Source organism: Sphingobacterium tenebrionis, assembly GCF_037126265.1.
GTDB lineage: Bacteria > Bacteroidota > Bacteroidia > Sphingobacteriales > Sphingobacteriaceae > Sphingobacterium > Sphingobacterium tenebrionis.
Window position 1 is genome coordinate 1 of sequence record NZ_JAYLLN010000005.1, and the last position, 115,343, is coordinate 115,343.

General features: G+C 41.4%; 93 protein-coding genes and 1 riboswitch (1 of these 94 running past the window's edge). Of the genes, 46 read left to right on the forward strand and 47 right to left on the reverse strand.

Features of this window, described 5'->3' with window-relative positions; translation table 11 throughout:
- Positions 1–384: 384 nt before the first annotated feature.
- A complete protein-coding gene (locus VJ786_RS03495; RefSeq protein WP_336557242.1) occupies positions 385–1,698 on the forward strand; it encodes a hypothetical protein in 1,314 nt (437 codons plus the stop codon).
- Positions 1,699–1,750: 52 nt separating this feature from the next.
- Here the strand turns inward: VJ786_RS03495 and VJ786_RS03500 are convergent, their stop codons facing one another.
- On the reverse strand, positions 1,751–2,902 hold the full coding sequence (locus VJ786_RS03500) for an acyl-CoA dehydrogenase family protein (RefSeq protein WP_336557243.1): 1,152 nt from the start codon (positions 2,900–2,902) through the stop codon (positions 1,751–1,753).
- A gap of 142 nt (positions 2,903–3,044) precedes the next feature.
- Between VJ786_RS03500 and amaB the strand changes: the two genes are divergently transcribed.
- The 6 genes from amaB to VJ786_RS03530 all read left to right on the forward strand — a co-directional run bounded on the left by amaB (position 3,045) and on the right by VJ786_RS03530 (position 10,722).
- Positions 3,045–4,574 (forward strand): L-piperidine-6-carboxylate dehydrogenase, encoded by a 1,530-nt coding sequence (gene amaB / locus VJ786_RS03505; RefSeq protein WP_336557244.1) that lies wholly within the window; start codon positions 3,045–3,047, stop codon positions 4,572–4,574.
- 8 nt (positions 4,575–4,582) lie between these two features.
- Positions 4,583–5,902 (forward strand): L-lysine 6-transaminase, encoded by a 1,320-nt coding sequence (gene lat / locus VJ786_RS03510; protein WP_336557245.1) that lies wholly within the window; start codon positions 4,583–4,585, stop codon positions 5,900–5,902.
- A gap of 269 nt (positions 5,903–6,171) precedes the next feature.
- On the forward strand, positions 6,172–8,031 hold the full coding sequence (mutL, locus tag VJ786_RS03515) for a DNA mismatch repair endonuclease MutL (protein ID WP_336557246.1): 1,860 nt from the start codon (positions 6,172–6,174) through the stop codon (positions 8,029–8,031).
- Positions 8,032–8,040: 9 nt separating this feature from the next.
- On the forward strand, positions 8,041–8,736 hold the full coding sequence (locus VJ786_RS03520) for a rhomboid family intramembrane serine protease (RefSeq protein ID WP_134777958.1): 696 nt from the start codon (positions 8,041–8,043) through the stop codon (positions 8,734–8,736).
- A gap of 7 nt (positions 8,737–8,743) precedes the next feature.
- Positions 8,744–9,619 (forward strand): rhomboid family intramembrane serine protease, encoded by an 876-nt coding sequence (locus tag VJ786_RS03525; protein ID WP_336557247.1) that lies wholly within the window; start codon positions 8,744–8,746, stop codon positions 9,617–9,619.
- Positions 9,619–10,722, forward strand: a complete 1,104-nt coding sequence (locus VJ786_RS03530) for an endonuclease/exonuclease/phosphatase family protein (RefSeq protein WP_336557248.1) — start codon at positions 9,619–9,621, stop codon at positions 10,720–10,722. Before VJ786_RS03525 ends, VJ786_RS03530 begins: the two co-directional genes overlap by 1 nt.
- A gap of 12 nt (positions 10,723–10,734) precedes the next feature.
- On the opposite strand, the gene VJ786_RS03535 is transcribed toward VJ786_RS03530, so the two are convergent.
- Positions 10,735–12,327, reverse strand: a complete 1,593-nt coding sequence (locus tag VJ786_RS03535; RefSeq protein ID WP_336557249.1) for a S41 family peptidase — start codon at positions 12,325–12,327, stop codon at positions 10,735–10,737.
- Between the two features lie 137 nt (positions 12,328–12,464).
- On the opposite strand from VJ786_RS03535, the gene VJ786_RS03540 reads away from it, so the two are divergent.
- The 3 genes from VJ786_RS03540 to VJ786_RS03550 are packed head-to-tail and all read left to right on the forward strand — an operon-like array spanning position 12,465 to position 15,002.
- Entirely contained in the window at positions 12,465–13,031 is a 567-nt protein-coding gene (locus VJ786_RS03540) for a hypothetical protein (protein WP_134777962.1), read from the forward strand.
- 38 nt (positions 13,032–13,069) lie between these two features.
- Entirely contained in the window at positions 13,070–14,467 is a 1,398-nt protein-coding gene (fumC, locus tag VJ786_RS03545; protein WP_099367126.1) for a class II fumarate hydratase, read from the forward strand.
- A 55-nt stretch (positions 14,468–14,522) separates the two neighbouring features.
- Positions 14,523–15,002: a fumarate hydratase gene (locus VJ786_RS03550; RefSeq protein WP_336557251.1), complete on the forward strand. Its 480-nt coding sequence runs from the start codon at positions 14,523–14,525 to the stop codon at positions 15,000–15,002.
- A gap of 368 nt (positions 15,003–15,370) precedes the next feature.
- Here the strand turns inward: VJ786_RS03550 and VJ786_RS03555 are convergent, their stop codons facing one another.
- The 3 genes from VJ786_RS03555 to VJ786_RS03565 all read right to left on the reverse strand — a co-directional run bounded on the left by VJ786_RS03555 (position 15,371) and on the right by VJ786_RS03565 (position 18,894).
- The gene (locus VJ786_RS03555) at positions 15,371–16,477 is read right to left on the reverse strand and encodes a toxic anion resistance protein (RefSeq protein WP_099367128.1); all 1,107 of its coding nucleotides are present in this window, start codon (positions 16,475–16,477) and stop codon (positions 15,371–15,373) included.
- A 6-nt stretch (positions 16,478–16,483) separates the two neighbouring features.
- Positions 16,484–17,158, reverse strand: coding sequence for a hypothetical protein (locus VJ786_RS03560; protein ID WP_144038150.1), 675 nt, complete (start codon positions 17,156–17,158; stop codon positions 16,484–16,486).
- Positions 17,159–17,367: 209 nt separating this feature from the next.
- Positions 17,368–18,894 (reverse strand): hypothetical protein, encoded by a 1,527-nt coding sequence (locus VJ786_RS03565; protein ID WP_336557252.1) that lies wholly within the window; start codon positions 18,892–18,894, stop codon positions 17,368–17,370.
- 130 nt (positions 18,895–19,024) lie between these two features.
- Here VJ786_RS03565 and yiaA point away from each other — a divergent pair, with 130 nt between their 5' ends.
- From yiaA to VJ786_RS03595, 6 genes are all read left to right on the forward strand, one after another.
- Positions 19,025–19,486, forward strand: coding sequence for an inner membrane protein YiaA (gene yiaA, locus VJ786_RS03570; RefSeq protein WP_336557253.1), 462 nt, complete (start codon positions 19,025–19,027; stop codon positions 19,484–19,486).
- 88 nt (positions 19,487–19,574) lie between these two features.
- A complete protein-coding gene (locus tag VJ786_RS03575; protein WP_336557254.1) occupies positions 19,575–20,522 on the forward strand; it encodes a DUF2157 domain-containing protein in 948 nt (315 codons plus the stop codon).
- Positions 20,512–21,585, forward strand: a complete 1,074-nt coding sequence (locus VJ786_RS03580) for a DUF4401 domain-containing protein (RefSeq protein WP_336557255.1) — start codon at positions 20,512–20,514, stop codon at positions 21,583–21,585. The genes VJ786_RS03575 and VJ786_RS03580 overlap by 11 nt, the downstream gene beginning before the upstream one ends.
- A complete protein-coding gene (locus VJ786_RS03585) occupies positions 21,572–22,057 on the forward strand; it encodes a GDYXXLXY domain-containing protein (RefSeq protein ID WP_336557256.1) in 486 nt (161 codons plus the stop codon). Before VJ786_RS03580 ends, VJ786_RS03585 begins: the two co-directional genes overlap by 14 nt.
- A 278-nt stretch (positions 22,058–22,335) precedes the next feature.
- Positions 22,336–23,415 carry a sensor histidine kinase gene (locus VJ786_RS03590; protein WP_336557257.1) on the forward strand — a complete coding sequence of 360 codons (1,080 nt, stop codon included), beginning with the start codon at positions 22,336–22,338 and terminating at the stop codon, positions 23,413–23,415.
- A complete protein-coding gene (locus tag VJ786_RS03595) occupies positions 23,402–24,094 on the forward strand; it encodes a LytR/AlgR family response regulator transcription factor (protein ID WP_336557258.1) in 693 nt (230 codons plus the stop codon). The genes VJ786_RS03590 and VJ786_RS03595 overlap by 14 nt, the downstream gene beginning before the upstream one ends.
- Here VJ786_RS03595 and VJ786_RS03600 read toward each other — a convergent pair.
- Entirely contained in the window at positions 24,091–24,459 is a 369-nt protein-coding gene (locus tag VJ786_RS03600) for an MmcQ/YjbR family DNA-binding protein (protein WP_099367137.1), read from the reverse strand. The two genes, VJ786_RS03595 and VJ786_RS03600, sit on opposite strands and share 4 nt — an antisense overlap.
- An 89-nt stretch (positions 24,460–24,548) precedes the next feature.
- Between VJ786_RS03600 and VJ786_RS03605 the strand changes: the two genes are divergently transcribed.
- A complete protein-coding gene (locus VJ786_RS03605; RefSeq protein ID WP_336557259.1) occupies positions 24,549–25,085 on the forward strand; it encodes an RNA polymerase sigma factor in 537 nt (178 codons plus the stop codon).
- A complete protein-coding gene (locus VJ786_RS03610) occupies positions 25,067–25,762 on the forward strand; it encodes a hypothetical protein (RefSeq protein WP_336557260.1) in 696 nt (231 codons plus the stop codon). The genes VJ786_RS03605 and VJ786_RS03610 overlap by 19 nt, the downstream gene beginning before the upstream one ends.
- Before the next feature lie 212 nt (positions 25,763–25,974).
- On the opposite strand, the gene VJ786_RS03615 is transcribed toward VJ786_RS03610, so the two are convergent.
- From VJ786_RS03615 to VJ786_RS03650, 8 genes are all read right to left on the reverse strand, one after another.
- The gene (locus VJ786_RS03615) at positions 25,975–26,544 is read right to left on the reverse strand and encodes a nitroreductase family protein (RefSeq protein WP_099366835.1); all 570 of its coding nucleotides are present in this window, start codon (positions 26,542–26,544) and stop codon (positions 25,975–25,977) included.
- A 71-nt stretch (positions 26,545–26,615) separates the two neighbouring features.
- A complete protein-coding gene (pepT, locus tag VJ786_RS03620) occupies positions 26,616–27,869 on the reverse strand; it encodes a peptidase T (RefSeq protein WP_336557261.1) in 1,254 nt (417 codons plus the stop codon).
- 31 nt (positions 27,870–27,900) lie between these two features.
- On the reverse strand, positions 27,901–28,701 hold the full coding sequence (locus VJ786_RS03625; RefSeq protein ID WP_336557262.1) for a DUF4197 domain-containing protein: 801 nt from the start codon (positions 28,699–28,701) through the stop codon (positions 27,901–27,903).
- A gap of 25 nt (positions 28,702–28,726) precedes the next feature.
- The gene (locus tag VJ786_RS03630) at positions 28,727–29,569 is read right to left on the reverse strand and encodes an endonuclease/exonuclease/phosphatase family protein (RefSeq protein ID WP_336557263.1); all 843 of its coding nucleotides are present in this window, start codon (positions 29,567–29,569) and stop codon (positions 28,727–28,729) included.
- 1 nt (position 29,570) lies between these two features.
- The gene (locus VJ786_RS03635) at positions 29,571–30,332 is read right to left on the reverse strand and encodes a glycerophosphodiester phosphodiesterase (RefSeq protein WP_336557264.1); all 762 of its coding nucleotides are present in this window, start codon (positions 30,330–30,332) and stop codon (positions 29,571–29,573) included.
- Between the two features lie 11 nt (positions 30,333–30,343).
- Positions 30,344–31,195 carry a phosphodiester glycosidase family protein gene (locus VJ786_RS03640; RefSeq protein ID WP_336557265.1) on the reverse strand — a complete coding sequence of 284 codons (852 nt, stop codon included), beginning with the start codon at positions 31,193–31,195 and terminating at the stop codon, positions 30,344–30,346.
- Positions 31,196–31,252: 57 nt separating this feature from the next.
- On the reverse strand, positions 31,253–31,924 hold the full coding sequence (locus tag VJ786_RS03645) for an HD domain-containing protein (protein ID WP_099366838.1): 672 nt from the start codon (positions 31,922–31,924) through the stop codon (positions 31,253–31,255).
- Positions 31,905–33,065: a THUMP domain-containing class I SAM-dependent RNA methyltransferase gene (locus VJ786_RS03650; protein ID WP_336557266.1), complete on the reverse strand. Its 1,161-nt coding sequence runs from the start codon at positions 33,063–33,065 to the stop codon at positions 31,905–31,907. Before VJ786_RS03650 ends, VJ786_RS03645 begins: the two co-directional genes overlap by 20 nt.
- 65 nt (positions 33,066–33,130) lie before the next feature.
- Here VJ786_RS03650 and VJ786_RS03655 point away from each other — a divergent pair, with 65 nt between their 5' ends.
- On the forward strand, positions 33,131–33,505 hold the full coding sequence (locus VJ786_RS03655) for a DUF3127 domain-containing protein (RefSeq protein ID WP_099366828.1): 375 nt from the start codon (positions 33,131–33,133) through the stop codon (positions 33,503–33,505).
- A 70-nt stretch (positions 33,506–33,575) separates the two neighbouring features.
- On the opposite strand, the gene VJ786_RS03660 is transcribed toward VJ786_RS03655, so the two are convergent.
- Entirely contained in the window at positions 33,576–34,538 is a 963-nt protein-coding gene (locus tag VJ786_RS03660; protein ID WP_336557267.1) for an isopenicillin N synthase family dioxygenase, read from the reverse strand.
- A gap of 288 nt (positions 34,539–34,826) precedes the next feature.
- Between VJ786_RS03660 and VJ786_RS03665 the strand changes: the two genes are divergently transcribed.
- The 5 genes from VJ786_RS03665 to VJ786_RS03685 all read left to right on the forward strand — a co-directional run bounded on the left by VJ786_RS03665 (position 34,827) and on the right by VJ786_RS03685 (position 41,424).
- On the forward strand, positions 34,827–35,273 hold the full coding sequence (locus tag VJ786_RS03665) for a MarR family winged helix-turn-helix transcriptional regulator (RefSeq protein ID WP_099366826.1): 447 nt from the start codon (positions 34,827–34,829) through the stop codon (positions 35,271–35,273).
- A 22-nt stretch (positions 35,274–35,295) separates the two neighbouring features.
- Positions 35,296–37,722, forward strand: coding sequence for a 3-hydroxyacyl-CoA dehydrogenase/enoyl-CoA hydratase family protein (locus VJ786_RS03670; protein ID WP_336557268.1), 2,427 nt, complete (start codon positions 35,296–35,298; stop codon positions 37,720–37,722).
- 224 nt (positions 37,723–37,946) lie between these two features.
- Positions 37,947–38,309 (forward strand): four helix bundle protein, encoded by a 363-nt coding sequence (locus VJ786_RS03675; protein ID WP_336557269.1) that lies wholly within the window; start codon positions 37,947–37,949, stop codon positions 38,307–38,309.
- 78 nt (positions 38,310–38,387) lie between these two features.
- Entirely contained in the window at positions 38,388–39,560 is a 1,173-nt protein-coding gene (locus tag VJ786_RS03680) for an acetyl-CoA C-acyltransferase (protein WP_336557270.1), read from the forward strand.
- 70 nt (positions 39,561–39,630) lie between these two features.
- The gene (locus VJ786_RS03685) at positions 39,631–41,424 is read left to right on the forward strand and encodes an acyl-CoA dehydrogenase FadE (protein WP_099366822.1); all 1,794 of its coding nucleotides are present in this window, start codon (positions 39,631–39,633) and stop codon (positions 41,422–41,424) included.
- Between the two features lie 354 nt (positions 41,425–41,778).
- Here VJ786_RS03685 and VJ786_RS03690 read toward each other — a convergent pair whose 3' ends face one another.
- Positions 41,779–42,588, reverse strand: a complete 810-nt coding sequence (locus VJ786_RS03690; RefSeq protein ID WP_336557271.1) for a LuxR C-terminal-related transcriptional regulator — start codon at positions 42,586–42,588, stop codon at positions 41,779–41,781.
- Positions 42,589–42,802: 214 nt separating this feature from the next.
- Between VJ786_RS03690 and VJ786_RS03695 the strand changes: the two genes are divergently transcribed.
- Positions 42,803–43,570 carry a LuxR C-terminal-related transcriptional regulator gene (locus tag VJ786_RS03695; protein WP_336557272.1) on the forward strand — a complete coding sequence of 256 codons (768 nt, stop codon included), beginning with the start codon at positions 42,803–42,805 and terminating at the stop codon, positions 43,568–43,570.
- Positions 43,571–43,688: 118 nt separating this feature from the next.
- Entirely contained in the window at positions 43,689–44,462 is a 774-nt protein-coding gene (locus VJ786_RS03700) for a LuxR C-terminal-related transcriptional regulator (protein WP_167554324.1), read from the forward strand.
- Here VJ786_RS03700 and VJ786_RS03705 read toward each other — a convergent pair.
- The 4 genes from VJ786_RS03705 to VJ786_RS03720 form a co-directional block, all read right to left on the reverse strand.
- Positions 44,459–45,712 carry a YeiH family protein gene (locus VJ786_RS03705; protein WP_336557273.1) on the reverse strand — a complete coding sequence of 418 codons (1,254 nt, stop codon included), beginning with the start codon at positions 45,710–45,712 and terminating at the stop codon, positions 44,459–44,461. The two genes, VJ786_RS03700 and VJ786_RS03705, sit on opposite strands and share 4 nt — an antisense overlap.
- An 8-nt stretch (positions 45,713–45,720) precedes the next feature.
- Positions 45,721–46,641 carry a TIGR01777 family oxidoreductase gene (locus VJ786_RS03710; protein WP_336557274.1) on the reverse strand — a complete coding sequence of 307 codons (921 nt, stop codon included), beginning with the start codon at positions 46,639–46,641 and terminating at the stop codon, positions 45,721–45,723.
- Positions 46,638–48,071, reverse strand: coding sequence for a phytoene desaturase family protein (locus tag VJ786_RS03715; RefSeq protein ID WP_336557275.1), 1,434 nt, complete (start codon positions 48,069–48,071; stop codon positions 46,638–46,640). The genes VJ786_RS03710 and VJ786_RS03715 overlap by 4 nt, the downstream gene beginning before the upstream one ends.
- A 272-nt stretch (positions 48,072–48,343) precedes the next feature.
- The gene (locus tag VJ786_RS03720) at positions 48,344–48,901 is read right to left on the reverse strand and encodes a thioredoxin family protein (RefSeq protein ID WP_336557276.1); all 558 of its coding nucleotides are present in this window, start codon (positions 48,899–48,901) and stop codon (positions 48,344–48,346) included.
- 201 nt (positions 48,902–49,102) lie between these two features.
- Here VJ786_RS03720 and dnaK point away from each other — a divergent pair, with 201 nt between their 5' ends.
- Positions 49,103–51,025, forward strand: coding sequence for a molecular chaperone DnaK (dnaK, locus tag VJ786_RS03725; RefSeq protein WP_336557277.1), 1,923 nt, complete (start codon positions 49,103–49,105; stop codon positions 51,023–51,025).
- Between the two features lie 168 nt (positions 51,026–51,193).
- On the opposite strand, the gene VJ786_RS03730 is transcribed toward dnaK, so the two are convergent.
- The 3 genes from VJ786_RS03730 to VJ786_RS03740 form a co-directional block, all read right to left on the reverse strand.
- Positions 51,194–51,874 (reverse strand): TIGR02117 family protein, encoded by a 681-nt coding sequence (locus VJ786_RS03730; protein ID WP_336557278.1) that lies wholly within the window; start codon positions 51,872–51,874, stop codon positions 51,194–51,196.
- Between the two features lie 98 nt (positions 51,875–51,972).
- Positions 51,973–52,887 carry a sugar phosphate nucleotidyltransferase gene (locus tag VJ786_RS03735; RefSeq protein WP_336557279.1) on the reverse strand — a complete coding sequence of 305 codons (915 nt, stop codon included), beginning with the start codon at positions 52,885–52,887 and terminating at the stop codon, positions 51,973–51,975.
- A 57-nt stretch (positions 52,888–52,944) separates the two neighbouring features.
- Positions 52,945–54,492, reverse strand: coding sequence for a helicase HerA-like domain-containing protein (locus tag VJ786_RS03740; protein WP_336557280.1), 1,548 nt, complete (start codon positions 54,490–54,492; stop codon positions 52,945–52,947).
- 198 nt (positions 54,493–54,690) lie between these two features.
- Between VJ786_RS03740 and VJ786_RS03745 the strand changes: the two genes are divergently transcribed.
- The 3 genes from VJ786_RS03745 (at position 54,691) to VJ786_RS03755 (ending at position 57,475) form a co-directional block, all read left to right on the forward strand.
- Positions 54,691–55,053: a hypothetical protein gene (locus VJ786_RS03745; RefSeq protein ID WP_245153231.1), complete on the forward strand. Its 363-nt coding sequence runs from the start codon at positions 54,691–54,693 to the stop codon at positions 55,051–55,053.
- 106 nt (positions 55,054–55,159) lie between these two features.
- Positions 55,160–56,761: a SulP family inorganic anion transporter gene (locus VJ786_RS03750; protein WP_336557281.1), complete on the forward strand. Its 1,602-nt coding sequence runs from the start codon at positions 55,160–55,162 to the stop codon at positions 56,759–56,761.
- Positions 56,762–56,827: 66 nt separating this feature from the next.
- Positions 56,828–57,475, forward strand: a complete 648-nt coding sequence (locus tag VJ786_RS03755) for a carbonic anhydrase (RefSeq protein WP_099366808.1) — start codon at positions 56,828–56,830, stop codon at positions 57,473–57,475.
- A 348-nt stretch (positions 57,476–57,823) separates the two neighbouring features.
- On the opposite strand, the gene VJ786_RS03760 is transcribed toward VJ786_RS03755, so the two are convergent.
- Entirely contained in the window at positions 57,824–59,098 is a 1,275-nt protein-coding gene (locus VJ786_RS03760) for an FAD-dependent oxidoreductase (RefSeq protein WP_336557282.1), read from the reverse strand.
- A gap of 94 nt (positions 59,099–59,192) precedes the next feature.
- On the opposite strand from VJ786_RS03760, the gene VJ786_RS03765 reads away from it, so the two are divergent.
- Positions 59,193–60,866: a glutamine--tRNA ligase/YqeY domain fusion protein gene (locus tag VJ786_RS03765; protein ID WP_336557283.1), complete on the forward strand. Its 1,674-nt coding sequence runs from the start codon at positions 59,193–59,195 to the stop codon at positions 60,864–60,866.
- Positions 60,867–60,972: 106 nt separating this feature from the next.
- Here the strand turns inward: VJ786_RS03765 and VJ786_RS03770 are convergent, their stop codons facing one another.
- The gene (locus VJ786_RS03770; protein WP_336557284.1) at positions 60,973–63,987 is read right to left on the reverse strand and encodes a glycosyltransferase family 117 protein; all 3,015 of its coding nucleotides are present in this window, start codon (positions 63,985–63,987) and stop codon (positions 60,973–60,975) included.
- Positions 63,988–64,458: 471 nt separating this feature from the next.
- On the opposite strand from VJ786_RS03770, the gene VJ786_RS03775 reads away from it, so the two are divergent.
- Positions 64,459–64,827 carry a hypothetical protein gene (locus VJ786_RS03775; protein WP_134777997.1) on the forward strand — a complete coding sequence of 123 codons (369 nt, stop codon included), beginning with the start codon at positions 64,459–64,461 and terminating at the stop codon, positions 64,825–64,827.
- 51 nt (positions 64,828–64,878) lie between these two features.
- Here VJ786_RS03775 and metF read toward each other — a convergent pair whose 3' ends face one another.
- The 3 genes from metF to VJ786_RS03790 form a co-directional block, all read right to left on the reverse strand.
- Positions 64,879–65,835, reverse strand: coding sequence for a methylenetetrahydrofolate reductase [NAD(P)H] (gene metF, locus VJ786_RS03780; RefSeq protein ID WP_099367258.1), 957 nt, complete (start codon positions 65,833–65,835; stop codon positions 64,879–64,881).
- A 47-nt stretch (positions 65,836–65,882) separates the two neighbouring features.
- Positions 65,883–65,982, reverse strand: a riboswitch (SAM riboswitch).
- A gap of 76 nt (positions 65,983–66,058) precedes the next feature.
- Positions 66,059–66,586 carry a ribosome maturation factor RimM gene (gene rimM / locus VJ786_RS03785; RefSeq protein WP_134777998.1) on the reverse strand — a complete coding sequence of 176 codons (528 nt, stop codon included), beginning with the start codon at positions 66,584–66,586 and terminating at the stop codon, positions 66,059–66,061.
- 82 nt (positions 66,587–66,668) lie between these two features.
- Positions 66,669–67,196, reverse strand: coding sequence for a 30S ribosomal protein S16 (locus VJ786_RS03790; protein ID WP_099367256.1), 528 nt, complete (start codon positions 67,194–67,196; stop codon positions 66,669–66,671).
- A gap of 126 nt (positions 67,197–67,322) precedes the next feature.
- Between VJ786_RS03790 and VJ786_RS03795 the strand changes: the two genes are divergently transcribed.
- From VJ786_RS03795 to VJ786_RS03805, 3 genes are read left to right on the forward strand one after another with little or no spacing between them, the layout of a single operon-like run.
- Complete coding sequence (locus VJ786_RS03795) at positions 67,323–70,685, forward strand: UvrD-helicase domain-containing protein (protein WP_336557285.1); 3,363 nt, start codon at positions 67,323–67,325, stop codon at positions 70,683–70,685.
- A 5-nt stretch (positions 70,686–70,690) separates the two neighbouring features.
- Positions 70,691–73,591 carry a PD-(D/E)XK nuclease family protein gene (locus VJ786_RS03800; protein ID WP_336557286.1) on the forward strand — a complete coding sequence of 967 codons (2,901 nt, stop codon included), beginning with the start codon at positions 70,691–70,693 and terminating at the stop codon, positions 73,589–73,591.
- A gap of 38 nt (positions 73,592–73,629) precedes the next feature.
- Positions 73,630–74,100, forward strand: coding sequence for a DsrE family protein (locus tag VJ786_RS03805; protein WP_336557287.1), 471 nt, complete (start codon positions 73,630–73,632; stop codon positions 74,098–74,100).
- Between the two features lie 110 nt (positions 74,101–74,210).
- Here VJ786_RS03805 and VJ786_RS03810 read toward each other — a convergent pair whose 3' ends face one another.
- The 3 genes from VJ786_RS03810 to VJ786_RS03820 all read right to left on the reverse strand — a co-directional run bounded on the left by VJ786_RS03810 (position 74,211) and on the right by VJ786_RS03820 (position 77,255).
- Complete coding sequence (locus VJ786_RS03810; protein WP_336557288.1) at positions 74,211–75,080, reverse strand: cupin-like domain-containing protein; 870 nt, start codon at positions 75,078–75,080, stop codon at positions 74,211–74,213.
- A gap of 422 nt (positions 75,081–75,502) precedes the next feature.
- Positions 75,503–76,270, reverse strand: a complete 768-nt coding sequence (locus VJ786_RS03815; RefSeq protein WP_099367252.1) for a uroporphyrinogen-III synthase — start codon at positions 76,268–76,270, stop codon at positions 75,503–75,505.
- A 10-nt stretch (positions 76,271–76,280) separates the two neighbouring features.
- A complete protein-coding gene (locus VJ786_RS03820) occupies positions 76,281–77,255 on the reverse strand; it encodes a DUF4271 domain-containing protein (protein ID WP_336557289.1) in 975 nt (324 codons plus the stop codon).
- Positions 77,256–77,280: 25 nt separating this feature from the next.
- Between VJ786_RS03820 and VJ786_RS03825 the strand changes: the two genes are divergently transcribed.
- Positions 77,281–77,871, forward strand: coding sequence for a DNA-3-methyladenine glycosylase I (locus VJ786_RS03825; RefSeq protein WP_336557290.1), 591 nt, complete (start codon positions 77,281–77,283; stop codon positions 77,869–77,871).
- Here the strand turns inward: VJ786_RS03825 and VJ786_RS03830 are convergent.
- Positions 77,849–78,412, reverse strand: a complete 564-nt coding sequence (locus tag VJ786_RS03830; protein ID WP_099367250.1) for a phosphoribosyltransferase — start codon at positions 78,410–78,412, stop codon at positions 77,849–77,851. The genes VJ786_RS03825 and VJ786_RS03830 overlap by 23 nt on opposite strands.
- Before the next feature lie 2 nt (positions 78,413–78,414).
- On the reverse strand, positions 78,415–80,493 hold the full coding sequence (locus VJ786_RS03835; RefSeq protein ID WP_336557291.1) for a transglycosylase domain-containing protein: 2,079 nt from the start codon (positions 80,491–80,493) through the stop codon (positions 78,415–78,417).
- Between the two features lie 114 nt (positions 80,494–80,607).
- Here VJ786_RS03835 and VJ786_RS03840 point away from each other — a divergent pair, with 114 nt between their 5' ends.
- Entirely contained in the window at positions 80,608–81,666 is a 1,059-nt protein-coding gene (locus VJ786_RS03840) for an Mrp/NBP35 family ATP-binding protein (RefSeq protein WP_099367248.1), read from the forward strand.
- A gap of 234 nt (positions 81,667–81,900) precedes the next feature.
- Here the strand turns inward: VJ786_RS03840 and VJ786_RS03845 are convergent, their stop codons facing one another.
- The 8 genes from VJ786_RS03845 to VJ786_RS03880 form a co-directional block, all read right to left on the reverse strand.
- Entirely contained in the window at positions 81,901–82,701 is an 801-nt protein-coding gene (locus VJ786_RS03845; RefSeq protein ID WP_336557292.1) for a hypothetical protein, read from the reverse strand.
- Between the two features lie 18 nt (positions 82,702–82,719).
- A complete protein-coding gene (locus tag VJ786_RS03850; protein WP_336557293.1) occupies positions 82,720–84,261 on the reverse strand; it encodes a RagB/SusD family nutrient uptake outer membrane protein in 1,542 nt (513 codons plus the stop codon).
- Positions 84,262–84,280: 19 nt separating this feature from the next.
- Entirely contained in the window at positions 84,281–87,451 is a 3,171-nt protein-coding gene (locus VJ786_RS03855; RefSeq protein ID WP_336557294.1) for a SusC/RagA family TonB-linked outer membrane protein, read from the reverse strand.
- Between the two features lie 647 nt (positions 87,452–88,098).
- On the reverse strand, positions 88,099–89,598 hold the full coding sequence (locus VJ786_RS03860; protein ID WP_336557295.1) for a SusD/RagB family nutrient-binding outer membrane lipoprotein: 1,500 nt from the start codon (positions 89,596–89,598) through the stop codon (positions 88,099–88,101).
- A 5-nt stretch (positions 89,599–89,603) separates the two neighbouring features.
- A complete protein-coding gene (locus tag VJ786_RS03865; protein WP_336557296.1) occupies positions 89,604–92,666 on the reverse strand; it encodes a SusC/RagA family TonB-linked outer membrane protein in 3,063 nt (1,020 codons plus the stop codon).
- Positions 92,667–93,274: 608 nt separating this feature from the next.
- Positions 93,275–94,153: a DUF7015 domain-containing protein gene (locus VJ786_RS03870; RefSeq protein ID WP_336557297.1), complete on the reverse strand. Its 879-nt coding sequence runs from the start codon at positions 94,151–94,153 to the stop codon at positions 93,275–93,277.
- An 11-nt stretch (positions 94,154–94,164) separates the two neighbouring features.
- On the reverse strand, positions 94,165–95,595 hold the full coding sequence (locus VJ786_RS03875; RefSeq protein ID WP_336557298.1) for a SusD/RagB family nutrient-binding outer membrane lipoprotein: 1,431 nt from the start codon (positions 95,593–95,595) through the stop codon (positions 94,165–94,167).
- 10 nt (positions 95,596–95,605) lie between these two features.
- Entirely contained in the window at positions 95,606–98,848 is a 3,243-nt protein-coding gene (locus VJ786_RS03880) for a SusC/RagA family TonB-linked outer membrane protein (RefSeq protein ID WP_336557299.1), read from the reverse strand.
- Between the two features lie 396 nt (positions 98,849–99,244).
- Between VJ786_RS03880 and trmD the strand changes: the two genes are divergently transcribed.
- The 5 genes from trmD to dusB all read left to right on the forward strand — a co-directional run bounded on the left by trmD (position 99,245) and on the right by dusB (position 103,990).
- Positions 99,245–99,925 (forward strand): tRNA (guanosine(37)-N1)-methyltransferase TrmD, encoded by a 681-nt coding sequence (gene trmD, locus VJ786_RS03885; RefSeq protein WP_336557300.1) that lies wholly within the window; start codon positions 99,245–99,247, stop codon positions 99,923–99,925.
- Between the two features lie 242 nt (positions 99,926–100,167).
- Positions 100,168–101,571 (forward strand): anthranilate synthase component I family protein, encoded by a 1,404-nt coding sequence (locus tag VJ786_RS03890; RefSeq protein ID WP_336557301.1) that lies wholly within the window; start codon positions 100,168–100,170, stop codon positions 101,569–101,571.
- Positions 101,571–102,140, forward strand: coding sequence for an anthranilate synthase component II (locus VJ786_RS03895; RefSeq protein ID WP_336557302.1), 570 nt, complete (start codon positions 101,571–101,573; stop codon positions 102,138–102,140). The genes VJ786_RS03890 and VJ786_RS03895 overlap by 1 nt, the downstream gene beginning before the upstream one ends.
- 31 nt (positions 102,141–102,171) lie before the next feature.
- Positions 102,172–102,954 (forward strand): indole-3-glycerol phosphate synthase TrpC, encoded by a 783-nt coding sequence (trpC, locus tag VJ786_RS03900; RefSeq protein ID WP_336557303.1) that lies wholly within the window; start codon positions 102,172–102,174, stop codon positions 102,952–102,954.
- 37 nt (positions 102,955–102,991) lie between these two features.
- Entirely contained in the window at positions 102,992–103,990 is a 999-nt protein-coding gene (dusB, locus tag VJ786_RS03905; RefSeq protein ID WP_336557304.1) for a tRNA dihydrouridine synthase DusB, read from the forward strand.
- 202 nt (positions 103,991–104,192) lie between these two features.
- On the opposite strand, the gene VJ786_RS03910 is transcribed toward dusB, so the two are convergent.
- The 3 genes from VJ786_RS03910 to VJ786_RS03920 are packed head-to-tail and all read right to left on the reverse strand — an operon-like array spanning position 104,193 to position 107,158.
- On the reverse strand, positions 104,193–105,677 hold the full coding sequence (locus VJ786_RS03910; protein ID WP_336557305.1) for a lipopolysaccharide biosynthesis protein: 1,485 nt from the start codon (positions 105,675–105,677) through the stop codon (positions 104,193–104,195).
- A 1-nt stretch (position 105,678) separates the two neighbouring features.
- Complete coding sequence (locus VJ786_RS03915; protein ID WP_336557306.1) at positions 105,679–105,960, reverse strand: acylphosphatase; 282 nt, start codon at positions 105,958–105,960, stop codon at positions 105,679–105,681.
- 34 nt (positions 105,961–105,994) lie between these two features.
- Entirely contained in the window at positions 105,995–107,158 is a 1,164-nt protein-coding gene (locus VJ786_RS03920; RefSeq protein ID WP_336557307.1) for an amidohydrolase family protein, read from the reverse strand.
- A 345-nt stretch (positions 107,159–107,503) separates the two neighbouring features.
- Between VJ786_RS03920 and VJ786_RS03925 the strand changes: the two genes are divergently transcribed.
- From VJ786_RS03925 to VJ786_RS03935, 3 genes are all read left to right on the forward strand, one after another.
- Positions 107,504–109,966 (forward strand): TonB-dependent receptor, encoded by a 2,463-nt coding sequence (locus VJ786_RS03925; protein WP_336557308.1) that lies wholly within the window; start codon positions 107,504–107,506, stop codon positions 109,964–109,966.
- Positions 109,967–110,076: 110 nt separating this feature from the next.
- Entirely contained in the window at positions 110,077–110,535 is a 459-nt protein-coding gene (gene dtd / locus VJ786_RS03930; RefSeq protein ID WP_336557309.1) for a D-aminoacyl-tRNA deacylase, read from the forward strand.
- 103 nt (positions 110,536–110,638) lie between these two features.
- The gene (locus tag VJ786_RS03935) at positions 110,639–110,971 is read left to right on the forward strand and encodes a nucleotide pyrophosphohydrolase (RefSeq protein WP_336557310.1); all 333 of its coding nucleotides are present in this window, start codon (positions 110,639–110,641) and stop codon (positions 110,969–110,971) included.
- A gap of 297 nt (positions 110,972–111,268) precedes the next feature.
- Here the strand turns inward: VJ786_RS03935 and VJ786_RS03940 are convergent, their stop codons facing one another.
- Positions 111,269–112,027, reverse strand: coding sequence for an endonuclease/exonuclease/phosphatase family protein (locus VJ786_RS03940; RefSeq protein WP_336557311.1), 759 nt, complete (start codon positions 112,025–112,027; stop codon positions 111,269–111,271).
- 66 nt (positions 112,028–112,093) lie between these two features.
- Between VJ786_RS03940 and ggt the strand changes: the two genes are divergently transcribed.
- The gene (ggt, locus tag VJ786_RS03945; protein WP_336557312.1) at positions 112,094–113,788 is read left to right on the forward strand and encodes a gamma-glutamyltransferase; all 1,695 of its coding nucleotides are present in this window, start codon (positions 112,094–112,096) and stop codon (positions 113,786–113,788) included.
- Between the two features lie 127 nt (positions 113,789–113,915).
- Here ggt and VJ786_RS03950 read toward each other — a convergent pair whose 3' ends face one another.
- Together VJ786_RS03950 and VJ786_RS03955 are read right to left on the reverse strand one after the other, a co-directional pair.
- Positions 113,916–115,235, reverse strand: coding sequence for a DNA recombination protein RmuC (locus VJ786_RS03950; RefSeq protein ID WP_336557313.1), 1,320 nt, complete (start codon positions 115,233–115,235; stop codon positions 113,916–113,918).
- Positions 115,236–115,262: 27 nt separating this feature from the next.
- On the reverse strand, positions 115,263–115,343 hold the end of the coding sequence (locus VJ786_RS03955; protein WP_099366528.1) for a formimidoylglutamase. 1,107 nt of this gene lie beyond the right edge of the window; the window shows 81 of its 1,188 coding nt (coding positions 1,108–1,188); the start codon falls outside the window, past its right edge — the gene reads right to left on this strand; the stop codon is at positions 115,263–115,265.

The window sequence follows — 115,343 nt, forward strand, 5'->3', positions numbered from 1 at the left end:
AGGCATTCGCCATCGCAAAATCTGGAAAGGGCTACATCGCAAAAGCGGCCTAATCAGAATATTATTTGGAGAAAATTTAATTTATTATTTGGATATATACACAGTTCATTGTGAGGAACGAAGCAATCTTTCCGCCATGTCCAAAGATTGCTTCGTCGTACCTCCTCGCAATGACGTAGGGAGTACCTCCTCGCAATGACGTGAATTTACCTACTTGCGATGACGGGGGGATCGGACCATAGCTGTTAAATAATCTTAAACCTTTCCACCACTCCTTCCATAAAGCGTTGGTTTTACTTAGTTTTATAATAACCGATCTTTATTAATTATAACTAGCCTTTATTATATAACACCATCCTTTATTATTTACACCCAACCAATATAATGAAACAGGAAAACAACAACCAACCACTTACGGAAGCCAAACATTCCCTGCGCATTCCAAATAATCCCATATTATTCTGGTTCCTATTCCTATTCATACTATCCTTTATCATCACTTACAACAATTCCACATTTCCATTCTTGCAATGGGTCAATAAAATATTCCTCCAACTATTTACCTGGTTGATGCGTTTTGACTGGATAAAATCCATATTCCATGATGCAGGAAATATAGAATTAATTGGGAGAGGATCGGGCGACCACCTCTATTTCTGGTTCATTATAGGATTCGTGTTTTTACTGAGTCTCCTAGGAGCGGTTATCTATTGGATAATCCCCAGAAAAAACAAATCAAACCAAGAGACAAGATTAGCCAAGGCAAATAGCCTATTACATACCATGATCCGATATTATGTGGGCCTTATGCTCATCAACTACGGACTGATCAAACTATTCAAAACCCAATTCCCCTTTCCAAATATCCTCACCCTGAACACAAAATTAGGTGACCTATCCCCTATGATACTTACCTGGGCATTCTTCGGATACTCCTACAGCTACAATATTTTTGTTGGGATCGTAGAGATCATGGCCATCCTCCTATTGTTCCGAAGAACGGCAACCTTAGGTGCATTGATCAGCTTTGCGGCTTCCGTAAATATCATGATGATCAACTACAGCTATGATGTCAGTGTGAAAATACTTTCCACGGCTTTGGTTCTACTCACCTTCTATCTCCTGCTGCCTCAATTGAAAAATTTCTACGAGTTTTTTGTTCTCCAAAAAAAATCGCAATTGAGCCCCAGTCCAAGCCTATTCACCTATATTAAAAGCAAAAAAATTAGAACAGCCTTACAAGTGTTCAAATACCTCCTTATTGTATGGACCATATCCATGAACATAAACACCATTATTAATACCAAAAAACATTACGGGAACATCTTTGATGAAAACAGCCCATTATATGGTTACTATCATATAAACAATGACCAAGCCGCCATACGGGAAAGCATGAACATGCCTAGCTATTGGGAAGCCTTCATCTTTATGAGCGATCAATATTTCATGATCAAATACGAGAATGGAAAATCAGAACAATATGAGAAAATACTGGACACCAAGGAACAGCTGCTCAAAATCATTTCTAAATCCGGTGAAAAGGGATTTGAATTCAAGTACAGCGTAGCACCCAATGGCGACCTCCTCCTATCTGAGCAATCAGGCAAATCCAAAGGAACGATTCGCCTGACCGTTATGCCTGCGGATAAAAGCACGCTGAAATCTCATCAGACCCAATGGATCAGAAAGCATTAATACTTGTGACCTCAATGGATCAGAAAGCATTAATACTTGTGACCTCAATGGATCAGAAAGCATTAATGCCGGTGATATCCTGACCGGTTATCAACAGGTGCACATCATGAGTCCCTTCATAGGTAATCACGGATTCCAGGTTCATCATATGCCGCATGATCGGGAAATCACCCACAATACCCATTGCGCCGAGGATCTGCCTGGCTTCGCGCGCCACCTGCAAGGCCATGTGTACATTGTTCCTTTTGGCCATGGAGATCTGCGCAGGCGTAGCCCGGTTTTCGGATTTCAACTGCCCCAATCGCCAGGATAGCAATTGCGCTTTGGTGATTTCTGTTGCCATTTCGGCCAGTTTCTTTTGTTGGAGTTGAAAAGAAGCAATGGGTTTTCCAAACTGCTCCCTTTCCTTTGCATAGCGAAGGGCCGTTTCATAACAGTCGACCGCAGCACCAATAGCGCCCCATGAAATACCATACCGAGCAGAATTCAGACAGGACAGCGGCCCCTTCATGCTGCTGACCTCCGGAAGGAGGTTCTCCTGTGGGATGAACACCTGATCAAAAACCAATTCTCCGGTCCGCGAAGCACGCAGAGACCATTTATGTAAAGTCTCCGGGGTACTGAATCCTTCCATTCCCCGCTCTACAATCACCCCGCGCACCTTCTGCTCCTCATCCCGAGCCCAGACAACCGCCAGATCGCAAACCGGCGAATTGGTGATCCACATCTTGGAACCCGAAAGTCTATAGCCATCGCCATCTTTTGTCAGTTTGGTTTCCATCCCCGCAGGATCGGAACCGTGGTTAGGTTCTGTCAGCCCAAAGGACCCGATCCATTCGCCTGTAGCCAATTTCGGCAGGTATTTCCTTTTCTGTTCTTCCGAACCGAAGGTATAGATGGGGAACATCACTAAAGAAGACTGTACGGAAGCAGCCGAACGGATGGCCGAATCGCCGAACTCCAATTCCTGCATGATCAGTCCATAGGAAATCTGATCAAGACCGGCACCGCCGTATTCTTCCGGGATAAAAGGCCCCAATGCTCCCAATGCACCTAACTTTTTCATTAAGTTAGGGACTTCTTGATGGTCTTGGGCGTATTGATCGATAACAGGTATGATTTCTGATTTCACAAATCCCCGTATACTATCGCGGATCAGCTGTTGCTCCGGACTGAGCAATTCGTGGAGAAGGTAGTAGTCCATATTGGTTTATATTTTAAGATCCTAAAGTAAGAAATATATTCCTTAGAAAATATGATGCAACAATAAATATTCAGATATGCCTATGAAATAACAAAATATATTCTTTATATTTATATAAATTTCGAATAATATAAACCATATTATGACATCAAAAGAATTAAAAGCGTTAGGCTTAGCCGATGAGAATTTAGGAACATCAACCGGAAGTAAGTGGTTTTCAAAGGGTGAAACCATTAGTTCCTACTCTCCTACCAACGGAAAATTGATTGGTAAAGTACAAAGCACAACAAAAAAAGAATACGATAAAGTAATACAGGAAGCGGAGAAAGCCAAACTGATCTGGCGTGATATCCCTGCGCCGAAGCGTGGGGAGATGGTTCGTCAATTGGGCGAAAAACTTCGCGAATTAAAACCGGTACTGGGCAAATTGGTATCCTACGAAATGGGAAAATCCTACCAGGAAGGTTTGGGTGAGGTTCAGGAGATGATCGACATCTGCGATTTTGCCGTTGGACTTTCCAGACAGCTTTATGGAAATACGATTCATTCTGAGCGACCAGGTCATCGGATGTACGACCAATACCATCCCTTGGGCATCGTAGGTATTATTTCTGCCTTCAACTTCCCGGTAGCGGTATGGTCTTGGAATGCGGCATTGGCCTTGGTCTGTGGCGATGTAATCGTATGGAAAGGAAGTGAAAAAACACCTTTATGCGCCTTGGCCTGCCAAAAGATCCTGGCAACTATCCTGAAGGAGAACAAAATGCCGGAAGGAATATCTTCCGTGATCACAGGAGGAGCTGAAGTAGGACAATGGCTTTCGGAAGACGAAAGAATCCCCTTGATTTCGGCTACAGGTTCCACCCGTATGGGTAAGATTGTTGCGACAACCGTAGCACAACGTCTGGGCAGATCGCTACTGGAATTGGGCGGGAACAATGCAATTATCGTTTCTCCGAGTGCCGATCTTAAAATGACCATCATTGGGGCGGTATTCGGTGCTGTTGGAACAGCGGGACAACGTTGTACGAGTACCCGCCGACTGATCATCCATGAAAGCATCTATGATAAGGTAAAGAAATCGCTGGTAGACGCCTACAAACAGATCAAGATCGGCGATCCATTGGATAGCAATAACCATATGGGGCCATTGATCGATACGGATGCCGTAGACATGTACCTATCTGCTGTGGAAAAAATCAAAGCGGAGGGCGGTAAATTGTTGACCAAGGCGGAGGTATTGAAAGGTAAGGGTTATGAAAGCGGCTGTTATGTGACGCCGGTGATTGCCGAGGTGGAGAACAATTATGAGATTGTGCAGCATGAGACCTTCGCTCCTATCCTATATCTGATTAAATATACCGGCGAAGTGGATCAGGCCATCGCCATCCAGAACGATGTAAAACAAGGTTTGTCTTCAGCCATCATGACCAATAGCCTTCGGGAAGCAGAAATGTTCCTGAGCCAGAACGGTTCTGACTGTGGGATAGCCAATGTGAATATTGGAACTTCCGGTGCGGAGATCGGCGGTGCCTTCGGTGGCGAGAAAGAAACAGGTGGTGGTCGCGAGTCCGGCTCCGATGCTTGGAAAGTTTACATGCGCAGACAAACCAACACCATTAATTATACAACCAATTTACCTTTAGCACAAGGTATCAAATTTGATTTATAAAATTGATTATGAGAGAAACACATCAACGATTAGCAAAGCATATTTTGGCCGATGGCCTACCAGTGGTCATCGATCTGGAAAAATCACACGGTTCCTATATTGTAGACGTGGATGGCAAAGAATACCTGGATATGTTCAGTATGTTTGCCTCATCGCCAGTGGGCTATAACCATCCCCATATTTTGGCGCATGCGGAACAATTAAAAGATGCATCCATCAATAAATTGGCCCTTTCGGATATCTACCCAAGGGAATATGCGGATTTTGTGGACACGTTCGAGCGCGTGGGGATCCCACAGGAATTGAGTTACTGTTTTTTTATTGACGGTGGCGGTTTGGCGGTGGAAAATGCCTTGAAGGCTGCATTCGACTGGAAGACGCGGTTGAATATGAGCAAGGGCATTGAAGTAGAAGCCAGTCAGGTTATCCATTTCAAACAGGCCTTCCATGGAAGAACGGGCTATACTCTTTCTCTGACGAATACAAAAGACCCTAGGAAATACATGTATTTCCCAAAATTTGATTGGCCAAGGATCAGTAATCCGAAGCTTTCTTTCCCATTGACGGAGGAATCAATCAATGAAACCATCGAATTGGAGAAAAAAGCCATCGAAGAAATTGAATCGGCGATCAAGAATAATCCGAATGATATAGCTTGTCTGATCTTGGAGCCAATCCAGGCGGAAGGTGGTGATAACCATTTCCGGAAAGAGTTCTTCCAGGAATTGCGCAGGATCTGTGATGAGCACGATATCATCCTGATTTTGGATGAGGTGCAGACAGGTATTGCGATGACCGGAAAGATGTGGTGTTACCAGCATTATGGGATTACGCCGGATGTGATCTCTTTTGGAAAGAAGACCCAGGTTTGTGGGATTTTAGCCAATCGGGAGAAATTTGATCGGGTTGAGCATCATGTATTTAAGGAGTCAAGCCGGATCAATTCTACCTTTGGCGGGAATTTAGTAGATATGGTGAGGTTTAGGTTGATCTTGGAGATTATTGAAAAAGAGAATCTGGTGGAGAAAGCGGCGACTTTAGGGGAGTATTTGCAGGGGAGGTTATCGGATTTGGCGGAGAAACATGAGGAGATCACGAATGTGAGGGGGAAAGGATTGTTATGTGCTTTTGACCTGCCATCGGTGGAGTTCCGGGATAAGTTTGTGGAAGAAGCGATGAAGGAGCAGATGTTGATTTTGGGTTGTGGGGAGGTGAGTATCCGTTTCAGACCGCATTTAACTGCTACGAAGGAGGATTTGGATAAGGCGTTGGAGATTGTGGATAGGATTGTGGCGAAGGTGGATATATCTTCTCAGGCATTGGTGTAGGAGCGTTTCAGAGGCCGACATTGCTGAGGCTTTCATTGCGCCTTACCGTCATTGCGAGGTACGAAGCAATCTTTAAGGTTGTCATCCTGAGCGTAGTCGAAGGATCTGTACGGTTGCATACGAACAGATGGTTCGACTACGCTCACCATGACATGGCGAAAGATTGCTTCGTCGTGCCTCCTCGCAATGACGGAAGACCTTTCCAATGACGTATTTTCCTGCCTCTTTTCATCCGTCCCTATAACCGTTTTTTTGTACCTTTGTAGATTATGTCGGATATTATTCAGTTGCTCCCCGATTCAGTGGCCAATCAGATTGCAGCAGGTGAGGTTGTACAACGTCCTGCCTCTGCAATTAAGGAATTGATGGAGAATGCGATAGATGCGGGAGCTGATCATATAAAACTTATTATTAAAGATGCCGGAAAGACCTTGATCCAAGTCATAGACAATGGCTGCGGAATGAGTGTTACGGATGCTCGATTATGTTTTGAAAGGCATGCCACTTCCAAGATCCGGAAAGCGGAGGATCTATTTGCGATCCGTACGATGGGTTTCCGTGGGGAAGCCATGGCCTCCATTGCCGCCATTGCCCACGTGGAACTTCGAACCAAACGTGTTGAGGATGAGTTGGGAACCGTCATTGAGATCGAAGGATCGGAAGTGATCCAACAATATCCCGACCAGGTCAGCAATGGTACCAGTATCCAGGTGAAAAACCTGTTCTACAATATTCCGGCTCGCCGGAATTTCCTCAAGAGCAATGCGGTGGAACTTCGGCACATCATTGATGAATTCCAACGAATTGCCTTAGCCCATCCCGGGATATTCTTTTCCTTCCACAACGAAGGAAACGAACTCTTCCATCTACCAAAAGAATCCTTAAAACAACGAATTGTACACCTCTTTGGAAACAATTATAACCAAAGACTTGTTCCTGTAGAAGAAACGACGAGCATCCTGAACATCAAGGGATTTATCGGGAAACCGGAGTTTGCGAAAAAGACCAGAGGAGAGCAATTTTTCTTTGTGAACAACCGTTTTATCAAAGATCCGTATTTGAACCATGCGGTGATGAATGCCTATGAAGAGATTCTTCCGGCAGACACCTACCCGCTGTATGTACTGTTCATTGACATCGACCCATCGAAGATCGATATCAACGTACATCCTACAAAAACAGAGATCAAATACGAGGATGACAAAGCGATCTATGCGATTTTACGTTCGGCCGTGAAACGGAGTTTGGGTAGGTTCAACATTGCACCATCGTTGGACTTTGAGCAGGAGACCGGATTTGACTCCCTGATCACGCCAAAGCCCTTGGAGGAAATCCAAGTGCCTACGATCAACTTCAATCCCAACTTCAATCCATTTGATGATGGGACGCCAAAGTCGAATCGTAGCTACAGTTATCCTGAACGATTGGAAAAAAAGAACAGTATTCCACAAAATTGGGATACTTTGTATCAGATTACAGAGACCGAGGAAGCAGAGCAATTGACCTTGCACCCTGCGGAGAGCAGTTCGGAGTCGGCGATCATACAACCATCCGACCAACCGAAGAAACAGTTCTTTCAAATACATAACCGATATATTGTATCGCAGATCCATTCGGGATTTATGCTGATCGACCAACAGGCTGCACATGAGCGAATCCTGTTTGAACAGTTCCAGCAACAATTGCAGCAGAACCAAGGGGTAAGTCAACAAAGCCTTTTTCCACAGACCATTGATCTGGCAGCAGCAGATTTCGCCTTGGTACAGGACATCCTACCGGAGATCACCGCTTTGGGATTCCAGTTAAGGCCATTTGGGAAGACAACCTATATCGTGGATGGCATCCCTGCAGATCTGGAAAAGATCAATGAGGGGCAGATCATCGAACGGCTGTTGGAGGATTTCAAAAACCAGAGCGACCTGAAATTGAGCAAAAGGGAAAAACTGGCCAAGAGTTTGGCCAAGAATGCCTCGATCAAGCAGGGCGCAAAATTGGACAATGAGGAAATGGCGGATCTGATCGACCGTTTATTTGCCTGCGAATCGCCGAACATATCCCTATCGGGGAAACCGGTTATTATTACGATCACATTACAAGAATTAGCCGAACGCTTTGGCAAAGGCCTATAATATAACTTTATGAATAATCTTTTTGGCAATCTACCCGTAGTAACAAAGAACCTACTGATCATCAATGTGCTGGTCTTCATAGCTTCGCAGCTGCTTCCATCCATGTATGGTCTGTTCGGAATCTTCTATCCCGATTCTCCAGCGTTTAAGGTATGGCAGATCATCACCTACATGTTTATGCACGGTGGCTTTGCGCATATATTCTTTAATATGTTCGCCTTGGTGATGTTCGGGGCCACTATCGAACGAGTTTTGGGTTCCAAAAGATTCCTGAACTTCTATTTAATCTGTGGATTGGGGGCATTGGTCCTACAATATGGGGTACAGGCCTATGAGGTATACCAGATAACGGGATCAATCCGGCCTTTGCATGAATTGAGTGAGGCTGCACTTTCCCAAGTTTCTGGCGAGAACCTCACTACGCTACAAAACATCTATTCTACTCCGATGGTAGGAGCATCCGGCGCAATTTACGGCTTGTTATTGGCTTTCGGATTCCTGTTCCCGAATGCTGAACTGATGTTGATATTTTTTCCAATCCCTGTGAAAGCGAAGTACTTCATTCCAGGATTGATTTTGATAGAAATATATTTAGGATTTTCACATGGAGGATCATCCATAGCGCATTTGGCCCATGTGGGTGGTGCTTTATTTGGATATATCCTTTTGAAAGCCTGGAACATCCGAAGACCGAATATGTATTAATATAACGATGAGAAAAGAGAATGGATTAAAGGAATTTTTTAGAACGACCTACAAGACGGGGTCGCCTATCCCCTATTTCATTTCCATTCAGGCGGCTATCTTTATCATTATCCACTTATGCGATCTTTTGGTAGAGATCAATGTGATCAATTATCCATTGTATGACAAGGCGGTCAGCAATTTGGGGCTTCCCATGGATTTCTCCCAATTTCTAAAACAACCCTGGTCATTAGTCACCTATCCATTCCTTTATACCGGATTATTCAATATTGTATTTGATTGTTTATGGCTCTATTGGATGGGTAATATCTTTATGAGCTTCTTGAACAAACGGCAGTTCTTGACCTTATACTTAAGTAGCTTCCTTGTAGGAGGATTATTACTCCTTGCGCTTGGACAGATCGACTTCTTAACCAAAGGCGCACAATCTTATCTATTTACCAGTTCTTTGGGTTTGGCCGCGCTGGTAGCGAGCTTAACGGTACTAGTCCCTAAAATGGAATTGAGGCTCTTTATCTTTGGTCGGGTCAAGTTCGTCACGCTGGCTGTTATCTTTCTGAGTTTAGAGTTCTTGTTCTACATTTTCGCGAATAGAGCTGGAGCGATCGTCTACCTGTTGAGCATTGCTTGGGGGGTATTGTTCATGAAGCAGCTGCAGGAAGGAAACGATTGGAGCAAGATCTTCAAACCTCGTCCAAAGAATAACCTACGCATCGTACATACCGAAACAAAAACGCTTACCTATAAAAGCTATAAGGCAGACCTTCCTAACCAGGATGTAATTGATGAAATTTTGGATAAAATTTCACAAAGTGGCTATGAAAGTCTATCTTCACGGGAAAAAGAAATCCTGTTTAAAGCAAGTAGAGAAGAGCAAGACTAATGTTGATCAATAAGAAGAATTTAGGTTTTTTCAGTAAAACCATTATGATTGCCAACCTGATCGCTATCGGGGCTCTCCTATTGTGTTATTCGGCATCCTTCATCAATCCGAAGTCTTTTTGGGCAATTGCCTTTCTCGGATTGGGTTATCTTCCTATCCTATTGATCAATATCGGCTTTGTAGGCTACTGGATCTTAAGAAAAGCCAAGTATTCCCTGTTTTCCTTGGTCGCCATTCTATTGGGCTGGAACCTGATGACCAAACATGTGGCCTTTAATTCCGTGGTTGAAAACAAACCAGATTCGGCCCTTCGGGTCATGACCTATAATGTACATATGCTTCAGCCTTTGGAGAAAACGGATGTTCCGGCCAAGGATCAATTCGTAGACATCATTCAGGAAGCCAATCCTGATGTGCTTTGTGTACAGGAATTCAGCAGTACCATCCGGGGGAAAAAGAAATTCACGGAAACCGTACAGAAAAAGAACAACTTTGAGAACTTCTATTTTGCGCCATCGGAACAAAATGATTACAGCGCCTATGGACAGGCAATTTTCTCCAAATATCCGATCATCAATTCCGGATTGATCAAGAAGAATGAATATGGCATTAACCGGGTGATCTATGTGGATATCGTGAAGAACCTGGATACCATCCGCGTCTATAACGTTCACTTGCGGTCTTTCGGGCTTCAGAGCGAGGATAAGGAATTTATTCAAAATCCGAGCAGCACTGGCAATGAGGAGCAGAAGACGAAACAGGTTGGACGGAAGTTGAAATGGGCTTTCGAACAGCGGAGCAATCAGGCGGAATCCTTAGCTGAACATATGCAGGAAACGCATTACCCTAAGATCGTGATGGGCGATTTCAATGATACCCCGATGTCCTACAGTGTGAATCTGATCGGCAAGAACATGAAGAATGCCTTTCAGGAAAAAGGGAATGGCTGGGGCGTGACCCATTTTGAAATGCTACCTATCTTACAGATCGATTATATTTTTGCGGATAAGCGCTTTTCGGTAAGCAATTACCAGGTCCTGAAAAAGAAATTATCGGACCATTATCCGGTATTTGCAGACCTCAGCCTACAACAGATCAATTAATAAATATTGTGATTAGTTAATTTGGTTGAGTGCCAACTCGATAAAGTTATCGTATCTATTCTTCACTTTAAAATACGCTTCCCGACCAAAATAATACCTTCCCAATAGGGCTTCGATATCACTTTGGATCAGATCGTGGAGATCGTTCTGTTTGGCCGTAGACAAACGCAGTCCTTTCTGTGCTAAGAAACGAATGAAACTATTATATTCCGTGGCAGGCAGGGTATATCCTTGTAGAAAATTTTCAATGGAATAGGCCGGCAGTTTTCTTGTGAAGCGGCTGTAAACAAACTGCTCAATCAGGGAGGATTTGACCAGCTCCTGGTACAATAAGCTTACTTCATTGGAATCGACAGGGACTTTGATATCCGGCATGATCCCACCGCCACTGTACAGTTTCTTACCCAAGCCCGTTTGATATGGCTTAGCATGGGCATAAGTGGTATCTAAGGACCATAGGCCATGGTACATGGACGGATAATCCTTCATGTTGGACCAGTTTGGGGAATACTTGCGTTGTATACTTCTTCCAAGAGGGGTATAATACCGGGCGATACTGAGATTAATGGTCGAACCATCGGAGAAATCAAAAAGTTCCTGAACGGTTGCTTTTCCGAAGGTCCTTCTACCGATCAGAATACCGCGATCCCAATCCTGTACAGCGCCAGCGACGACTTCTGAAGCAGAAGCGGTGCGCTCATTTACCAACACGACCAATTTACCCTGGGCGTAAGTTCCATTGGCTTCCGATAGAAAATCTCGCCTTGCTTCATGTGCACCTTCGGTAAAAACCACCAGACGTTGATCGGCAAAGAATTCACTGGCCAATTTGATGGCGATGTGAAAATAACCACCCCCATTGTCCCTTAGATCCAGGATCAGGTTCTTCGCTCCTTGTTTTTTAAGTTCTACAATCGCTTCCTTGAATTCATCAGCGGTTTTCAACCCGAACCTTCGAATGCGGATAAAACCAACCGTAGGTTGCAACATATAAGCCACATCCAGGGAACTCACATTGATCTGATCTCTTACGGCCTTTAATGGCAACGGTAATTGCACAGAATCCCGCTCTACATGCATCTCCACCACCGAGCCTCGCTTCCCGCGCATCAGTTTTTCAACCTCTTCCTTGGAAATGGTGTTTCCGGAGATCTTCCGTTCACCGATCTTGAGGATCTTATCCCCGATTTTAAAGCCACCTTTATCAGCAGGACCATTGGTGATCAATCCCACGACGATCAGGGTATCGTTGAGGTTGAAATATTCCATCCCAATCCCTTCAAAAGTACCCTCAAGTACTTCGGTCTGGGTCCTGGATTCCACAGGCAATAAAAAAGCAGAATAAGGATCTAAGTGGGAAATAATATGGTTAATGGCACCATTCTGGACGGAATCCATGTTGATGCTATCCACATAGCGGCTGGAAATTAGGTCGACAACTTGTTGGATTTTATAGGAATTATCAGACAGACCAATGGGCACCAAGGAACCTCCGGTATTGAATCCCTGTTGGTCAGAATAGTTCTGACCGAGGATTAATCCCAGCAAGAGGGTTGCCGCATAGGTTGCTGCTACGAAAATATTCCTTTTTCTTCCTTTATGCATTGTTGATTTGGTGGGCAAAAATACTGAATAACAAATTGTTTAAAAGAATTTTAAAACAAATATTTACTAACAATTCCCAGTCCAAAATAAGCTGTAACCAATTATAATTCCGCAATTTTCAATATTTTTACATTGATATGCATGAATTGGAACCGTATTACCACTGGCGCGACGATTATATAGCCTCAGAAGACGAAAGAAGCCCTTTTTTTGGCACGATTTACAATGAATTCGAATTTGATAAAAAAGTGTATAACTTTTTGCTTCATCCCCAATGGGATCATTTTGGATCATTGACGCTGTACCTGAAGGTGCTGTATGTTGACTATGATCGCGGGTATACCATCATCGAGTTTATCGGTGAGTGGAATGATGCCATCTATAACGACATCATGATCCTGAAAAGGGAGCTTATCGACCTGATGATCGATGAAGGGATCAATAAATTTATTTTGGTCGGGGAGAACGTACTGAACTTTCACGCTTCTGATGATTCCTATTATGAGGAGTGGTTTCAGGATGTGGAGGATGGATGGATCGTGGGTCTGAACTTCCGGGAGCATGTGATCAAGGAGTTTCAGGACAACCAGATCGATTATTACATCAACTTTGGCGAATACCTGAACAATTTTCCTTGGCGAACCCTCAAACCAAAACAATTGTTCCACCATATTGAGGAACATATTCAACGTCGGTTGAATTAATTTTGCTTAAATTTGCCTTTATAAAAACATTTGTAATTATGTCATTCAGAATAGAAAAAGACACCATGGGTGAGGTGCAAGTACCAGCAGATAAATACTGGGGAGCCCAAACCGAAAGATCTCGTAACAACTTCAAAATTGGACCGGCAGCATCTATGCCGAAAGAAATCGTGGATGGATTTGCTTATTTGAAAAAAGCAGCAGCATATGCCAACCATGAATTAGGTGTATTACCTGTTGAGAAGCGTGACGCTATCGCAGCCGTATGTGATGAAATCCTTGCCGGAAAATTGGACGATCAATTTCCGTTGGTGATTTGGCAGACAGGATCAGGCACGCAATCGAACATGAATGTGAATGAGGTTGTCGCTAACCGCGCCCAAGTATTGGCTGGTGGTAAGATTGGCGAAGGTGAGCCTGTTCTTAAAGCAAATGATGATGTAAATAAATCGCAATCTTCCAACGATACGTTCCCTACCGGGATGCATATTGCAGCTTACAAAGCCGTGGTTGATATTACCATCCCTGGTGTAGAAAAGCTACGCGATACCTTGAAAAGGAAATCTGAAGAGTTTATGAACGTGGTGAAGATCGGTCGTACGCACTTGATGGATGCCACTCCGTTAACCTTAGGACAGGAATTATCGGGTTATGTAGCGCAATTGAACTATGGTTTGAAAGCGTTGAAAAACACCCTAGCGCATTTAGGTGAGCTTGCTTTAGGTGGAACTGCCGTAGGTACTGGATTGAACACGCCTAAAGGATATGATGTGTTGGTAGCGAAATATATCGCCGAATTCACAGGTCTACCTTTTGTTACTGCAGAGAATAAATTTGAGGCTTTGGCAGCACACGATGCTATTGTGGAATCACATGGTGCTTTGAAGCAATTGGCGGTTGCCTTGAATAAAATTGCCAATGATATCCGTATGATGGCTTCTGGTCCTCGTTCAGGCATCGGAGAGATCTTGATTCCGGAAAATGAGCCAGGATCTTCGATCATGCCAGGAAAAGTAAACCCTACGCAATGTGAAGCATTGACGATGGTTGCCGCACAGGTTATGGGTAATGATGTAGCGATCACGATCGGTGGTACGCAGGGTCATTACGAACTGAACGTGTTCAAACCTGTCATGGCAGCGAATTTCCTACAATCTGCTCGTTTGATCGGTGATGCATGTGTATCTTTTGAGGAGCACTGTGCGATCGGTATTGAGCCGAATTATGCGCGTATCAAAGAGTTGGTTGATAATTCCTTGATGTTGGTGACTGCCTTGAATACGAAAATTGGCTATTACAAAGCGGCTGAGATTGCGCAGACAGCACATAAGAACAATTCTACCTTGAAAGAAACTGCTATTTCGCTAGGTTATGTGACTGCTGAGGAATTTGATGAATGGGTGAAACCAGAAGAAATGGTAGGAAGCTTAAAATAAGTTAGTGGTTAAAAATAAAAATACATATTCTTTAAGAAAAGTATACCTGTCCTTGATGGGTATACTTTTTCTATTGGGGAGCTGTACGCGACATTCTGATATGCAGGATGAGGGGGCAGAATTTTTCCAAGGGGTTTGGGTGCAGGATAGCGTCAGTAATTCCTCGGAAACCCTGAACTACAACCTGCATGAATTTAAGGTAACCTGTGATTCTATCTATGCGACCATTAAGGTGAATAATAAGATCAAAACGATCCCTGATAGTTGTTATGGGGATGGAAATTGGAAGGAATATGCCAAAGCGGTATATGTGGTGCGTGGGGATAGTATCATTGTGGAAGGGGTGTATACCAAGGAAAATGGCAAACAGAAGATTTCCGGATGTTATAAAAATGGGCCATATGTGCCTAGGTTCAAGATCGCTTATTCGAGTAAGGATAGTGTGGTGTTGGAGAATAGATTTGAAGCACGTGCTATCGTGCTGAAGAAGGTTGCAGATATTTCTTGTGTGCCGAAGAAGAGATGGGAGATGTAGGTTTTAGATGATAGATGATAGATGTTAGACGATAGACCTTTTTCCGTCATTGCAAGGAGGTACGACGAAGCAATCTTTCCGTCGCTGTCATGGTGAGCGTAGTCGAACCATCTGTTCGTATACAACCGTACAGATCCTTCGACTACGCTCAGGATGACAAAGACTAAACTCACCATGACAAAGACTACGCTCACCATGACAAAGACTATACTCAGGATGACAGACTAAAGATTGCTTCGTTCCTCGCAATGACGCGAAAAACCTTGCAATGACGCGAAAAACCTCGCAATGAAAAAAAGTTTCGACGACACGAAAGGTCTAACGTCTAATATCTATCATCTAATATCTATTATCTATCATCTACAATCTTAGTTTATCAACTTCGTTTCATCCGATGATTTCAATATATGGTTTTTGAGTTCTGTTTCGGCTTGTAATAGCTCTTGTTCAGCGACCTTACGTTTTTCACGGCCATCTTTTTGGATACGCAATACCTCTTCGATCGTCGTAATGATATCCGTATTGGCTTTTTTGATGGTATCCATATCAATAATACCCCTTTCGGTTTCCTTCGCTACATTGATGGTAGCTTCCTTCAGCATTTCCGAATTCCTCTTCAATAACTCATTGGTAGCATCTGTTACTGCTCGTTGAGCTTCCAAAGCGCTTTGCGCATGGGCAATCCCTAAGGTCAAGACCATCTGGTTTTTCCATAGCGGTAGGGTATTCACAATACTCGATTGGATCTTTTCCATCAAGGAACTGCTGTTGCTCTGGATCATACGGATCTGCGGAGCGGTTTGAAGAACAACCATTCTGGTCAGTTTCAGATCATGCACCTTACGCTCAAAACGCACAACATGTTGCTCCAGATCTTTGTATTCCTGGATCTTGTGCTGATCGCCTGTGGCTTCAGCTTCTGATTTCAATGCCGGTAAGGTATGGTTGATCACTTCATCCAACTTCTCCTCCCCTGCTTTGATATGCAAGGAAAGGTCCTTGAAATATTGTTGGTTCTGTACAAAAAGCTTGTCAAAGATGTTGACATCCTTCGCCAGGTTTTTATAATGCCCTTCCAATTTCAATTCAATATTGTGGATATTGGTCTCTACCGATGAATATTCCGTACGCATGCGGCCAATCTTTTTCTTGATGTTATCAAAGAAAGGCAACAAGGGTTTTTTATTCATTTTTTCGTCGAATCCTCTGATCTCCGAACGCAGATTGACTAGAATATCCTCTGCACCACCCAAGTCTTTTGTGCGCACCTGTTTCAGAATCTCATTCGAGAAATTGCTCACATTACTTTGGGTTCCCACGCCGAACTGAATAATATCCGTAGTCGATTTCAGGTTGATCTTATCTTTATATTGTTGGATCAGGGCCTTTTCTTCCTCCGTGAAGTTCACTTGGATTTCCGCAGGTTTATTCTTCTCCTGATCATCATTTAAATGTGTCAAATCTAGATTTGCCATAATTTCTTAATCTTTTAAAAGGTTTCTACTTTTTAATGTCTGTAAATACACGTCGCTCTCTGCGGAAACATCCAACAATCCCATCTTGAACTGATTGGTCACTTCCTGTTCGATGGCCACCGCAGCCTGACGTATCACCGCTTCCAACTTCTGCTTGGACTCGGATGTGATGGTATTATTCAAGCGTGCATTCTCCAACTCATCATACTGCATCAATACGTTCACCACCGTGGAGTGTCGCACCAAGAATTTCTCTGCCTCCCGTTTGTCTTTCTTTTCCAATAATTGGAACAGACGGAGGATATTGTCGATATCTTTTTGGATATTTCTATTTTCGATTTCCTTGCGCCAGTGAAGTAAGCGCTCCACAAATAACTGCGGGGTATCGATGCTAGGTGCCGCTATTTCCAATCGCTTTTGGGAATCTATGCTGGAGATCCAATACAGATCCCTTACTTCTCCCAATTCCAACCGTTGTAGGTAAGGTTTGGCCTGGTTCAATAACAGCCCATTACCTACCACATAGGTAAGTACCGATCCTCCCAATGTAAGGAACATCGCCTGACTCAACGCACCAAAGAAATAAAAAAAGGAAACCATGAGCGCCAGCTCCACAGCCAGAAGAACCCAGGAAGTGATGTACCAAGAACGTACCTTCGCACGTCTTGCCTGATTCATCATCACTAAAGGGGTAATGTGTATAGGAAAAGGAAGAAACATAACGACGGATAATACAGTCCATACCATTTGTCTAATCTCCCAAGTCCTACTTTTTTTCGTTGCCCAACCCATTCTCTAAATTTAATTATTTTTATAAAAATACACCAATTCTTATTCCATTCGTACATAAGAAAGTAAAAACTAGGTAATTGTACGCTTTTTGACTGCCATTACGTCATTTTTATCGGTGAAAACACCCCCTCTTCGTCTTGGATTTTCAAAATTTGTATGGTGACTTCGTAAGTTGTGGCCCTTTCCCATCGTGCAACCAACCAAGAAATGAAGCTGAGATTAAAAAGATCGCTGTTTTCTTCCAATGCTAATAAAGCGTAGACTTTATGTTGGAAAGATTCTTTATGGACAACACTTGGATGGGTAAAGAAGTTTTCCAAAAGGGAGACATAGTCTAGGACCTTTTCTTCTTTCGTTTGTAAAAGGTAATTGCGATAGCGTCTTCGGAAGCTTTTTATTCGCGCACTGGCCAAATCCGTCTCTTCAAATTCTCCATAAACCAGGATCTCCAACAGACTCTTTCGGATACTCCACAACATCCCCATTTTCTTTTCCAACCAGGCATCCGAATGATGGAAACGGAGGAGACCTGCCCGCGCTTGCCGATCGTGATGTTGGGTCTGGAACATGACCAAACAGATCTGCAGATCATAAGCATCTTCCATTTTTACGTTTTTACCAACTTTTTTCAGGGCATGGCCGAGTGTCTCTAAGGCTTGGGTTGGATGACCTGAAAAATGGAGGTTTAAAGCATATAACAATTGCTGCCGGTAATAGAACTGATTCCAATAATCGGGATGGTCGGATAGTATGCTGGAAATTTGGTCCAAAATTGCTGTGCTTTTTGCATAGTTTCGGTTCCTGAAGTTGAAATTGGCCAAGTAATACAGGATGTAGATTTTGTAATACATATGGATGGAGGATTCCTCCTTTTTGCGTTCTATGAATTGATAACTGCGGCTTACATATTTTTCCACCAATTTAAAGTTCTGATTGATGGCAGCATATTCATTGGCCAAGTACAGGACCTGGTAGAGCGATTTATAATTCATGAAATCCAGCATGGAAATCTTGTATTTCTGGATAGTTTCGGCAATAAACTGGGTCAGATCGATTACTTTTCCTTTGAGCTGTATGTCTATCAGTTCCTTTCGGAGTTGTGCATAGGCCAACTTCATCTTGGCTTCCCGTTGAATCTGGGTCTGGTTCCAAATAAATCCCTTGGATAATTCTTCGAGATCGATGGTTTCGTTCAGGTGTGCAAACTGCAGTTTCAGCAACAGGATTTCCTGTAGCAGGTTATACTCCTCATTTTCGGTGGCAATCCGTTCCGCTTTATCCAAGGAACGGAAACCTAACTTGGTTAAATTATTCTCCAGCAAATAGCGGCCAACCACCAAATAGCGCAATAACTCATATACAGCCTGATTACCTCTTTCGAATGTCTTTTGGGAAATAAATAAGAGCAGGCTATCATGTAATCTTTTCCGCAAAGCATGGTAAGAATCACGATTTTTCAGCTTTCCATACAATTTATTTATTGCATTTATATCATCAGTTTGTATCAACTCGAACAAGCGGATATTCTTCACATCTTGCCTCTTGTTTTTATGTTTTAAATAGGCTTTGAAATCAACTTTATCTTTGTCGTTCAAGAGGTTAATCAAATCCGATAATACATCCATAGTCCAACATTTTAAGCCTAAATATAGTTAAAATAACAATTTATATCGTCAGTATTTTACGAAATGTAGCTTTAAAATTTTGGATATAGACCCCAAATTTGTCTCAGTATTAATCAAAAAACTAAAAAAAATGGAACCGCTAAATCACAACACAGAAGAAAACAATCCCATCAAGAATGATGGAATAAGAAATCCATTCAAACCTACTGCCGCTTTTATAGGGGCCTCATGGATGGCTTTATTGGTCGGATCGATAAGTTATTGCATTGGATTATGGAATGCCGATATGGAGTTGAACGAAAAGGGATATTACTTTACGATCCTCCTGTTCGGATTATTTGCAGTAATCTCCGTGCAGAAATCGGTACGCGATAGGGCCGAAGGTTTGGAAGTAACCGAATTGTATTATGGCATCAGTTGGTTTGCAACGATTGCCGCCATCGTTCTCCTGATTGTAGGATTGTGGAACGCAGACCTTTTCCTGAGTGAAAAGGGTTTTTATGGCATGTCCTTTATGCTCAGCATATTTGCAGCCATAGCCGTTCAAAAAAACACCCGCGACGCGAAATTGTTTAAGGACAAAGATAATTAACTTAGCGGTTACCTTGGGGCATCTGCAGCGCAGGGCCCTGAGGTTTTTTGCTAATTTTCTATTCGCATAATCTTACAACAAAGATATAATGGAACGTAAGGATATACATATCATCGCCCGAAACAGCGATATCACGCAGGAGAGCATCCAAAAGGCATTACAAGAAAAGGTTTTTCAGCCCAAAAACCATTGGGATGATTTTTTCCGGATCTCGATGATGGTCCTTGGAATAGGCTTTTTCGTCATCGGGCTGATTTTCTTTTTCGCCTATAATTGGCAGGACCTGCACAAATTCGCAAAAATTGGAATCATTGAGGGTTTGATCATTTTGTTGATCATTGCCTACTTCAGGCTAAGGTTAGAACCACTTTTCAAGCAAATCATCTTATCGGGCAGTGCCTTATTGGTCGGGGCCCTGTTTGCTGTATTTGGGCAGGTCTATCAAACAGGCGCCAATGCCTATGATTTCTTTTTGGCATGGACCTTATTCATTGCCCTTTGGACTTTCGTTTCCAAATTTCCACCATTATGGATCATCTTCATCGCTTTGATCAACATCAGTTTTATCTTATATGTGGTACAGGTGGCCAACCATTGGTCCTGGCTTTACACCTATGGGGTATTAACCTTATTCAATGGCATGGTCTGTATGATCGCCATTCTCCTTAATTTGACCGGAAAATGGGAAAAGATTCCTGCTTATTTCATTCAACTCACTGGATTAGCGAGTATAGCGATGGCCACCATCGGTATCTGTTTGGGGATCTATAAATCGTATGATCCTAATTTCTATATACTATTGGGCTTAACCGCGTACTTGTATGGGTTTGGAATATATCATGGGGTCAAGCACTATAACCTCTTTTTTCTCACGACCATTCCTTTTAGTTTGATCATCATGATTTCTGCCAGCCTATTGAAGGCTTCGGAAACGGAAGAAATGGTCTTTGTGATCGGCCTATTCATTATTGTTTCCGTAACGTTATTGGTTAGGGCACTCCTATCCTTTCAAAGAAAACACCGCTATGCAAAATAAAGATCTCCTACAGGATAAATTGGATTATTTCCAATCCTTACAAGCTAAAGAAATAATTTTTAACAGCGAGCATTTGGCCCAAGCCTATGAAGATCAACGTCATGATCAATCCCTTGCGATCAAGATCTTCTCCGTATTGGGGGCGGTATTTGCCTGCGGCACATTTACAGCCTTTTTGTTCATGATCAATTTTTTCCAGACCGCGTTTGGATTTATTGGAACAGGCATCGTTTTTCTTATTTCCGCATTTGTCATTGACAAAGTTGGCAAGCGCATCTTCCTGGACAGCATCAGCTTATGTTTGTTTTTATTAGGGATTGGATTGATTGCTTTTGGATTTGACCGGTTGGATGTACATGCTACCCTCGCTGCATTTTATCTTTTTTTGATTTCCCTTGGTAGTATCGTCATTTCCCGTGGTTATATCATCAATTTTTCTGCAACCTTATTGGCGATCTGGTTTGGTTTTGCCCTATTTATGGATGCGGAAGATCAGGAATGGTTTTATGTACTGACTGGAATCTTGGGACTACTCGCCACTTATTTCTTATGGAATGAGTCGAAGCTGATTAGTTTTTCTAAAGGGATGGCACATCGCTATCTGCCTATTCGAACCGCAGTTACCCTTGCTTTTTTGGTCGCACTGTATCCCGTATCTAGATTTACTTCGTTAGATTATACAAGCGCATATCGAATTATCCTTTCCCTGGTCTTTATTGGGCTCATCCTCTATATCCTATCTGGAATTTTTCGTCGTATGGGTTATGGGTCCAAGAAACAGCGACTTGGCATCCTGTTGGTATTGTTGTTTTGTTTAGCAGGCACCGTAATCTTCCCCGGTATTTCAGGAGCGCTATTGATCAGTTTGATCTGTTTTCATATCCATTATAAAACTGGTTTTGTTGCTGGAATGATTGCTTTTCTTTATTACCTGGGACAATATTATTATGATCTGGAGTTTACTTTACTGTTTAAATCCTTACTCATGATGGGGTCTGGAATCCTGTTCCTTGCCCTATTTTTTATCACCCGTAAAAAATTGGAGAACCATGAAAAACTATAAATACATCCTCATCCTATTAAACTTGGCAGCATTGCTCATCTATTTTAATTTATCGGTCTTCAAGAAGGAAAAGATCTTGGAAGAAGGGCAATTGGTTCTTTTGAAATTGGCTCCTGTAGATCCTCGCTCGTTAATGCAAGGCGATTATATGCGTTTGAATTATGAGATCAGCAATAAGGGATGGAACATGAATATTCCTAAAAGGGGCTACTGTATTGTCAAGTTGGACAAGGATGGAATTGGCCATTGGGAAAGGTTTCAGCCGGAAGTTTTACCCTTGGAAAAAGGGGAATACGCTTTGAATTATACGATAGGTAATTTTTCCAATATCAATATCGGTGCAGAATCATTTTTCTTTGAGGAAGGCCAAGCAGAACGGTATGAAAAAGCAGCATATGGGGGATTGCGTATAGATGGAAAAGGGAACAGTTTATTGGTCGGGCTGTATGATACCGACAGAAAAGAGCTGTAAAAAAACCAATAAATTGGTATTTATCATTTCTTTATTGGCATTCGTCACAAAAATTTAGGGAAGCGTAAAGGGCATATTATACTTGCATAAGTAATTCAACGAATTTAAATCGAAGCTTATGTTATTTTACTTTTTAACCAATCTGCTTTTCTCGCAGCTACAGGAAACTCCACAGATTAGCCAATGGCTGGAAGTTATTTGGACTGGATACCTGAATGGTCCTTGGATCTTAAATGTACAAAACAAACATTTTTAGTATTTTTAAACGACAAATGACCATGGAATCAGCAACAACAATCAACCAGAAGCAGGCTTTCATCAGAAAACTAATCACCGAAATCTTTTTGGTGGTCGGGTTATCATTCCTGATATCCCTTTATATGTTTACCCAGAGCAGGGATTTCGGGGTTTTATCCATGTATATTCCCTATGCTTATTTTCTCTATGCGATAAACACCTACTACCTGTTAAAGATGTACCATCATGGGAAAATCAATAAAACGGAATATGGATTACTGGCTTTCTTTACCGCCATAGCTGGAATGGCACCGTTTATCCTGTTCATCATCCAAGTGAATGGTAGGTATTCGCAGCGGATGATCCCCGTTGGATTAGTGGTGGCCCTTATTGTTATCCCCCTAAGTATGTATGTTTATTTTAGGACCAAGGCCAATAAACAACAGATCGCTTCCCTACAGAAGGATCTAGGTAAAACAACCGCTGAGATGAAACTGATGCAATCGCAGATCAACCCGCATTTCCTGTTCAATGTCATGAATTCGATCTATGGAATAGCGATGCAGGAAAACGCCGATAAAACCGCCAATAGCATACAGCGATTGAGCCAGATGATGCGCTTTATGCTGTTTGAAAACCAACAGGATTACATTCTTTTATCCCGGGACCTTGACTACCTAAGGGAATATGTGGCCATACAGAGCCTACGCGTGGAGAATGTGCCGAACATCAAGATCGAATCGGAAATTGCAGATCCGGTAGAAAACTTCTACATCAATCCGATGCTGTTGATCCCTTTTGTAGAGAATGCTTTCAAACATGGCATCAGTATGGAAAAGGAATCCTGGATCAAGATCAATGCGGATATTGTTGATCGGCAGTTAAAGTTTTCGGTGTACAATAGTATCCATCAATTGGAGGGTACCGATCTGGAAAGATCGAAATCAGGCATAGGTCTGGACAATGTCCAAGCGCGCTTGCAGGTATTTTATCCGGGAAAACATTTATTGGTTATCGAACAGAATCAACAGGAATTCTTTGTATTCCTGACCGTGGATCTGTTGGAAGGACAACCCGATTCTGTAGTAGACATCAACAACGAATATCATGGAAGTAATTAAAGCTATTGCCCTGGATGATGAGCCTATTGCGCTGGATATTGTAAAGCGTTTTGCTGCAAAAGTTCCCTATTTGGCTTTACAACGAACTTTTCTGAATGCTAGGGATGCGGAAGCCTATCTACAGCAGCATGAGGATATCCATTTGTTGTTTCTTGATGTACATATGCCCGACATCAATGGCATTGACCTGTTCAAAAAGCTGGATCCAAAACCATTGGTTATTTTTTCCACAGCCTATCCGAATTATGCTTTGGCGGGCTTTGAGCTGGAGGCCTTGGATTACCTGTTGAAACCTTATTCGTTCGAACGTTTTGAAAAGGCTTGCCAGCGGGCGAAGGAGATGCTGGAGTTAAAAGGTGTTCTGGATACCGAACAGATTTTATATGTTAAAGATGGGTACCAACTGGTACGGGTGAACCTGGATGAAGTCGGCTATGTGGAAGCCGTTGGCAATTATATCCGGTTCCATTTAGCGGACCAAGAGGTATTAGCGAGAATGACCATTAAGGATTTTTTGATTGAAAAAGGCACGCATGACTTTATGCAGGTCCATCGTTCTTTTGTGGTCAATAAAAAACATCTGGATAAAATAGCCCGACAAAGTCTTTGGGTATTCGAAAATGAACTCCCTATTGGTGTAAGTTATGCGAAGTCCATCAAAGACGAATTTCAAGTCTAGATCTCCCCGTTCTTCAGCTTTTCTTTTTGGGATTTTGGGAGTGCGTTGAAGATCAGGTCATAGCTATGATCGATCATTTTATAGAGCTCCTCGTCGTTTAATTGCCTATTGGCATATACGGTATTCCAATGTTTCTTGTTCATGTGATATCCTGGAATCACACTGTGCTCATATTTCTCCCTTAATTCCACGGCATATTCCGGATCACATTTCACATTGAACCGCAGCTCATCGATCTGATCCAATCCAACCAATAAATAGACTTTCCCTGCCAATTTGAACAGCAGATGTTCGGGTCCGAAAGGGGTATCTTCTTGGGTATTTGGCTTTGCCAGACAATAATCCCGTAGTTCTTCGATGTTCATAGGTCTTCTTTCCCTTAAAAGTAGTAATATTTCATTTATTTTATGGAAATGCATATCTTAAAACATCATAATTATGAAACGTTTAACACATGGACGAGAAGGAATTATTACAGTATTATAAGCAGACAGGTAATTTAGATACCCTTGGTAAGCTTTATGCGCCTTACATGTCCTTGTTGTATGGTGTGTGCTATAAGTACCTGGAAGATGCGGATCAGAGCCAGGATGCGGTGATGCAGATTTTTGATGAGCTGATCGATAAGCTTCGGATCTATGAGGTGGACAATTTCAAGAGTTGGCTGTATGTATATGCGCGTAATTATTGTTTGATGCAATTGCGCAGGTCGAAACAGGTCACGAAACTGGATATTGAGGATAACCTGTATGAAGCCGAACTGAAGATGAGCCGTGCGGAGGAGAAGAAATGGGGCGAGCAGGATTTTGATAAATTGGAATCCTGTATGCGCACATTGAATCGGGAGCAGGAAGCTTGCATCAGGATGTTTTATTTGGAACAGAAGTGTTATAAGGATATCGCGGATGAAACGGGTTATGATATGGCTAAGGTGAAGAGCTATATACAGAACGGAAGGCGGAATCTTAAAATATGTATGGAGAAGAAGTAATGGAAAATAATTATCAATTATCGAGGATCCATAATTATGTGATGGGTCTGATGAGTAAGGAGGAGATGTATGAGATGGAGCGAGAAGCTTTGGAAGATCCCTTCTTACAGGACGCTATTGATGGGTATAGGAAGCAACAAGGGGTTGATGCGCAGCGTTTGAGTTTATTGCAGCAAAGGCTGGCGAAGAAACTGGAGGCAAAGGCTGCGGATAAGAAAAGACGTTTTTATAGTTGGCACCGATTGACGATTGGATTGGCTGCTGGGGTATTGTTCATGGCGGCTTGTTCGTTGGTGTTGTTTAGGTATTTGAACAGGGTTGGGAGTAATACGACGGAGACGGAAGTGATATTGATGGAAGAGGAATTGAGGGTGAGTACGAATGTTGGGGATGGTATTGGTGGGAAAGATGTTGATGGTAGGGCTGTTGATAGGAAGGGTGTTGATGCAGTTCCGGAGCAAGGCTGGGGGGAATTTAATGAGGAATTAAATTCGGAGTTGCGGGGTGTAGAGGAAAAAGGAAGTTTGAGATTGAGGTTTGAAGTGGAAGGTGGCAGAGCGGTGAAGGTGGAAGTTTTGAGTTCGGATAATAAGAGTTTGGATAAGGTGGTTATAGGTTTTTTGGATAAGGTGAGCTGGAAAGGAAAGAATGGGGAAGTAAGTATTGAGGTGAGGTAGGTAATGAGGTAGCCGCATCATTGCGAGGTGTACCGTCATTGCGAGGAACGAAGCAATCTTTATCCTGTCATCCTGAGGGTAGTCGAAGGATCTGTACGATAGTATACGAACAGATGGTTCGACTACGCTCACCATGACAAAGGCGAGAAGATTGCTTCGTCGTACCTCACCGCAATGACGAAGAGGGTCGCAATGACGAGACGTTAAACCCCTTACTCTTCCCAGCGGATTTTCTCTTCGATCGGTCCTCTTACCGGTTCTCTAGGCTCAGACTCGTGATGTCCAACATAGAAAAACCCGATACACCGTTGATTAGGCTCCAGATTCAAGAAAGGACCAATATGATTGATCAATCCTGGCGTCGCCCAATAACCACCCAATCCCAAAGATCCGGCAGCTAACCACATATTCTCCACTGCAGCGGCAGTAGCAGCAATTTCTTCCCATTCCGGAACATCTCCGGTAAAATTCACCACAATAGCAATCGCCACATTCGAATCTGTAGCTTTCTTAGCCATGTTCTGTTCCGTTTGTTCCGTATATTTCTCCGCAGGAGTTACCGACTTATAAATCCTCGCCAATTCACTTCCCAAACGGTTCAATCCTTCTCCACGAAAAACCACAAAGCGCCAAGGCTGCGTACGTTTATGGGTTGGAGCTGCATTGGCAGCCTCTAAAATGGTCAATATATCTTCACGGCTAACTTCCTCATTCGTAAAATTTGCCTGAAAAACAGATCTACGAAATTGAATCGCCTTTAAAATTTCATTTTGTTGCATCATATTAATTTTATTAATTAAGAAACTTACTCTTAATAGTATTTGATTAAGAAAATACTCTTAATAGTTATTGATTAAGAAACCTCTTCCCATAAAGCCACGATATGCAAAATGGTCAACACCGCTTTCTGCATATCCTGAACCGATACCCATTCTTGTTTACCATGAAATGCATGTCCACCAGCAAAGATATTAGGACATGGCAGCCCCATGAAAGATAACCTGGAACCATCCGTACCACCACGGATACTTCTTTTCTCCGCCTTCATGCCGGCGCGTTCGATACCCATTAAAGCAATATCAACCACACGAGGATGCTGATCCAATACTTCCTTCATATTGCGGTACTGTTCATTCACCTCAAAGGTAAATTTTGCCTGCGGATATTTAGCTAAAACCGTTTTTACGATTTCTTCCAACTCCGCTTCATGCTTCGCTAAATTTGCGGTATCATGATCACGGATAATAAATCCTAAGCTAGCTTCTTCCACCGTTCCGCTCAAATTGGTTGGATGAACAAATCCATCCTTCCCTGAAGTGGTCTCCGGAGACAAGCGATCCTTCGGTAAAGATTCCACGATCTCAGCAGCAATTTTTAGCGCAGAAACCATCTTATTCTCAGCATATCCCGGGTGGATCGAAACACCGTCGATTTTTATCTTTACCCCATCCGCAGAGAATGTCTCATCTTCTAAGGTTCCGGCACGCTCGCCATCCATCGTATAACCATAATCAGCACCAAGCTTCTTTAGATCTGCATGGTCTACTCCCCTTCCGATTTCCTCATCAGGTGTAAACAAGATCTTGATATCCCCGTGCTTGATCTCAGGGTTTGCCATCAGGATGCGAGCAGCATCCATGATCTCCGCCACACCGGCTTTATCATCAGCTCCCAATAAGGTTTTACCAGAAGCGGTAATGATATCATTACCGATCTGCTCCTTTAAATCCGGATGCTCCGAAAAACGGATCACTACATTTTCATCATCTGGCAATACCAGATCCTGACCTTGGTAATTCGCATGAACCAACGGCTTTACATCCGTACCGGATGAATCAGGCGAAGTATCCACATGCGAACAGAAACAGATCACTGGAACCTTTTTATCGGTATTGGAAGGAATAGTGGCATATACATAACCCAAATCGTCCAAGTGCGCATCGGTTATACCCAATTGCAGCAATTCTTCGACCAATAGCCTACTTAGATTTTTTTGCTTTTCTGTAGAAGGTACTGTAGTGGATTGTGCATCCGATTGGGTATCTATCTGCACATATCTTTTGAAATTTTCAGCTACCTGAAAATCATTAATATTATTAATTTCCATGAAACAAAGCTACGAAATAATACCTGAAAGCTTACTGTTTATCTGCCCAGCCAAATACACGTTGCAAAATATTGGAATCTCTTGCTCCGCCAATATTCTGTCTAATCTTCAATTCCTGATCCGCCACCTTCACAAATAGCCCATCAATGGCTTTTTGGGTTACATAAGCGGTCAGATTTGTTTCAATCTTTTTGCCCAAAGGCAATTGGTTATAAGCAGAAGTCAATTGCGTCCAATATTGGGTCACATTATTTTTGCCCATTGCTGATTCGATGATCGGACTGAACCGAGCTGTCAATTCTTGGGTGGTACTGTTCCGAAAGAACGTTGTCGCAGCATCCTGCTTTCCACTCAACAAAATATTGAAAGCATCGTTAATGGTCATTCTGGATAAGGAATTGATGAACACCGAAGAAGCCTCTTTCACGGCAGATTCTGCTGCACGGTTCATGCTGGTGATGAATTGGTCGCAAAGACTACCCATACCTACAGCGCGCAAAGCTGATTCCACCTTTTTAGCCTCATCCGGCATCAAGATCCTAACCACTTGATCACCTAAGAAACCATCTTTTTTAGAAAGGATGGAAATACTTTGTTGAAGGCCATTATTCAACGCCTGCTTCACTCCTGAGGTTGCTTCCGCCTGCGTGATGGTTCCGGTAGCCGTTGAACCTGTCGACGTAGAACCTGAAGTACCTTTGGTTCCGGTTCCTGTTGAGCCTGTTCCTTGAGGAGGCAATCCAAATCCACCTTGATTTAACGTATCACAACCGGAAAAAAACAGCGTTGTGCTGCATATCCCCAATATTCCTAATTTTTTCAATTGATTCATAAGATCAAAAGTAATAAAAAGCTTATTATTTTGACCAGATCAATTCTGCAAATACCGGAAAATGGTCTGATGGAAATTTATGCATATAGGTATCGGTTAAAATACCATATTTATGAACTTTGAATGGAGGGGTAATGAAAATATGATCTATCCTACCCTTAGGCTTCAACGATTTTGACCATCCATTGAAACTGGAATTTGGTTCATATTTGATCGCTGCCAGGTCGTAAACATCTTTCACCACCCCACTATTTGCCAAGGTAAAATAAGCTTCGTTCTTCTCGTCAATATTAAAATCGCCCGTAAGGATCAACGGAAGATCCTTTGCAAATTCCTTTGCTTTTGCCAAGATCAATTTCGCACTCTCTCTTCGTGCTTCCATGCCTACGTGATCAAAATGGGTATTCATGAAGATGAATTTCTTCTTGTTTTTCAGGTCTTGGAAGATCCCCCAGGTACAGATCCTTGGCAAAGCCGCGTCCCACCCCTTATTGGGTTTGCTGGTTTCTGTAGGCGAAAGCCAAAAGGTGCCACTATTGATCACCTTAAACCTCTTGCTGTTGTAGAAAATCGCCGAATACTCCCCTTTCTCTGCGCCATCATCACGTCCCACCCCAATGCTCTTAAAGCCGGGAAGAGCAGCCGACATATCGTCCATCTGCGCTTTGAAGGCCTCTTGGACCCCAAAGATGTCGAACTCATGGAATTTGATCAGATCGGTTACCGCATGCTTCCGGTCATCCCACATATTCCCTACATCCGAAGTGTTTTTCTGACGGATATTAAAACTGGCCACATTCATGCTTGTCTGGGCAAAACCAGACAAGCTAATAGCCAAAACCCCTAAAAGCAAGAGTAATTTTTTCATCTTATTTATTTAAAATGGATTTCAATAATTCCGGTTGATCCGTCGTGATATAATCAATCTTCTCCTTAATAAAAAGATTCATATCCTCTTCCGTATTCACCGTCCAAACGTTTGTTTTCAATTTTAAGGCTTTGAATTCCTTGATCCAGGTTGGGTTCTTTTTGAACACATTGAAATGATAATCCACGCCTGATAATTTTGCAGCTTTAACCTCTGCCGGAGTTTTATCCCCATTCAAGTAATGCACCAAGGCCTTTTTATTCAAGGATTTCAGTTTCAAACAAGCATCCCAATCAAAGGCGATGTATTCCACCATCTTCTCTGCTTTCATCTTTTTAACAGCTGCAATGGAAAGTTCAGCGGCTTTCAAGGTTCTTTCCTTGCTCACACGGCTTGTTTTCAATTCGTAGATCAATTTGGTCACTTTTTGATCCATTCCTGCTTTTAGGTATTCTTCCACAGTAGGGATTTTCTCGCCATTTGGATGTGCTTTAGCTAATAATTCTTGGTAAGTACTTTCCTCAATCTCAATTCCATAGAAATCGTGGTCATGGTTTACCACCAGTACATCATCTTTGGTAAGATGAACATCGAACTCCGATCCCCATACTTTCTGGTCAATGGCAGCTTTTAGGGAAGCCAAGGAATTCTGCGGGGCATTGGTGTTTTTCCAAGCTCCACGATGAGCGATGATAGCGGTCTGTGCCGATAATCCAGTGTGGATCAATAAGGTCATAAGGGTAATTAATACGGTGTTTTTCATTACTGTTATAATTATTTAATATAGATGATATTTGCTACAGAACGTTGACCTTCATGGTCAAACTTTTTATTATCCGAAGGGTAGTTTACAATATGGTTAGGGGTTGCTCCCTTTACATACATGGTTGTACTACCGCCTCCATCCAGGTTCATGGCATCTTTTGCACCCAACCAAGCCATAACGCTTGCCAATTCTGGAAGGGACATGCCGTAGGATTGATTGCTTCTGCCATCAACCACCAATAAAATTAATTTATTTTTCTGAGTAATCGCAACGGCAGTCCGTGGATGGCGATTGGTATTGAAGGGATTATTTCCGAGGGGGATGATCTGTTGATCCTGAATCAACAAAGGACCAGCCAGCATTACATTGGCGGCTTTGGAAGTAACGGGGTCAATATCCATAGCTGAGGCAATCTGAACCTTTTTTCCATCTAGCGTCAGGACGGCTGTTGCTCTACCGGCAATCTTGCCCCCTAGGTTTACCATCTGGTGATTCACGCGAATATAATCCACCGCACCACCATTCTTCATATCGAAAAATCCAGCATTGATGGCTGCCAAAGCACCATTCTCTTCGGCAAACACACTGGTTTTCTTTAAGATTTTGGGGTCTGCCGCAAAATGAACCTTCTTGGCATGTTTTTTTAAATCGATTTCTATCCAATTGATTTCCTGCTGGGCATTAAATAGATTGGAAAAATGGCCTTGGTGCCAAGTAATACCTTTTTTGATTTCCTTACTGTTCCATTTTGCTTGAACAATGGCTAAGGAGTCCGGGTTCTGCGCAGAAGCATTCAGATGCAAGAAGCAAGTGAATACTGCAACGAGGAGGCTTAGGTTTTGGAGATTTCGTTGAAGCATGTTTATTGTTAACAAGTTCCACGAATTTACCCATTTATTATTAACAAAACATTAAACTTAACGTTCTCCGTTCCATTCACCATAAAATTGTTGCAAAAACTCTTCCATGTGCTCATGTCGACCCTTTGCGATCAACTTGGCCGCATCCGTATTCATTTTATCCTTCAACAAAAGCAATTTCTCGTAAAAATGATTGATGGTTGGGGCAGTGGTATTTTTATAGGCTTCCTTGGATTGATTCTCCAGCGCTGGTATTTCGGGATTGTAGATCTCCCGATTCTTATATCCCCCATAATTGAATGCACGGGCAATTCCGATCGCACCGATTGCATCCAAACGGTCAGCATCCTGTACCACTTCCAATTCCTTGGAATGGAACTTGACCTCACCCAGCGATGCCTTAAAAGACATGTTCAAAATAATGTTTTGCACATGTTCAATGACTTCCTGTTCCGTTCCTACAGCTGCCAAAAATTCTCCAGCTATTCGAGGACCAACACTTTCATCACCGCCATGAAATTTACTATCCGCTATATCATGAAGCAAGGCCGTCAGTTCACACACGAAAGGATCAGCCTCTTCGGTTTGAAGGATCAGTTTGCAATTGTTCCAAACTCGTAGAATATGCCACCAATCATGTCCAGATTCTGCATCCTTTAAGCGATCTTGGACAAATGCTGCTGTCTTTTCAATAATCTCTTGCTGTTCCTTAGTCTTTACTGCCTTCATATAATTCATATTGCAATAAGCGACAGTCCAGTTTACCATTGAAGAATTCAAAACGACGGGAAGCACGCAATCCAATCTTTTTAGCAAGATCAGGGTTTCCAGTAAACACATAACCCCTATAGCCCTGGCATTCCTTTTTCAGGAAATCCCCGATACGGGCGTAGGTCATCTCCAGTTTACTATGCGTGCCTAAGCGCTCTCCATATTCCGGATTGAACATGATGACGCCCTGACCAACAGGAATAGTCGTCTCAGCAAAGTCGCAGACTTCAAATTTAATCAGATGTTCTACCCCAGCAGTCCTAGCATTCAATTTTGCAATTTCAATGGCTTCGGAAGAAATATCAGAAGCAATGATTTCTGGCAGGTTGGTTTTTTCGGTAATATCTTTTAGGATGCGGCGCTCGTTGAAGAACACTTCCTCATCATAACCTTTAAAATGCATGAAGGAATAATTCATGCGAAGAAGACCCGGTTTTCTGGTCTGTGCCATCAGGGCAGCCTCGATCGCTAATGTTCCAGAACCACACATCGGATTGACAAAAGGCGATCTCCGATTCCATTGGGTAGCCAGGATGGTCGCACTTGCCAAGGCTTCCAACATAGGCGCTTTTCCAGGATGTTTTCTATAGCTGTGTTTGGCCAAGGTTTCACCCGAAGTATCCAAAAATATCTCGGCGCGATCTTCCATCCAATGCAGGTGAATCACCGCACGATTTAGATCAGGACCTGAATTAGGGCGCATGCCTTTTTTATCCTTGATCCGATCGACAATAGCGTCCTTCACTTTCACATTAGCGAATAAAGGAGTGGTGATCGTTTCGTTGTGCACATTGGATGTTACGGAGAAGTAACCATCCAATGGAAGGTAATCCTCCCAAGGAATCTGCACCAGATTTCTATAAAGCTCATTCGCATCCTTCGCACGGAAAGCCTTCAATTCGTAATACACCTGGCTTGCAATATGCAAATTCAGATTCAGTTTTATACACTCATTTACAGAGGCATACAATTCTACCCCGGTATTAAAACTACGCTTTATATCAAATCCTAATTCGCGGACTTCCTGTTCTAAAAATGGAGATAAACGTCGGTTACATGTGACGATTACCTTACTTCTGCTGTTGAAAACTTCTGCCATATTTCTGCAAAGTTACTTATTCTGTAAGCAAAAAATGTTTAATTTTACGGTTTAATAAATTTGATATGGAAATAAGAGGAAAAGTACATGAAGTAGGTGCGATTCAACAAGTAACTGAATCCTTCAAAAAGAGAGATTTAATTGTTGCCTATGCAGAAAACCCACAATTCGTAGAATATATTCGTTTTGAAGCAACACAAGATCGTGTAAACATTTTTGACAACCTATCGGTAGGGGATGATATTGAAGTATCTTTTAACCTTCGTGGTCGTCCATGGACAAACAAAGAAGGAGTTACTACATATTTCAACTCTTTGGTTGCTTGGCGTGTCACCAAATTAGCAAATACGGCAGCAGCAGCTCCAGCACCTGGATATGCAGATATGCCGCCAGTAGATATCAGCTCAAGTGGTGCTGACGATGATGATTTGCCATTCTAAGCATATAAGCTGAAAAGCATAACAACATAAAAAAAGGGGATTTAAATCCCCTTTTTTTATGTTCAAATTTTTACATTTTCAAACCAATCTCCCTTAATCGTTCATCCAAATACTGCCCTGCTGTATAATCCTCGTATGCTTTCGGATGTTCCGCATCCACACAAGAATCCAAAGAAGCAAGACTCATACTCGATTTTGGATGTAAAAAGAAAGGCACCGAATACCTGGAAGTCTTCATTAACTCACGTGGAGGGTTTACCACCCGGTGCGTCGTTGATTTTAACTTATTGTTCGTCAAGCGCTGCAACATATCGCCCACGTTCACCACAATGTCCTCCCCTTTTGCTTTGATGGCAAACCACTCGTTATCTTTCGTCAATACCTCTAATCCATCGGCAGAAGCACCGATCAACAAGGTGATCAAATTGATATCTTCATGTGCACCAGCCCTAACCGCATCATCAGGAATAGTTTCCGGATTTTCGATCGGGAAATAATGTATCGCACGTAAAATAGAGTTTCCATTGTGAACAAATGGCTCGAAATAATCCTCTGGTAGTGATAAATAGGTCGCGATTGCCTTTAAGATGTTTCTTCCTGCATCTTCCAATTTTTGGTAGATCTCTCCCGTCACCTGATCGAAGGCCGGTAATTCCGCCACTTTCGGATTGTCTGGAAAATCGGTTTTCGAATATTCCTCATCCGTAATGGTCTGTCCTCGCTGCCAAAACTCTTTCAAATCAGGAGTCTTCGAATCCTTTGCCTTCTCACGTCCTTTGGCCGTATAACCGCGTTGGCCTGCCAACTCCGGAAATTCATAATTCCGCTTGGTATCCTCTGGAAGATCAAAAAATGCTTTAACGGTTTTATATAGCTCATCAATCAATTCTGTCGATAGACCATGATTCGCAATAGTCACGAATCCAGTCTCATTGAATGCTTTTCCAATATCTTGGACAAATTGATTTCTTTGGGCCTCATCTCCAGCTGTATAATGCTGTAGATCTAATCTAGGAATGTTTACTAATGCCATGTTTATTTTGTTTATACAAAGTTAACGGATAAATAACACAGAAGAGCCTGACCTGTTCAGAACCCTAACTACAATAACTATATTTCACTGAAAACCAACATTTAAAGTTATTAACAATTCAACTATTATCCATCTTGAACCTGCCTCAACCCATCTTTTAATTCATTTATGTCAAGGATTTATTAAAAATTCACAAAAAGTTTGAATTATCAATCCAATCTATTAAATTTGTTATGCATGCATAATAAATAAGCAGCATACATACTACAAGATAAGAATAACCGAAATATGAGCCAAGACAATACGATCGATTACTTTCTAAAGACGGCGTGGCAAACTGTAGCGAACAAATACAATGTTATTGCTTCACAACATGGGTTCACCCAAGCTGCTGGTTATATTTTGATCAATATCCACCGCGACGGTACGCCTGTTTCGCAGATCGCGAATTCTACTGGCGTTAAAACAACATCCCTTTCCCGCGTGCTGAACAACCTGGAAGGTTTAGGTTTCATTTACAGGGAAACCAGCGATACGGATAAGCGTTCGGTAAAAGTATACCTGACAGAGCTGGGCCGGGAGAAACGGAAGATCGCCAAGGATGTCGTTCGGGAATTCAACGATTTCCTGAACAATTCTTTCAGCGAGAAGGAACGCGCCTTGATGACCAAGATGTTGGTAAAGATCAGTGAATTGGCTACAAATTATTCACCAGTGGTTCAGATAGAACCCTAATAACATAGAAAAATCAGAAGATATGAATAGAAATATTAAAAAAGTTGCTGTATTGGGATCTGGAGTTATGGGATCCCGGATTGCTTGCCACTTTGCTAATATCGGTGTAGAGGTATTGTTGATGGACATTGTTCCGAAGGAATTGCTTCCTGCGGAACAGGCCAAGGGGTTGACCTTGGAAAGTCCAGCCGTCCGCAACAGGATTGTCAATCAATCCTTGGATACGGCGATCAAATCCAATCCGGCACCATTATTCAGCAAATCCTACGCAAAGCGCATCACAACTGGAAATTTTGATGACGATATGGCGAAGATTGCCCATGTAGATTGGGTGATCGAAGTCGTTGTAGAACGATTGGATATTAAGAAATCCGTTTTTGACCGTGTGGAGGAATTCCGTAAACCCGGAACATTAATTACCTCCAACACCTCAGGGATTCCTATCCATTTGATGAACGAAGGTCGGTCAGAGGATTTTAAAGCCCATTTCTGTGGCACCCACTTCTTCAACCCGCCACGATACCTGCAATTATTGGAAATCATCCCTACCCCAGACACGAAAAAAGAGGTGGTTGATTTCTTGATGCACTATGGTGATCATATGTTGGGTAAGACCGTCGTTCTTTGTAAGGATACACCGGCCTTCATCGGTAACCGCATCGGGGTTTATTCCATGTTGGCAGTTACCCATTTGGTGGATAAGTTGGACCTTACGGTAGAAGAGGTTGATAAATATACCGGTCCTGCAATGGGCCACCCAAAATCAGCGACCTTCCGTACGGCGGATGTGGTTGGTCTGGATACCTTGGTGAATGTAGCCAAAGGATTGGAGCAGAATGCGCCTCATGATGAGGCTAAAGGAGTTTTCCAATTGCCGGAGTTCATCAGCAAAATGGTGGAGAACAAATGGTTGGGCGAGAAAACCAAGAAAGGGTTCTATGAAAAGGTGAAAGATGCCAAAGGAGGTTCAGAAATCCTTTCCTTGAACCTGAAAACATTGGAATATGGTCCACAGGCGAAAGTTAAATCCAGCACACTGGAGGCGACAAAAGCAGTAGAAGATATCCGCAAGCGGATGAAGGTATATGAACAGGGAACCGATAAGGCGGCTACCCTATTCCGCGCCATGCATTATCCATTGTTCGAATATGTATCCAACAGGGTACCGGAAATTACGGATGACTTCTTCCGTATTGACGATGCGATGCGCGCCGGTTTCGGATGGGAAATTGGTCCATTCGAAGTGTGGGATGCACTTGGTGTTAAAGAGACGATCGAAAAGATCAAAACCGAAGAGAAAAGACTTCCTGGACAAACTGGAGAAGTGGCTTCTTGGGTACATGAGATGTTGGATGCAGGCCATGACAGCTTCTATAAAGTAGAAAATGGTGTTCGTCATTATTACGACATCGCATCCAAATCCTATAAACCGATTCCAGGTACGGAAGATATTATTGTTTTGGACCATATCCGGGAGTCGAAAACCATTTGGAAGAATTCCGGTGTTTCCATCATCGATTTAGGCGATGGCATCATCAACTGTGAATTTCACACCAAAATGAACACGATTGGTGGCGATGTAATCCAAGGCTTGAACAAAGCGATTGATCTTGCCGAGAAGGAATACCGTGGATTGGTTATTTCCAATGATGGTAAGAATTTCTCTGCCGGAGCAAACATCGGTATGATCTTTATGATGGCGGTAGAACAGGATTATGATGAATTGAATATGGCGGTTCGCATGTTCCAAAATACATCGATGCGGATTCGTTATTCTGCCATTCCAGTGGTTGCTGCACCATTCCAAATGGCCTTAGGTGGCGGTTGTGAATTCTCCATGCATGCCGACTTTGTACAGTGCCATGCCGAAACTTATATGGGATTGGTGGAGTTTGGTGTAGGTGTCATCCCAGGTGGTGGTGGATCAAAGGAATTTGCGCTTAGGGCATCCGATGATTACCGTCCAGATCAGATCGACCAAAACTATTTCCGCGAGCGTTTCTTAACAATCGGTCAGGCGAAAGTTTCCACCTCAGCGGTTGAAGCCTACGAATTAGGCTATCTGCAACAAGGAAAATACGCCATCACGATGAACCGCGCAAGGTTATTGGCCGATGCGAAAGCAAAAGCGATCGAACTGGCAGAAGCAGGTTATGTACAACCGATCCAACGTACCGACATCAAAGCCTTAGGCAATACTGCTTTAGGATTGGTCTACGTAGGTGCATCCTCCATGGAGGCGGGTCACTACATCTCCGAACACGACAAGAAGATTTCCGAAAAACTAGGTTATGTTATGGCTGGCGGAGACATCTCCCAACCAACCGAGGTATCCGAACAATACCTCCTAGACCTCGAACGCAAGGCTTTCATCGAGCTCTGCGCCGAACGGAAAACATTGGAAAGAATACAGCATATGTTGACGACGGGGAAACCGCTTCGAAATTAATTAAAGTATTTAGTAGTTAGTAGTTAGTATTTAGACCTGTGATGGCTAAATAGATTGGACTAGGATATTGGTAGCGAGTCGAGATTAAATTTAGGATAACGAAACGAGAGTAAATTTAATGGTTTGTTATTGATAGATGACATAAGGGTTAATTTTCATCCATTATATTATGTTCCGATGGTTCACAGGCTGACACGAAAACTAACACTAAATACTTTGGAAGAATGCATGATTATAAGAAATTATTGGTTTGGCAAAAAGCGATAACCTTTGTTTCGGAGGTCTATAAAATTACTGCTGGATACCCCAAGATTGAACAATTCAATTTGGTAAGTCAGATAAACAGAGCAGCAGTTTCCATTCCTTCAAATATTGCAGAAGGCGCTGGAAGGAATTCTGACAAAGAATTCATCAATTTTTTAGCTATATCCCATGCATCAGCATATGAAGTAGAAACACAATTAATTATATCAAGAAATTTAGGCTATTTAGCAGATTTAGACTTACAATATTTGCTTCACCAAGTAGAAGAAATCCAAAAAATGAATTTCTCCCTACAACAAAAATTACGGAACAACAAACGTTAAAAAGGAAAAAAGTTCCGAAACAAGAAAAGCAACTCTTAGGTCTAACTACTAAATACTCACTACTAAATACTTAACAAAATGGAAGCATACATCATAGCAGGTTATCGCACGGCGGTGGCGAAGGCACCAAGAGGGGGTTTTCGGTTTACGCGTGCGGATGATTTGGCATCAACGGTGATCAAGCATTTGGTTGCATCGGTGCCAAGCTTAAATAAAGAAGATATTGACGATGTGATCGTCGGGAATGCGATGCCAGAGGCGGAGCAGGGTTTGAATATGGGACGTTTCATTTCCTTGATGGGATTGGATACGGACAAGGTACCGGGGCTTACGGTAAATAGATACTGTGCGTCTGGGTTGGAGACCATTGCCACTGCAGTAGCAAAAATCAAATCTGGAATGGCAGATGTGATTATTGCTGGTGGTGTGGAAGTGATGTCGGGCATGCCGTTCGGAGGTTGGAAGATCGTTCCTAATCCTACGGTGGCTAAGGAGCATCCAGACTGGTATTGGGGTATGGGATTAACGGCAGAAGCGGTGGCTAAAGACTACCATGTTTCGCGAGAAGATCAGGATAAGTTTGCCTTGAAATCCAATCAAAAGGCGGTGGAGGCGATCAAGAATGGTCATTTAAAGGATGGTATTGTGCCGATCACGGTGAAGGAAAATTACATTAAGGATCGCAAGATCGCTACGCGTGAATATGTGGTGGATACGGATGAGGGACCTCGAGCAGATACTTCGTTAGAAGCCTTGGCGAATTTAAAACCGGTTTTTGATGCAAAAGGATCTGTAACAGCGGGTAACTCTTCCCAAACATCAGATGGTGCCGCTTTTGTTTTGGTGGTATCCGAAAAGAAAATGAAGGAACTCAACTTAACTCCTGTTGCCAAATTGCTGAGCTATGCTGTTGCTGGTGTACCTCCGAGAATTATGGGTATCGGCCCTATCTATGCGATTCCAAAAGCATTGGAAATGGCGGGATTGAAAAAAGAAGATATTGATTTGTTCGAACTGAACGAAGCCTTTGCCTCCCAGTCTTTGGCGGTGATCCGTGAATTGGGATTGGATGAAGAGAAGGTCAATGTCAATGGCGGTGCGATTGCATTGGGACACCCACTGGGTTGTACCGGTGCTAAATTAACCGTACAGGTTTTGAATGAACTTAAGCGTAGAAATAAAAAATACGGCATGGTAACCATGTGTGTGGGAACTGGCCAAGGTGCTGCAGGAATTTTTGAATTGCTATAGAGAATCAATTTAAAACAATAGAATTTTATACAACTAGATCAGCCATATTTTAAATAAAAAAAATATAATCATGAGCGAGGAAGTAAAAAACAAAGCAATAAAAGGTGGAGAATTCGTTATCAGGGAGACTTCTTACCAGGATATCTTTATCCCTGAGGAATTCGACGAGGAAGCAAGGATGATCCGTCAGACCTGTCTGGATTTTCTGGATACGGAAGTATTGAACAATTTGGAGCGTATTGATGCCCAAGAAGAAGGGCTGATGGAAAACCTAATGGATAAAGCGGGAGAGTTGGGTATGTTGGGTGTGTCCATTCCGGAGGAATATGGTGGTTTCGGAAAGAATTTCAATACATCTATGTTGGTGGCTGATGCCGTAGGTGGAGGTTTCTCCTTCGCGGTTGCCCTATCGGCACATACCGGAATCGGAACCCTGCCAATCCTATATTATGGAAATGCAGAACAGAAAGCCAAATACATACCTAAACTGGGATCTGGAGAGTGGAAAGCATCGTACTGTTTAACGGAGCCTAACGCGGGTTCAGATGCCAATTCCGGAAGAACCTCTGCCAAGCTAAATGCTGAAGGAACCCATTATCTGATCAATGGTCAGAAAATGTGGATCACCAATGGTGGCTTTGCGGATATCTTCATCGTATTTGCTAAAATTGATGACGATAAAAATCTGACCGCATTCATCGTGGAGAAAGATTTCGGTGGAATTACCATGAACCCTGAAGAACATAAATTAGGGATCAAGGGATCATCTACTCGTCAGATCTTCTTCAACGATTGTCCGGTTCCTGTTGAGAACATGTTATCTGAACGCGAGAATGGATTTAAGATCGCGGTAAACATCCTGAACATCGGCCGTATCAAATTAGGGGCGGCAACTATTGGTTCTTCACGTTCTGTGTTGGATACAGCGATCAATTATGCGAACGAGCGTGTACAGTTCAATTTGCCGATATCGAAGTTCGGAGCGATCCGTTATAAACTGGCAGAGATGGCTACCCGTTTATTTGCTACGGAATCCGCAGCATACCGTGCCGGTCAGAATATCGATGATGCTTACGATGCATTGATCGCGGGCGGAATGGATGAGGCTAAAGCCAAGCTGAAATCGGTGGAACAATTTGCCATCGAATGTGCCATCATCAAGGTATGGTGTTCAGAAATGTTGGATTATACGGTAGATGAGGGTGTTCAGATCTATGGTGGTATGGGTTATTCGGCCGATGCGCCAATGGAAAGAGCGTACAGGGATTCGCGTATCAATCGGATTTTTGAAGGTACGAATGAAGTAAACCGTCTTTTGGTGGTTGATATGTTATTGAAACGTGCGATGAAAGGGGAAATTGACTTGATGGGTCCTGCGCAGGCAGTAGCCAATGAGTTGATGTCTATTCCTGATTTTGGTGAGGAGGATGATGCGCCATTTGCAGCGGAGAAAAAAATCATTGCGAATCTTAAGAAGGCAGGATTGATGATTGCAGGTTCTGCTGTTCAGAAACTGATGATGTCTTTGGCAAAAGAACAGGAGATTTTGATGAATATTGCTGATATTATTGGTTATGTGTATGTAGCGGAATCGGTATTGTTACGTGCTGAAAAACTACAGCATACGGTAGGGGGCGAAAAAGCCGCATATGCAGCTGATATGGCAAAGATTTATTTGTATTCAGCGATCGATAAAGTGAATGTAGCGGGTAAAGAAGCGTTGTATTCCTTTGCTGAAGGCGATGAACTGAACATGATGTTGGTTGGCTTACGTAGATTTACAAAGGCTGCGCCTTTTAATGTGAAGGATGCAAGACAGCGAATTGCTAAGAAATTAATAGAAGAAAATAAATACTGTTTTTAGGTATTAGGTTATACGGTATTTAAGTTTTAGGTTGATTATGGAAATGGGTTATCTGAAAAGATAGCCCTTTTTTTCGCCGTCATTGCGAGGAACGAAGCAATCTTCGAACTTTGTCATCCTGAGCGGAGTCGAAGGATCTGTACGGTTGCATACGAGGAGATTCTTCGATTTCGCTCAGCATGACATGCGGGAAGATTGCTTCGGTCCGATGACGGGAAGATTGCTTTGTCGTGCCTCCTCGCAATGACGTATGGCTCATTATGACGGAAATATCTCGCGATGACAGGGAAAGTCTAACATCTATAATCTATTATCTAACATCTATCATCTATCATCTATCATCTAAAATCTACCCTAAAGCCACCCTTCCAGCAGCGCTTTTTTAACCACCTCCGTCATATTACTGCATTCCATTTTCCTTAATATATTCTTCCGATGCGTCCTCACAGTATGCTCACTAATAAAAAGTTGATCTGCGATCAATTTACTATCCATACCCTTTGCAATCAACTCCAACACCCGCATTTCACTTTTAGAAACAGCACTTTGAAAACAATCGCTATAATCGTTCTTATCGAAAAGGGAGATTTTCTTGGGGTGTTCCGGATCGGAACTATCAATAATATAATGGGAATACTGCCTACTCGGCTGAAGATCACTAATATCCGAATAGATATTAAGCATATATATCGGTTCCATATGTTCATTGAACAACACAGGAATACTTTGGGCCAAGACAAAAAGCTTCCGACCATCTTTGCAAATCAAATCCAAGGTACGATTAACCTTGATATAAGGTCTTTTCTCTGGCTCCTGTGCATACAAATATTTAAAATATTTGGTCCCTCCTCTTGTTGCCCTAATCGTATCCTTCAAATGATGAATACTCAACATCAAGGTATAGCCTCTTTTGATGACCTCCTCTTTGGTATAACCAGTAAACTGCTCGATAGGTCCACCAGCATCAATAACCGTTAGGGTACTGATATCAGCCAAGGAATAGAAATAGGTATCAAAAGCATGGAAAACCCTAAGGTAATTATTGAGATCGAATTCTTTCTTTCGCTGCAAAGCCTCCGCTTTTCCCAAGGATTTTTGCGAATACAGACTGAACTCCTGAAAGGATTGGGAAATTTTTCGGAACAGGAAATTATCGAGCTTCATGTCCTAAAATAAATTATTTTTATAAAAATTTCATATACCCAAATTGGGGTATTTTTCAAATTTTAATCCCCTATAAACAAGAATATTTAACAAATTTAGAATTATCCTAACTTATAAAACATGGATTTTGAGCAATGGTTAATTCATTGATATTTTTTATAATTTAGCTCTACCAAAGAATTAACTGACGTAGAATTTCTATTTATCCAATAACATGGAACGGAAAAAACATATACTTTCCGATGCTTGGGAAAATTTCGACCAGCATCTATCCGCCTCCAATGAAATCATGAATCACCCTGATCTGACCATGTTCCTGTCGGAAATTCTTTCTATTGGCCCTTACTATTATTATACATTTGATGTTCTTTCCGTCGAATTAAAACAGGTCCATCCCAATGTATTACGGATACATGGTTTTAAGGAAATTCCCACATCCTTAACCGAGATCATTGAGCTGATTCACCCGGATGATATCGAATTTGTGATCTTAGCAGAAAAACTGATCCTGAACAAATTATTGACCATCAACAATGGAGATTTCCTCCATAACAAAATGAGCTATTCCTTCCGGATGAGGGTGGCCGATGGCAGTTACCATCTTTTCCTACATCAAGCGGTCCATTTAGTGCTCGATGAGGAACAAAAAATCAAGATTGCCTTAAACATACACACCGATATTGAACACATCACCCAGCTCAATTCAGGATTAGTGCATATACAGAGCAACAATAAAATCAATAAGCACCTGCAGTTCGACCCTTACGAGGAAGAAGCACAGGTTCCAAAACCAAAACTCAGCCGACGGGAAATGCAGATTCTTCCGCTGATTGCCAAAGGCTCTTCCAGCAAACAGATTGCAGCGCAACTGTTTATTTCAGAAGATACCGTTCGGGTTCATCGTAAGAACATCCTCAAAAAAACAAATACCAACAGCAGCCATTTGCTCATTAAAAAATGCTTGGAATGGGGCATACTTTAATTTTTTAATGATCTATTTGCAAAATACCTCGATTGAGGTATTTTCTGGATATGCTTTTATTCCTAACATTGGATAAGCTACAGAAAGCAGCAAGAAAACCAACTAATTATTAATGATCATGGATGAAAATGAAAATAGATTGGCTTTAATTTGGGAGAAATTCCCGGAATTATTTGCTCATCGATCCAATGAAATTGATTCCGATACCATCATCAAGATGCTGTCGGAGATGTTGGTCATTGGCGATTACTATTATTATGTTCTTGAAATTGCCAATCAATCCCTTTCCCATGTCCATTCTAGCCTTTGCCAGTTGCATGGCTTAACAGAAAGCCCTACTCATATCCAAAATATCGTAGATATCATCCATCCCGATGATGTATCCTATGTGCTGAAAGCGGAGGAGGTCTGCAATCAAAAAATCACGAAACTGATCAGCAACAGCAACCAATACAAATCCTGTTATTGTTTTCGGATGAAAATGCAGGATGGGACCTACAAGCTATTCCATCATCAGGCCATTCCTGTGAGCATGGATGCAGATGGGAAGATCATTAGCGTGCTGAATATCCATACCAATATCGAACACATCAGTAAAAAGAACAGCTATGTGGCCCATGTGATCGGTCTGAATGGAATCGATGAATTTTACCAATTTGACCTGTCCAAGAAAATTGCACAGGAAAGAAAGCATAAAAACCCACTTACTATCCGCGAATTGGATATTTTAAATTACATTGCCAAAGGATATTCCAGTATTAAGATCGCCCAGCAATTGGGCATTTCTGATCAGACCGTCCGAGTACACCGTAAGAACATGCTCAAAAAGACCCAAACTTTCAACAGCAGTAGCTTAATCAAACATTGTGTCGAAATGGGTTGGCTGGTTTAATTGAACAAAGCCAATGCAATGATCAATGTGACCAAAATATTAAAAGTCTGTGCAATGATGAATGCATAAAAAGGCTTCTTGTTATCCTGTTTAAACAGATCCTTAAAATTGGTTTCCAAACCAATGGATGTAAAGGCTAGAGCAAACCATAATCCCTGTAAACTCTTCAAACTATCCTTGATCTGACTTGTCGTTTCTGCTGGAATCACAAAGGAAAACAAGAGCGAAACCGCAACAAATCCAACCACGAATTTTGGGAACCTATCCCAGATCAATCTTAACGTTGGCTTATCCTTCTTCGTTTCATCATCAACCGATTTGGAATAGGTCCAGTAAATACTGATGAAAAAAGCCGCGATACCCAATAATACGTTCTGGGAGAATTTTACGATCGTACTGATCTTTAAGGCTTCTTCGCCCACCAAAGATCCAGAGGCCACTACTGCCCCGGTCGTATCGATACTACCACCCAACCAGGCGCCTGTAACCTCTTGGGAGAGGTTCAGCCATTGCGCAATGTAAGGCATGAAGATCATCATCGGTATAGCCGTGATCAACACTAGGGAGATCACATAGGATAATTTCTTATTATCACCTTTGATGGCACCCGAAGTCGCAATAGCGGCCGATACCCCACAGATGGATACTGCACTGGACAGCATCAAGGACATTTCTTTATCAATTTTTAATTTGCGGCAAACCCAATAGGCAAAATACCATACGGAAACCACGACCAACAGGGCCTGAATCAGACCCAGCGATCCTGCCTTTAGGATATCGCCGAAAATCACGGTCGTACCAAGCAATACCAAACCGATCTTCACATATAGTTCCGTGCTCAAGGCATTTTTGAACCATTCCGGAAGCTTGAAGCAATTACTGATGATCAGACCGATGGCAAGACTGAAAATAACAGCCTCCAGGTTATATTCTTTGATGGTCGAATTACCTGCCAAAACCAAAGCCACAAGAGTGAGTACAAATACCGTTGGAAAGACGATCAATAAGGCCTTCAGGTTCTTCTTTAAGAGAATGGCTCCTAAAATGGCGACTGCATAGACCAACCCAAATTGGGAAGCCATGCTCAACAGGTTATTGCCGGAAAAAACCTTTTGGGTCAACTCCGAAGAATCCACCCAACTGAAACTTGGTTTTGGAACAACGATACCAAATAAGGCCAAGGCTATAATAGCAAAACCCAAGATAACAACTACCCAATCTTCCGAGAGTTCAAATGATTTTCTTTCCATGTATTCGTTTAAGTTGATTGATCAGCTAAATCGCTAATTGCGGGCTGAATATAGGGAAATTTAAATGTAAAGCCTCTTTGGCTGGTTAAAATTGTTGTTACAGGAACGGTCTCTAATAATAAACTCGCATCTACCCCTTTAAACCTCGCGCCAATCTTGGCCATGAAAACTGGCAAGGGCATACCGATTGGCATATGCGCGGCCTTTCTGATGGACTTCATAAATTCGGCATTGGAAACAGGATTTGGGCTACAGGCGTGGTAAACCTGATCTGCCTTTTCCAGATCGGCGACCCAAAGCAGCAATCGTTTAAAATCCTCATGATGTATCCAGGAAACCATTTGTTGTCCATCCCCTACCTTGCCGGCCAGACCGAATTTCGCTAATGGATACAACTCGGCAAACATGCCTGATCCCTGCATCAATACAGGACTTATCCGTAGGATCACCTTTTGGGTGTCTGGGGTCGATGTGTTTAAACATGCCGCTTCCCATTTCTTGGCCAATTCGGCCAGGAAATCATGACCAAAATCTGTACTGTTTTCATCTTGTAAGGTTTTTCTACCGTTGAAAATGGAAACACCGGAAGCATTGATCCATATTTTAGGGGGTTGCCACATGGTTCCGATCGCTTTTCCCAAAAGGGAGGTCGGAACTACTCGCGAGGAAAGCAACAAAGCTTTATTCTTTTCATTAAAAACCCTATTGATGGATAAGCCCGTGAGGTTAATAAGTACATCTGCTCCTTCTATCTTCTGTACCCAATCTGCAAGCTGCTCACCATCCCAGAGCACATAATGCAAGGCCGGATGGTCAGACTGATGCTCTTCTCGACTCAATAAGAATACCTCGTCGCCTCTTTCCAAAAATTCTTTTGTCAATATTTTTCCAAGGTTGCCGGTTCCACCAGCGATTACTATTTTCTTCATCGGGTTATTTTTATGTTAAAATGATCGGCCAAGGCAAATCTTGCGGCATGAAATCCGCACATACCATGTACTCCTCCTCCAGGTGGGGTGGATGCCGAGGCTATATACACTTTCGGATCCGAAGTTCGATAAGGCGTTAAGGATTTTGTCGGCCGGGTAAACAATTGTCGAAGGTCCATCACCCCACCGGAAATATCCCCACCAATATAATTGGGATTATAAGCTTCCATATCCGCCGTATTCATGACGGATCTCGCCATTATCGTATCCTTAAATCCTGGAGCAAAACGATCTACTTGATTTTCTATAGCAGAGGTCATATCCACTTCCGATCCAAGGGGAACATGGCAATATGCCCATCCTGTATGTTTTCCAACAGGCGCCCTGCCTGAATCGAACATGCTCTGTTGAGCGAACAAAACATAAGGCTTTTTGTTCAAGCGTCCATGCTGGGTGTCTGATTCCGACTGTGCAATCTCTTCAAAGCTATTTCCTAGGTGCACGGTTGCTGCCTGTTGACAGCGGGTATCCTGAAATGGCGTGGCTTCAGACAATGCCCAATCAATCTTAAATACCCCCATCCCATACCGAAAAGCTTCCAATTGTTTTTTATAATCGTTGGATAGTTTTAGGTTTTTCAACTTCAAGATCTGCTTAGGTGTCAGATCCAAAATACAGATCCGATGGGATGGCATGTCGGCCATATCCTTCACCCAAGTCTGCAGTTGGATCTCTCCTCCCAAGGCTTGGTAATAAGCAGCTAGGGCATCGGTAATGGCCTGAGAACCACCGATCGGAATTGGCCAGCCGAACCGATGTGCAACCGTCCCTAACATCATACCGATGGCTGCAGTTGCCGGTTGATCCAAAGGCTGCATGCCATGTGCAACGATTCCCGCCCAAAGAGATCGCGTCCTTTCGGATTGGAAACCATCAGCAATGAACTTTGCCGAACGTAATGCCTTCAATCCGAATCTACCCATCAAAAAAGGATGCTTGGGAAAGCGCAAAGGCCCCATGACATCTTCGGAAAGCTCCTCCCACCTGTCTATAAAGGGAGCATATAAACGTTTATATGGTTGGAAATCCGTTCCCAATTCCTTTTCCATAGCCTGCATATCCCTGTGCAATAGCACTGCTGGTTGGTTATCCAAAGGATGAGCAACCTCATATTCTGCATAGGTAAACCGCAGACCATAATCTGCCAAAGGAAGCTCCGAAAAAAAGGGCGAGGCCAGCGCCATGGGGTGGATGGCCGAGCAAACATCATGGTTAAAACCAGGTAAGGTCAATGCCTTGGTCCGCATACCACCCCCGTAGCTATCTGCACCTTCTATCAATAGCGTCTGCAGGCCAGCTTGTTGAAGTGTTATTGCTGCAGCAAAACCATTCGGTCCCGAACCTATAATTATCGCGTCGTATTTAGCCAAAATTTTCTCTTTCCTCTAATTTAACATATTAAAATTCGAATTGCCGTATTTTCAGAAAAACGGTCATAGTATTCATCTATTTATTTACTGGTCCCGCTCGTAATAAAAGAATAATGTAAGTGAGTTGTAAGTGACTTTTAGCACTTACAACTCACTTACAACTCACTTACACCCTACTTGCAGCACGAAGCTGCCAACATAAAAAAAGGCCAACCAATGGTTGACCTCAATTTTATATATCAGGATTTGAAATCCCTACGATTTACATTAATCTATTCACTTAATAATCCGATCAATTCTTTCTGGATTGCCTCGCCTTTATCCTCATTGTACCAACGTTGGATAAATTCCTTGATTTCTTCGAAAGGTTTTCCTTCGGCTTTCATCTGTTCAAAGATGCCTTGTAATACCGCAGGTCTTGGGCCCCAGATCACTTTATCATGCCCTACATCGTTACGGATAATCAATTTTGGGATGGATTTGCCGCCATTGGTCAGGTATTCATCGATCAGGTATGGTTCAGTATCTCTCAATTGGATATCCAAATCAATGAATTCATTGTCTTTCACAATCTGGTAGATCTGCGCTACGGAATGTGCCGCATCCCCACACCACGGTTCAGTGATAACGATCCAATGTTGTGGATCTTTAATTTGCTGAATACAGTTTTTCATTTCTTCAGAAGGTTCAAACTTTTTAAGCCATCTGGTCATCCTAGACCAGTTCAGCTTGGTGTAGTTCAGGTAATCTGCATCGTTGGAGTATGCTTCGTGATTTTCTGTGTTTGTTAAAATATCTTCGAAGTAACTCAGGTATTCGTCAAAATTCATGTTTGATTTCTATTTCCACAAAAGTAATCAATTAATGGATAATTCAGAAATGATGACAGAATGTCACATTCCAATGACAATAGCAGGAAATAATTACCGCGTTTCCGCTGACAAAACGAGAAAAAACCATTTGGCATAAGCGTTGTTGATAGAATATGAAATCGAAAAATTTAAAAAAGTAAATAGATAACAAAACAAGATATGTCAAAAATTATAGGAATCGACTTAGGAACTACCAACTCATGTGTAGCCGTAATGGAAGGTAATGAGCCGGTAGTAATTGCCAACAATGAAGGTAAACGCACTACGCCTTCAATCGTGGCATTCGTAGAAGGTGGTGAACGTAAGGTTGGGGATCCTGCAAAACGTCAAGCGATTACAAACCCGCACAAAACTGTTTATTCTATCAAACGTTTTATGGGTGTAACGTACGATGAGGCAAAAAACGAGATCGAACATGTTCCTTATAAGGTAGTAAAAGGCGACAACAATACTCCACGTGTGGAAATTGATGATCGTAAATATACACCACAAGAAATTTCAGCCATGATCCTTCAGAAAATGAAAAAAACGGCTGAGGATTATTTAGGTCAGGAAGTTTCTCGCGCGGTAATTACCGTTCCTGCATACTTTAACGATGCGCAACGTCAAGCAACGAAAGAAGCTGGTGAGATCGCAGGATTGAAAGTAGAGCGTATTATCAACGAGCCTACAGCTGCAGCATTGGCTTACGGTCTTGATAAAGCAGACAAAGACATGAAAATCGTGGTATTCGACTGTGGTGGTGGTACGCATGACGTTTCTGTTCTTGAATTAGGCGACGGCGTATTCGAAGTAAAATCTACCGATGGTGATACACACTTAGGTGGTGATGACTTTGACAACGCGATCATCAACTGGTTAGCCGCTGAATTTGCTGACGAGAACAATGGTTTCGACCTGAAAAAAGATGCAATGGCATTACAACGCTTGAAAGAAGCTGCTGAAAAAGCAAAAATCGAATTATCAAGCACTACTTCAACAGAGATTAATTTACCATATATCACTGCTGATGCAACAGGACCAAAACACTTAGTACGCAATTTATCACGTGCTAAATTTGAAAGCTTAGTAGGACCGCTTATCGAGCGTACTATCGAGCCTTGTCGTACAGCATTGAAAAACGCAGGTTATTCTACTTCAGATATCGATGAGGTAATCTTAGTAGGTGGATCGACCCGTATTCCAGCAATCGTAGAAGCTGTTAAAAAATTCTTCGGAAAAGATCCTTCAAAAGGTGTTAACCCAGATGAGGTAGTAGCTTTAGGTGCTGCAATCCAAGGTGGTGTATTAACCGGTGAAGTGAAAGATGTATTGCTATTGGATGTTACCCCACTTTCCTTAGGTATTGAAACCATGGGCGGTGTAATGACCAAATTGATCGAATCAAATACCACGATCCCTACTCGTAAATCGGAAGTATTCTCGACTGCATCTGACAACCAACCATCCGTAGAGATCCATGTATTGCAAGGTGAGCGACCAATGGCTGCACAGAACCGTACATTAGGACGTTTCCAATTGACAGACATCCCTCCTGCACCTCGTGGTATCCCGCAGATCGAAGTAGTATTCGACATCGATGCGAACGGTATCATCAAAGTATCGGCAATCGATAAAGCAACCGGTAAAGAGCAGAATATCCGTATCGAGGCATCTTCTGGTCTTTCGGATGAGGAAGTGAAGAAAATGAAGCAAGAAGCGGAAGCTAATGCGGAAGCAGATAAAAAAGTGAAAGAGGAAGTGGATAAGTTGAACTCTGCAGATGCATTGATCTTCTCAACCGAAAAACAATTGAAAGAGTATGGCGATAAAATCTCGGCAGATAAGAAAGCTCCAATTGAAGCAGGTTTAGAGAAATTGAAAACTGCTCATGCAGCGAAAAACTTCGCAGATATCGATTCAGCATCTGCTGAATTACAGGCCGCTTGGAATGCAGCATCTGAAGAGATGTACGCTGCTTCTAACCAAGGCGCTGGAGATCAACAAGCACAAGGCGATGCTGGTCAAGGTCAAGCTAATACTGGCGGAAACCAAGGCGGAGCGGATGATGTGCAGGATGTTGATTTTGAGGAAGTGAAATAATTTAAGCGATTTATTGATCCTTCGGGGTTTCATTAAATTATCCTTATCATATGAAAGGGAGTTTCCAAATGGAAACTCCCTTTTTTTTGTCTTTCTGAGCAGGGCTATGTCATCTTGAGCAGCACCATGTCATCCTGAGCAGCGTCGAAGGATGACATAGCCACATGATCACCGATAATGCCTCAAAATACCTTTATCAAATACTGTCCACACACCAGCAGGAAGTTTGGCTCTTTTGAGCGCATGATTAGACCAAGTATTGCAGGAATAAAACAGACTATACGCCCCTTTTGCCTCATAAAAGGCATCATCCATGCCGTATTGCGCATTGGTTTGGATGTAGATCGGCTCTCCCTGGGCATTCTTATCCAGACTCGCTAAGATAAAATCCGTTAAGGCTTGATACTGCTCTTGGCTGATCATTAATTTCCTGCAATCCGCCCCTAAGCTCATATTTCTATAATAAGTCACATGCAGGGCGGTTTCTCCAATTCCAAGCCCAGCTATCAAGGCGGTTTTTAAGGTTAGGTCCTTCCATTCCGGCGTATTCAAATAAAACCCTTTATCACCCCATCCAATAGCAATAAATCGATGATCTGCGGATTTTCCCTTGGTATGATCGATCGGAAAGACCTTGGCCCAATCCTGTTCCCCAACCTTAATGGGTAAGACCAGATCCGTATGTACACCATTGGACAATACATAAAATGGGATCTCCGCATTGGAGTCACTTGGATCCTGCTTATTCAGCGAAATACGTGACAGTACCGCATCGGCAGAAAAATAGATCAAGCCGAAAACCACCAATCCCAATAATACATAACCCAACCAGATCATTACTTTTTTCATTATGGTTTATATTTGAACCTCAATAATAAGAAAAACGGCTAAAGAAATCCTTATCAATTTCCTTAGCCGTTCCATATTTCTTTTAAATCTGCTCCTGCTTAGAACAATTTCTCCGGATAAACTTTATCTGCAATCAATTTAGAAATGCTCTCCTGAACGATCGGCTTATCTTCCACATACGTTACACCGAACCATTTTGAAGAGGTAGGGATCACTTTAAAGTCCGCCATACCATGCTTCACCATATAATCTGGGATAGATGGAATAAAGAATTCGGATTTAGGATTATCTCCATTCTCTTCCACAAATTTTGGGAACAGATCCATACATACCTCAAATACTTTAGGTGTGAATCCCCAAAAGTTCATGGAAACCCTGGCATCTGCAGGAAGTTCTGTCTGCACGCCATTCTCTTCATAAACGATCTTACGGTTCCCGTTATCATCCGTTACGTAATAGATATTCGTACGTTCGGTAACCGATTCCATATTTCCTTCTTCGTTGACTTCACAAACCCCTCTAGAAACATAGCCATAATCCGACATGGTATTACCCACTTCAAAGCCCATCAAGGACATGTGGGTATCGGAAACTTCGTTGGTCAGGAAATCCGCCATTTTCTGGAAGGCATCATAACCATAGAAGTCATCGGCATTGATCACACAGAAAGGGCCATCAACGACATCCTTAGCGCTCATAACCGCATGGGCAGTGCCCCAAGGTTTTGTACGTTCGATTTCCTTGTCAACACCAAATTTCTTCAGGTTGAAATCCTGGAAGGCATAATCCACTTCGATTTTCCCGGCGAATTTTGCATCAAATTTATCACGCATTACCTGCTCAAATTCTTGGCGGATAATAAAAACTACTTTACCAAATCCTGCACGAATAGCATCATAAATTGAATAGTCGATAATAGATTCTCCATGTGGACCAAATCCGTCAACTTGCTTTAATGATCCGTAGCGGCTTGCCATTCCTGCTGCTAATACTACCAAAGTAGGTTTTCCCATAATATAAATTTTTGTTTAGTATTCTTAATTTCTATGCGCAAATATACTATTTTACTGTTATCTCTTTTTAAACATTGCATTTAAGATGCCACTTGCCAGTTTCCCCAACAATTTCACCCCTTCCCGGGCCAATGTTCTGCTGGCTTGGTTTTGGGCAGCCTCCAAAGGCGATTGCCTGCGAGATCGGGAGGAACTACTGGTTTTAGAGGCTTTTTCGGCTTCTTTCTGTGCCTTTTCTGCTGCTTCCTGCGCCTCGAACTGTCCCATCTTTTCTTCCAGGATTTCGGAAGCCGTACGGCGCTCCACGCGTTCATGGTATTTACCATTGTACTCGGAATTGCGGACCAGTTCCTGGTATAGTGCCGGTTGACAAGGACCCATTACTGCCCTGGCAGGAACCAGATGCGTGGCTACCACTTCCGTTGGAATACCCTTATCATTTAATACCGTCACCAAGGCTTGTCCTGTTCCCAAGGAGGTCAATATTTTATCTATCTCATAAAACTCGGAGGTCGGATAGGTTTTCACCGTTTTCCGGAGGTTCTCCGCATCGTTAGGGGTAAATGCCCGTAAGGCGTGTTGAATCCTATTTCCCAATTGTCCCAAAACAGATTCCGGGATATCGGTTGCTGCCTGTGTACAGAAGAAAACCCCCACTCCTTTGGAACGGATCAAGCGAACAATCTGTTCAATCTGCGTTAAAAAGGCTTTGGATGCACCGTTGAACAACAAATGCGCCTCATCAAAGAAGAACACCAATTTTGGTTTATCCAGATCGCCAACTTCCGGCAGGTTCTTGAACAGTTGCGCCAAGAGACTCAACAAGAAGGTGGAGAACAACAAGGGTTGATCCTGGATATCCGAAATATTCAAAAGGGTGATGACGCCTTTCCCATCAATTTTTCCGAAAAGATCATTGATATCAAACTCCTTTTCCCCGAAGATATGTGCCAAACCTTGCTGTTCAATGGCTACAATTTTTCGAAGGATGGTACTGGCACTTGCCGAGCTGATCTTTCCGTAATCGCTTTTTATTTCCTCCGCTCCCGGACCTTCCGAAAGGTAGCTCAATAACCTTTTCAGATCCTGGAAATCGACGATTGGAAGTTGATTATCATCCGCATATTTAAAAATCGCGCTCAATACACCGGCTTGGGTATCGTTCAGATCCAGTATCCGAGATAATAGCACAGGACCAAAATCCTCTACCGTAACACGCATCGGAGCACCCAGATTGCCGCTCAAGGAAAAGAGTTCAATCGGAAAACTGACAGGTTCAAAGGGGATACCCACAGCATTTCCACGCTCGATCAGGGCGTCATTGGTTTTTCCCAGCTCTGCCAATCCCGAAAGATCGCCTTTTACATCGAGCATGAAGACCGGCACGCCGGCATCGGACAGCTGTTCGGCCATCAATTGCAGGGTCCTGGTCTTTCCGGTACCGGTTGCACCGGCGATCAAACCATGTCGGTTCATCATTTTCAAGGCCAGGTTAACCTTGGCATCCGTTACGATTTCGCCATTCAGGATTCCGGATCCCAATTGTATAAAAGCGCCCTTAGGACTATAAGAGGCTGTAATTTTCTGAATAAATTGTTCTTTCATGGTATTTTTGAACTAATACTGAACTATTTGTACCCGAAAATAGGAATTAAATAGGATTATACAATAATAGAATTTTGAGAGAAGTACATTAAGGAATTATTAAGAAATCAGATTAAAGGCAATCCTTTTGTAATTTTTTCATAATAAAATTTCAAAAAAGCTTTCTTTTTAAAATTAAATTTTATTTTTGTACTGTTTATGATTGCGAGCCGAAACTTATTTACAAAAGCGTACAGGATCTTAGCTGCCAAGCTATGTTTCTTTGTGTTCTTCACAAAGATGCTGATATCCATCACGCCGATGTTTGTAGATGTACTGGATAAAGGTACTGTTCTACAGGTGGTTATGCAATTAGAAATCGAGAATACGGCCAAAGGAGCCAATAGCAACAATGAAGATATCCATGAAACGGGTATCAAGGTATTCAAACCAGATTCCATTGATTTCCTAGCCTTTAATCCCACTATTGAAAGTACAGCGCAGATCAAGCATTACCTACGTAATGAAAAAAGTATCTGTGCCTTTCATCCATCCGTACCGACACCCCCTCCTAACTGTTAATTCATTTTTTTCCGATTATCAGGTTCTCTGACCGGCCATGCTGTGTCTTAATGGGACCATTGAGCTTATTCACTAAAAAAATTGAATTTAACAAATTGAACAAATTATGTTTGGTACACGTACGTCCGCTTTTCTAAAATTGTCGAAAAGGGACTTAAAATATGACTTTCCCGCAAGTATAGTAGTTTTTCTAGTCGCATTACCTTTATGTTTAGGAATCGCGATGACCTCCGGAGCGCCACTTTTTGCCGGTATCTTAACAGGAATTATAGGCGGCTTAGTGGTTGCTTCGGTTTCAGGCTCTCCTCTAAGTGTGAGTGGTCCTGCAGCCGGTCTGACGGTAATCGTCCTGGGCTCCATTGAAAAACTGGGTGCTTACGAAACTTTTATCCTAGCCGTTATGATCGCTGGGGTTATCCAATTGATCCTGGGGATCGTAAAAGCCGGTATGATCGGTAATTACTTCCCATCCTCAGTGATCCTGGGTATGTTGGCAGCGATCGGTATCACCATTATCCTAAAACAGATTCCATTGGCTTTCGGAATGACCGAGACGCATGCATTTGAACTGGATAACGGCGGTGGTATTGCAGCATTTACAGATACGATATTCTCCAGCATCAACTGGGGGGCTACGTTGATCTGTTTATTATCCCTGGCTGTGCTTATTTTCTGGCCGAATATTAAGAAATTGAACAAAGTCCCTGCTCCATTGATCGTGGTATTATTAGGTGTGGGATTGGGTTATGCTTTCCAAGGAACTTCCTTGGCCTTGAACCCGGATCACTTTGTATCTATCCCGGTGGTTTCTTCCATTGCGGAATTCAAAGGATTGTTCATCTTCCCAGATTTCACGCAGATCCTGAATAAAGAGGTATGGATTGTGGCCATCACCATTGCGATCATTGCGAGTTTAGAGACTTTATTGAGTATCGAGGCGGTAGATAAAATCGATCCATTGAAAAGAAATTCACCTACGAACAGGGAATTGGTTGCGCAGGGTATTGGTAACATGACTTCTGGATTTTTAGGTGGATTGCCTATGACATCAGTGATCGTTCGTTCTTCTGCGAATGCAAATGCGGGCGGTAGAACAAGACAATCGGCGATGTTGCATGCCGTTTGGTTATTATTGGCCTTATTGGCGATCCCGAGTATCATCAACCTTATTCCATTGGCAGGTTTGGCCGCTATCCTTTTACATACAGGATATAAATTGGCAAAACCAGCTTTATTCAAGCAGATGTTAGGTAAAGGATTGGACCAATTCATTCCATTCTTTGTAACGGTTGCAGCGGTTGTTTTTACTGATCTATTGACCGGTGTTGGGGTTGGTATTTTGGTTGCTACGTTCTATATCTTGAGGGCGAACATGCACAATGCTTACCAGTTCAACATCAAACCAACGGAGGTAGAGGATAATTCTGTTGCGGTGTTGACCTTGGCGGAGGAGGTAACCTTCCTTAACAAAGCGCCAATTCAGGAAAAACTGTACAACCTTCCAAAAAACGTGAAGAGTATTCTGATCGATGGGCATCGAAGTAAGTTTATTGATAAGGATGTCATAGACGTCATCAAGGATTTTGAGCAGAATGCGATAAGCAAAGGCTTGGAAATTGAGCTGAACGATGTAACTTACAAAAAGAGAAAGCGATCTAATAAGAGTCCTTTCAAGAAAAAAAAACATAAACTTCAAAAAGTAGTTTAAAAGAATAAAATAATTGCAGAAACTTGTATTGTTTCTTAATCGAACAACATATAAAAAATTAAAAAAATGAGCTTAAAAGAGTTAGAAATTGGTTTTAACAACATTATAGAAGGTAATAAAGACTGGATGGATTTCGTACAGAAAGACACAACAGGAAGATTTCAACAGTTAGCAAATGGACAAAACCCGGAGATTTTATGGATTGGTTGTGCGGATAGCCGTGTGCCAGCGAATGAATTGACAGGAAGAAAACCGGGCGAAGTGTTTGTACATCGTAATATTGCCAATATGTGTGTGCACTCGGATATGAGTATGTTAGCCGTTTTAGACTATGCTGTAAATGTATTGAAGGTAAAACATATCATCGTAGCTGGACACTATGGTTGTGGTGGAGTTGCCGCTTCTTTGAGTAGTCAGCAATATGGTATTATTGATAACTGGTTATGCCATATCAAGGATGTTTACCGCTTGCACGCTGAAGAGATTGATGCGATCGAGGATCAAACCGAAAAGACCAATAAATTGGTGGAATTGAATGTGAAGGAGCAGGTATTGAATCTTTGCAGTACGTCCATTGTGCAGAACTCCTGGAAAAATGGCGCTGATCTAGCGATCCATGGAATGGTGATCAATATCGGTACTGGTCAATTGATTGATTTGGATACTACTTTTACCAGCAATGAATCGCTGGGTAAGGTGTTTAAGTATATGTAGGTTTTTAGATGATAGATGATAGATATTAGATGATAGACTTTGGCATGGTCTATTATCTAATGTCTATAATCTATTGTCTATATTCAATAAAGACATCACGCCGTCATTGCGAGGAACGAAGCAATCTTAACCCATGTCATGTTGAGCGAAGTCGAACCATCTGTTCGTGTACCAATGCACAGATCCTTCGACTACGCTCAGGATGACAAAAAAGAAAGATTGCTTCGTCGTACCTCCTCGCAATGACGGCGTTCTTTCAATAGAAATGTTCTTTCAATGAAAAAGTTCTTACGATGAAAAGGTTGTTACGATGACAGGGTCTATAATCTATCGTCTATTATCTATAATCTACTTAACAAAGCTTCCATCCAAATTAATTGCTTTCGCGAAAGCGGTAGAATACAGATCGGCCATTACAGCAAAATGATCTCTAGTTATTTTACTATCCAGATCAAACTCGCCTTCAAACTTCCGCCTACTTTTCCAATCTTTCTCCACTTGTCTTTCTACCTCATCTCCTTTAAAGGATACAAACTTGATCAAGCTGAATAAATCCCGCCAGGTCATATCCTCTTCCTTATAATTATCCAAGAACCATAGCTGGCTCCGGGTATAGATATCATTCAATACATCCTTTACATCTCCAAACTTCACAAAATCATCCCCTTTGAACATATACTTATCCCCTTCCACCTTTCCGAGAAAAAATCCCGATAAATAACTCTTCTGAATAGATCCATAATGCACATCCGTAGTCTTAACATCCTGGTAAGGGTTCAATCTAGCCGAAAAACCTAACAACTCCGCCTGCAATTTCCGAATATCAATGGATTTTGTATCGGTCTTAAAGAAAGCTACGTATCCAGCTGTAGCCCCCAAAGCCTGCCCATAAGCTGCTCTAAAAGCAATATTTTCTGGATCCGCATCCAATTCCCGCAAGAAACCAATATCAAAAAGATTCTCCTTTTCAAAGGTCAATAGATCTTTCAGCAATAAGACATACACCTCTTCCTTCAACTCTCCCACCGCCAATGTGGTCCTACTTGCTGCCAAACTCACTTCCTTCGCCTTCTGCAAACTGCTGGACAACCCCTCCTTCTTTGTCCCTTCAGCCTTTTTGAATAGCAATCCATCCTTGCTGGCATCTACCACAGAAAGCACCTGTATGCTCTGCCGATTGGCAAGTTGGATCTGCCATTCCCTTCTCTTCTTCTCCACATTCAGGATCTGCTGATCCCTAACAATGGTCAGATTGGGCAATTCCCTCAACATTTTCTCGATTGCATTCCTCGCCAATCGGGGATTGAAATCGGCTTTCACGGCCATCGCCAAAGAATCACTCTTGGTTTTGCTCATGCCCATCTCCATCAACAGATTCATCCAGATGCCCGCATCCAGATTCTCATTTTTAACCATCTTCAAGGTTTGGGATGTGATCTCCGGGGCAATCTGCTCTTGATCCAACACCCATATCGTGGGTACACTCGATCGCGCCGCCTGCACAGCAGCAGTCAAGGCCGTAATATCCGAACCATAGACCAACATCTTCGGTTTCTCCCTTTTTTGGGCCATTAATGCAACAGGAAATATAATCAGGGTAAGTAGTAATAATCTCAAATTCATAATTGTTTAAATATACATCGAAAATACGTAAAATAGCGTTAAGTATTCGTTAATGGGATAACCAATATATCGTTGAAATACCTAACTTTGCTACATGATAGAAGAAGAAAAATCCTTGAATTTTATTGAAGAGATTATTGAAGAAGATCTTCGTAATGGGAAGAATGACGGGCGTGTTTTGACCCGTTTCCCGCCGGAACCAAACGGCTATCTTCATATTGGACATGCTAAGTCGATCTGTCTGAACTTTGCTTTGGCACAGAAGTACAATGGTAAAACAAATCTTCGTTTTGATGACACCAATCCGGTAACGGAAGATGTGGAATACGTAGAGAGCATCAAAAAAGATATTCAATGGCTTGGTTTCCAATGGGCTGAGGAATTATATACTTCTGATTATTTTGACACCTTGTACCAATATGCCGTTGATCTCATCAAAAATGGACTGGCCTATGTGGATGATAGTACAGCAGAGGAAATTGCGGCTGCAAAGGGTACTCCTACCGAACCAGGAACCCCTACGCCATACCGTAGTAGAAGTGTAGAAGAAAACCTGACGCTTTTTGAAGAAATGCGTGAAGGAAAATATAAAGATGGCGAGAAGGTATTACGCGCGAAGATAGATTTGGCAAGCCCGAACATGCACATGCGTGATCCGATCATTTACCGCATCAAGCATGCCCACCACCACCGTACCGGTGATAAATGGTGTGTATATCCGATGTATGATTTTGCACATGGTCAATCGGACTCCATCGAAAAAATCACCCATTCCGTTTGTACCTTGGAATTTATCCCTCACCGTCCGTTATACGATTGGTTGATCGATAGATTGGAAATATTCCCTTCCAAACAATATGAATTTGCGCGTTTGAACCTGACGTATACCGTGATGAGCAAACGTAAATTGTTGCAATTGGTGAATGAGAAATTCGTGGAAAGTTGGGATGATCCACGCATGCCTACGATCTCTGGTCTTCGCAGACGTGGTTATACCCCGGAAAGTATCCGTAATTTCTGCGAACGCATCGGTATCCAAAAGCGGGAAAACATGATCGATGTGAGTTTATTGGAATTCTGCATCCGCGAGGATTTGAATAAAACGGCCTGGAGAAGGATGGCTGTCCTTGATCCGATCAAATTGATCATCAGTAATTATCCGGAAGGTCAGGTCGAAGAACTTCATGGCGAGAACAACCCGGAAGTAGAAGGTGGCGAAGGCAGTAGAACGATCCCTTTCTCCAAAGAACTTTGGATCGAAAGAGAGGACTTTATGGAGGATGCGCCTAAGAAATTCTTCCGTTTAGGACCTGGATTATCCGTGCGTTTAAAGCATGGATATATTGTAACCTGTACCGGATTTAACAAAGATGAAAACGGGAATATCACAGAGGTAATCTGTGAATATCATCCGAATTCAAAATCAGGTGAAGACACTTCAGGAATGAAAGTAAAGGGAACTATACATTGGGTATCGGTCGCTCATGCGAAAGAAGCCGAGGTAAGACTTTACGATCGCTTGTTCCAGGACATCAATCCTGCCGCTGCTGAGGATTTCAAGGCATCCATTAATCCGGATAGTTTGCAGATTATTGAAAAAGCATACATTGAACCTGATTTAGCTAATGCAGAACCTGGTAAAGGATATCAGTTCATCAGATTGGGCTATTTTACCTTGGACAATAGGATCAGTACGCCAGAAAAACCAGTATTCAATAGAACCGTTGGGTTAAAAGACTCATGGGCTAAAGAGGTGAAAAAAGGTTAATAGATCTGCGTTCAAGAAAAGTTTTAATATTTTATCTCAAAATAAAATCCTCTTCAATTACATGAAGAGGATTTTTTTATAGAGAAATAGGGCTGGCATTAGAACATTACATCCAGGCCGAATTATATTTATCTCCCATTCGTTTAACCTCTGCTAATAATGACTCATCTTTGGCTGAGCCTAATATTCCTTCGTAATTCTTTAAAGCTGCAAGACCCAATTGAATCATATAGCCATCGGCACCTCCTAACGATCGCTTACTGATCAGCAATTGTTCATTCAACAATTCATCGATGGTCTGTAGGTTTCTTTTAGCCAGGCTATTCGCTTTCTCCAGCTCTTTAGTTTTGTACAAGGTATCCACCACCGTACCATTCAGGTAGGATAAGCGCATTGAACGGTTTACTTTTGGTTGGAAATCATAGGCTTTTAAGGCTAGATTTCTCGCATGCTCAAAGTTCTCCTGTTGCATGAGCTGGGCTATCCCTTGTTGGTACACATTGGAAAACACCCAATTCTCGTAAAACTTGTTCGAATCCGTATCGAAGTGGTCCAACGTGGAGATATCACTCCATTTGAATTTCTCCATCACATTGCTATACAGTTTTTCTGTATTGACCAAGGAGGTGTCATCTGCCGGCTGCCCAACCTCTACAGGCATCAATTTCAACAGCATCCCTTCGTTCGCCAAATACTTATCCATCCCCATAAAGATGGAATTGGGGCTCATGGTCGTGAAATAGATCGGACGCTCCCAGTTGTTCTCATTTAGGATAGACATGATGGCCAGTTCCGCCCTCGAAACGTAATTCTGTTTATAATCCCATTCCATGTATTCTGGAATGTAGCCTTCCCAAGATTTCGGAACGACCGAATTGGCCAGTACTGCTTCCTTATTGATCTTCAATCTCAATTTTTGGCTGGGTAGGATATTTTCAAAGGTACCGTCCTGTAATTGCACTTTGTTAGCCTGGTCATCAGAAAGCATAATGGCCAACATCTGGTCCAGATCCACGTGACCTTCGATTCCCATATCTAACACCCTTATGTAATCGCGGACTCCTTTCTTAACCTTATCAAAACCAAATCCTACAGGGATAGCCTTGGATTGGTTGATGTCCTGCATCGCCTGTTTTACATACCAATCCGATTGCAGGTACCCATGATTCAAGACCCTAACATCTGTTCGCACGCCTTCCACCTCCTGTAAATACCATAAAGGGAAGGTGTCGTTATCAGAATAAGTAAACAATATGGCGTTCGGCTCGCAGGATTGCAAGGCATTATAAGCCATCTCTTTGGTCATCATCCGGACTGAACGGTCATGGTCATCCCAATTTTGGGAAACCAATAAGATTGGTCCCAAGAACATACATAGCCCTGCTGTAGCAACGGTCAATTGCCTTGCTGGCAGTTTTACGCGTTGCTGTATAAATTCAAGGATGGCCAAGAAACCTAGGCCGATCCAAATCGAGAACACATAAAATGATCCGGCATAAGCATAATCCCTTTCCCGAGGTTGTAATGGCGATTGATTTAAATATAGAACTATCGCTAACCCAGTGAAAAAGAAGAGAAGACCTACAATAGCCGCATCCCTTTTACTTTTTTTCAATTGCCATAACAAACCTACCACCCCTAGTACTAATGGAAGGAAGAAATAGGTGTTCCTGCTGGGATCCTGTTTAAAATACTCACTTAAATGAGCCTGTCCGGGAATTCGGAGATCATCGAGAAAGGAAATGCCTGAAATCCAATTTCCTGCATGGAATTCCCCCTGGCTTGGCTGATCATTTTGTCTTCCGACAAAATTCCACATGAAATAGCGGGAATACATATGACCAATCTGATACTGGAAGAAAAACTTCATATTATCAGCAAAGGTCGGACTTTTCCCTTCCCTTAATCCCAGATATGATCGATAGAATGCTTCATGATCTTTATGATATATTCTCGGGAACAACACTTCCTTATCATATTCATAGGAATTTCTACCCCCAATTTTTGTGTAAGTCTTAGCATCCTTTCTGTAGTTGCTCCCCTCTTCTTTGACACCAATTATTCGAGAATCAAAATTAGGACCTTTGAATAAAGGTTCCGATTGGTACTGCTCCCTGCTCAAATAGCCCAAAAAGGAGAATACATTATCAGGCGCATTATTGTTCAAGCTGATGTTGGTATGCGAACGTACCATCAATAATCCGTAGGAGCCGAAGCCCAAGTAGATAAAACCCAAGGAAAGCAAAGCCAAATTCAGGATGGGCTTAGATTTTTTAATCGAATAATATATTCCAAATACCAATCCGCCCGTTAATAGGGCGACAAAGAAGTAAATTCCGCTGCCAAATGGCATACCCAAGCCATTCACAAAAAACAGATCAAACTGGGCTGCAATCTTTACAGAATATTGGATCACACCCCAAAGGATCAAAGCCAGCACCAATACTCCCCAACCTAATGTTTTTAGGATTCCCGACCATTTGACCTGTGGGGTCTTCCTGAAATAAATCAGCAGCGCAATGGCAGGTATAGTCAATAAATTCAGCAAGTGTACCCCTATACTTAATCCCATCACATAGGCCAGAACCAACAACCATTTATTGGCATCCGGTTCATCTGCCCTTCTTTCCCATTTCAAGGCCAACCAGAATACGACGGCCGTACAAAGGGATGACATGGCATACACCTCGGATTCCACGGCAGAGTACCAAAAACTATCCGTAAAGCTATAGGCTAAAGCTCCAATCAATCCTGCAGAAAAGATCTTTAGCTGATGGTCTTGGCTTACTTCTTCATAGCCACGAACCAATACTTTACGTGCAATGGCAGTGATCGTCCAGAATAGGAAAACAATTGTCAATCCACTACAGACCGCAGAACCTACATTCATCCAGAAAGCAATTTTTTCCGTATCCCCAAAAGCCAAATTGGAAAACAGGTTTTGAAGCATTAAGAATAAGGGAGCGCCTGGTTGATGTACAATTTCTAATTTATAGGCCGAGGCGATAAACTCGCCTGTATCCCACCAGCTGGAAGAATGTTCCGTTGTGAGAATGTATACCGTCGTTGCAATGATTCCACAGAGCCATCCTAGCAGGTTGTTGATCTTCGAGTAATTCATAATTATGGGCGTTAGTTAATTCAATCTAATGTAATAAGAATATAAAAATGAAATCACCTATTAACATAATTTAACAGCTAACCTGAAGAAATAAACAGCGAATCAATAAGTTTAGGAATAGAATAGATGCTACATGTTATCAGGAATAGATGATACATCGAACAAAGGCATAAATGTTAAAATATGTTAAATTACAAATGTAAATTATCCGTAGAAACGCATAAATCCTGGGACAATAAACTTGGTTACCGGGTTGCTATAAAAAACCATAAGGAGAACAATAAGCTGAAATACAACTATTTAAAGTTAACAATATTAACAAAAACTAATGAAAATAAGTTAAGAAACAGCATTAAACCTTTAAACACCTTAACCAGTCATAAAATTAAATAACATTTGTGGAAATAATAAACAATATTCTTAACTTTAAATTCTAATAAATCACATAGAGTGACCATTAATAAACGTAAAATGAAAAAATTATTATCAATCGCATTTGCAGCTGCTTTGACAGTGGGTGTGGCATCTGCACAAGAAACTAAACCAGCAGAGCGTGATTACTTTATTGCTAAAAATGTAACGGAATCTATTGTCAAGTCATTGACTGAAAAATTAGCTTTGACAAAACCTCAGCAGGATTCCATTGCTAAGCATGTGTTAATTTCAGCAAAACAAGAAACTGATATTCTTGAGGCACAAGGCGTTGCGATTAAAACAAAAAGAGAACAACAAGAGGCAAATCTTAAAGCTAGAACAGCTAAAGTGAAAACCTTCTTAACAAAAGAGCAGCTTGATAAATGGGCTAAAATTAGTAAAGAAGAGGAAGAAGAAGAAAATTAAGATTTAAGTCTTTAAAAATAAATGCCGATTGCATCCAATCGGCATTTATTTTTAAACCAGTTTTTCTACTATCTTTTTTGTCGGACCAGGATTACTCATGGTATAGAAATGCAGTACCGGAGCACCAAATTCGATCAGCTCCTTACATTGCTGCACCAGCCACTCTTCACCAACCTGCCTCACTTCGGCATTGGTTTTACAAGCATCCACCGCATCACTTAAATCCTCAGGGATATCCAAATGGAAGATCCTCGGCAGGGTGATCAATTGATTCTTCGTCGTCAAAGGTTTCAAACCGGGAATGATCGGCACATGGATATCATGCTCCCTACATTTCGTTACGAATTCTTTATATTTTTCGACATTAAAGAACATTTGGGTCACAATAAACTCAGCACCCATTTCCACTTTCTTTTTCAGCCACTTAAAATCTGTATTGAAGTTTGGTGCTTCAAAATGCTTTTCCGGATAACCGGCCACTCCTATACAGAAATCAGTTTTTTCGGAACTCCCAATATCTTCATGCAGGTATTGCCCGCGATTCATATCAGCTACCTGCTCCAACAGGTCGATGGCATAGGCATGTCCTTCTGGTGTAGGAATAAAATCAGAGTCGCCCTTACGCGCATCTCCACGTAACACCAATACATTATCGATCCCTAAAAAGTTAAGATCGATCAAGGCATTTTCTGTCTCTTCCTTCGTGAAACCACCACAGATCAGATGCGGAACCGCATCCACTTTATATTTACTCATGATTGCAGCACAGATGGCCACCGTGCCGGGACGTTTTCTATACGACACCCGTTCCAATAAACCGTTGGAATGTTGCTTATAGAGATAATCTTCCCGGTGGTAAGTAACATCAATAAACGGAGGTTTGAATTCCATCAATTCGTCCATGGTCTTGAAAATACTCTGTATCCCCTGTCCTTTTGCTGGCGGAAGCAATTCAAAGGAATACAAGGTCTTGCCATTCGCATTTTTAATGTGATCTACAATCTTCATATACTAAAATTAATGCTTAGAGAAAACACAGCGAGTACTGGTTCATCAGCTTATCTTTCCTGGTTAAAGGTAGAATGTAGCACCTTGACAAGTGTCAGGTTGCTAAGGCTTCAGCGGGTCTAGTCCCTCTGCCTTTCTCTATAAGCACCGCTAATATCGGTTTAAAATCTGAAAAGTAAAAATTATTTTAATGTTCCTGTACCTGTTAGGGTTTCCAGAACAATTATAGTTTTCTGTACAGATCGATCAGTCCTTCTGGAAGTTTCACTACGATCACTTCTTCTTCCGGATCCATACCAACGATCAGATCATCGTTCAATGGAAACAGCACCTCTTGTCCATCCATATCCACCGTGGCAATAAACTGCTGCGGCATTTCCTGCACATCCAAGATCTCTCCCAGCTCCCCATCCTTCTCATCGATCACCACATAGCCGATCAAATCGGAATATCGGAAATCATCCGGATCTCTTTCCGGCATTTTATCGTTAGGGAGATAGATCTTCTTACGCACCAGCGGTTGGGCCTTATCGATATGGTCCACATCCTCAAACCAAGCGTAGGCTGTACTGTTATTGTGCAACTTGACCTGATCCACGAAATAAGGAACCAACTTCTTATCAATTTCTACAAAGATGACATCCAGATCCAGGTCGGCATAATCCTCAAACTCAAAAAACAATTGGACCTCCCCTTTCAGACCGCGGGTCTTACTGATATATCCGATGTAAAAACATTGATCGATGTTCATTTTTTTTTCAATTAAGCCACAAAAATACAAAAAAAGCCGATCTAAAGTAGATCGGCTTTCATTTGAATAATGCTTTAAGGAACTATCCTTCAGTTTCTTCAGTGTTTTCAGTAGCTTCTTCCGCAACCTCTTCTGTTGTTTCTTCAGCAACAGGAGTGTTTTTAGCAGCGATAGCAGCAGCTCTGTCATCTTTTTTCTTCGCTTCAGCAGCTAAAGCAGCTTTTTTAGCTTCTTCTTTAGTTTTTGCTAAACCTGATTTTTTTCCTTCGATTTGAGCACCTTTACCTTCTAACCAGTTGTTGAAAAGTTCTTCTGCTTTAGTTTCGTCGAACGCACCTTTTTTCACACCACCTTGTAAGTGCTTTTTGTACAAAACACCTTTGTAAGAAAGGATAGCGCGAGCGGTGTCAGTAGGTTGTGCACCTTTATTCATCCAATCCAATGCTTTTTCGAAATCTAATACGATAGTTGCTGGGTTAGTGTTCGGGTTATAAGAACCGATACGCTCGATGAATTTACCATCACGTGGAGCACGTGCATCTGCTACTACTACGTGGTAAAAAGGTTTTCCTTTTTTACCATGTCTTTGCAATCTGATTTTAGTTGCCATGTTTTTTTTATTTTATGTATTCAACATATCCCCCGTGCTTCATGCAAGAAGGGACGCAAAGATAAAAACTTATTTCCAATAATAAAAGCAAACCGTTATATTCATCACATTAATCCACAACACCCTATGCAAGAAAAAGCACCCCTAAAAATAGTTAAAGCATCGGCAGGCTCCGGAAAGACATTCAGCCTGACCGTCCATTACCTATCTTTATTGTTGGCCAAGGAAAGCAATTACCGCGAAATACTTGCTGTAACCTTTACCAACAAAGCAACCGCGGAAATGAAGGAAAGGATCCTCTCCGTGTTGCAGGGCTTAGCAACCGGAAATCCCGCTAGGAAAATCGAGGATTACCGACAGATATTATTGGAAGAACATCCCCAATGGGATGCACATGCCCTTCAGGAAAAAGCACAACGTATATACCGAAGGATCTTGCACGATTACTCCCACTTCTCTGTGAGTACCATCGATGGGTTCTCCCAAAAAGTCATCCGAAGCTTTACCTATGAATTGAATCTGGATGCCGGATATGCCATCGAAATGAACACCAATAAGGTAAAACGGGATCTGACCATCATGCTGAATCAGCTCTTGGATGAAAAACCCGAACTATTGGAATGGATCATTGCTTATGCGGAGCAAAAAATAGGAAACAATGAAAATTGGAACTATCGGAATCAATTGATGAGTCTGGCCGGTCTTATATTCAGTGAAAATTTCCAGGAATTTGATGGATACATACTTTCTGCGGATTCCAACCGTATTTTCAACCTCTTGAACAAAGAGGTCTCCGAAAAGACCAGCAACTTTCTAGACGCCTTAAGCGCTGCCATTGAACAGTTCAACCAAAGCTACCGTAGTTTGGGCATAGACGAGTCCGAACTTGTGCAGAAGTCACGGAATAAGCTGGTCTCGGCCAGCAAGGTAAATCCAAATATCCATAAATTCTCCATTTCAGATCTTGATGAAAAGGTCTTCCAGAAATATGACACCTTGGTGCAAGAACCAGAAAAAATATTTGTTGACCAAGATAAAAATTACCGTACAGATTTGGTACAGGCCATGCAGCCTGCCTTGGATATCCTCATGGAATTACGAGGTATTTTCCCATCCTATATCGCCTATCATTCGGTTCAGGGGAATCTATATTTCCTTCGTTTATTAAAAGAGATGAGTGATCTCCTTAGTCAATGGCGGAAAGAAAATGGGGCGCAATTGATTTCTGATGCGCAGATTCTCCTGAACAAAATCGGAATTGATGACCAACAGGATCCTACCTTCATCTGGGAAAAGATCGGTAACCGGTTCAATTATTTCCTATTCGATGAATTCCAGGATACTTCCCGGATCCAATGGAAAAACTACAGCCCTTTATTGTTGAACGCCTTGGCCAATGCTACAGGCACCTTGAATGAGCACCTGATCGTAGGCGATGTCAAACAGAGCATCTACCGATGGCGGAATGGCGATTGGCGGATACTGTTGCAACAGGTGGAAAAACAGGTGGTCGACAATTTCCATCTTCAGCCGCAACAGCTTGAACAGTTTATCCATAACGGCACCCTGCAGACCAACTTCCGCAGTCTGCCGAACATCATCAAACTGAATAACTACCTGTTCGATAAAATCCCCTCCTTATTGCAGGAGGTATTGAACAATAAAGTATTGGAGAGTCTTTCCGGCGATTCCTGGGCTTGGTGGCAAGAAACAGGCAACGATCAGATGTTGATTAAGGCCTATCAAGATACCGAGCAGCAGATTCCCGAACATCTTTTGGGGGATGATAACCCACAGGGATCCATAGAAATCAATTATTTCCCGGTTGAGCATGGGCGATTCAGAAAGAACCAAGTTATGGATGCTTCTGTAGATTCCCTATGCCAAAAGATTGGCGAGTGGATCAACAGTGGTAGATACCAAGCAAAACAGATTGGGATCTTGTTGCGCAGCAATGCCCAAGCGCGGTTGCTGATCCAGGAACTGATGCGTTTTAAAAATGAAAAGCAGCTCGCATTCGAAGTGATTTCTGGAGATGCATTGACCCTGATATCCAACCATGCCGTAAATCTCTTGGTAGAAACCTTTCGCGCACTGGTTTTCCAATCGGAAAAACATGTTATCCATCTGGCCAATATGGCCTACCTATACCAATTGGCTATGGGTAAATCTACCTTCGATCCCAAAGCCTGGTTAACATTCAAGACAAATCAGATCGAATCCTTGAATGGGGTTCTTCCTCAGCAATTGATTGAAAATTGGGTGGCCTTGCAGAAAATGCCTTTGGTCCATCTGACTGAGAAGCTGATCGAGATCTATCAGGTTGGAAAAGAAAACAGCATACACCTTCCCTATTTATTGGCCTTCAAAGATATGGTTACCCAGTTTTCGAGCATGGGTGAACGGGGTATCCTCCAGTTTTTGGAATACTGGGACGAAGACGGTGAGAAGGCTGTGCTACCAGCAAACGGAAAGTTGGATGCCATCGAAGTCACCACCATTCATAAATCCAAAGGATTGGCTTATGATGTGGTCATGATCCCGTTCTGTTCCTGGAATCTGGATGGCATGAACAATGGCGATTTCTGGATCGATGTAATGGACAGCCCTTTCCAAGAGCTCGGAAAAATCCCTGTAAAATACAATGCCGCCTTAGGAAAATCCATTTTCTATAAGCAATATTTCGAGGAAATGCTCTTCAACTACATGGATGCCCTGAACACCTTCTATGTGGCAACCACCAGGGCAAAAGAACATTTATATATCTCAGCACCCCAATTTAAGGAGGCCGATGCCAAATCGGCCAACGTATTGAATGGGTTTGAAGTCAAAAATGAATACATCAGCGATCTATTGCTTCAAACATTAATGGATCCACAATCCATTTTTCCTTTGGAAGATAACCAAGTCAACATCCAGGAAATCATTCTGAAGAAAGATGATGGCGAAGATCAGGAAGAAAATAAACTGGCATTGACGAACTACCCGATATCGAAGGAATTGGATAGGGCACTGGATCGTTCCAGCAAACGGAGCATCAATAACATCCTGATGATGGAGGAAGCGGCGAGGTATGGGGTCCTTGCCCATGAAATCATCTCAGCCGTAGAAAAGGAGCAGGATATTGCGGACTTGGTCAGCCAATTTATCGAAGAGGGAATTATCGAAGAACATGCCCGTCCAGATCTGATGAAAGAGATCCAGGAAGTATGGCACCATCCCCAGATCAACCAATGGCTAACCCAGGACTATAAGGTTTGGAATGAAGCCAGTATTATTACCTCCGAAGGAAAAACCCTACGTCCGGACAAGGTATTCAGCAAGGATGGAGAAACCATTGTATTGGACTTTAAGTTCACCAAAGGCGATTATATCGAACATAAATACCAAGTAGGAACCTATATGGATGCCCTCAAAAATGTAGGTTACCCAGCGGTCAAAGGCTATTTATATTACGCCAAATCAAAAGAATTAGTAGAAGTAAATTAAAAAGAATGGAAAAACCATTTTTACGTTTAGTAGCAGAAGACATACAGACAAGATTCGGCAAGGAAATTTCCGATATTGCCATTGTATTCAACAATAAAAGACCGATTACCTACCTGAAGAAACATCTGGTCGATGTTTACGGACAGGCAATCTGGTCGCCACAGTTTTTTACCATCCAGGAATTCTTTTCCCAATCAAGCACAAAAACATTGGCCTCTTCATTAAGTCAGTTTTTTTACCTGTTCGAATTGCACAATGAACTGCTCAAAAAGGAAGGCCTGGAACCGGAAAGCCTGGAGGAATTCTATCCCATTGCGGAGATCATATTGAGCGATTTTTCCCAATTGGATTATGACCTTGTTCCGATCGATCAGATCTACATGACCCTTTTCGACAATACGGAAATTGACTTGGCTTTCCAGCATTTCACGCCTGAGCAACAGGAATTCATCAAATTATTCTGGCAATCCTTTTCCATCAAAGGCCATACAGCCGTACAACAACGCTTCCTTAAACTTTGGAAGAGGCTTCCTGTGCTATATAGGCTGTTCAAGGAAAAAATGGCCCAAGAAAACCAGATCAATCATCCTACGATCTATCGCGCCTTGGCGGAAGGAAAAGCGGAAAAACCTGATTTCAACAGGAAATTTCAAAAAGTCCTATTCGTCGGCTTCAATGCCTTGAACCGCGCAGAGGCCCAACTATTCAAACAATGGCAGGAAGAAGGACAAGCCTTATTCTATTTTGATGCGGATGCGCATTATATCGATGACAACCTGCAGGAGGCGGGTCTATTTATCCGAAGGAACATACAGGGTACGGGGCTTCTGAACGCATTGGGAGATATTCCCAACATCATTGGAAATAGGACTTCTGAAGTGCAATTGTACCAATGTTTGGGGAAGAACAGCGAAACGAAGTTATTGCATGATGTTTTGTTAGCGGATTTTCCAGCAGGTCTTCCTGCGGATAAGTCTGCTGCTATTCTGTTGGCCGATGAGAGTCTGCTTGTCCCTTTATTACAGAGCTTGCCAGACCTGGAAGTCAACATTACGACGGGTTATCCCCTTATCCAATCGCCACTCTATGGACTGATCGATCTGTGGTGTGAAACCCAATTGGCCATCTCCCATCAGAAAAAGGAAAAAATCCCTTACCAAGGGTTAGAAACTTTCCTTTCCCATCCGATGACCAAGATGGAAACTTTTGCCAAGCAGAAGATCCAAAAAGAGATCGCTGATAAACAACAGTTTGAGGTCCCGATAAATGAAATCGATATTTCAACTTCGGCCATCCCGTATTTTTTTGAACCTATCCAAGATCAGCAAGGGGTCATTCCTGGGATCAACCGAATGATCGGGTCACTATTAGAATCCATGGCGCTGCAAGGGAGGATCAAGTTGATTGAATCCGATCTGTTGATCGAAACCCGCAAGGTGTTGAACCAATTGCAGGCCGGATTTGAAAAATTGGGCAACCTGAGCATATCCTTCCAGATCGGATTGGTAAAAAAAGCGATCGCACCGATCAATTCTGCTATCGAAGGAGATCCCCTAAAAGGCATCCAGATCATGGGACTATTGGAAAGCCGTTGTTTAAATTTCGATAACATCTATGTGTTAGGCGCGAATGAAGGCATCTTACCAAAGACCTCCAGTGCGGCTACCTTTCTTCCGAATAACCTTCGTAAAGCCTATGGTTTACCCGTACTGGAAAATCAGGATGCTTTATCAGCCTATCTATTCTATCGACACTTCCAGTATTCCCAAGGGATGCACCTGTTCTATAATGGAATTGTCGATGAAAGCAGTACAGGGGAAGAAAGTCGGTTCATCAAACAGATGGAATTTGAAACCCAGTTTCAGTTCATCAAAAAGACGCAGCAACAACCACTGCTTTTCCCGGTCCAACCGGACGAACTGATCGTAGAAAAAAAGGACGAAATATGGGATAAATTGTACCAGACCTATATCATCAACAAAAAACAACTTTCAGCGTCTGCATTTACGACCTACCTGCAATCGCCCTTGCAGTTCTTTCTCAAGTATGTGGCCGAGATCAAGGAACCTCCTTCCATTTCACAGGAATTTGAAATGAACAACCTCGGATCCATCATCCATAAAAGTATGGAGCTACTGTATCTTCCACTTAAAGGGAATCCCGATTTCACGCCAACTGAAACGCTTAAGGATAAATTAGGATTAGTAGACCAACTGGTTCTTCAGGAAATTGCTTCGGAATATAAATTGGAGGTCAGCAATATCGATGACCTGAACAGTCTTCAGCGGATCATGCACAAAATTTCATCCGCCTATATCCGGATGTACCTGGAATATGATATGGCAAATTATGATGCCATCCGGATCATCGAATTGGAGAATGAAGAGGATTATAAACTGGACTTTGAAATCCTGCTGGATGGTCAGCCGGAAAAGTTGAGGCTCTACGGGATCATCGACCGCGTGGATGAAGTGGTGGATAAGGATGGACAGCTGAAGACAAGGATTGTAGACTACAAAACCGGAGGGGATAAGATCCTATTTACCAAACCTGAAAAGGTTTTTGCCAAAGACACGGAAAATAAGGCTTTGTTGCAGACACTTTTCTATGCCTTTGTATACGAGCAGGTAACTGGTCTCAAAGGGTTGGAACCTCATTTATATGTGGCAAGAAGAATGCGGGAAGATGGCACGTTATTCCGGAACAACAGCGGCAGCATGGTCTTTTCAGATTATTTTCTGGAAGAGATGAAAGGAGATTTTGTAGGGTTTTTAAGGAAAACGTTGGAAGAATTGTTCAACAGGGAGATCCCTTTTAAGCATGATCCGGATGCCCAAGTCTATCCATCCGATCCTTATACCCTATTCTACAAATACAGCGTAAAGGAAAGCATTGAAGAAGAATAAGATGATATTTAGAACAACATATATTAAGATCCGATAACATGAGATATTTACTATTAATTACCAGTATTTTGCTAATCAGTTTGAGCGTCCAAGCTCAGCAACAACCCAATGGAAATAAACTCCTTGAAAATGTCAAGTTTACGGGAGCAAAAGCTCTCCAAAAAAATTACAAAGCCATTTATCAATTGGACAGCAACAACCCGGATATCGTTAAAAAAGCTTTTAGGAACATCAACAATCTATTGAATGATTCCAGGTTAAAAGGAAAGGTGGAAGTAGAATTGATCACTTTTTCGGGAGGTACGGAAGTAATGTTGAAAAACTCTGCTTACCAGGAAGACCTGAAAAAGCTGATCGAAAAGGGGGTGATTGTTGCCCAATGTACCAATTCCCTGCAGGAAAGAGGCTTGGAAAAGCATCAATTGTATGATTTCATTGCCTATGTACCTAGTGGGAATGGCGAATTGGTGATCCGAGGTGCAGAAGGATGGGTAATCGTAAAGCCTTAACCTTCAACATGGAATAAGATAAAGGATTTTTCAATAAACATAAAAATGGGCCCATTAATCAATGGACCCATTTTCTTTTAATGCCTTGCTTCTGAGCGATTCATACCGCTTTATTTTTTATAGCGTTTCATCGCTTTATTTGCTCTTTTCTTCGCTGTATTGATCTTGTAATCGAACCATTTATCCTTGAAGATCTTACGCATGGTATCATCAAAATGTCTGGTAATAAAGAGATTTCTTGCTCCCTTCAATTTCTCCGAAATACTATTGGCCAATGCGCGAACCGAAATGGAATAACCCTCCGTTTCATATTGGATATAATGCCACCATCCTGCCGGCATGTATAAGGTTTCTCCCGGGTGGATCACCGCTTCGTATCCGTCCAGGAATTCCAATCCTGGATAATCACTGGTCGAACTGTTTTTCAGGTTGGCAATGCTATGGAAATTATATGGCAGTTTGTACATCAGGTCAGACTGGTCGTTTGGAAACAACCAAATGCGCTTGCTTCCCTGGAATTGGGAAATAAACACATGCGACATATCGATATCAAAGTGGTTCCGCGTAGCAGATCCTTCACCTCCAAAAAACATATAGGGTAGCCATTGAAGTACTTTACCGCCCGTTACATCGTTAAAGATCACATCCTTTTTTAATTCAGGTCTGATCTTCATCAAATTGAACAGGAACAAACGTAATTCTGTTGGTTCTTTTCTTATGAGATCTAAGTAATCACCAAAACTCATACGCCCAACAGGTGGACTCGCAGCATGGTTCTGAGACTCTTCTTCACGACCATATACGTCGATTTGTTCATTGCCCGCTATTTCCTTGAAATACTCATAACTCCATTTCGACCAACAAGGACACTCTTTGCTGATGAAATCCTTGATGATAACCGGTTGACTCTTATTCAAGTAGTCTTTAATGAAGTCCTTCGGAGCAACGCCAGAGATGCTATTTACAGGTTTTAATTTCACTAGATTACCTTTTTTGTATATATGCAAACTTAAAAAAAATATTCCTACAATAAATGTACCTGAGGGTATGCGGGCACATATTAATTCGAAATATCAGCAAATTAATTAGAATTTTATTCTTAAAAAATGACTTCTGTCAAATTTCTGACAAGAAAGGTGGGAAAAAGAGGTCGTTGTGATGGATTAAAACGGAATTGCGTTTTACGCGTCATTGCGAGGAACTAAAACGTCATTGCGAGGAACGAAGCAATCTTTGGACTTTGTCATCCTGAGCGTAGTCCATGTCATCCTGAGCGTAGTCGAAGGATCTGATCGGGTATAAACGAACAGATGCTTCGACTGCGCTCAGCATGACATGCGGGAAGATTGCTTCGTCGTGCCTCCTCGCAATGACGCAGAGCCTCGCAATGACGAAAAAAATACTATTTATTAACCTGTTTAATATACTGCTCAATAGCCATGGTCATACTTGGAGCTACCGGCGTTGGGGCTGGGATATCCAAGATCAGATCATGTTCCAATAAAGCTTGTTGTGTACTGGATCCAAAAGCTGCGATCCTCGTATTATTCTGCACAAAATCAGGGAAGTTCTCGTACAAAGACTGCACACTGGTCGGGCTAAAAAACACAATGATATCATAAAAAACATCCTTCAGATCCTTGATATCCGAAATCACCGTACGGAACAAAACCGCTGGGGTAAAATCATAACCATTCTCTTTCAACCAAGCTTGTGTTTCCTCATTCGCCATATCGGAACATGGGAAAAGGAACTTCTCTTTGTTGTGTTTCTTAAGCACATCTTCCAGATCCTTGGCCGTTTGTTTTCCGAAGAAAATCTTACGTTTACGGTATTGGATATATTTCTGAAGATAAAGTGCGATAGTTTCAGAGATACAGAAATATTTCATCTCTGCAGAAACCTCATAACGCATTTCCTCACATACACGGAAGAAATGATCCACCGCATTCTTGCTGGTGAAGATCACTGCGGTGTGGTCTGCAAAATTAATGCGTTCTTTTCTGACATCCTTCGCGGAAACGCCTTCGACATGAATAAAACCTCTGAAATCCAATTTCAGGTTATATTTCTCGGCTAGCGTGAAGTAGGGAGATTTGTCATTTTCTGGTTTTGGTAAAGTAACAAGTATGCTCTTTACTTTTTTTGCTCTTTCTACATCAATCTGCATAAATACTGTCTTAATTACTTAGCGCCCTCACTAATATTAAAATAGGTGCGAGTTCGAGACTGCAAAGATAAAGAATTAAATAAAATATTGAAAACTGGAAATTCCCAAACAAGTGAAAAGCCGTTCTCAAAAAGCGGTAAGAGAATAGCAGAATCACCAAAATCACATAGATAATCGCAATGGTAGAAAAGTAAGAAACAGGTACAAATACTACCGTTAAGAGGAATGGCATGAGAAAAAACATACTGTTAAAGTATACCAGATACAGCACCGCAATGTATTCTCTAACAATCTTATCTAACAAAAAGATAAAAGAAACAAAACGTATTAATAATATCTTGGCAATAAAAAGTATGGCCACAAATGCCGAATTTTTGATAAAATTCTCGAAGCTTAAATAGTTTTTGTCGCTGAAGCTCGACACCAGGATACAGACAAACAGACCAAGGGATAAACTGAACACGACATATAAAAAGATATAGGGCCAAGAGGTGGCGAGGTTATCCTCCTTACTTACCTGTTGCAACAGCCTTTCTTTGTAATAGGCATCCACGATGATCTTCAGTTCCACCGGAAATACGATCCGCAGAACGGCCAAGATCAGGAAAAGAAAACCGACCACGAAAATCACCCATATTGGTCGATCATGTTTCTTCCCTCCCATATGCACGGAGGTATCCGATTGGTCCAACCCCCCGGTATCCATACCAAAAAGAAGATCATGTCTACCCTGCTTGTAGATGGCCGCTACATATTCCTTCGCAAAATTGACCTCCTGCTTTGGATGAACGATGATTTCACTATATTTAAGCTCATTATCCAGGCTATTGTAAAAAGCAGTTCGTGCTATAGAATCTCGAATGGCTACACTATCAACAGCTTGGATGCTATCCTGCAACGGCACTTGAACAAAAGCCTGCGCATGTGGTTGGAAAATCCAACTGAGGATAAACACAAATAGACTTAATGCGAGCGATTGTTTCATGAATTCGTAAAGTTAGAACAAAATAATGGGTTTAGAAATTGAAAATATGGCTGAGGATAAAATTATTAGATGTGGCTGGTGCGGCGAAGACAGCCTTTACCAAAAGTACCATGATGAGGAATGGGGGAAAGTGGTAAAAGATGATGCCACCTTATTCGAATTCCTGATCCTGGAATCGGCACAGGCAGGTTTGAGCTGGATCACCATTTTGCGTAAAAGGGAAGGCTATAGAAACGCATTTGCGAATTTCGACTACCATAAGGTCGCTGAATTTACGGAGGAGGATGTAGAACGGATATTACAGGATCCTGGAGTGATCCGTAATCGTGGAAAGATCAACAGCAGCATCAACAATGCAAAAATATTCATGGCGATCCAAAAAGAGTTCGGGAGTTTCTACAATTACCTGTATAGTTTCATGCCCAACCAGGAACCCATCATCAATCAGTTAGAAACACTAAAAGGCGCACCTACGACGACTGCCATCTCCGATGCCATATCCAAGGACCTGAAAAAAAGGGGAATGAAATTCTTCGGTTCCACCACCTGTTATGCTTACATGCAAGCAGTAGGCATGGTCAACGACCATCTGCTTAGCTGTTCATTCCGATCGTAGCTGGAGGGTCTATATTACGGTAGATATTCTGCAGGTTGCGACATTGTCCATTGTAATCTAGACCATACCCTACAACAAATTCCTTTTCGATCTCAAATCCAACATACATGATGTTGTCGAAGCTGTATAAAAGGCACTCGGGCTTTAGCAAAAGGGTGGCAACCGCTATACTGGCCACGCCCAGTTTCTCCAAGGCTTCAATGGTATGCACCAGGGAATTACCAGTATCGACGATATCTTCCACGATCACCACATGCCTACCTTCCAAGGACATCCCTACCCCGATCAGTTCGTGTACCGATCCTTGGCTCGTTCCTTCATAGGAGGCCAGCTTAACAAAGGACATCTCGCAGGGAATATGGATCTGCTTCATCAGGTCTGCCATGAACATAAAACAGCCGTTCAGCACGCCGATGAAAACAGGGTGTTTATCCTCATACCGAAGGTTCATGTCAATACCTATCAAGCGGATCCTTTTCTGGATCTGTTCATAATCGAGCATCAGCTCAAAATGCAAATCGTCTATACTGATATTTTTCATGCTTAGTTTTCTTCTTGTTGTGGCTGTTTACCAAAAAGTTTTTCCAATAATTTTTTACGTAGCTCCTCTTCCCTATCCATCTCATCGGCCATATCATGGATGCTCTCGCTGCTTGCGCTGGTATCCACCACCCCAGCCGGACGTGGAGGTCGTAGATTGGGCTGCAACTGAACCTGGTAGAAACCATAGTTTGCAGGCACATTTTCATCATGCAACTGGTCCATTTTGGTCATGATGTAGCCATAGGTATTGAAATGCTTCAGCACCCAAGGTTTCAGGTGACCGGTATAATCAAAGGACGAAAGTCCTGTTTTTGGTCTCGGGATAATGCTCGATAGGTAAAGACTCTCGCCTATGGTCAATTCTGCGGGTGTCTTACCAAAATAGTATTTGGATGCCTCGGCAATCCCATACACATTTTTACCCCATTCGATTACATTCAGGTAAATCTCGAACAAGCGGTCCTTACTCACTTGTTTGGATTGTTCCATCAACCAAACCATCAGGATCTCCTCAAACTTACGCATCATGGTCTTATTACGGTTGAGGTAAAGATTCTTCACCAACTGCATGGAGATGGTACTTGCCCCTCTTTTGAATTTTTTCTCTTTGATATTGGTCACCAAGGATAGCTGGAAAGCTTCCAATTCAAAGCCGTTATGTTTATAGAAAAATGGATCTTCGGTATTCAGGACAGTTTTCTTCAGGATAGGTGCAATTTGATTAAGCGGTGTAAAATTAGGATTGGTAGCATCCAGCATAATATCACGCATTTTCACACTATCCTCAAAAGCTTCATACACAAAAGGTCCATTCAGGGCGGCGATATCTGCCTTGCCCCATTTAACGACTTTCAGCTGGGAATCATCGATCTTGGAACTGAAGCTCAAATTATCTGGATCATCCAGGTCCACTTCAAAATCCATGTCATATTGAATATTGCCATCCACTTGGATACCATCCAGGTTTTCAAACAATCCCACTGGTAGGGCATCAAAGAAATGCTGCGCCTTAAAACTACCCGTATGTACGGCCAATCCTAATATTTTCTTGGGCTTGCGCGTAAATTTGGCATGCGGTTCAAATTCAAAATCTTTCACTTTCACCTTGGTTCCCGGCATCAGCTCGGCCGTATTTTCCGAAATCAGGATCCCACCATCGGCGGCACCTGCCGGTAATAGCACAGGCTCCAAGGATAAACGGCGATGGAATACCTTCAGGTTTTTCGTGTCCCAACCACCTACGACCTGCAAGTAATCTTTCCCTTTACGGGAAACATCGTCCAGGTGGAAGGAAAGCTCATTGAAACTCACATGCAGACCATATTTTTGGGCAATGAATGGAACTTCAACCCCCTTATTCTCGGTGGATACCTTAACACTTAAAGTCTGTTTGCCCGGATTAACATTCCCTGCAAAATTCCATTTTGCTTCTTGGTCGTTCAAGAAAACATCGATATTGTAATCGCCATTATCGATTTCTCCTTTCGGTATATGAACTTCTTGGGTAGAGCTGCTATCTGTATAGGAAAGGCTGACGTTCTCCAAGCTCATGTTGGTAGGCACCTTGTCGAAAACCTGTTGAAAGAGATGGTCTACTCGTTCTGCCAATGTCCGGACATCCTCTTTTTTATCCGTGCTATCTTTATCTACCTTTTTACGGAACAGAAAATCATAATTTGAAGTACTATCTTTCTTGACCAGGCTAATATCTGCGTTTACCAACTCCATATTGGCAATACGGATATCCCCGAACAACAGTGGAAATACCTTAACCGAAACTTCAAATTTATCTATGGCTGCCAATTGTTCAGCAGAATCTGGAACTACTTTGATGCGGTTGAAATCCACCGAAGTCAGTCCGGAGAATTGATAATCCCCCACCTCAAAATTCAATTGGTAATCGTCCTTCAGTTTCTGTTTGACTTTCCCTACCGCCTTATCCAACATGGCCCCCCGAACGGAAAGCCCCCATATCAAACCAACCAATAAAACAACCAGTACAACACTAACACTAATGATAAACCACTTCTTCTTCACAAAACCGAAAGCTGGAAAGGACTTGTTATTATTTGCCGTCATATCGTCTATATCGTACCTTGAATTTTGATAAAAATAGGTAAAAAACATTAAAAACATCTTGATGACATGATATTGAGTAGGTTTAGTTAGTTTTGTAATTCTTAATATTTACTCATGATTACGAAACAACAGATCCTTGATGCCTTAAGTCATGTGGAAGAACCGGATTTAAAGAAAGACCTGGTTACCCTCAACATGATTGAGAACATTGAAATCCTCCCTAATAAGATAAAATTTGATGTGGTGTTGACCACTCCAGCATGCCCGATGAAGGGCCATATTGAACATGCCTGCAAGAATGCGATTGCTCTTTTTGTTTCCAAGGAAGTCGAAGTGGAGATCAATATGACCGCCCGTGTTAAAGCGGTAGAAACAGCGCAGTTAAAAAACATTAAGAACATTGTTTTGGTATCTTCTGGAAAAGGTGGTGTTGGTAAATCTACCGTGGCAGCCAATCTGGCGATTGCCTTGGCCAATTCGGGCGCAAAGACAGGCCTGTTGGATGCGGATATCTATGGTCCTTCGGTCCCTATGATGTTTGGTGTAGAGCATGCTCGCCCCGAATCAACACAGACTCCAGATGGAAAGAACAAGATCGTTCCTATCGAACGATTTGGTTTGAAATTATTGTCCATCGGATTTTTTACAGATCCGAACCAACCTATTCCTTGGCGTGGACCGATGGCGACTTCTGCCATCAAGCAATTGTTCAATGATACGGATTGGGGCGATTTGGATTACCTGGTCGTAGACATGCCTCCTGGCACTGGAGATATTCACATCACCGTAGCCCAAAACTACCCGATATCTGGCGCTGTGATTGTAACAACCCCACAGCAGGTCGCATTAGCGGATGCGATCAAGGGCATGGCGATGTACCAGATGGAAGGTGTTCAGGTGCCTATTATTGGTGTGGTAGAGAACATGGCCTATTTCACGCCTGCAGAATTGCCGGAAAATAAATACTACATCTTTGGTAAGGATGGAGGAAAACGTTTGGCGGCAGATAATCAGGTGCCTTTCTTGGGAGAGATCCCCTTGGTGAAATCGGTATCGGATGCTGGAGACAACGGTTTTCCGGTAGCCTTGGATGGCGATGATCCTGTGGCAGCAGCTTTTGGGGTGCTAGCTGGAAGGGTAGCACAGGAACTGAGTATCTTAGCGAATAGGTAATTTTCTAAAATTCTTTTGATGTATTATAACCTGAAAAATGTGGTGTTTTTCTATGGTAAAAGGCTGTTTTCGTTGAAAAAATAGGGCTAAAGCATGCGTAAAGCATGTTTTAATATGCTCAACATACATTTTACATACTTTCACCATGCTTTCAGTATGGTTTCAGTAAGAACGCAAAAAGCTGCCCAAATGGGCAGCTTCTTATTTTAAACTCAAACTATTATTAGTTTTTCTTTATGGTAATGTTATTATTTCCACACCAGAACCAAAGGATCCAGCAGATACATTGTAACCAGCAACATTAATAGTCACTGTTTTTCCAGATACCGTACCTGTAACATTCGTCATAGAAACCGGTCCATAATCAGGATGGTTATAGATAACTTGGTTAGGGAAAGTCAAGGTTTTACCATCGGATTTAATCATGAATGCAAAGCTACCACCACCAAATGGGTTAACCACTTTATACACATTCGCACCTTGTGCTTTTTGAATCTTAACATCCAATACAGCGCCTTCCCATCCTCCTTTAGAATCCAATTTAGTAGTACCTAAATCTTCAAAAGTCAAAATGTTGGAAGCATTGATATTGATTTTCTTGATATTGCTATAGCTGATGTTTTTATCATCAATATTAAGAGAGATCGGGAAAGCCAAACCAGCCCTAACATCCGTTCCTACTGCAGAAACAGATAGGGTACTAGGGTCAATTTTAGAGAAATCTCCGTAATTGATTTTAGCATAAGCTTTACCTTCACCTGCTTTGAATTCAACTGGACCAGCCACTTGGAACACGTCTGTATATCCTGCTCCAGTTGCTGTAAGGGTAACAGGAACAGAAAGGTCGCCAGCTGTTGAAGTACGTCCAACAGGGATTTCCAACACACCAGATTCCATTGCAAGACTTGTAGTACCACTCATGAAGCTGATTTTGTCTTCAGGTCCTTGGTACAAAGGTCCCTCTGTTTTGTCACAAGAAGTCATGCTTAACACAAGAGCAAAGACCCCTAAAGCGTTTAATATATTCTTTTTCATTTTATTCAAATTATATAATTACATTGGGTTTTGATCCTTTGTAGCATCCAAACTTTTATTACCATCAAATTCCTTTTGAGGAATGGTCAAGATCATTTCTTTATTCGCTGGTTCTAATGTATTCCAGTTTACGAAGAAAGAGTGGTTGGTATTTCCTGCTTTTCTATCAAATCCAGTTTTTAAACGTAAGATATCGAATGCACGTTCTGCTTCACCCCAAAGTTCAATACGTCTTTGAAGAATAATGTGGTCCATCAACGTTCTTGGAGCTCCGATAGATCCCATGGTCAAGTCTTTAGACATGGTCACATTCGCTAACATAGCTTGGTAACCAGATGGGTTTCTTAGTTTCAACAAATCTTCAAGCGCTGTTTTTGCTTCCGCTAAACGTCCAGCATTTGCTAAAGCCTCTGCTTTTACCAATTGCATTTCTTCTGCACGCATGAAGATATAATCTCCCAAATCAGACGCTTTATCAGCATATCTGAATTTTACTTGGTTATAAGGTTTTGTTTCTGCCTCACCTCCATCAGTTTGATTATTCCACCATTGCTTACGAATATCGGAAGCAGGGATCTGATCATACAACCAGTTGTAAATACATTTACGTGAAGATGCTGCATAGCGATCTGCAGAAGCATCCATATGGGAGAAAAATGAAGCATAGACAGTTGCTTGATCCGCAATGATTTCAGCGCCCCAAAGTACATTTTTCAAACCGGTATTATTGAAACCTGATAATAGATCATCACCAGAGATCATCGCCAAACCTGGTTTTGTTAAAGCTTCCTCAGCGTATTTAGCTGCATCATCCCATTTGTTCTGAACCAAAGAAACATTTGCTTTGATCGCATTAGCTAAATAATAATCGATATTGGTTTTTTGCAACTGCAATCCTTTATTCTTCGCGAAAGCGGTAATGGCATCATCCAAATCTTTATTGATTTGCGTGTAAACTTCTTCCACGGTACCTCTACCAGCTCCTTGAGAAGAAGAAGTAGTAGGTTCAGTATACAAAGGTACACCTGGAGCAGATTCATGGCCTTTGTAAGTCTGTTGGAATGCTTGGATCAATTGGAAATAAGCGTACGCACGAATAGCACGTGCTTGAGCCATCACATTCTCAATTTTATCAGCATCACCTGTTACGGTGGTTTCCGCTGCTAGGATATAGTTCGCATTACTGATCAAGGTGTAATAGAAGTTCCAAGTTGCATACGATCTCCAAGTAGTAGCTGTGTAACGACTACGAACATCGAATTTATAGTCAAAATAGAACCATCCGTTTCCTTGCGCGTCCTGAACCATATCCTCTCCCATTAGAGAAGTATACAATTTGGTAGACATGATACCAAAGTTCTGGTCTGTATTACCAGTAGACCAACCACTAAGGTATAACATACGATAGATACCGTTCATGGCAACCTGTGCACCATCAGCATTTTCCAACATAGTTGGCGCATCAATTCTATCGGTAGGGCTTGTTTCTAAGAAATCCTTTTTACATGAGGTCATACCTAATGCTAAAGAAATAATAGAAGCATATATTAATTTTTTCATGATTATCTTCAATTAAATATTAAAATTTAACATTTACTCCGGCAGCAATTGTTTTATTCGGTGAATAAGAATAATCTGTTGTACCAGTAAAGTTGTATTGTGGATTCAGACCTTTACGTGCTGAGAAGATGGCCAAGTTATCACCTTGTGCGAATACTCTTAATGATTTCAGACCGAAACGTTCAAATCCAAAAGTATAACCGATAGAAATGTTTTTGATAGCAAAATAAGATGCATCTACCAACGCTCTGTCAGTTAAGGTATGCGTATCTTCTTTTTGTACACGAGGAACATCTGTGATATCTCCTGGTTGTTTCCAAGCTCTCAAGATCTCACGAGAGAAATTGTTACCAATATACAATGGGTTGTAGTAGTTGTAACCGATTACATCGTAGATTTTACCACCAATTGAATAGGTCGTCATCATAGAGAAATCAAAGTTTTTGTAAGCTACATTGGTTGACAATGAACCACTGATTTTCGGGATACGGTTACCTTGGATGATACGGCTTGCTGCAGCTTTGTTTTTATCACTAGAGATGTAGTGCTTGCTTAAGTCTGCTTCGTCAGCTTTATTGTCGTATACCCAGTATAATTGGCTACCTGTTGCTGGATCAACACCTGCACTTCTAGCCATATAGAATGAGTTGATCGCTTCACCTTCACGAATAATAGAAGAACCACCGATGATCTCTTTATTTTCATCCGTTAATTTGATGACTTTGTTATTGATTTTTGAACCCATTGCAGTCACATTCCACAACACGCCATTGTCTTTCAAAATATCATATCCGATCGATAAGTCAAAACCTTTGTTTTCCATATCACCGATATTATCAAAATAACCATCAAATCCTAAAGAAAGGGCTAATGGACGGTTTAATAACATATCGGAAGTTTTTCTGGAGAACCAATCGAAAGTCACGGTTAAACGGTCGTTTAAGAAACGTCCATCAAAACCAACGTTAAAGTTTCTGTTTTTCTCCCAAGAAGTTTTCTTGTTTTCTACGGACACCACTCCAGCACCATTGCTGTTACCATTGTTGTAAGTTAGGTCGTAGAAAGCTTGCCAAGCATAATATGCTTGAGATCCAGATGCAGTTAACAAACCATTGTTACCTTGCTCACCATAGCTACTCTTAAGGGTTAAGCTGTTGATCCAATCATTTCCTTGTAAGAATTCTTCTTCAGAAATTTTCCAAGCACCACCTAATGACCAGAAGTTACCCCATCTGATATCTTCATGAAAACGAGAAGAACCATCTGTACGGAAACTACCAGAAAGGAAGTATTTGTTGTTATAATCGTATTGTACTCTGGAGAAATAAGACTCAAGCGTTTCGTTATTCTCGTAAGAGTCAGATCCTGTAATAGAAGAACCTGGAGCCAATTCAAAGATTCCACCAAAAGGGAAACCTGTTTTTTGACCAGATAATAAATTGAATTTAAAAGCATAGCTTTCATGTCCAATCAAGGCATCCACGTTATGTAGTCCGAAAGAACGGTTATACGTCAATAACTGGTTGAAAGTATAAGAGAATGTTTTAGTCCATTCCTTATTCAAACGTCCAGATCCTGCCGCATTACCGAAATAAGGGTTGTAATAATAGGTATATGCATTAGAAACATAGTCTGTTCCTAAGTTGAATGCTAAAGCAAAACCTTGGAAAGCACCATATTTTTCATCTCTTGTATTGAATTCGATGGTACTACGAACTCCAGCATTATCGCGGAAGTCAAAATATCTATCATCGTATAATACGGCAATGGAATTGAATTTTTGTTGCGCTCCTGAAGCACGGTTCGGGCCATAATCAAATAAACGCTCACCATCTGCATCCAAAACATATCCACCATCAGCATCACGTTCCCAGATCGGATAGATTGGAGCCATTTGCTCAGCAGAATACCATACGTTCGAAGTTGATGAACCTGTAGCATTCAACATATTTGATGATGTTTTGGAGAAATTACCACTCAAAGAAGCTTTAAACCAATCAACAGGTGTGAATTCGTTGTTCAAGCGACCAGAATAACGATCAAAAGCCGTAGTTTTCAATAAGCCTTGGTCTTTCAAGTAGTTCATGGATGCCATCGCTTTAAACTTATCGGAACCACCAGAAGCATCAAATTGATATTCTTGACGAACAGGATTGTTTGCCATTACCTCGTCTAACCAGTTATCTTCCCATTTCAAAGAAGCATTAGGATTGATTTTTCCAGTAGCTAGATCGAATAATTGATCAACAGGAACATTATATGGGTTATATTGCTCGTTAAGACCAAAAATTGGATCTACAGTACCTTTCATTTTGTTTACCGCATTTTGTCCCGCTTCAGATTCAGGAACGCCTAACAAAAAGATTTCACGGTTTTTATAGGATTGGAATACAGTTTCAAGATATTCTTGTGAATTCATCACATCATATCTTCCAACTGCTCTCGAGTTTACACCTACATTCGCTTTGAAGTTAATGTTGATTTTACCATTCGTATTCTTACCAGATTTTGTTGTGATCATCACCACCCCATTCGCTGCTCTAGAACCATAAAGAGTAGATGCTGCTGCATCTTTCAAGATGGTTAAACTTTCCACATCATTAGGGTTGATCGAGTTCAAATCGCCATCGAAAGGAATACCATCAACAACATATAAAGGATTTGAAGAAGCATTGATTGATCCGAAACCACGAACACGCACTGTTGCATTTGAACCTGGCTGACCAGTACCTAAGGTAGAAACCACACCTGGAGCTGCACCATCTAATGCTTTTGTAATACTTGAGATGGAACGGTTTTCAATAACATCTGACTTAACGGTCGAAGCAGATCCTGTAAACGATGATTTTTTAGCTGTACCATAAGCAACAACCAAAATCTCATCCAATTCTTGGTCTGAACCTGTCAAAGAAACGTTAATGGTAGTTTGAGTACCTACCGCAACACGTTTGCTGGTGTAACCAACATACGAAAAGTTAAGTGTAGCATTTTCCCCAACAGAAATGCTGTAGTTTCCTGAAGCATCAGTTTGTGTAGCCGTACTTGTGCCGACCAAATTTACTGATACTCCGCCAAGCGGTGTTCCATCTGCTTCAGATGTCACTTTACCACTCACTTGACGATTTTGTGCAAACGCTACCCCAATAAGGCATGTTAACACAAAAATTAAGCTGAGTAATTTGTGTTTCATAAAGTTTTTTAATAATTAAAAATTTTAAAACAGAGACTGTTAAATTTTGTTAAACAATTGTCAAATATAGCCTTTGTTTAAAAAAACAACAAATTAATGCGCTGTTAATTCAAATCTTGATAAAACTATCCTCTAAAAAGTTGCTAATTCAACCTATTTTATTTTGCTATATAATTTTTTTAATGTGCAGATTATATTTAATAAAAAAATGGCAAAAAATGATAAACATAATACTAAAAAGTGGAATAAAATCAGCTATTATCTTTCTGTTTTTCAGAGGATTGAATATTACTTGAATATTATTAAAACGTGAATTATTTTTTAAGGATAGGATGGTGTTAATGCAAGAAGTATTAAATAACGTATAACGTTATATTAGCAAAATTTTAATTCAATTTTTTTTTCAAAAAACAACTTCTAAAACAGCTAAATAATGTAACACAGAATTTTATATCGTCAACAAAATGATTTTCATAAACTCAATTAGACGGTTGTAGAAAATGGATTAAATCGTAATTGTAACAATTATGCATTATTTGGAAAATTTTAAAATTTGACAGGAAATATTCATTTAAAAATGGGGATTTACAAAAAAGGCCGACAATTGAACTTGTCGGCCTTAATCCATTAATTTTCAAGAGTTATCTCTATTTAGTATCCCAGAAAATCTTGGAAGTGAATGTATCGATATCTCCTTGTTTTTCTACTTCATCCCCGTTTCTACCATATTCAGAAGAAGGGTAAACTAATCTTTTAGGATGGATAGGCTTAATAGCGTTCAACGAAAGCGGGTTGTCCGTAGGGAATTTAGTACGTCTAAATTCTGTCCATGCTTCCCAACCACTGACACTGTTCAATGCCAACCATTTTTGGTATATAATGGCTTCCACTTTATTGGTAGAGGCATCATATCCTACTTTATTGATTGCCTGTCCAGCATAGGTTGCAGCAGCTGCAGCTGCATCAGGCACCCCTAAGAAAACAAAGGATTCTTCAATGGCTTTGTTGTACAATGCTTTTGCATCACCCGTCATCCATCCTCTTGCCACTGCTTCAGCCTGTAAGAACAGACTTTCAGAAGGCAACATAATGACAGCTTTTTGGGTTGCGCTTTTTAGTATCCCACCATTGGTAAGAAATGCAGAAGTAACTGATGACTTATATAAAGCCGCTTCTGAGTCTCCGGTATTTCTTCCTAATTCAATACCTTTAAATGCTCCAGAGACCTTCAGGTACATTTGATCAATACGTGGGTCATTATTTGACAAATAATTGTTGACAATGTATTTTGTAGGTCTAGTCGCCTTATAGTTACTGGTAGCCGACCCAGCGGAATTGGCATAATAGCCTTCCCAGAATGGGTTCATTTTAGTTGCTGAAGAGGTGTACCCCGGCTGACCATACACTCCTGCATCACTAAAACCAGAACCTTCTGACACGATTTTCGCAATCTCGGCTTTGATGGTCGCGTCTTTTCCAGGTATTTCCGATTGACGCAATAGGATACGTAATTTCAGCGTATTGGCAAACTTGATCCAGTTTGTCATGTTTCCTGCAAAATAGATATCTTCTCCCTGAGGTTTAGCTTCTGTTTCAGGAGCAGATTTGATCAACGCAATAGCTGCATCCAATTGTTTGATCAAATCATCATAGATTGCCTGACCTTCATCATATTTGGGACGGATGTTCTGCGTGTTTTTCAATGCTTCGGTATATGGCACATTATTATAGGCATCCACTAAATTTTGGAAGTGGTAGGCCTTCATGATACCTGCAATACCTTGGTAATAGTTCATGTTTGCTGCTACTGCAGCATCTTGAACCGCTTGGAAATCACTTAGGATATCAAATGACGTTTCAAAAACTGCCGTACCGAAGTTAGGCGTTACGTTATACTGCTTATTGTTGATATACCATAAATAATCGGTTGCTGGAGCCCAATACCCTGCCCAAACCGATCCAATTTCATTTAAAGTGGTACTAACTAAGGCTGATGTTCTATTTAGACCCGATGTTAAAATCAGGTTAGGTGTTGCAGTGACGGGTCTATTCGGATTTTCATTAATGTCCAAAAACCCCTTTCCGCATCCTGCCAGAACGGTCGATGCAATTGCAATACCAGCTATATATTTGAAAATCTTTTTCATTGTTCTTAGAATGTAATATTAAGATTAAAACCATAAATCCTGGTTGGAGGATTGATCATATCAGAAATACCTTGACTGTTTCCATCCGTGAAACTGAATTCTGGATCGGTGTAGATATTTTCTTTTGGCAACCACATGAATAGGTTACGACCAACCAAACCGATAGAAGCACGTTTAACTACTTTTTGGTTTTCCAACCATCTGTACGGCAAGCTATAAGTTAATGAAACCTCTCTTAGTTTTAAGAAAGAAGCATCTTTAACATAGTTTTCTTGGATGGTATTGTGTTGATTGTACCAATATTCAAAACCGCCATCTTGTGTTTTGATCGATGTGTTTTCGATGTAATTACCATTTTCTAGGTAAACAGAATTTGGAATCACGAATGGCTGACGGTCATACTGCGCACTTTCCCATGATAAACCTGTGAAATTGTTGGTATTACCTACGCGGTTGTAGAATACATTACCTGTACGGTAATCCAATTGTGCGGCAAGCGTTAATTCTTTGTAACGAACTGAAGTGTTCAAACCAAAGTTTTTAGGCGCATTGGTCTGTCCCATAATTTTCATCGCTGCGGCACGAACAGGATAACCTGTTTCTTTATCGACAACAATTCTTCCTTGCGGGTCGCGCTCGTAAGCGGTAGTCTTGATTACCGGATACGCTTCACCTTTCACTGCATAAACATATGCGGAGTTTGCATAACCTCCCAATGGGATCTCATCCAAACCTTGGTAAAGATCGGTAACCTTGTTATCGTAGTGGGTAAAGTTCATACCAATATCCCATTTCCAATCATTGGTTAATACCGGTGTACCTCTTAGAGATAATTCTATCGTATTATTGGTTACTGTACCAGCATTTACATAAGCACGATCATAACCTGTTGCCCAAGAAGTAGAAATCGGGATGATCTGACCATCGGAAATACTGTATGCATAAGTACCTTCAAAATTCAACCTGTCGTTGAACATGCCCAATTGGATACCACCTTCATAAGAGTTTACAAATTCTGGTTTCAAATCTGGATTAGCGAAGGTATTTCCTACTGTAAATCCAGGTCTATTGCCATAAGGGAAACCAGGAGCGATATCAAATGCTGTCTGTAGGTTGTAAGCACCTAAGTTAACATTCGCTGTTCTATTACCTGAAGCATATAACTTCAAGAAGTTAATAGGCGTAGTTTCTTTGATGGAAGGAAATGCTTCAGATGCGATGAAGGACAAGGAAACTCCTGGATAGAAATAACTTCTTTTTGTTTCATCCAAAACAGAAGTCCAATCATTTCTACCACTTACCGACAGGTATAACATGTCTTTGTAGTTTACATCAATCTGACCGAACAAGCCGACAGTCGTTCTTTTTGTATAATCAGAACCTACTGTAGCTTCGCCCAAACGGTTGGACACATTATATAATCCTGGAACAACCAATGCATTGGCTGTAATCGAGTTGAATTTGGTATAGTCGGTTCTAACGGTATTACCTAAAATAAATCCTAGATCGAAATCACTTACCTTCTTTTGTGCTTGCACGAAAATATCGGAGTTCAATCTATTGACGTTATCGGAACGGTCAGTAACCGAACCTGGATTATCAGTAGGTCTATCGTATGCTTTGGTATAAGCAACTTTAGCATTATATTCTTTGTAGTTGGTATTGAACGCATAGTTTCCTAGACGGTATGTTGCGGATAACCAATCAGCAAAATCATATTTCAATTCCAAATTTCCATTGAATGTTTCTTGACGTGTATTTCTACGGTTGTTATCAATTCCAAAATAAGGGTTGATATAATATCCGGAGAAATAACCATCAGGAGTAGCAAATTCATTGTTCTGCCAATCTTTCAATTGGGTAATAGGCACGTTTTGAGGAACGTTCAATAGGTTATCATATACACCCGATACAGTCATATCAGGATTTTGATAAGCATAATTCAAATTAAAAGATGAAGTCAGGTTTCCAAACTTACGGGAAGCATTAAAACGTCCACCAGTTCTTCTGTTCTTGTCTTTAGGGACAATACCTTTAAGAACTACATCCTGGAAACTTGCATAATAAGTACCATTATCATCACCACCAGAAACAGAAACATCATTCTGGATAGTTGTTCCTAAATCCCAGAAGTTCATCTTTTCATCTTTGATATAAGAATAAGGTAATTTCCATTCGTTACCATTCACCAAAGTAGGACCAACAACCACTTCACTTCCATCATATTTTGGACCCCAAGAGGTATTTTCGTAAGGAACATAGGTTTCTAGGTCATATCCATTACCGAATTTGTCCTGCATTTTTGGAAGAAAAGAAACCGATTCTAAGGAGGTAGTATTGGAGAAATTAATGACCGCCGATCCTTTAGCACCTTTTTTCGTGGTAATGATCAATACCCCGTTTACACCTTCGGAACCATAAATGTTAGCGGCATTTGCACCTTTCAATACCGTAGTCGACTCAATGTCGTTTGGGTTCAAGGCTGCCAACATGCTGTTTGGAACAGGTGTACCATCGATAACGATCAATGCTTGGTTATTTCCTAACAAGGAACGATTACCACGCAATACCACACGAGTAGATGGGTTTACCCCATTGTTCAATAAGTTCACCTGTAGACCTGCTACTTTTGATTGTAAACCTGTAACCAGGTTAACCACCTTACCTTCTGTCAAGGCTTTGCTGTCTAAGGTTTGGTTTGAATAACCAGTAGATGCTGCAGATCTCTTGATACCATAAGCTGTGGTAACCAATACTTCTTCAATGGCATTATCAGAAGCTACCATTGCTACATTTACGGTTGTTTTTTCGCCGACACGAGCACGTTGAGTCTCATAACCTATGTATGAGAAAATCAAGGTGGATTCGTTTGCAGCGGAGATGGTATAATCACCATCAGCATCAGTTTGGGTACCAGTCGTTGATCCCGCAACTGTTACGGAAACTCCACTTAGCGGAGCACCATCACTTGCCGATGTCACTTTCCCACTCACTTGGCGATTCTGTGCGAACGCTACCCCTACCAGGCAGGTCATCACAAAAATTAAGCTGAGTAATCTTTGTTTCATAGATGTTTAGTTATTAATTAAATTATTCTTAACAGGAGTTGTTAAATTTTGTTAAACAGTGGTCAAATATAGAGTTTGTTTAAATACTCAACAAACAAGTCCAAATTTTATTTAAAATTTAACAATTGGAATGGGTAAAAGTTGTTGTGAAAACCTGATTTTAAGGTTTAGGATAAATTTTGTCGACAAAGTCTTTCTGAAATAATATTTTGACTTAAATTGATAATTAACTAAGATTTCGTAGCTAATTTGTGTAATTATATGTTTCTATAAATGAGTTGCTTGTACAACTATTTATTTTAAGTCAATAAATGGTAAAAACTTTGTAAATGATAACTAAATTAAGGAAAAGATATTTGGCAGAATTTAATACGTTAAAATCCAATGGTTTTTATGGATTATCCATTTTTATATGATAATTATTTTATAATTATTTAATGATATGTTCTTATACCGAATAATATTTGGAAAACACTCAGCACATCATTTGGTTGAAAACACGACACTTTAATCCCCAAAAAAAATGACAAAAAGTTTGTAACAAAAAAAGACCGCACCAAAAGGTGCGGTCTAATTATTTATGAAATTTACTATTTAAAAAAATTGTACTATCTAGCCCTTAAGAAGGTAAATGTTTCCTCAAAAGTTCGACCTCCATTTCCTTGTTTCCAGAATACGGTCAGGATTTTCTTTTCAGGGTCCCAATTACTTCTTGCATCTTGTGGAGTTTGAACCCCTAACGATGGACAAGTAACTGTTACGTGGAATGTTACTGGGTCAATAGTATAAGAAACCTCATTGGAATAGGTAGCCAATAGACCTGGATATAAACGAACTGTATGTTCACCAGTCGTCTCTAAAGTTACCGTTTTATCCGCATTAGGCACCAATGAAGTAGCTCCTGATGTTTGATAACGATATACACCATCATACGCATTCTTTAATCCCAATTGCACAACAATAGTATCTGTTAGATCAGAAGATGGCGTTAGATTACCATAATCAGTGATTTCAAATGCCAATGCATATTTGGAAGCTAAATCAGTCCACTTTGAACCATCCAATTCAATGGAAAAATCCCCATAGATTAAACCATCTCCAAAATTAACGGAAATGTTATTTCCAGCGACTTCTACACCTTGACCATTTGCCCAAGTATAAAAATCAGATGGCAATGGTACCAGTTCTGTTTCATGCTCTTCATTGTATGCATCAATAATACTCTGGTTGAACAACATTTTAACAGTTTGTTTACTGTTCAACTCCGTACTGTTATGTGCATCTTTAAACAAATCAAAAAGACTAATCTTTTGTTTCGTTTGAAAAGGACTCAACCAATGCACAACAAAGTCTCCAGCAGGAGTTTTTAAAAACGTTGTACCATTATCTCCTAGATCATCCCCTGGGAATGATTCTTTAACACAACCTTGTAAAGTAAAACTTAGTACAAAGAAGGCCAATAAATATTTAAAAAAGTTGATTTTCATTTTTCGCGATTTTATTTGTCCCACCATATTCTAGAAGACATTTTATCTCCACCTTCTAATCTTGCTACCGCCTCATTAACACTTTCATTCGTAGTGTACTCATTAGGAGAATATTGGTAACGGCGCGGAATTGTAGATCCTGCTACAGCATCCGGTGCTGGAACCAATGTCGGAACACCTGATTTACGCCAGATATTCCACCCCATTCTACCATCCGGATAGTGAGCGATATATCGTTGTAATGCAATTTTGGTTAGATCTGAATCATCACCAGCTAAGACAACTCCATTCTGCGTAAAATATGTCGCAGCAGCAGTTTGCCCCCACTGTTTGAAACTTAATTCGATACCTGTTCTGTATACATTAGCTAATACATCAGATGTCCAGCCTCTTTTTGCAGCTTCTGCTCTAGCCAAAAGTACTTGACCGGCACTCATCACTACCAAAGGAGATGTTTCCGTTCTGAAGTCTCCTCTTAATACACGCGCAAAATCTGTATTTGCCGTAGCAAAAGCTTCAGCATTCGCTCTTCTTAAGCCATATGGAAATCCTTTATTGGAAGTTAACAACGCATTTGCAGCATTGAAGTCATCATTCGCACCCCCAAAAGCATTCTGACGGTTATCCGCAAGACTGGCCATGATATCGGTCATGGTTTTACTTTCTGCATAATCTTTACGACCATCATATGTATTACGCCATGGGTTTTTAAAATTTCCTCCAGGGTAATTGATAACAAAGTTATCTTCGTTGGTTGCAATGCTACCATCTGAATCTGCTAATGCCGCTTTAAATTCTGTCGCTGCATATTCTGAGGCTCCTGGATAACGTTTTGATAATTGTAGGGAATAGATCATACGAATGGAATTCGCGAATTTTTTCCATTTAGCAACATCACCATTAAAGATGATATCTCCGGGAACTCCCCCAGCAGCGGGTGACAATTGGCCTTCTGCCTCGGTTAATTTCGCAAGAATACCTTTGTATATTTCCTCTTGTGTATCATATTTAGGCACGACTTGTTGCAATGCTTCTGAATAAGGAACATCACCCCACAAATCCGTCACATACCCGAAAATATATTGTTGAAGAATAGTAGCAACTGCTGAAGCATTTACGCTACCTTCTGTTCTTTTTTTATAATCCACCAAATCTGTTAAGTGACCCGAATAATAACCCGTAAATGCAGGCTGTGCTAATGCATACAACGAAGCATCGGTATATTGTGTTTCTGACAGATATTGAGAATATAATGCAGGGGCATATTGACCTGTCGATGTATAGCCTCCAAAGCCGGCCAAAACATTGGTCAATAAAGCGGATGCTGCTGGATTGGTAGTCGCATTTGGATTGTCATTCATATCCCCAAAATCCGACAACGCATCACAACTCGACGCCAAAAGGCCAGTAGCAATTAGTATATATATTAATCTCTTTTTCATCTTTTAAATATTAAAATCCAATACGTAAATTAAATCCAATCCCTCTAGTACCAGGCAATTGTCCGCGCTCACCCTCAACTGCTGAAACTTCTGAAGGATCAAAATCTTTCGTCTTTGCATAAATCAACAATGGGTTATTTGCAACCACAGAAATGTTTGCAGAACGGATAAATTTGCTCCAAGAAAGGTTTCTAACCGGCACATTATATCCAAGTGAAACAGCTCTTAACTTCACAAAAGTCAGATCATAGATATAATCATCAAATGTTGAGTTATTGTACAAACCTTGGAAATATTCCTGCGCACCAACATATGTTGTAACGGCCTCACCATCTTCAGTAACACCGTCGACACGTACACCACCACCATCAGCAACCGCATCACGGATAGGATTTCCTTTGTCATTCAATGTTGCTGTTCTTGCGGTTAGACCTGAGAATGAACCAAACATGTTAGATAGGGAAACGAACTTACCACCAAACTGCCAGTCAATATTTGCACTCAAAGAGAAGTTCTTATAACTCACGGAGTTTTGAACACCACCGGTAAAACGGGGTAAAGCCGACCCAAAGAATACTTTATCGTTTAATGGCATACCATCATCACCAACGATTTGAACACCATCCGCATTACGTTTGATACCATTACCATAGATTTGGCCCCAACGTTTACCCACTTCATGAATTAAAGTAGGCATGGTACTTCCCCAAACGCCTGCCACTACAATACGATCAACACCATATTTTTCGCTGATTTCAGTCACGTCATTGTCCTTCAAGTCAGACAAGGTTGCTTTAATATTCCAAAGCACATTATCGTTCTTAACTGGAGTACCTGACAAAATATATTCAAAACCTTTTTTCTCAATTCGACCCACATTCGTTAAGATAGAGCTATATCCAGACGCTCCATTCAACGTGATAGATCTTGGAAAATCAATTTGAGAACCATCAAAGTATGTGAATTCTAATCCGATGCGATCATTTAAGAACCTCAACTCAATACCCATATCTTTTTGTGAGACAACAGAACCTCTCAAGTCTGGATCAACCAATCCATCTGGTGTTGAGGTCAAGGCCATTCCGTTCCATTTATATTGATTCACGCCATACGCCATCCCTGGATATGCATAGGCACCAAAAGACGTCCCTGTTCCGAATGCCATTGGAATCTCTCCCCAAGCAAATCTTAATTTACCATAACTTAACCATGGTGTACTTTCTTTGATTAGATCAGAGAAAATGAAGGAAGCACCAAATGATTTAGATAATACGGAATTACGATCCGCTGGTAATGTAGAGAACCAGTCATTTCTCAAGGTAATATTCGCGAATAACATGTCCTTATACCCAAATACACCTCTTCCTAAAATGGCATTGTAACCTTCTCTACTTCTATAGTTATATTGGTTTGCTTGGCTTTTTGAATTGGATAAAGTGAAAAGGTTATCAACCGTTAGACCATCCACCGTATTTCCGGAATTTTCATTTGAACGTGCTCTGAAGAAATCGGTTACTACATTTGCATCAATTGAAAAATCACTGATTCTCTTATTGTAGCTTGCCATGATCTCAAAATTCGTACGGTTTGAATAGGTATTACCTGTTCCATAATATCCCTTAACCAATGGATTGTTTCCAGAAGTCTGTAAACCTGATTGATCTAAATCAGACCTGTACATATACTCCCAAAATGTTGTATTCTGTTGTTTACGATAAGTAGCTGTAAAGCTCAAATCCTTATAAACCTGATATTTGAAATAAATATTTCCGTACAGTCGATCTCTTTGGTTTGCACGATCGATGTTATCATAATAGGTATAAGGGTTATACCAATAGTTTGCTGCATAGAATCCACGTGGATTTTCTGGGTCATACGCTCCTGGGTTAGCTTTGTTCCAAGAAGCAAAGATGCCATCTTCTGTTCTTAATCCTCTTAATTCTTTTAAGATATCCATATCCAAATCACGGTGGAACCATTGGTTAAATGAACCAGTCGTTTGATTGGAATAGGCATCATCAATTTCACCTTTTAAGCGTTGGGTGACATAGTTGATATTAACCCCCGCTTTAAATTTAGTGCTTAGATCCAATTCACCTGTGACATTCAGAATATTTCTTTTCAATCCAGAAGTAGGGATTAAACCATTGATATCCTGGTTGGTATAAGAAATTTTGGTCATGTAATTTTCACCACCTTTTGAAATGGCGATACTGTTGTTCAAAACAACCCCAGTTTCGTAAAATTCCCTAGCATTGTTTTCTTGAGGAACTAAACTTGTCGTTTGGAAAGAGCGAGAATGACCACCATACCAAGCATACCATGGAATATATTCCTGCCCTACCATACGTGGTCCCCAGGAAGCATCATCCGAATAGTCATGATAGTATTTACCGTCCAATGCTTTCCATTCTTCAGGTTGCCCGGGTGTCCAAGTATACTTTTTCATGGCAGCAGAAGAACCCCCCGCATAGGAGTTTTGGTAGTTCGGCAAAATGTAAACATTATCAAATGTTGCTCCTAAGTTCAAATCAATACCAAGATAATCTCCACGATAACCTTTTTTCAAAGTAATCACTACAGCTCCATTAGCTCCTTGGGAACCAAATTGAGCAGATGCTGCTGGACCTTGAAGTACAGTTACACTTTCAATGTCATCAATGTTAATATCATCAGAGTTTGGAAGGATAGTTCCGTCTACTACATAGATTGCTCCATCTCCTGCACCAAACCCAGAAGCACCTCTTAACCTGATCTCGGTATTTCTACCTAAAGCGGCAGCAGATTGAGAACGAACTTGCAAACCCGTTACTTGACCTGCCAACGCATTATTCAAGTTTGGTTGACGAGTAACATTCACCGCATCTGCTTTTAATGTTTGTGAGCTAAATGGCGCAGCTTTGGTATTTTCGCGGATACCATAAGCACCGGTTACCACAATTTCTTCCAGATTGCCCTGGTCAGCCGTTAATTGAACATTAATTGTACTTTGAGTACCAATGGTGATAATTTGGGAGGTATATCCCACATATCGGAATGATAAACGCCCATTGGCTGGCGCATTGATGGAATAATTTCCAGATCCATCGGTTTGTGTAGCAATGTTGGCCCCTTGAACAGATACGGTAACACCACTAATTGGGGATCCATCCTCTGCAGAAGTCACTTTACCACTCACTTGGCGATTTTGCGCATATACCACCCCGATAAGCATGGTACAAAGCAAAAATACTCGGAGTAATTTTTGTTTCATGTTTGTTGTTGTTTAGTTAAATTATCTGGTTATTACCGGCCTAAAACGTTAATAATTGTTAAACCTCGTATCAAAAGTATTTTTACTACATGATTGTTACAAAAAAATGCCATTATTTCTGAATTTATTTCTAAATGAACAAAAAATAGCATGAGAAATATAATTTTTTTAATGAATATGATATTAAAATTATAAGCGCTTACTAAAACAAAATGATTTAATTAATAATTTTATATATTAAATAATATATGGATAAAAATTTATCTGATTAATTATTTTTTTTGGAACAATTCAATTATATTATTATAATATTGCAACAAATTTTATATTTTAATTATTAAAATTTCTCCAAATGGATTATGCCCACTTTTAAGCACAATATCCTAACTTTGCAAGATGCGATTTGATATCATTACAGTGTTACCGGGCTTACTGGATAGCCCATTTGCACATTCCATATTACAAAGAGCCCAAAAGAAAGGTCTTACAGAGATCCATGTCCATAATTTGAGGGAATACGCTTCGAATAAGCAAAAATCTGTAGATGATTACCCTTATGGAGGCGGATCAGGTATGGTGATGCAGATTGCACCATTTGCGGCCTGTATCGAAAAGCTGCAGTCTGAACGTAATTACGATGAGATCATCTACATGACCCCGGATGGGGAAACCCTCAATCAGGAAATGGCCAATGGCTTATCTTCAAGCAATAAAAACATCATTATCCTTTGTGGTCATTACAAGGGAATTGATCAACGCATTAGGGACATCTATGTTACGAAGGAAATATCCATAGGTGATTATGTCCTTTCAGGCGGGGAACTTCCAGCGGCAATCCTGGTGGATGCCATTGTACGGGTAATTCCAGGTGTATTATCGGATGAAACTTCCGCCCTTTCGGATTCGTTCCAAGATGGACTTTTAGATGCGCCCATTTATACCAGACCCGTGGATTGGAATGGCCATAAAGTACCCGACATCCTTTTGAGTGGTCATGAAGCCAAAATCACAGCCTGGCGCCATGAACAGCAATTACAACGAACAAAAGAAAGAAGACCAGATTTGCTAAATGACTAAGAATAACGAGTGTTTTTTGTTTTTTTTACAAAAAATCTTTGCTATATCAATTTTTCTACTAATTTTGTGAATTATGTTGACACAAAATAAATATACTAACCGTTGGTGGCTTCTGACTAAATAAGTCGGGAGGTGGTATATTTTATAGATAAAGATTTTCATAATCAACCAAAACCACAGAATGGTAGCCCGACGAATTATCGTCGGGCTTTTTTTATTTTAGATATTAATAAAACACATATATGAACTACAACTTCAAAACGAACCACAAGCAGATCCTTGCAGATACGACCACTGCAGTGAGCATCTACTTAAGGCTTCGCGACAGCTTCCCGAACAGCCTGCTGCTGGAAAGCTCGGAATACCACAGCAGGGATAACAACATCAGTTACATCTGCTGCCAACCCATTGCGGGCATTGTCCTGGACAAAGGCGAACTCAGCATCTCCTACCCTAATCAGGCCAAGGAGATTAAAAGTGCCGCTGGTCTTAATCTTCGCGAAGAAGTTTCCAACTTCCGAAAAGCATTCCATGCCGATGTTCTGCCGGAAGTCAATGTGATCACCACGGGGCTCTTTGGTTATTTTACCTTTGATGCGGTGGAATTCTTTGAAGATATAAAACTGACCACAAACCCATCTCCAGCCAAACAGATTCCTGTTCTTCAATACCATGTGTATAAATACGTTATCGCCATAGACCATTTCCGCAATCAACTGCATATATTTGAAAACTTACTTGAAAATGAAACAAGTGAATTGGACAAAATGCAGTACCTGATCCAGAACAAGAATTTCCCTGAATATAGTTTCCAAACCAAGGGAGAAGAAACATCCAATATGACCGATCAGGAATTCAAGGACCTGGTTCTGAAAATGAAAGAACATATCCAAAGGGGTGATGTTTTTCAGATCGTACCATCCCGAGGTTTTGCTACTCCATTTGCAGGTGATGAATTCAATGTGTACCGTGCTTTACGCTCCATCAACCCATCGCCCTACCTCTTCTATTTCGATTATGGTGATTTTAAATTATTCGGATCATCCCCAGAAGCACAATTGACCATCAAGGCCGATGTGGCCACCATATACCCCATCGCAGGTACCTTCAAGCGTACCGGGAACATGGAAAAGGACGAACAGATTGCCGAGGAACTCAAAAATGACCCTAAAGAAAGTGCCGAACATGTCATGTTAGTAGATTTGGCACGGAATGATTTGAGTCGTCATTGCCGTAATGTACAGGTAAAATCGTATAAGGAAGCCCAATACTATTCGCATGTGATCCATTTGGTCTCTAAGGTTAGCGGCAAACTGAACCCTTCCGCAAATCCATTCGATGTGGTCGGAGATACTTTTCCGGCAGGCACCCTGTCGGGAGCACCAAAACACATGGCATTGACTCTGATCGATCGGTATGAAGGAATGCAAAGGTCCTTTTATTCCGGGGCGATTGGATTCATGGGATTCAATGGAGATTTCAACCATGCCATCATGATCCGATCTTTTTTGAGCAAACAGAACGTGCTTCATTATCAGGCCGGGGCAGGAATCGTATTGGATTCCGATCCAGAAAAAGAATTACAGGAAGTAAATAACAAAATATCCGCTCTTCGCAGAGCATTAGAATTAGCAGTAAGCATATAATGAATAAGCCCATCTTAGTAATCGACAATTACGATTCATTTACCTATAATCTGGTCCATTTGCTACAGGAACTGAACCAGCAATACGAGGTGGTTCGCAACGATAAATTCGACCTGGAATATGTAGAACAGTTTGATAAGATCCTTTTATCACCGGGCCCAGGCATCCCTGAAGAAGCAGGACTGCTAATGGATGTGATCCGGACCTATGCGCCGACAAAAAGCATCCTTGGCATCTGTCTTGGCCAGCAAGCAATTGCGGAAGTATTTGGCGGAAGCCTTTTCAACATGCCTAAACCTTTACATGGGGTAGCTACAAATATTGAGGTGATCGACGAGGATGAAACCTTGTTCCAGGGTTTTCCAAAGGATTCCAAAATAGGGCGATACCATTCTTGGGCGGTATCTCCAGATGATCTGCCTGAAAGCCTAAAAATTACCGCTTTAGATCCGCAGGGCACCATCATGGCGCTTGCACATAGGGAATATGATGTGCGTGGGATGCAATTCCACCCAGAATCCATCCTGACTGATAATGGTAAAATCCTTATAGAAAATTGGTTGAAATAATATGTTGGCATCTTATATTGATATAGAAAAAATGACTATCCTAGATAAAATCGTTAAAAGAAAACGGGAAGAAGTAGCGCTGGTAAAGGAAAAGGTTTCCTTGGAGGAGCTAGAAAAATATCCATTGTTTGGAAGGTCTTGTTATAGCCTTCGTGAAAGTATCCTTGACCCGTTGAAGAACGGCATTATTGCTGAATACAAACGTGCATCACCTTCCAAAGGAATCATCAATGGTTCTGCTTCTGTGCAGGAGGTGGTAAAGGGATACCAGGAAGCGGGCGCTTCGGCAATTTCGGTATTGACCGACCAGGATTTTTTCCAAGGTTCCTTAACCGATCTTACCGAAGCACGAGAAGTGCTTCAGATTCCTTTGTTACGCAAGGAGTTTATAGTAGATAAATATCAGATAGCGGAAGCAAAAGCCTACGGAGCTGATATCATCCTGTTGATCGCAGCATGTCTGGGAACACTGGAAGTCCGGGAATTATCGAAGTATGCAAAATCCCTTGGATTGAATGTGTTATTGGAAGTACATAACGAAGAGGAATTGAACCGAAGCATTTTCCCGAGCATCGATGCCATCGGGGTGAACAACCGAAACCTGAAGGACTTTGAGGTTTCCTTAGATCATTCTTACAGTTTGGTGAATAAGATGCCGGCTGATTTCATCAAGGTTTCGGAAAGCGGAATCTCGGATCCTGCGACCATTCAGGAATTGAAAAAGGTTGGTTTTCAAGGCTTCCTGATCGGGGAGAACTTCATGAAGACGAAGGACCCTGCAGGGGCGATCAAAGAATTTGCAGGACAATTGTAGGTAGATTTACTTACCTTTGTAAAAATTTTTTAAAAGCATGTCGGTAAAAATTGGCGAAAATATAGATTTAGGGGAGTTTCCATTATTGCTAGCACCTATGGAAGATGTGAGTGATCCTCCTTTCCGTTTTGTGTGCAAGCAAAATGGGGTCGATATGATGTACACGGAATTCATCTCTTCGGAGGGGTTGATCCGTGACGCGGCTAAATCACGTCAGAAGCTGGATATTTTTGAATACGAGCGACCTATTGGTATACAGATCTTTGGATCTGATATCGAGCACATGCGCCAATCGGCGGAGATCTGTACGCAAGCAAATCCAGATCTGATTGATATCAACTATGGATGTCCGGTCAAGAATGTGGCATGTCGAGGAGCGGGAGCCAGTCTTTTGCAGGATATCGATAAGATGGTTGCCATGACCAAAGCGGTGGTGGAAGCTACCCATTTACCGGTGACCGTGAAAACGCGATTGGGCTGGGATGATAATACGAAAAATGTGTATGAGGTGGCTGAACGGCTGCAGGATATAGGCATCAAGGCATTGGCGATACATGGTAGAACACGTGCGCAGATGTATAAAGGTCAGGCAGATTGGTCGATGATAAGGGATGTGAAAAGAAATCCGAGGATCCATATTCCGATTTTCGGAAATGGAGATATCGATTCGGTGGAAAAAGCGGCTGCCTGGCGTCAGGAGTTTGAGGTAGATGGGATTATGATTGGTAGAGCGTCTATTGGATATCCTTGGATTTTTAGGGAAGTAAAACATTTTTTCAATACGGGAGAAAGGTTGGATGGACCTACTGTTTCAGAAAGGGTGGATGTGTGTTTGACACACTTGACCAAATCTATAGAATGGAAGGGCGATAAAACCGGAATATTTGAAATGAGAAGGCATTATGCTAATTATTTCAAGGGGATTCCAAATTTTAAGGAGTATAGGATGAAGTTGGTGGAGTTGAGGGATGTGAAGGATATTATGGAAGTCCTGGAGGAGATTAGGCATAATTTCGCGGAAGAGTTTTCAGGTTAGGTTTTTTGCGCTTAATCGTCATTGCGAGGAGTTTATTCTCGCCACGTCATTGCGAGGAGGTACGACGAAGCAATCTTTATTTAAATCGGAAGATTGCTTCGTACCTCGCTATGACGCGAACCTGATTGCTTCTTACCTCGCGATGACGGCGTGTCACAATGACGGCGTGTCGCAATGACGATGAAACTTACAATGACGTTTCTTACCTCCTCAAAACCCTTCTTATCGTATCTTTTTCCAAATAAGCCACTGCCCCAACAAAACCAATAAACACCAAATTCCCCAACCAAATATTCAGTTCATAAACAAGCCAAGCCAATCCTGCGCCAATAACTAAATAAACACAGATCTTCCCCACCTTATACGGAATCGCATAATTTCTTTGCCCCCAGAAATAAGACAAACTCACCATCAACAAATAAGTTATCGTAGTAGACACCGCAGCACCCACATACGAATATTTAGGTATCAACAACAAATTCATCCCTATGGTCGCAATAGCTCCTAAACCCGAAATATAAAGACCATATCTTGTCTGATCCGACAACTTATACCATACCGAAAGATTCATATAAATCCCCAACAAGACATAATTGAATAACAATAGCGGAACAATAAACAATCCAGACCAGAACTCCGCCTGTTTTTCCTCAGTTCCTCTAATAAATTCCTTCAACCATTCTAAATTTGCACTTAACCCCACCATCACCAACAACATCGCAATCACGAAATACTCCATGATCATCGCATAGGTCTTCCTCGCATTCTCATTTTTAGCATAGGAAAAGAAGAATGGCTCCGCCCCAAGCCTAAATGCTGTTACAAATAGATTCAAAAATAAGGCAAGTTTTGCCACAGCACCATAAATCCCTACATCTAAATCACCCTTTCCTTCTGGCAATAAATGTGGCATCATCATCTTATCCAAATTCTCATTGATGATGAAAGATATATTTGCAATCAAGATCGGGAAACTATAGGTCAGCATATTCCTTAAAAGTGCAGCATCCACATGCATTCTAAAACTCATCACTTGAGGAATCAGAAGAAGCAATGTAGCTGCAGAGGCAATCAAGTTTGCCACAAAAACATTCCCCAACCAGCCTTCCCTGTACCAGGTAAGAGACCAGCTCTTAAATGATTCAGAGTAATCCTGTAGCCAAGGAATACCATACAGAAAAAGAAAGATAAAACCGATGTAAACCAATATATTGATCAGTTTTACTAGGCCATAGCGAATTGGTCTACCGTCGGCCCGTAATTTTGCGAAAGGGATTACAGCAATAGCATCTACCGATACAATAAGTGCAATAAGCTTCACATAGGCAGTGAAATCACTGAGGTCTTTTCCATTTCCTGCCCATCTAGCCAAAGGTTCGGCAAATACAAAGGCTGTTATAAGGAAAATAATAGCCATAAAAAGGGTGACAAAGAAGCTGGTATCAAATACCTTTCTTTTGTCACCCTCTACTTTTTGTAAATATCTGAAAAAGGTGGTTTCCATCCCGAATGCCAAGATCGCATTCAACATGGAAGCGTAGGAAAACATCTGGGTAAATATCCCGTATACGGAAGCTCCAAAGCTTCGTGTAAGGAAGGGAGTGATGACAAAACCCAACATCCGGGATATAATGGTCGAAAGACCATATATCATCGTATCGCTGACAAATTTCTTTACAACTGACACCCTATTTTATTTTCTTGATGACCTCAAAATTCCGATATCCTTTCAAGGTATCCTCTTCGGTGTGCTGAACGGCAGTTACCTCCGCAAGCTCCGGACCCTCCTGGCAGAATTCCATGAAGGACTCTAATGCAAATGCATCACCTTCTGCTTCGATCAAAACCGAACCATCCGGCTGATTGATCACATATCCTTTTACCCCAAGTAGGTCTGCAACAGCCTTGGTACTGGCACGAAAATTCACTCCCTGTACCTTGCCATGAACCTGAATATTCCAGTGTTTCATGTTACAAAGGTAGAAGAAGAATTAGAAAATAAAACTACCTTAATCTTCTAACCTTAACTTTAGGTGTCAATTTGAAAGTGTCCATTCCTTCAAGCAACAATAGACCAGGTTGTTTTCCCTCTTCCAAACTTCCCATTTGATCAGCCAAATTCAATGCCTTTGCCCCATTAATGGTTGCCCATTTAATGGTTTCGTTAAAATCTAAATCAGGAAATTCTTTATGTATTACCTTTAATTCTTCCAAAATATCCAATGTATCGTTGGATGCCAAACTATCTGTTCCCAAAATGATATCATAATCTCCTAATAAGAAATTATCGATTTTCGGGATCCTGTTCTCGATATAAAGATTGGCTTTCGGACAGAAACAAAAATACACCTGTCTGCCCATACGGTCCACAAAATCCAAATCTTTGCTAGAAGTATAGGTATTATGGACCAAGATCAACTTGTTTTTTGTAGGAATATAAGGCAGGAAGGATTGCAGGGAATTTCTAGCTTGCGCTTTGAAATCCTCCACTTCGAAATTCATGCGTTTATAGAAGTCCAAAAACTCCCCCGTTTTATATCTGAAAAGCTTATTCTCTTCATCACTTTCCTGGTTATGTATAGAAATGATGTTATCTTCAGATACGGCTTTTTTAAAGGTTTTGAACAGGGATTTTGACCCTGAGTAGGGTGCATGAGGTGTAATGGAAGAATGTTTATAGTCGAAATGGAATTCGATCTCTTTCGCTTGGTCTATTCTTTCCTCCACATCCTCTTTTCGCATGGCCATGATCTCAACAAATGTATGGTAGGTAATAGGGCTTTCCTCTTTTACCTTCGCTGTAGCGGCAGTATTCACGTGGTCACCAACGGCCTGAATACCATTTTCATACATTTCCTTATCCGCCTCAACCATTGCTTGATGAATGGCATCTTCCGCATGTTGGCGTTCGCCCATTACTGTCGTTAAGAAGTTAGGTAAACCGGTACCTTTTGGCACCACATTCAACATATGAGAAAGTTCTAAATGGCAATGTGCATTGATAAATCCAGGGATTAGGGCTCCCTTATGATGCTCGACTTTGCTATCATCAATTTCGCCCGGATTAAATACACCTTTGATTATTCCCTCGTCGTCCATGGCTACGACACCTTTTTTTATTGCCTGACCAGCAATAGGAAATACAACATCAGCACTGTAATACTTCATACAATTTAATAGTTCTATGTTTTGTTAAGTTAGCGTAATCCTGCCTCATCAGCAGGTCAGCCAAATTACAAAAAATAATATATAGTTTAACTAATAAAAAAATATTTATGAATTTGTTACAAAGCTATCGTCATTTTGATTTTATCGAGATAAAGATTAGCTTTGCAGCATCAATTAGGGGTGCCTTGTTTTCATGACACGAATAAAGGCTGAGATTATACCCTGTGCAAATGATATTGCACTCACCTGATCTGGATAATGCCAGCGTAGGGAAAGGGAGGTTAAATTTAACCTGTTGTGACCCCTTGCAACGGGATGTTTAACTCAAATAACAAATTACGTATTATGCTTAACAAATTGATGGCTTTGGCTTTTACCTGCCTACTTGCTATTAACTGTCTTGCCCAAACAATGCTCTCGATTAAAGTGACCGACGAGCAGAACAAACCTTTGGCTTTCGCCACAGTTAGCCTTGATGAAAAATCCCAAAAAACCAACAAAGATGGGATTGCCGTATTTCAGGACCTCAGTAACAAAGCTTATGCTCTTAAAGTAAGCTACTTAGGTTTTGAACAGATCATTGGAAGTGTTAACCCACAGAACAGCAATTCCTTACACTTAACCATGAAGCCAACGGCCTATCAAACGGAGGAGATCTATATCTCCGCGACAAGAGCCAAGGATAACGCGGCTACTACCTTTAAAAACATTGGTAAGGAAGAAATTCGGAGGAAGAATCTGGGCCAGGATATCCCCTATTTATTGGATCAGACACCGGGTGTGGTCATCGGATCTGACGCAGGGGCTGGAATCGGATATACGAATATGACCATTCGGGGATCCGATAATGAACGTATCAATGTGACCCTCAATGGCATTCCATTGAACAACTCGGAAAGTATGGGTTCCTTTTTCGTGAATCTACCTGACTTTGCTTCCAGCACACAGAGTATACAGGTTCAGCGTGGTATAGGAACTTCCACCAATGGTGCTGGTGCATTTGGTGCCTCGTTGAATATTCAAACGGATGGATTAGAGACTACGCCATATGCGGAACTGAACAATAGCTTTGGTTCTTTCAATTCTTGGAAGAACACTTTGAAATTAGGTTCTGGTTTAATCAATGGCAAATACGCCTTCAATGCACGATTATCCCGCATCAGTTCAGATGGTTATGTGGAAAGAGCATCATCTAATCTAAAATCCTTTTATGTAGATGGAGGCATCTATACCGATCGGCATACCCTAAAAGCAACAGTTTTTTCCGGAAAAGAAAAGACCTACCAAGCCTGGTACGGATTGCCGGAGCCTTTGTTCACGGGAAATAAGGATAGAATGGACGATTATATCGCAGCCATGGAAATCTATGACCCGATTGAAATTGCTCGTATTAAGGCAGCAGATGAAAGATACAACATTTACACCTATGATAACCAGACGGACAACTATGTGCAGACGCATAGCCATCTGCAGTACAGCTTCCGCATGAATGATAAAACAAGTTTAAATGCAGGTTTGCATTATACACGAGGGGCTGGATATTATGAAGAATATCGAATAGACGACAAGTTTGAAAGTTATGGCCTTCCAGCTGTTAATATCAATGGAGAAATCAAGAAAAAATCGGATATTATCCGGCAGCGGTGGTTGGATAATCACTTCTATGGTTTTACCTATGCTTTGCAGCATAAATGGAACGAAAACATCAATCTGACATTAGGAGGTGCTTATAACCAATATATTGGCGGACATTTTGGAGAGGTTTTGTGGAGTAAATTCAATGCGGGCATTCAGCCATACCATCGCTATTATTATAATGAAGCACATAAGAACGACTTCAACATCTACGCAAAAGCGGATATCAAACAGGATGATTGGATCTTCAACATCGATCTTCAATATAGAAACATATTCTATAAGGCTGAAGGGGATGACAACAAGATCAAGAATCTAAATTTCAGGGACAATCTCAACTTCTTCAATCCGAAAGCAGGGATCACCTATCTACTGAACGAAAATGCAAATATCTATGCTTCCTATGCTTATGCCAGCAAAGAGCCAGTTCGTAAGGATTATGTGGAAAATCCGCTCAATATGTTCCCGAAGCCTGAAAAAATGCAAAATGTGGAAGCTGGCTATCGGCATCGCGCTAGTGATTTCAATTTGGGAGTGAATGTATATGCGATGCTGTACAAAGATCAATTGATTCCAACTGGTAGAATCAATGATGTTGGCGAGGCTATTCGTCAAAATGTGGATGAAAGTTATCGAATCGGCGTGGAATTGGATGCAGGATGGAACATCACAGAGCAGTTTAATTGGTCGGCTACTGCAGCATTAAGCCAGAATAAGATCAAAAACTTCACAGAAATCTTAAGTGTTTATGATAATAATACCAATTGGGGTTATGTGGGTGAGAAGGAGATTTTTTATAAAGGTACCAATATCGCTAAATCACCTTCGGCGGTGTTATCCAATAATTTCACATACAAGCCAACAGAAAGTCTTTCCTTCAGCCTTTTAAGCAAATACATCTCAAGAATCTACTTGGATAACAGTAGCGCATTGGAACGAAGTATCAAAGCATCCTTTGTCAACAACATCCAAGGAACTTATACATTCTCTGCATTTGGCATCAAGAGAATAGACCTGAATGCCACTGTATTCAATATCCTGAACGCCAAATACACTACTACAGGCTATACTTGGGGTCAATATTTCCAGGACACCAACAGCAGAGATTACTATAACTTCTACTACCCTCAAGCTGGTACGAATTTTATGATCGGACTTGGATTGAGTATTTAGCTCTTGTTTTGAGTATTTAGTATTTAGACCTATATTTACAAACCATGGAATTGGTAGACTAATAGCAGACCATAGGTCTAAATACTAAATACTTTATACTAAATACTAATATGAGGTGTGTAATTCAACGTGTAACGCAAGCGTACTGCACAGTAGATAATATTATAACAAGCCAAATTGATCTGGGTCTTTTGGTTTTGTTGGGTGTGGAAGAAGAGGATAGCCAAGAGGACATCCAATGGTTGGGACAGAAATTGGTTAATCTAAGAATATTTTCGGATGAGAATGGTTTGATGAATAAGTCTGTTCAGGATGTGCAGGGGAATATATTATTGATTTCTCAATTTACGCTATTTGCACAGACCAAAAAAGGGAATAGACCTTCGTTTATTCGTGCTGGGAAACCTGATATGGCAAAACCGATGTATGAGGAGATGGGAAAATTGTTGAGTCAGCTTTTAGGGAAAGAGGTGCAGATGGGCGTGTTTGGAGGGGATATGAAAATAGACCTTTGTAATGATGGTCCAGTAACTATTATCATGAATACGAAGGATAAGGACAATTTTTAAGGCCTGAGATCTCCAATTTGAATCGCAATCTTCTTTTCAACCAAATATCTAATTTTGATATACTAGTTTCTAATTTTGATATACAAATTTCTAATTGATTTTTATGACCATAGAAGAAGCTCAAAAAACAGTAGATCAATGGATCAAAACCAATGGCATCCGTTATTTCAATGAATTAACCAACACTGCTATTCTGATGGAAGAAGTTGGGGAAGTAGCTAGGATAATGGCCAGAAAATATGGAGAGCAATCCTTTAAGAAATCAGATGAGGAAGTCAATTTAGCCGATGAGATGGCAGATGTGATGTTTGTCTTGATCTGTTTGGCAAATCAGACCGGAATTAATTTGACAGAAGCTTTGGAAAAAAACCTCCAAAAGAAGACCCTTCGTGATAGCGAAAGGCATAAAAACAATGAAAAGCTAAAAGGAGGATAGCTCCATTGCATTTATTCCTCATGAAAAGGGGCTGTCTAAAAAGGTCTCTTAAAAAAGAACCCCGTCATTAAAATTTAATCTTAGGTTAGCTTCGAAGATAAACCATACTGAAAGTATACTAAAAGTATGTAAAATTTATGCTTTACATACTTCCTCTATACTTTAAACCCGCTTTAACTCTACTTAAACCACGATTTTAACCCTAATTCAAACATATTTTGAATACACAACATGGATACTGGGTACAGAAAATGGAATATATAGGTTTAGAAGATGCCTTTTTTTATAAAGATTAAGCTATTTGAAAGTGATTTCAGCTACCAATGGTAAGTGGTCAGAAGCATATGTTTCATTGATGGTGGTATAGCTCTTCCACTCAAATTCACGGTTCTTTAAGACCATGATATAATCAATTTCACTTTTAGGATTCACCACTGGAATAGTAGGTTTATTCGTGCTGGTATTGCGCACAAAATATTCTTCCAAGATCTTAATAGGTTTGGAATCGGGTCTCGCATTCAGATCTCCTACCAAAATCAATGGTTTACTGTACAGTTCGCCTAATTCATTGATGAATGTTGCTTGCGCAATTCTGTTTTCCTCTTTTAAATCCAAATGGGTATTGGCCAAAGAAATAGTCTTACCATCAGGAAGCTGTACATCTACAATCGCTAATGATCGGTTTTCACTTGCTACGGGCATTGGAAGATCGTACCTTCTTTTTCCAATAATCTTATGTTTAGATAAAATCAAAACTCCGTAATATCCTTTTTCCAAATTGATACCCTTAGAAAAAAAGTATTCCATTCCCGTCATTTCAGCCAACTTCTCCGCCTGATTGATCATCTCTGATCTGGAAACGTTGATATCCACTTCTTGAATCCCTACAACATCGGTTTTTGCTTCATTGATTACTTTAGCAATGGCTTCCATATCGATAACATTGGGTTTGGAAGGTGGATTCGCATGATGGATATTATAGGTTAGAATTCTAACTGTTTGGGCTTGCAATACCATCGAGAAACATAACGATAAAAAAAGAATGAAATAGCGCATAAAATAATTTTTTGAATGAAGTTAATTATATTCCCCTAATAATTCCAATTTATTATCTTTATCCTCATGAAAAAACCGAATTTACTCTATATCCTTTGTTTATTTTTATTTCTAGGATCATGTTCTGTCAATCAACAAACAGGTTCTGAAGTCAATGAATTCGCAAATGCGGCTGTGGTGACTGCTAACCCAATAGCTTCACAGGTAGGGGTGGATATTTTAAGAAAAGGAGGAAATGCTGTGGATGCGGCCATTGCAGTAAAGTTTGCCTTAGCAGTGGTCTACCCCAATGCAGGGAATTTAGGTGGAGGAGGTTTTATGGTCTATCGTGGAAAAGATGGGTCGGTTGCTTCCTTGGATTTCCGGGAAAAAGCACCAGCTTCGGCATCCCGAGACATGTACCTCGACAAAGAAGGCAATCCAATAACCGATTTGAGCTTATATGGGCAACTAGCTTCTGGTGTACCGGGTTCGGTAGCAGGAATGGATGAAGCGTTTAAAAAATATGGTTCATTGAAGTGGCAAGAATTGATTCAGCCAGCGATAGAACTTGCCGAAAAGGGCTTCAAGATCACGGAACAACAGGCAGGAGAATTCAATAGATATAAAGAACGATTTACCCGTTTGAATCCAAAAGGCGCTGCCATCATCAAAGAGCAAACTTGGAAAGCGGGCGATCTTTTTGTACAGCAAGATTTAGCGGAAACATTAAAACGAATTGCGGCACAAGCACGCGATGGGTTTTATAAGGGTAAAACAGCAGATCTGATCGTGGAGGAAATGAAGAGTGGGAATGGCATCATCACACATCAAGATTTAGCCGATTACCAAGCGATTTGGCGTAATCCAATTGTAGGGACTTATAAAAACTACAAGGTGATATCCATGCCGCCGCCATCTTCTGGTGGTGTGGCATTAATGGCCTTGCTGCAATCTGTGGAGAAATATCCTCTGTCAAAATGGGGTTTTCAACACGATAGTACGGTGCGCGCTATGGTGGAAGCGGAACGAAGAGTTTATGCGGATAGGGCAACTCATTTGGGAGATCCTGATTTTTATAAAGTACCGGTAGAATTCTTGAACGATGCAAAATTCAATCAAGATCGCATGGCGAAAGTAAGTCTTTCAAAAGCTACTCCTAGTGATTTGATCAAAGCGGCTAAATTTCCGGGATATGAATCCGAAGAAACCACGCATTATAGCATTGTGGACAAGGACGGAAATGCAGTTTCCTTAACCACCACCATTAATGGTTCCTATGGATCTTGCGTATGGGTGGCAGGTGCAGGTTTTCTGCTGAACAATGAAATGGATGATTTTTCTGTTAAACCTGGATCGCCAAATATGTATGGGTTATTGGGAGGAAAAGCGAACGCCATTGAGCCTGGAAAAAGGATGTTAAGCGCCATGACCCCAACTATTATTGAGGAAAATGGAAAATTGAAGATGGTTGTTGGTACGCCTGGGGGATCGACAATTATAACCTCTGTTTTTCAGACTATTTTAAATGTGCTGGAATTTGATATGACGGCGCAGGAATCTGTAAGTGCAGCAAGATTTCATCATCAATGGAGACCTGATGTTATTGATGTGGAAGCAAAAGCGATTGATTCATTAACAAGGGTTAGCTTGACAAAGGATGGGTATAAGCTAAATAAAAGGGGTGCTATCGGAAGGGTGGAGAACATTGTTATTTTACCGAATGGCAAGAAACAGACAGGTGCTGATCCACGTGGAGATGATAAAGCGGCAGGGTATTAGGTTTCTATAAGCGTCATTGCTAGGAGGCACGACGAAGCAATCTTTACACTAGTCGTAAGATTGCTTCGTTCCTCGCAATGACGTGACGCGCCGCAATGACGTGAAGCCTCGCAATGCCAGATTGAAATCACTCCAAATACTTTCCGCCAATCTGCTTATTAGTCTTAGCGCCAAGGTTTTTTAGCTGTTCAATCTTCCTAACCACATTTCCAGGTCCTTCAGCCAATTTCTTCATGGCATCTTCATGCTTATTGGAGGCCTTTTGAAGATATCCTTGGATCTGTTCCATATCATCCAAAAAACCCACAAACTTATCATATAACAATCCCGCCTCCTTCGCTATTTCCAGCACATTTTTATTCTGTCTTTCCTGTTTCCAAACACTGGCGATCGTTCTCAGCGTAGCCAATAACGTAGAAGGACTGACAATAACCACCCTCCTATCCCAAGCATCTGAAAAAAGCTCGGGTTTTTGATTCACAGCCATGCTCAACGACGATTCTATCGGCACAAACATCAGCACAAAGTCCGGAGAATGAATTCCATAAAGACTATGGTAATCCTTAGCCGACAATTCACGGATATGGATTTCCAAGGATGACACATGCTGTTTTAAAGCAATAATCCTATCCTCCTCCGTATCTGCATTTACCGCGCGCTCGTAGGCCACCATGGATAATTTAGCATCTACTACCAAATGTTTCTCATCCGGTAGGAAAATGATCGCATCAGGTTGTAACCTCTTCCCCCCTATTTCCTGCAAAGAGGCCTGCAATTTATACTCCTGATCCTTGATCAAACCTGAACGTTCCAGAACTCGTTCTAAAATGATCTCCCCCCAATTGCCCTGCTTTTTATTATCCCCCTTCAATGCCTTGGCCAAATTGTTGGCTTCCTCACGAATCTGCACACTTTGCTGCATCAATTGCTCCACAACCCCTTTCAGCACATGCCTCTCCGCAGATTCTTGTTGATAGCTCTTGGCAACCTGCTCCTCAAATGATTTTATCTTTTCCTTTAACGGATTCAGCAACAAATTCATCTGCTCTTGGTTATGTTGCGTGAATCGTTGGGTCTTTTCTTCCAATATGCTGTTTGCCAATAACTGAAATTCTTTATTGAATTGGGATTTTATAGCTTCCAGCTCCTCCTTTTGTTCCACAAATTTATCCTGTTGGGCCTGCAAATAAGCATTAGTGGCTTCCAACGTACGCTCAACACTTTGACGCGCATCCATTTCCTCCTTCCAAGAAATATTAACCCGTTCCCAATCCTGCTTCAACAACAGCTCCCGCTCGCCTGACTTGGCATGAGCAATCTGCATTTCCTGAAATTGTTTTTTCAGATCTTCATGCTGTTCAAAAGATATGGATTTTGAATTCCGGACAAAAAGCCAAATACAAATCACCACCAATATGATCAGGACAATTGGATAAAGAATTTCCATGAAAGAATAAATTAAACTTATGATTTATTATTGCAGCTTCTGATGGGTTTTCCACCAAAGATCAGGCATTTCCCCTGAAACCGCCATCTGGTAATCCTCATACCTACA

Coding starts and splice junctions, on each gene's coding strand:
- VJ786_RS03495 (WP_336557242.1), top strand. CDS start 385: ATGAAACAGGAAAACAACAACCAACCACTTACGGAAGCCAAACATTCC.
- VJ786_RS03500 (WP_336557243.1), bottom strand. CDS start 2,902: ATGGACTACTACCTTCTCCACGAATTGCTCAGTCCGGAGCAACAGCTG.
- amaB (WP_336557244.1), top strand. CDS start 3,045: ATGACATCAAAAGAATTAAAAGCGTTAGGCTTAGCCGATGAGAATTTA.
- lat (WP_336557245.1), top strand. CDS start 4,583: ATGAGAGAAACACATCAACGATTAGCAAAGCATATTTTGGCCGATGGC.
- mutL (WP_336557246.1), top strand. CDS start 6,172: ATGTCGGATATTATTCAGTTGCTCCCCGATTCAGTGGCCAATCAGATT.
- VJ786_RS03520 (WP_134777958.1), top strand. CDS start 8,041: ATGAATAATCTTTTTGGCAATCTACCCGTAGTAACAAAGAACCTACTG.
- VJ786_RS03525 (WP_336557247.1), top strand. CDS start 8,744: ATGAGAAAAGAGAATGGATTAAAGGAATTTTTTAGAACGACCTACAAG.
- VJ786_RS03530 (WP_336557248.1), top strand. CDS start 9,619: ATGTTGATCAATAAGAAGAATTTAGGTTTTTTCAGTAAAACCATTATG.
- VJ786_RS03535 (WP_336557249.1), bottom strand. CDS start 12,327: ATGCATAAAGGAAGAAAAAGGAATATTTTCGTAGCAGCAACCTATGCG.
- VJ786_RS03540 (WP_134777962.1), top strand. CDS start 12,465: ATGCATGAATTGGAACCGTATTACCACTGGCGCGACGATTATATAGCC.
- fumC (WP_099367126.1), top strand. CDS start 13,070: ATGTCATTCAGAATAGAAAAAGACACCATGGGTGAGGTGCAAGTACCA.
- VJ786_RS03550 (WP_336557251.1), top strand. CDS start 14,523: ATGGGTATACTTTTTCTATTGGGGAGCTGTACGCGACATTCTGATATG.
- VJ786_RS03555 (WP_099367128.1), bottom strand. CDS start 16,477: ATGGCAAATCTAGATTTGACACATTTAAATGATGATCAGGAGAAGAAT.
- VJ786_RS03560 (WP_144038150.1), bottom strand. CDS start 17,158: ATGATGAATCAGGCAAGACGTGCGAAGGTACGTTCTTGGTACATCACT.
- VJ786_RS03565 (WP_336557252.1), bottom strand. CDS start 18,894: ATGGATGTATTATCGGATTTGATTAACCTCTTGAACGACAAAGATAAA.
- yiaA (WP_336557253.1), top strand. CDS start 19,025: ATGGAACCGCTAAATCACAACACAGAAGAAAACAATCCCATCAAGAAT.
- VJ786_RS03575 (WP_336557254.1), top strand. CDS start 19,575: ATGGAACGTAAGGATATACATATCATCGCCCGAAACAGCGATATCACG.
- VJ786_RS03580 (WP_336557255.1), top strand. CDS start 20,512: ATGCAAAATAAAGATCTCCTACAGGATAAATTGGATTATTTCCAATCC.
- VJ786_RS03585 (WP_336557256.1), top strand. CDS start 21,572: ATGAAAAACTATAAATACATCCTCATCCTATTAAACTTGGCAGCATTG.
- VJ786_RS03590 (WP_336557257.1), top strand. CDS start 22,336: ATGGAATCAGCAACAACAATCAACCAGAAGCAGGCTTTCATCAGAAAA.
- VJ786_RS03595 (WP_336557258.1), top strand. CDS start 23,402: ATGGAAGTAATTAAAGCTATTGCCCTGGATGATGAGCCTATTGCGCTG.
- VJ786_RS03600 (WP_099367137.1), bottom strand. CDS start 24,459: ATGAACATCGAAGAACTACGGGATTATTGTCTGGCAAAGCCAAATACC.
- VJ786_RS03605 (WP_336557259.1), top strand. CDS start 24,549: ATGGACGAGAAGGAATTATTACAGTATTATAAGCAGACAGGTAATTTA.
- VJ786_RS03610 (WP_336557260.1), top strand. CDS start 25,067: ATGTATGGAGAAGAAGTAATGGAAAATAATTATCAATTATCGAGGATC.
- VJ786_RS03615 (WP_099366835.1), bottom strand. CDS start 26,544: ATGATGCAACAAAATGAAATTTTAAAGGCGATTCAATTTCGTAGATCT.
- pepT (WP_336557261.1), bottom strand. CDS start 27,869: ATGGAAATTAATAATATTAATGATTTTCAGGTAGCTGAAAATTTCAAA.
- VJ786_RS03625 (WP_336557262.1), bottom strand. CDS start 28,701: ATGAATCAATTGAAAAAATTAGGAATATTGGGGATATGCAGCACAACG.
- VJ786_RS03630 (WP_336557263.1), bottom strand. CDS start 29,569: ATGAAAAAATTACTCTTGCTTTTAGGGGTTTTGGCTATTAGCTTGTCT.
- VJ786_RS03635 (WP_336557264.1), bottom strand. CDS start 30,332: ATGAAAAACACCGTATTAATTACCCTTATGACCTTATTGATCCACACT.
- VJ786_RS03640 (WP_336557265.1), bottom strand. CDS start 31,195: ATGCTTCAACGAAATCTCCAAAACCTAAGCCTCCTCGTTGCAGTATTC.
- VJ786_RS03645 (WP_099366838.1), bottom strand. CDS start 31,924: ATGAAGGCAGTAAAGACTAAGGAACAGCAAGAGATTATTGAAAAGACA.
- VJ786_RS03650 (WP_336557266.1), bottom strand. CDS start 33,065: ATGGCAGAAGTTTTCAACAGCAGAAGTAAGGTAATCGTCACATGTAAC.
- VJ786_RS03655 (WP_099366828.1), top strand. CDS start 33,131: ATGGAAATAAGAGGAAAAGTACATGAAGTAGGTGCGATTCAACAAGTA.
- VJ786_RS03660 (WP_336557267.1), bottom strand. CDS start 34,538: ATGGCATTAGTAAACATTCCTAGATTAGATCTACAGCATTATACAGCT.
- VJ786_RS03665 (WP_099366826.1), top strand. CDS start 34,827: ATGAGCCAAGACAATACGATCGATTACTTTCTAAAGACGGCGTGGCAA.
- VJ786_RS03670 (WP_336557268.1), top strand. CDS start 35,296: ATGAATAGAAATATTAAAAAAGTTGCTGTATTGGGATCTGGAGTTATG.
- VJ786_RS03675 (WP_336557269.1), top strand. CDS start 37,947: ATGCATGATTATAAGAAATTATTGGTTTGGCAAAAAGCGATAACCTTT.
- VJ786_RS03680 (WP_336557270.1), top strand. CDS start 38,388: ATGGAAGCATACATCATAGCAGGTTATCGCACGGCGGTGGCGAAGGCA.
- VJ786_RS03685 (WP_099366822.1), top strand. CDS start 39,631: ATGAGCGAGGAAGTAAAAAACAAAGCAATAAAAGGTGGAGAATTCGTT.
- VJ786_RS03690 (WP_336557271.1), bottom strand. CDS start 42,588: ATGAAGCTCGATAATTTCCTGTTCCGAAAAATTTCCCAATCCTTTCAG.
- VJ786_RS03695 (WP_336557272.1), top strand. CDS start 42,803: ATGGAACGGAAAAAACATATACTTTCCGATGCTTGGGAAAATTTCGAC.
- VJ786_RS03700 (WP_167554324.1), top strand. CDS start 43,689: ATGGATGAAAATGAAAATAGATTGGCTTTAATTTGGGAGAAATTCCCG.
- VJ786_RS03705 (WP_336557273.1), bottom strand. CDS start 45,712: ATGGAAAGAAAATCATTTGAACTCTCGGAAGATTGGGTAGTTGTTATC.
- VJ786_RS03710 (WP_336557274.1), bottom strand. CDS start 46,641: ATGAAGAAAATAGTAATCGCTGGTGGAACCGGCAACCTTGGAAAAATA.
- VJ786_RS03720 (WP_336557276.1), bottom strand. CDS start 48,901: ATGAATTTTGACGAATACCTGAGTTACTTCGAAGATATTTTAACAAAC.
- dnaK (WP_336557277.1), top strand. CDS start 49,103: ATGTCAAAAATTATAGGAATCGACTTAGGAACTACCAACTCATGTGTA.
- VJ786_RS03730 (WP_336557278.1), bottom strand. CDS start 51,874: ATGAAAAAAGTAATGATCTGGTTGGGTTATGTATTATTGGGATTGGTG.
- VJ786_RS03735 (WP_336557279.1), bottom strand. CDS start 52,887: ATGGGAAAACCTACTTTGGTAGTATTAGCAGCAGGAATGGCAAGCCGC.
- VJ786_RS03740 (WP_336557280.1), bottom strand. CDS start 54,492: ATGAAAGAACAATTTATTCAGAAAATTACAGCCTCTTATAGTCCTAAG.
- VJ786_RS03745 (WP_245153231.1), top strand. CDS start 54,691: ATGATTGCGAGCCGAAACTTATTTACAAAAGCGTACAGGATCTTAGCT.
- VJ786_RS03750 (WP_336557281.1), top strand. CDS start 55,160: ATGTTTGGTACACGTACGTCCGCTTTTCTAAAATTGTCGAAAAGGGAC.
- VJ786_RS03755 (WP_099366808.1), top strand. CDS start 56,828: ATGAGCTTAAAAGAGTTAGAAATTGGTTTTAACAACATTATAGAAGGT.
- VJ786_RS03760 (WP_336557282.1), bottom strand. CDS start 59,098: ATGAATTTGAGATTATTACTACTTACCCTGATTATATTTCCTGTTGCA.
- VJ786_RS03765 (WP_336557283.1), top strand. CDS start 59,193: ATGATAGAAGAAGAAAAATCCTTGAATTTTATTGAAGAGATTATTGAA.
- VJ786_RS03770 (WP_336557284.1), bottom strand. CDS start 63,987: ATGAATTACTCGAAGATCAACAACCTGCTAGGATGGCTCTGTGGAATC.
- VJ786_RS03775 (WP_134777997.1), top strand. CDS start 64,459: ATGAAAAAATTATTATCAATCGCATTTGCAGCTGCTTTGACAGTGGGT.
- metF (WP_099367258.1), bottom strand. CDS start 65,835: ATGAAGATTGTAGATCACATTAAAAATGCGAATGGCAAGACCTTGTAT.
- rimM (WP_134777998.1), bottom strand. CDS start 66,586: ATGAACATCGATCAATGTTTTTACATCGGATATATCAGTAAGACCCGC.
- VJ786_RS03790 (WP_099367256.1), bottom strand. CDS start 67,196: ATGGCAACTAAAATCAGATTGCAAAGACATGGTAAAAAAGGAAAACCT.
- VJ786_RS03795 (WP_336557285.1), top strand. CDS start 67,323: ATGCAAGAAAAAGCACCCCTAAAAATAGTTAAAGCATCGGCAGGCTCC.
- VJ786_RS03800 (WP_336557286.1), top strand. CDS start 70,691: ATGGAAAAACCATTTTTACGTTTAGTAGCAGAAGACATACAGACAAGA.
- VJ786_RS03805 (WP_336557287.1), top strand. CDS start 73,630: ATGAGATATTTACTATTAATTACCAGTATTTTGCTAATCAGTTTGAGC.
- VJ786_RS03815 (WP_099367252.1), bottom strand. CDS start 76,270: ATGCAGATTGATGTAGAAAGAGCAAAAAAAGTAAAGAGCATACTTGTT.
- VJ786_RS03820 (WP_336557289.1), bottom strand. CDS start 77,255: ATGAAACAATCGCTCGCATTAAGTCTATTTGTGTTTATCCTCAGTTGG.
- VJ786_RS03825 (WP_336557290.1), top strand. CDS start 77,281: ATGGGTTTAGAAATTGAAAATATGGCTGAGGATAAAATTATTAGATGT.
- VJ786_RS03830 (WP_099367250.1), bottom strand. CDS start 78,412: ATGAAAAATATCAGTATAGACGATTTGCATTTTGAGCTGATGCTCGAT.
- VJ786_RS03835 (WP_336557291.1), bottom strand. CDS start 80,493: ATGACGGCAAATAATAACAAGTCCTTTCCAGCTTTCGGTTTTGTGAAG.
- VJ786_RS03840 (WP_099367248.1), top strand. CDS start 80,608: ATGATTACGAAACAACAGATCCTTGATGCCTTAAGTCATGTGGAAGAA.
- VJ786_RS03845 (WP_336557292.1), bottom strand. CDS start 82,701: ATGAAAAAGAATATATTAAACGCTTTAGGGGTCTTTGCTCTTGTGTTA.
- VJ786_RS03850 (WP_336557293.1), bottom strand. CDS start 84,261: ATGAAAAAATTAATATATGCTTCTATTATTTCTTTAGCATTAGGTATG.
- VJ786_RS03855 (WP_336557294.1), bottom strand. CDS start 87,451: ATGAAACACAAATTACTCAGCTTAATTTTTGTGTTAACATGCCTTATT.
- VJ786_RS03860 (WP_336557295.1), bottom strand. CDS start 89,598: ATGAAAAAGATTTTCAAATATATAGCTGGTATTGCAATTGCATCGACC.
- VJ786_RS03865 (WP_336557296.1), bottom strand. CDS start 92,666: ATGAAACAAAGATTACTCAGCTTAATTTTTGTGATGACCTGCCTGGTA.
- VJ786_RS03870 (WP_336557297.1), bottom strand. CDS start 94,153: ATGAAAATCAACTTTTTTAAATATTTATTGGCCTTCTTTGTACTAAGT.
- VJ786_RS03875 (WP_336557298.1), bottom strand. CDS start 95,595: ATGAAAAAGAGATTAATATATATACTAATTGCTACTGGCCTTTTGGCG.
- VJ786_RS03880 (WP_336557299.1), bottom strand. CDS start 98,848: ATGAAACAAAAATTACTCCGAGTATTTTTGCTTTGTACCATGCTTATC.
- trmD (WP_336557300.1), top strand. CDS start 99,245: ATGCGATTTGATATCATTACAGTGTTACCGGGCTTACTGGATAGCCCA.
- VJ786_RS03890 (WP_336557301.1), top strand. CDS start 100,168: ATGAACTACAACTTCAAAACGAACCACAAGCAGATCCTTGCAGATACG.
- VJ786_RS03895 (WP_336557302.1), top strand. CDS start 101,571: ATGAATAAGCCCATCTTAGTAATCGACAATTACGATTCATTTACCTAT.
- trpC (WP_336557303.1), top strand. CDS start 102,172: ATGACTATCCTAGATAAAATCGTTAAAAGAAAACGGGAAGAAGTAGCG.
- dusB (WP_336557304.1), top strand. CDS start 102,992: ATGTCGGTAAAAATTGGCGAAAATATAGATTTAGGGGAGTTTCCATTA.
- VJ786_RS03915 (WP_336557306.1), bottom strand. CDS start 105,960: ATGAAACACTGGAATATTCAGGTTCATGGCAAGGTACAGGGAGTGAAT.
- VJ786_RS03920 (WP_336557307.1), bottom strand. CDS start 107,158: ATGAAGTATTACAGTGCTGATGTTGTATTTCCTATTGCTGGTCAGGCA.
- VJ786_RS03925 (WP_336557308.1), top strand. CDS start 107,504: ATGCTTAACAAATTGATGGCTTTGGCTTTTACCTGCCTACTTGCTATT.
- dtd (WP_336557309.1), top strand. CDS start 110,077: ATGAGGTGTGTAATTCAACGTGTAACGCAAGCGTACTGCACAGTAGAT.
- VJ786_RS03935 (WP_336557310.1), top strand. CDS start 110,639: ATGACCATAGAAGAAGCTCAAAAAACAGTAGATCAATGGATCAAAACC.
- VJ786_RS03940 (WP_336557311.1), bottom strand. CDS start 112,027: ATGCGCTATTTCATTCTTTTTTTATCGTTATGTTTCTCGATGGTATTG.
- ggt (WP_336557312.1), top strand. CDS start 112,094: ATGAAAAAACCGAATTTACTCTATATCCTTTGTTTATTTTTATTTCTA.
- VJ786_RS03950 (WP_336557313.1), bottom strand. CDS start 115,235: ATGGAAATTCTTTATCCAATTGTCCTGATCATATTGGTGGTGATTTGT.